Source organism: Flavobacterium sp. T12S277 (genome assembly GCF_048514875.1).
In the GTDB taxonomy this organism is placed as follows: domain Bacteria; phylum Bacteroidota; class Bacteroidia; order Flavobacteriales; family Flavobacteriaceae; genus Flavobacterium.
In genome coordinates this window covers 1-115,343 of the sequence record NZ_JBLYEG010000004.1, presented here as the reverse complement: position 1 = coordinate 115,343, position 115,343 = coordinate 1, and the positions used below count along the sequence as shown (strand labels likewise).

Genomic DNA, 115,343 nt, shown 5'->3' with positions numbered 1-115,343 from the left:
TGCACCCGTAATGAGTCGCCAGCGTAGCTCAGTTGGCTAGAGCAGCTGATTTGTAATCAGCAGGTCGTGGGTTCGAGTCCCTCCGCCGGCTCAACGGAAAACCATCACTTTTTAGTGGTGGTTTTTTTTTGCTCTTAAACGAAATAAGTAAAGTGGAGGTTAGGGATCAGGTCGATTTTTGCAATCTGGTTGTGAGGTTCTAAATTTTCACTTCTTATAAGCTATATTCCATTGTTTTTAACGGCTTCATTTGAGCAGTGCGCTAAATTATTGATAGTGGTTTCAGATTTTACTATTGTAGTGGATTAAAGAATCCGAAACTTTAGGTTTCGGACTGACTTTAAAACTTTAAATTTTCCCAAAACCATCACAACGGGAGCGTAAAACCTGTGTTGCCAATAGGTGTTATTTTGCTAGTGTACTTTTCATGATAATTTGTCTTATGCTTTTTTCGAAATGGTAAACAATAGTATCATCCCTGCTATAAATGTTTTCCAAAATAATTACGTCCAAATCCTTTTCTGGGAAATAAAATTTAAGACTTACAAATCCTATCCCTCTTCCGGCATGACCAATGTATTTATATTGTTTTTCGCCATTTATATTAACTCCATAACCGTAATTTGATTTTGTTTCACCAAAGGTTAAATCAGATTCTACAACTGTCGAATTTGTCATAGCATAATAAGATTTTGGTTGTAATATTTTGCCCTTGTGAAGTTTGGTGTCCCAGATGTTTAAATCAGTTGCATTAGAGATAATTCCTCCCGTAGGGACAAAGTTTGACCAGGATTGATCAGTAAACTTCATGTTGTTAAAATTTACGACCTCAATTGAATCTTTGGTATGCCAGTATCCATTTATAAGATTTGGATTGACTTTATTCATTTCATAACAATACGTGTTTTTCATTCCTAAGTCTTTAAACAGACTGTTGGCTGCCTCAGTAAATTTTTTAGCTGTAACTTTTTCAATCAGTCGTCCTAATAATCCATATCCGGGATTACTGTAATAGAAGTCAGTTCCGGGTTTAAATCGTAAGGGTTTGTCTAAGGATACTATTCCGGAAGACATATTGAGTAGTTGATGAACTGTTACTGTATCTGCCCATGTTTGTTGCAATTCAGGTAAGTATTTTTTAATTGGTTTTTCCAGGTCTATTTTTCCTTTCTCAACCTCTTTTAAAACTAGTACTGCTGTAATTTGTTTGGTATTGGACTGAATTCTGAAATTGTCTTTTAGTGTCAATGGTGTTTTCTTTTCGATATCAGCATAGCCAAAAGCCTTCGAGTATTTTGTCTTCCCTTTTTGTGTTATTAATACAACACCATTAAAGCTTCTTGGACTTGTAAGTTGAATTAAGCTGTCAATTTTAGCAGAATAATTGTCTTTTTGTTGTCCATATGAATTAGAGCTAACAAAAAGTACGGAGAAGATAAATGGTAAAAAATTAAAAATTCGTTTCATAGAAATTATCGTTACTGTCGTTTTTTAATACTGAAGTTGATTCGGTGTGATGATTACCGGAAATCTTCCTCTGCAAGAGTAGTTTAGGGACTAAAGTAAGTCAATTATTCGGATTTGACAAATCATCCGATTGTAAAATTAATCTTAGGTTAGACTAAAATTCGATCTTGTCAAAGAGTAGTCAGTGGCTGGATTTTTATATTTCTCCACCACATTTTGTGTTGATTTCAATTTTGTTAATTAAAGTGCTAGTATTTCTTTTAAATATATCGTAACACTATTTTTCTTATGTTTGTTACTTAACCAAAAAACAAATTAAAAATGGAAGAAACGTCAGTTTTTGAAAAATTTGAGTTGCAGCTTGACCAAACTGCGAAAGACTTTTTAAAGGAAACCGCTAAATGGGCTTATTTTTTGTCTATTTTAGGGTTTGTAGGGATTGGATTAATGATTTTAATCGCTGTTTTTGCCGGAACTATTTTTTCTGCAATGGGTAACAGTATGGCCGGAATGGGGGCATTCGGAGGCTCGTTTGGAGCGATGATGGGATTTTTCTATGTTTTTATTGCGGCGATTTATTTCTTCCCGGTGTATTATCTGTACAAGTTTGCGGTAAATACGAAGAGGGCTTTTCGAGAGAATGACTCGGAGTTGTTGACGAATTCTTTGGGGTATCTTAAATCACATTATAAGTTTGTAGGTATTTTTATGCTGGCGATTTTAGCATTATACGGACTTATATTTGTGTTTGGAATTCTGGGTGCGCTGCTTGGAAGATAAGCAAAGAAGGAATATGTAGTTTCGTAAATTCCATATTATAAGATTTCGGTCAATCGATTGACTGAAAATTTAAGCTAAAAAAAATGTCCTGAATAGTCAGGACATTTTTTATTGGAATTTATTTTTGCTGCTCTTTTTTGATGTCAGCAATGTATTTTGTTAGTTTTTTACCGTATAGGGAACTTGCTACTTTTGGCGTCATCGATTTTTGAATCGTATCCAGAAACTTAACATTGATGTCGTAAATCTCCGCTAAAGCAATATAAGGGGCTATTTCGTGATCTTTGTTGTTAAGAGCAAAATTGGTAGCGTATAAGTACTTTCTTTTGATGTTAGACTCTTGTTTGATGTTGATGCTGTCAATCGCTTTTTGATCTTGTCTTTTTACAGCTTTAAAGCGAGATTCTACCATGGCAAGGCTTTCGTCGTTAAATCGGGAATTGATCTTTTTGTATTCTTCGTATAATTCCTGATTCTTAGATCCTGTAATTTTTGCTCCATAGATAAAATTATCCAGGTTCGTGTCGATATTAATGTTTCCCGGTTCTGCAAAAAACATAACATTGTTGTCCAATGAATTCGTTACTCCACGGTCCAGGAATAAATAAAGCATTTCAGGTGACTCTAATTTTATGTTGCTTTCAAATGAAGAATTTCCGTCTATTTTGATGCTGTCAATAGCAACAAGTGTGGTGTCAACGATTCTCTGAATGTATAAAGTTCCGTTTTTTAATCCTTTTATATTTCCTGTAAGGTGCAAACCGTCAGTTGATTCTTTTTTGCTGCATGATGCCAATAGAGCAAGTGTAACAAAAGCAATAATTGATTTTTTCATTGGTTTTTTAGATTTTGCTGCAAAATAAAGAAAATAGTTTGAATGTAATGAGGTAGCATTTAAATTTTGCGAAAAAATAAATCCCAATCTATTTCTAAATTGGGATTTGATATTTTTAAGAAAAAAGGGATTACATGCTGAGGTTGTATGCAGTTCCGTTTTCGTGTGTATAAGTGAATTTGCCATCGCACTCATTATTGCCATAATCAACAACTCCGTTGAGTAAACCACCCTGAACTTTTAGTTTTCCTTTGGATACAAATTCGCAAGCGTATTTTTTTATCAGTGATTCCTGAACTGTTAGCGTTAAGGTCGTTCCGCTAGAAGTGGTAATGGTATGATTTCCTTCGGTCATTTCATAAGTGTTGTCTTCTAAAACATATGGAGTGTCAACACCCGTAGTTTGTTTTACAGTCCAGTTTCCGGAGCTTAGATAAACTCTGCCTATTAAATCGGTAAACTTTCCATTGGTAACTTTTCGGGTCCATTGTGGTACAGTTGCCACCGTTGTGGTGTTGGTGTATTCGATTGTTCCTTCCAGTTTTACTCCATTAATAGAATAGTCGATTCTTTCGATTGTCATTTTGCTTCCGGTTGTAATTATCGGACCGGAAAGCGCGATTTTTAATTTCCCTTTTCGGGTGATTTGGTTGTCAGCACAGCCCGCAGTTCCGTAATCAACCGTAAATACTTTCGGATAAGAGGTCGCGTTTTGTTGTGCAATTGTAATTGTCGCACAAATGCCGGGTGTAGTTTCATTCGACTTTGTGGTAGTCGTGTTTTTTGCTGAAACAATTAATCCGGTTTTAATGTCCATTTCGTTTGTGGCATCAATTGCAATAGATGCTCCAACAGTAGATACGTCGGATTGATTGCTTGTGTCATCGTTGTTTGAACAGGAAATGTAGGTTAGTGCTGTTCCACAAAGGATTAGTAATGAAAAGACAGTTTTTTTCATAGTAGTTTTTTGTTTTTGATTAGATTAAAAGGCTTTCAAATGTAATAAAAAAAATGAATCGTAATAAAAAATCCTGTAAGTCTGAAAATGTAAAGTTGTTTGTTGTAAGTGGTTATAAAACAAGAAGCCCCGTAAGTTGTGCTTACAGGGCTTCGTTTTAATATTAAAAACTTATTTGGTAAAAGTTTTATTTAATCATTTCAAAACTTCTTTTTACAAAAGCTGTTAAAGCTTCTCCTTTTAATAAGTTTTGAGATAGTTTCGCTAAATCTAAAGCTTGTTTTACCAAGTGCTCCTGATGTGTTTTGTCTTCTGTGTTCAGGATGCTTGTTGCTAAATCAGAATTGGTGTTTACAATTAAATTGTACATTTCTGGCATATTGCCCATTCCGAACATTCCGCCACCACCTGACTGGCTCATTTCTTTCATTCTTCGCATAAATTCCGGTTGCGTGATGATGAATGGAGCAGCCTGGCTGTCCATTGCTTCCAGTTGTACCGAGTATGCTTTAGGAATGTAAGTTTCTAAAGAAGTTTTTAGCGTTTCTTTTTCTTTGTCAGACAACTTAGAGATAGTGTTTTCCTCTTTTTTAATCAGGTTATCAATATGATCAGAATCGACACGTACAAAAGTTAAACCGCTGTTGTCACCTTCAATTTTTTGAATTAAGTGTGAGATAATTGGCGAATCTAAAAGCAATACTTCGTATCCCTTTTCTTTTGCTGTTTCAATATAAGAGTGTTGTGCATCTTTGTTTCCGGCATAAAGAATTACCAGTTTTCCGTCTTTGTCGGTTTGGTTTTCTTTTAGTTTTTCTTTTAATTCTTCAAGCGTAAAGTAAGTGTTATCCACTGTTGGGTATAATACAAATGCACCTGCTTTTTCGTAGAATTTATCTTCAGAAAGCATTCCGTACTCTAAAACGATTTTAATATCGTTCCATTTTTGCTCAAAATCAGCACGGTTTTCGTTAAACAAAGCTTTTAGTTTATCGGCTACTTTACGAGTAATGTAGTTTGAGATTTTCTTAACTGCACCATCGGCTTGTAATCCAGAACGGGAAACGTTCAATGGAATGTCCGGAGAGTCGATAACACCTTTTAACATCGTTAAAAATTCAGGTACAATTCCTTCTACGTTGTCGGTAACATAAACCTGGTTTTGGTACAATTGAATTTTATCTTTTTGAATCTGCATGTCCGAACCTAACTTAGGGAAGTATAAGATTCCGGTTAAGTTAAAAGGGTAATCTACATTTAAGTGGATGTTGAACAATGGGTCTTCAAACTGCATTGGGTATAATTCTCTGTAGAAGTTTTTGTAATCTTCATCAGATAACTCACTTGGTTGCTTTGTCCATGCCGGAGTTGGATTGTTGATGATGTTGTCGATTTCAACAGTTTCATTTACGTAGTCCTCAGGAGCATCTTCCGGTTTTGGAAGCGTCTCTGTTCTGGTTCCAAATTTAATTGGAACTGGCATAAACTTGTTGTATTTATTCAATAATCCGCTGATTTTTGAATCTTCTAAAAATTCAAGAGAATCTTCAGCAATATGCAAAATGATTTCAGTACCACGTGAAGTTTTGTCAGCCGGCTCTAAAGTAAATTCAGGGCTTCCGTCGCAAGTCCAGTGTGCAGCTGGTTCGTCTTTGTATGATTTGGTGATAATTTCTACTTTTTCTGCAACCATAAAGGCAGAATAGAAACCAAGACCAAAGTGACCAATAATACCAGAATCTTTAGCAGAATCTTTGTATTTATCCAGGAATTCTTCAGCTCCTGAAAAGGCAACCTGATTGATGTATTTTTCAACTTCGTCAGCTGTCATTCCCAGACCCTGATCGATAATATGAATTTTTTTACCTTCTTTGTCTACTTTAATTTCGATAACCGGATTTCCGTATTCTACTTTAGCTTCACCAATACTAATAAGGTGTTTTAGCTTTAAAGTAGCGTCCGTTCCGTTTGAAACCAGCTCACGCAAGAAAATTTCGTGATCGCTGTATAAGAATTTTTTGATTAAGGGAAAGATGTTTTCTACCGAAACATTAATTTTACCTGTTGTCATATTTTTTAATTTTTTAGTTTAATGTGATGATTTTCATTTCTTCAAATAGAATACCAATGTTTTTTTAGATGACAAAATGGCGCAAGTGTTAATTTTGAAAGAAAATAATTAGATTCTGAAACCGAGGGTATCCCTATGAATTGTATCTTTGTGGTATAATAATTGTTAAACGTGTCAGTATTAACTCTAAAAAAAATGTACAAAATGAAGAAAATTATTTTCATTTGCATGATCGCCACGATGTTTTTCGCGTGTAAATCAGCTTCGTCTACAACAGCTTCATCCGGAGCAACTACGTTATCGACTAAACTTGACAGACCTTCTCAAGTAGCTCTTAAAGGAAATTGGGTATTAACCAATGTATCTTACCCAGGTTCTGAGTATATCAAGGTAAATTCTTTCGATCTTGCAGATTCTAAATGTTTTATTGGAAGTACGTGGAGTTTTATCTCCAATAATAATAAGGGAACGATGGCTTTAACAGCAGCAAGCTGTACGGGATTTAGTTCTCCGATTGTTTGGAGTATTAACAATCAGGGATTGTTTGTGCTTAAAATTCTGGATGCGGGTATCAAAGCAAAAAAAGTGAGAGATGGCTACTTACTAAAAGTTGCAGGTTTAACTGAGAGTTCGTTTCAGTTGATCGATAACATTAATGTGGGTGGACAAACGAAAGATGTAGTTTACCAGTTTCAAAGAGCCAATTAATATTAAAAATAGAGAAAGATGAGAAAAATAACAGTTTTAGGTTTGAGTAGTTTACTTGTATTGGCAAGTTTTTTTACAAGTTGTGATTCGGTAAAAAATGCAAATAATACTCAAAAAGGAGCCGGAATTGGAGTAGTTGCGGGTGGTATCATAGGTGCTGTTTTAGGAAATAACCTAGGAAAAGGCGGAAACGCTGCCTTAGGAGCTGCAATTGGAGCTGCTGTAGGTGGAGGAACTGGTGCTCTTATTGGAAATAAAATGGACAAACAAGCCCGTGAAATTGATCAGGCTTTACCAGGTGCAGATGTAGAAAGAGTAGGAGAAGGAATTCACTTAACTTTAAATGAAAATGCAGTTCGTTTTGATACGAATAAATCTTCTTTAACATCTCAGGCTAAAGCAAATTTAGATAAATTGGTACCTGTATTTACTGAATACGGAGATACTGATATTCAAATTTTCGGATACACTGATAATACAGGAAGACCAGAATACAACTTGACACTTTCAGGACAAAGAGCTGCTTCTGTGCAAGCTTATTTGGTTTCAAAAGGATTAAAATCAAGCCGTTTCAAAACTTCAGGTTTAGGTATTGTTGATCCAATTGCACCAAACGATACTCCGGAAGGAAGAGCGCAAAACCGTCGTGTAGAGTTTTCGATCACTGCAAATGACAAAATGGTAAATGACGCTAAAGCTCAGGCTGGAAAATAGTTTTCAAACGCAATAAAATTTCTTAAAAGCTGTTTCATAATTGAAGCAGCTTTTTTTTGACTTTAGAAATTAAACATTGTAAATTTGGCCTTTCAAATACGACCCATGCTTGACATTCAAAATATTTCTTTTTCGTACACCGAAAACCCTGTTATAAAAAACGTTTCTTTTACCATAAATAAAGGTGAGAATATTGCCATTATTGGCGAAAGCGGCTGTGGAAAAAGTACACTTCTAAAGTTAATGTACGGTTTGTACAACTTAGACGAAGGCAAGATTTTTTACAATGAAAAACCTATTTTAGGTCCAAAATACAATCTGATTCCCGGAATGCCTTTTATGAAATATCTGGCACAGGATTTTGATTTGTCTCCTTTTGAAACAGTAGCTGAAAATGTAGGGAAGTTTCTGTCGAATGGTTTTGCAAATATGAAAAAACTGCGCGTTCAGGAGCTGCTGGAAATGGTAGAAATGGAGCAGTTCTCCAATGTAAAAGCTAAATTTTTGAGTGGAGGACAGCAGCAAAGAGTTGCTTTGGTGAGAGTTCTGGCTTTAGAACCCGAAGTTATTTTATTGGATGAACCCTTCAGTCAGATTGATGCTTTTCGAAAAAATGCATTACGCCGAAACTTATTTCGTTACTTAAAGCAAAAAGGAATTACCTGTATAATTGCAACACATGATAGTACAGATGCTTTGTCATTTGCCGATGAAGCAATTGTGATGCGAAATGGAGAAATCATTATTAAGGACAATCCAACCAAGATTTACGAGGATCCCGAAACGAAATATGTAGCCTCGCTTTTTGGAGAGGTAAACGAGGTCCCGACGCATTTGTTGGTTCCTTATGAAGATCAAACGCATAAAACGCTGGTGTATCCGCATCAGTTTAAAATGGTTACCGAATCGAATCTGCCGGTAAAAATCAGGAGAACTTATTTTAGAGGAAATCACTATCTCATTGAAACGGTTTATAAAAGACAGCTGGTGTTTTTTGAAAGTGAAATAGATTTGCCTCTGGAACAGGAAATATTTTTAGGTTTGAATTACCTATAAAATTAAAGCCCTAAACTTATTGTAAGTTTAGGGCTTTTTATATTAAACCCGACAGGTTTCAAAAACCTGTCGGGTTTGTTTTATAGATGAGATGAATCTAGTTTTTCAAGTATTTTTCTAAAAACTGATCTTGTTCCCATAACAGGTGCAGGATGTTTTCTTTGGCCACATAACTGTGTGCTTCTTTAGGTAAGATAACCATTCTTGCAGTTGCTCCCAAACCTTTTAAAGCCTGGTAATAACGCTCTGTTTGTAAAGTAAAAGTTCCCGGATTATTATCGGCTTCACCATGAACTAACAAAAGAGGTGTTTTCATTTTGTCTGCATTCATAAAAGGTGACATTGCCGTGTAAACTTGCGGAACTTCCCAGTAATTACGTTGTTCTGTCTGGAATCCAAATGGAGTCAGTGTTCTGTTGTAAGCACCGCTTCGTGCAATTCCACAAGCAAAAAGATTTGAATGCGTTAGTAAATTAGCCGTCATAAAAGCACCATAAGAATGTCCTCCAACAGCTACTTTTTTACGGTTGATATAGCCTAAAGCATCAACAGCATCAATCGCAGCAGCAGCATTGTCTACCAATTGTGAAATGAAATTATCATTTGGTTCTGTAGTACCTTCTCCAATAATTGGAAAAGCAGCGTCGTCTAAAACGACATATCCTTTGGTTACCCAATATACAAATGAACCATAATAAGGAGTGGTAAATTCGTTTGAATTTTGAGTCGATTGTCCCGCGCTGTTTTTGTCTTTGTACTCAGCCGGGTAAGCCCAGATTAATAAAGGAAGTTTTTCTTTTTTTGCTTTATCATAACCGGCTGGTAAGTATAAAGTTCCCGAAAGTTCAACACCATCTTTACGCTTGTATTTGATCACCTCTTTGCTCACATTTTTAATGCTTTCAAACGGATTTTTAAAAGAAGTAATTGGCGTTAAGCTGTTTTGTTTTTTAATATTTCTAAAATAATAATTTGGGTATTCACTTTTAGACTGAATTTGTACTAAAACTTTCCCCGATTTAAAATCTTCAATTTCGAGTAAATCTTCTTTTTTGTCTTTGTAAGTTGAAGTATAGATGCGTTTTGATTGTAATGTTTTAAGATTGAATTCATCTATAAATGGAAATTGTCCTTCTTTAGTGTATCCTTCTCCAATACGGTAAGCATTGTCTTTTTCAATGGCTAAAACGTACTTATTGTATTCGTTTTTTCTGGTTTCGAAAACTCCCGGATCTGAGTAAACATCCTGTTGGTTTCTGTCTGTAATTACTTTTGGCTGCTGTGCAGGATTTGATGGATTGATGAAATACGTTTTTGTATTACGAGTATCGTACCATTGATCCGTTAAAAAAGCGACATTGTCGTTCCCCCATGTAATTTCGGCATAACGTTGTGGTACTTTTACTAAAGAAGTTCCTTCATTTGTAAAAGGCGCTTCCCAAAGAAAAACTTCGTCTCTAAAATCAACTTTGTTTGCAGGATCTCCTTCGTCTAAAGCTACCACATAAGATAAGGTTGCCGGTTTATCATTTCTCCAGGTCATTTCTCTTTTTCCTTTTCGAACAGCCATAAAACCTTTAGGGATTATTTCGTTTAACGGAACATCATTAACCAGTTTGATCTCTTTTCCTCTTGCATCATAAACAATAGTTCGGGATGGAAATCGGAATAAAGGCACTACATAGGAAAACGGTTTTTGAATCGTTGTTAACATGATATAATTACCGTCTGGTGAAATTCTTTCTCCCGAATACATGGCTGCTTCTTTAAACAAAGTAGCAGTTCCGTTAAGGTTAACTTTGTACAGTTCAGAAGTGATAATGTTCTCAAAATTAATTTCGTCATTTTGATTTTTCAACATATCCGGGTAGGTTCTGTTTTGAGATTTTGTTCCCGCAGTGTTAGAGATAATTGGACCTGTTGGAAGATCTTTTTTAGCATCCAGTAATGGTTTTCTGTTTTTCGGAAGCATTTTTACCAAAATAGTTTCATTGTCTAAAAACCAGCTAAACGGATTTCCTAAATTGGCATTAACCGTTGCTTCGGTAAGTTTGGTTGCTTTTGCAGTTGCAACATCCAAAAACCAAAGCTCAACACCCGTACTTGTGGTGTGCGAAAACAATATTTTCTTGTCATTCGGAGACCAAAGGATATTGCTTATTTTTGCATTCTCAGGTAATCCTGTAACCTGAACTTCTCCTTCTTTACCGCTAATTTTTTTTAATTTAAGATTGGTGGTATACGTTACAGAGCTCGAAATGTTTGTTACCGGATTAATTCTTAAACCTCCTAAACGAAGTTCTTCCTGATTTAAATCGTCTAGTGTTTTGTATGTACTTCTGTACATCAGCAACATATTTTCTTTTTTAGTATCCATAGATACCGTAGGAGCTTTTTCGTAATCGGCTAAATCTAAAATAGATTTTGATGGTTTTTGATAGGTGAGATTTTCCTGTGCAAAGGCAAAAAAGCCAATGTTAAGAAACAAGAGTAATGTGACCTTTAATTTCATAATTTGAATTTTACGGATTTAAAATAGGTATTCGTATATGTTTGACTAAAGTACTTTAAACTTGTTACATTTTAGGAGTTATTTTTGATACTTTTCACGTTTTTGAGGCGAAAACTGTTTTTTCAGAATCTAAACTGTCAGAATTCGGTGTATAATTAAAGTATATTAAATTGCCAATTACGAAAAAAACACTAATTTGGACGCTAATGTTTTAAACTATACTTAAATTTGCATTACAATTTTTTAACAAATAATAAAAGAATATGTATCATTCAAAAATAGCGGGCTTAGGATATTATGTCCCTTCAAATGTTGTGACCAACGATGATTTGTCTAAGATAATTGATACCAATGATGAATGGATTCAGGAACGTACAGGAATTCAGGAGCGTAGACATATTATTCGTGGAGAAGACACCACAACTACAATGGGAGTAAAAGCAGCTAAAATTGCTATAGAACGTTCTGGCGTAGCCAAAGAAGATATTGATTTTGTAGTATTTGCGACCTTAAGTCCGGATTACTATTTTCCAGGGCCAGGAGTTTTGGTACAACGTGATTTAGGATTGCGTACAGTAGGAGCACTGGATGTTAGAAATCAATGTTCAGGTTTTGTGTATGCATTGTCGGTTGCCGATCAATATATCAAAACCGGAATGTACAAAAACATTTTGGTGATCGGTTCAGAAGTACATTCAACGGGATTGGATATGACAACCCGCGGTCGTGGTGTTTCGGTAATTTTTGGAGATGGAGCAGGAGCAGCGGTTTTGAGCCGTGAAGAAGATTTGACAAAAGGAATTTTATCGACGCATTTGCATTCAGAAGGACAGCATGCTGAAGAATTGGCTTTGCAGGCACCGGGAATGGGAGCGCGTTGGGTGACTGATATTATTGCAGATAATGACCCGAACGACGAGAGTTATTACCCATACATGAACGGACAATTTGTGTTTAAAAATGCAGTAGTTCGTTTTGCAGAGGTTATTAACGAAGGATTGGAAGCAAACGGTTTGCAGGTTTCGGATATCGATATGTTGATTCCGCATCAGGCGAATTTAAGAATTTCGCAATTCATTCAGAACAAATTCAAATTGAGTGACGATCAGGTGCACAATAACATTCAGAAGTACGGAAATACTACTGCTGCCTCTATTCCGATTGCTTTGACAGAAGCGTGGGAACAAGGAAAAATTAAATCAGGAGATACTGTGGTTCTGGCTGCTTTTGGTAGTGGTTTTACCTGGGCAAGCGCAATTATTAAGTGGTAATTAATTCATCTTGCATTATATTTCAAAACCTGCTCTTTTTTAGAGCAGGTTTTTTTATATCCGGCTGAGTGGAGTCGTCGTTGTGGTTAGCCTAACCTTTGCCTTCTCTCGCTTTGACCGTTCCGTTTTTAATTTATACTTTTGTTCAGCAGCATCAAGCCGATGCAATTTTAAATCAATCAAATGAAAAAAAATCAACTGGAAATAGCCTGTTTCAATTACGAATCGGCGATAATTGCGCAAGACAATGGTGCGGACAGAATCGAATTATGTGATGATATGCAGCTTGGCGGAACAACACCAAATTTGATAACTGCAGAACGAGTTCGCGAAAAACTAACCATCAAAATGCACGCTATTATCCGGCCTCGTGGTGGTGATTTTGTTTATAGGGAAGAAGAGTTTCTGGAAATGAAACAAGATATTAAACAATTGAAAGCACTTGGAGTTGATGGTTTTGTTTTCGGAATTTTAAATCAGGACGGCAGTGTAAATAAAGAACAGAATTTGGAATTGGTACAATTGGCCAGTCCGCTTTCGTGTACTTTTCACCGTGCTTTTGATGTCGTAAATTCTATCGAACAAGGATTGGAAGAGGTAATTGAATGCGGTTTTCAAACGATATTAACTTCAGGAAGAGGCAAGAATGTTGAAGAAGGAATTTTTGATTTAGCAGTGATTCAAAAACTGGCTGGTGACCGAATTGAAATCATGCCCGGGGGTGGTTTACGCTCTTCGAATATTAAATTACTACAGGAAAAATTGCAGCCTACTTTTTATCATTCGTCGGCCATTACTGATCAGACAGAAACAGCAAATCCTGAAGAAATAAAAGAGTTAAAAAACTTTTTGTAGAGGATACAGTTAATAATGAATAAAAAAAGCCTGGAGTTGGCAAACTCCAGGCTTCTTCATTTTATACGAAACTATTAAAATCGATTGGTAATGTTGGATTAAAATAATCCGCCACCGCCTTTATTCGTATTGTCTTCTCTTTGTTTACGTTGCAGGTTTTTGATTTTCGCACCTCCAAAGTTGTACGTTAAACCTAAATAAACGGTTTGGCTTTCCCATGTAAATTGTCCTGAGTGTGAATAAGGATACTGAGAATCGAAAGCATATTTCATTGTATTGAACACGTCGTTAAAACGTAAGCTAATGTTCATTTTGTTGTTTAACAAGGTGTAACGAGAACCCATGTCCATTTTGTACATTGCATGACTGTTATTTTGCAGACCTTCAACTTCTCCTCTGTAAAATCCGAATAATAAGAAACTTAAACGTTTGTTTACTTTAAAGTTTGAATTCATACGACCGTTAAAAGCACCAACAGTAATTTTTCTATCCAGAGGGCTACTTTTTTGAGTTACCGGATCGTATACAAACACTATACCTTGTTGGTTAATGCTTGAAAAGTCAATAGATGGTGAAATATCCCACCATTTTGCAATTTTATAAGTGAACGAAGCTTCAAAACCATAAGAAGTATTGTTGTCAAAGTTCGAATACGTTAGGATTTGTTTGTTACCACTTGGATCTGTGTCATCTGGAAGTAAAACTCTGCTGATTTGGTCGTTGATGCTTCTCACAAAAACACCTGCAGTAAAACTTCCTTTTTCGAAAGTTTTAGTATAATTTACTTCAACCGAATTCGTGAATTGAGGTCTTAATTCAGGATTTCCTAATGCTGTAATTAATGGCGTAGAAAACTCACGAATAGGTTTTGTTTGCTCTAAACTCGGACGGTCTACACGACGGCTGTAGCTCAACTGAAATGTGTTTTTCTCATTCAGGTTATAAGTCAAATAAGCCGATGGGTATAAGGTGATATAATCATCATTAAACTTATCCAGACCATGATTTAAGTTGGCTACAACTTTATAGCTTTCAAAACGAGCTCCTACCTGATAACTGAATTTTTTGAATTTCTGACCAAATGTTACATAAGCAGAATAAATATCAGTATCGTAAGTGTAATTCGAAATTGGAAGTGCTGCAAGCGGATTACCGGTGATATAATCGTTATCCGTTTTTGTAATTCTGGCTTCGGCACCTGCTTCAAGAGTTGTTTTTTCGTTTAATGGATTTACGTAATCAACATTTAAAGTACTTAATTTACGAGTACCGGCAATATAATCGATATAAGACTGGCTGTCTGTACTATTGTCTTTTTTTCTTATTTGTGTATCAAAACCAGCATTTTGCGTTTCTTTATTGTTGCTGTAGTTGGCTTCAAAATCTAAAGTGTGACCTTCTTTTTTAAAGATATGTTTGTAAGCCAAATTGTAAGTTCCTACGTTATCCGGACCAGTATATTTTGATTTCTGTAACATATTGTTAATGTCAGAACTGCTTACATTACTGTAATCAATATTCGTGTCTACAAAAAACTTACCGTTTGATTTATTCTGATTGGTATAAAAAGAGATCGTATTGTGGTCATTGATGAAATAATCCATTCCAATTTTATACAGGTAAGAATCATTTTCGTTCACAACATCAATTTTCTGACGAATGTCCTGATCGTATCTGTTGATGAAACCATCGTTATAATAAGTTCCGAAATTTTGTCCTACGTTACCAAAGAAATTTACTTTTCCGGTTTTATAGTTCAAATCCAAAGACTGATTGTATTTGGCTACTTCTCCAAAAGTGATTCCGCCACTGTAGCTTCCGTTGAAACCAGTATTGCTGTTTTTGTGTAAAATGATATTGATAATACCTGACATTCCTTCCGGATTGTACTTGGCACTTGGGTTGGTAATCAACTCAATTTTTTTGATCGAGGTCGATGGAATTTGTTTCAACAACTGAGCTGGATCAATATTCGAAGGTCTTCCATCAATCAATACACGTACATTATCATTTCCGCGAAGCGAAAGTTTTCCGTCCTGATCTACATTCACAGACGGGATGTTGTTCATAATATCAGATGCAGAAGCTCCGGCAGTAGTCAAATCTTTTCCGACAGTAATTACTTTTCGGTCAATTTTTTGCTCGATTGTCGAACGCTCACTTACGATATTTACTCCTTTAAGCTGCGTTGCTTCTTCTTCAAGAGACACATTAATAGTAGCGGTTTTTTTGTTGTCGCTTAAAATTAAAGAACCTACATATTTTCTAAATCCAATGTATTGAATTTCGATCGTATAACTTTTTAAAGCCAGATTCTTGATAGAGAAATCTCCGTGGTCATCAGAGTTAACCCCTGTAACCACTTTCCCGTTTTCTTTGATAGAAACTGTCGCGTAAGAAATAGGCGCGTTATTTGATTTCTCGGTAATTTTTCCGGAAACAGTTCCTGAATTCTGTGCATTTGCTGTTGTTATTACACCCAGTAATACAAACAGAAAGAATTTTAGTTTCATAATGTAATGATGATTTTGGAGGATTGATGATGATTGTTTTTGTTTTTGTTTTTTTGCCCTCAAACTAATTTGAAGTTCTTATTAAGACTCTTTTGCCATAGATATGTTACAGAAAAAAGTGAAAAAAAAATATATTTTTATAAGATCGTCTGTTTTATAACAGGTTAGCTTTTTGATTTTTGGATAATTTTAACACTTGAAAGCGAACGCTTTTTAAGAATTCAGGATCGTTTTATACCATTTAATATGTTTTTGATTTTCTGTAATTGATGAATAAGCAGTATATTTGCTCACTTTAAAATAAGTTTACATGTCATTATCACAAATTCTTACTCCTTCTATACAAAAAGCAATACAAGCATTATTTGATGTTACTGTTGATAAAATCGAATTTCAAACGACCCGAAAAGAATTTGAAGGCGATATCACAATGGTGATTTTTCCTTTGTTGAAAGTGATCAAAAGCAATCCTGCCGAACTGGGCAGTAAAATTGGAAATTATTTAGTTGAAAATGTTTCCGAAGTAGCCCGTTTTAATGTGGTTTCGGGATTTTTGAACATCGTTATTGCCGATAGTTATTATTTGAATTTCTTTAATGAAATAAAAGACAATACAAAATTTGGATATGTAACGCCAAATCCGGAGGACAAAGCGATTATGGTCGAATATTCTTCGCCAAATACCAATAAACCACTGCACTTAGGTCACGTACGTAACAACTTGTTGGGATATTCGGTAGCCGAAATTATCAAAGCATCAGGAAAAAAAGTATATAAAACACAAATTATTAACGACCGTGGAATCCATATTTGTAAATCGATGCTGGCTTGGCAGAAGTTTGGAAATGGTGAAACTCCCGAAAGTTCAAATTTGAAAGGAGATAAATTAGTAGGTAAATATTATGTTGAGTTTGATAAAGCGTACAAAGCGGAGATTTCTCAACTAATGGAATCCGGTAAAACCGAAGAAGAAGCCAAAAAACAGTCCCCAATTATCATTGAAGCACAAGAAATGCTTAAAAAATGGGAGTCTGGAGATGAAGCTGTAATTGCGCTTTGGAAAATGATGAACCAATGGGTTTATGATGGTTTTGCTATTACCTATAAAAATCTGGGGGTTAACTTCGATAAATACTATTACGAAAGCAATACGTACCTGTTAGGAAAAGATGTTGTTCAGGTAGGTTTAGACAAAGGGGTTTTCGAAAAAGATCCTGATGGTTCTGTTTGGATCGATCTTACAGATGAAGGTCTTGACCGTAAAATTGTTTTGCGTTCTGACGGAACTGCGGTATACATGACACAGGACATTGGAACTGCAATTCAGCGTGTAAAAGATATGCCGGATGTAGGCGGAATGGTTTACACCGTGGGTAACGAGCAGGATTATCACTTTAAAGTATTGTTCCTGATTCTGAAAAAATTAGGTTTTGACTGGGCTTCAAGCCTGTATCATTTGTCATACGGAATGGTTGATTTGCCTTCCGGAAAAATGAAAAGCCGTGAAGGAACCGTTGTGGATGCTGATGATTTGATGCAGGATATGACGGATACTGCCAAACAAATTTCGGAAGATTTAGGAAAACTGGACAGTTATTCAGCTGAAGAAAAAGCCAAATTGTACCAAACCATTGGTCTTGGAGCGTTGAAATATTACATTTTGAAAGTAGATCCTAAAAAACGTATTTTGTTTAACCCGGAAGAATCTGTTGATTTTGCCGGAAATACAGGACCATTTATTCAATACACTTACGCGAGAATTCAATCGATTATCCGTAAGGCCGATTTTGATTTTTCGGCTAAAACCAATACAGAAGAATTACACGAAAAAGAAAAAGAATTGGTCAAACAAATCGAGCTTTTCCCGGAAGTAATTCAAAATGCGGCACAAAATCATAGTCCGGCCTTGATTGCTAACTATACTTATGATTTGGTAAAAGAATACAACTCTTTCTATCAGTCAGTACACATACTGGGAGAGACGGATTTAACTAAAAAGATCTTCAGAGTACAGCTTTCGCAAAAGGTTGCTGAGGTTATTAAAGCAGCATTTACTTTATTAGGAATTGAAGTTCCGGAGCGTATGTAAAAGAACTAAAACACATAAATAAGGAGAAGCCAATAGTTTTACTATTGGCTTTTTTTTTTACTTTTTTTAAAACACAAGGAATAATATCTTGGTTGTTAGTGTGTTGCATTCTTTGTTGATGAAGCTATTTACAGATTGCTGTTGGGCTAAAATTTGTCTTAAGAAATATTTTTTCCGAAAAACATAAATTGTAATACAATTCTTATATATTTGTAAAACCAAAAGCAATTCTTGCATAAGGGGCAAATAATTATTTCGACACTGCTCTATAATTATTTTATCCTGATACTCCAGGTACAATTATCCGATACAAATACTGTAAACTTTTATGCTTTCAGATCAATTTTCTGCGAGCATGATCATAATTCCTTCATATTCATTTTTATTTATTTTGAATTAGTACACTTTTAGTAAAAAATGACTAGGAATAAACTGTCCAAAGTCAATTTGGACAGTTTTTTTAATTCAAAAAAGGAATTGTTTCTGCATTATTTCCTCACTAAAGAGAAATAAAAAGTCTGAAAACTGACTTTTTGAGATTGAAGGAAATAGATTTTATACCAAAATTATTCTTACAATATTTTAGCAGGTCTGCCTTTTTTTAAACACTGTAAATCAATGTGTTTGTGTTTTACGTTTCCTCTTATCAATCTATAAAGTAATATTATTAGTACATTTATTAATGTTAAATGTTTTAAAATTCTTGTTAAAATTAATTTAAAACAATAAGTTGCGTCATTAATTCAAAAAATGAAAAATAATGAAACTTAAATTAAATGGATTTTTAGTGCTGTTCCTGACACTAGTGTCGCAAATTACATTTGCCCAGGGGAGAAGTGTTTCAGGTACTGTTTCGGATAAGGCCGGACTTCCGCTTCCAGGAGTAAGTGTACTGGTTAAAGGAACGAAAGTTGGAACACAAACAGATTTTGAGGGAAAATTTACGATTAAAGCAGCAGCAGCCGATGTTTTGCTTTTTAGCTTTGTGGGGATGAAGCCTCAGGAAGTAGCGGCAAGTTCTTCTTCGCTCCGTGTGAAATTGCTAGAAGATTCGATGCAATTAGAAAATGTGGTTGTAACAACTGCTTTGGGGATTAAAAGAGAAAAGAAGTCCCTCGGATATTCTACACAAGAGATTACAGGGAGTGACTTATCGGCCGGTGCCGGGAGTGCAAACTTCCTCAACGAACTTTCAGGAAAAGCGGCAGGTGTTAGTATCCGAAAAAATACAAACTTTGGCGGTTCTACTAATGTTGTTTCAAGAGGGATAAAAAGTCTTACCGGCGACAATCAAATGTTGATCGTAATTGATGGTATGCCGGTTAACAATAGCAATATTAATTCAAACCTGGGAGATCAGACAAAAGGTGTCCGTAACACTTACGATTATGGTAATGCAGGTATGGACATTAACCCGGATGATATCGAAACATTAAACATTCTGAAAGGGGCTGCAGCATCAGCATTGTATGGATGGCAGGCCGGTAATGGGGTAATCATGATCACCACCAAAAAAGGAAAATCTAAGAAAGGACTAGGGGTTACCATTACCAGTGAACTTACTATAGGAACTATTGATAAATCGACCTTTCCGGATATTCAGACCAAATATGGGCAAGGATATGGCCCGACATATGATGAGAAGGGGAAGCCAATAGGTATTCCGACAGGACCTACAGGCGCTTTTTTTACAATTGATAAAAATGGAAATCAGGTAGCGACCACTATTGATGATGCCTCTTATGGTGTGGCATTTGATCCAAAACTTTCTGTTTTTCAATGGGATGCTTATACGCCGTTTTCTGATAATTATGGCAAAAAAACACCATGGCAGGCTGCTAAAAATGGACCGATTACGTTTTTCCGAACCGCTCAAATATCCAATAATTCGATCTCTTTAGAAGATGCCAATGACAAAACTAATTTTGTACTCAATTTAAACCATTACAAAGAAAATGGTATTTTGCCCAATAGTGAACTGAAGAAAAATAATTTAAGTTTAAAATTCAACCACAAATTTAGTGACAAATTATCAACGAGCATTTTTGCCAATTATTCCTCTCAAAATACATTGGGTAGAAATGCAACCGGATATGGTGGAAATAATGTAATGGGGCAATTTCGCCAATGGTGGGCTACAAATGTGGATATAAAAGAACAAAAAGAGGTCTTTGAAAGATCGGGAGGACAAAATATTTCCTGGAATATGGCTGACCCTGCAAATGGAAAGTTTAATCCGAAGTATTGGGACAATCCTTACTTTTCACGATATAAAAATTATCAAACGGATGAGAGAAATCGTTTTATTGGTTACGTTCAGTTTGATTATAAAATAAGCGACTGGTTATCGGCTTCCGGAAAAGTAAGTACAGACAGTTATGCTGAATTACGTGAAGAAAGACTGGCTGCCGGATCTCTAAATGCTGTATTTGGAATAAACAGATTAGCGGTACCTTCCGGATATCAAAAGTATCAAGGGATGTTTTCGGAACAAAACTATCAGTTTACTTTAAACTTTAAGAAAGACATTACTGCTGATCTTTCTCTAACCGGACTTTTAGGGACCAATGCTTTACGAACAAGACGAACTTCCACTCTTGGATCAACAGAAGGAGGACTAATTGTTCCGGGTCTTTATGCCCTGTCTAATTCAGTATCACCTAGTCCGTTTGCACTAGAAAAAGAAGATAATTCAGGAGTAGACAGTGGTTATGCTTCCCTTTCATTTGGTTTCAGAGACTTTTTGTTTTTAGATGGAACCTTTAGGTATGATGCTTTTTCTACTTTACCCAAAGGGGATAATTCCGTAAATACTTTTTCTGCTTCTACAAGTTATGTCTTTACCAAACATATCAATCAGCCCTGGTTGTCTTTTGGAAAATTAAGGGCCAGTTATGCTGAAAATCCACAAGGAAACATAGATTTATATGCTTTACAGGATGTTTTTACTAAATTCAATCCATTTGGTGATGGACAACAGCTTTACTCTATTCCAAACGTAGCAAATAATCCCGAGTTGCGTCCGGTAAAAACGGCCTCACAAGAAATTGGTTTGGAGATGCAATTTTTTACAAGAAGAATCGGTTTTGAAGTGAGTGCCTACAGAAGTTTAAGTTCTGATCAAATATATGATGTGGATTATTCCACTTCAACAGGATATTCTAAAAAATACATCAATTCGGGTTCTGTAGAAAACAAAGGGCTTGAGGTGCAATTCAATGCAACTCCTGTAAAAACGGAAGATTTTCAATGGGATGTTTTTGTAAACTGGTCTAAAAATAAGAATGAAGTTGTTAGTTTAAGATCGGGTATTGAAACAATTACATTAGGTACTTTTCAGGGAAATGCAAGCATTATTGCAAAAGTGGGTCAGCCATATGGGACTATTATTGGGAAAGACTATACCTATACCCCGGATGGACAGAGAATTACAAGTAATGGTTCTTATGTATTGAGCACTACATCTACAAATGTTATTGGAAATGTTACTCCGGATTGGATCGGTGGTTTGCGTAACAAGTTTACTTATAAACAAATTTCAGTAGGCTTCCTGATAGACATGCAAAAGGGTGGAGATCTTTTCTCTCTGGATCAATCTTACGGACAAGACGCCGGTTTATACAAATCGACAGCCGGAAACAATGAGTTAGGAAACCCGGTAAGAAATACGATTGCTAACGGAGGTGGAGTTATACTTCCGGGTATTGATAAAACTACGGGTTTGCCAAATACGATAAGAACACCGAATCCGGAAGCATCCGGAAGCATATACGGTTATAGTAGCAACCCTCAAAAAGCTTTTGTATATGATGCCAGTTACATCAAGTTGAGAGAGGTAAATATTACGTATCGTTTTCCAATAGAAATTATTTCTAAAATGGGTTTAAATGATTTACGTCTTTCTCTTGTAGGTTCCAATTTATGGATTATCCACAAAAATCTTCCAGACGCTGATCCCGAAAGCGGACTTAGTTCCGGGAACTTAGCGGCAGGCTATTCTAACGGATCTCTTCCGACCACAAGAAATATAGGCTGTAACCTAACTTTAAAATTCTAAATTATGAAAAGAATATTTTCTTTACTATACATCATTACAGTAGTCACCTCCTGTAGTGATATTACCGATCAGAATGTTGATCCTAAGAAACCAACGATTACCAAAGCAGAATATTTATTTACCAATGCTCAGAAAAAAGTCGTGGATCAAATGGTGAGTACCTCTGTAAACTATAATGTTTTTAGAATGTTTGTGCAACAATGGACAGCAACTACCTATCCTAATGAAAGTCAGTACGACATCACCGGAAGAAAAATTCCGGACCAGCATTTTTCAGTTTTGTACCGGGATGTATTGATGGATTTAAAAGCATCGCGAGAATTAATTGTACCTGAAATTGCGGTTTCAGCTTCTGAAATCGCTATAAAACAAAATAAGCTGGCTTTAATTGAGGTTTTTGAATGTTACAGCTATAGCGTTTTGGTGGATACTTTTGGTGATGTGCCTTATACACAGGCATTAAATATAAAAAAATATCCTTTGCCGGCATACGATGATGCAAAAACAATCTACAAAGATCTTATTAAAAGATTTGCAGCAGCGGCAGTCATTTTAAAAGCCAATACACAAGATCCTAATTTTGGCCGGGCCGATCTTGTTTACAATGGCGATGCAGCAAGTAATGCCAAATGGGCTAAGTTTGCTAATTCAATGATCGTAAGGCTTGCGGTGAATATTTCTGATGTTGATCAGGCCTACGCTGCTACGCAAATTCAGGCAGCACTTGTTTCAGGGGTATTAGGAAGTAATGCCGATAACACTAAACTAAATTATTTAGCAACTGCAGGCAATCAAAATCCATTGTTTGCGGATTTAGTGACAAGCAAAAGAGATGACTTTATTCCTGCTGAACCTTTTGTCGCGGCAATGGATGCCATAGGAGGTGATAAAAGAATGGACAAATATTTTGTTAACGCAACTAAGCCGGTTCCGGTAATTCCGGCTGGAAGAAGTTATGTAGGAGGTACTTATGGAGAAGCCAATGTTTTTGGATCTTATTCTCATATTACAGGTACATTGAACAATCCTGTTTTTCCGGGGACGCTGTTTGATTATGCTGAATTGCAGTTTTTACTGGCAGAAGCTGCTGAAAAAAAATTGGTTCCCGGCGGTACGGCACAAGCCGAAATTTATTACAATGCCGGAATTGATGCTTCTTATGCCGATTGGGGATTGACTCAGGCGGATGCCAATAAATACAAACTTTTACCAAAAGTTGCTTATACAAATACTGCGAGTGGAGCTACCTGGCAGGAAAAAATAGGCATGCAATCTTGGTTTGCCCTTTATAATAGAGGTTTTGAAGCATGGACTTCTTACAGGAGACTGGATTATCCAAAATTACTACCCTCAAATACTTCAAAAAATAGAGGGTTTTTAACGGTTCCTGTGAGATACACTTACCCCGGTGTTGAGCAATTTCAAAATGGTACTAGCTATACCAAGGCAACAGCTGCGATTGGAGGAGATTTAATGACCACTAAAGTATTCTGGGATAAAAATTAGATTTTTTTAACCGATAATTTTATACAGAAAACCGATAGTCTTAAAAGGCTATCGGTTTTTTGAGTTTTACATTTCTGCATTACACGTAATGCAAGGGTAAATTCTTAAATGTTTGTGATTGGTTACGACTGTATTTTACTCAAAAATGTAAAGTAATTAAGACGAAAATCGCAGTTGCTTTTTTGCTGAATTTTCGTGTAAAAAACACAGTTTATCATTTGTAAATCTCGTTTTTATGGTTATGTTTACAGTAAGAAAAAGATTTGTAAAAAAGATTTTCCGAACCACTAAATACAGGATGTCACGTAGAGAATTCTGTTAAAAAAATAATCGAGGAAGCCGAAAATCGCAAGAGTAGGCAAACAATTTAACCAAAAAACAAATGATTAAAAATTCCTTTTTACTACTAGTGCTTCTGGTAGCGTGTTGCAACGTGAATGCTCAAGATTTGATTTCGCCTTCTTATGGATTTTCCCACAGTAAAACAGCTTACATAACTTTAGCCGATGGTACTGAAATTAACGGTACTATTAAAGATATTGATAGAGACAAAGGTTTGATTGAGTTTATCAAATTACAAGACGGAGCCGGAAAAAAGCACAAACTAAAACCGGAAGATATTAAATTCATGTACTTGCCGCCAAGTGGATTAGACAACTTAGGTAAGAAACTTAATTTCCTTGAAGATTTCAAAAAATGGAATGATACGAAGTTGAACCAGGATTTTTTAAATGACGGATACGCTTATTTTGAAACTACTGATGTAAAAATCAAAAAGAAAAACAGCAAATTGTTAATGCAATTACTTAATCCTTCTTTCAGTAAAGAATTTAAAGTATACTGTGATCCTTATGCAAAAGAAACAACTTCTTTAGGAGTAGGTGGTGTAAAATTTATTGGTGGAGATGCAAAATCGTACTATGTGGCTAAAAAAGATTCACCGGCATTTTTACTAAAGAAAAAAGATTATAAAAAAGAATTCGTTCCATTATGGGGAAGCTGTGAGAAAATAATTGCTGCAAATCCGGAGCCTAAATGGACGGATTTAACGAAACATATTGTTACATATTCTGAATGTGCAGAAGCTAACTAATATTTTTTATAGCAATTAGGTTTCCTATATATAGTGAAATCAAGAGCCGATAGTGTTGTAACTATCGGCTCTTTTTGTTTTAGCTTTTTTGATTCTTATCTTGTTTTTCGGGGGCTAGATAGTCAAAGTGCTGGATTTTAGCCTCGTGAAAAAGTAAAAAAATAGTACTGTATTTACTTGTATCGCATTAAATGATATACTAATTTTCCGGCTTTAAATAACAAGATATAATGAGGTTCTAATCTCTTTATTTACAGACTCTAAACATCTTCTCAAGAGTTTTTTTGTTATAACCAAAGTAAATAATCTCGATACTTATCACAAAATATTAAAGATACTCACCTTTTATTAATTTTAATTTTATGCTGTTTTGAATTAGTAAGCTAATAGCTCTTAATTAAACATAGAAGGTATTAGACCGTTTGAATTAATTTTCAGACGGTTTTTTTTGGCATAAAAAAAGCCGATAGTTGTTGAAACTATCGGCTTTTTGTAACTAACACAAATATTTTTATTTTACAAACTTGTTGATGATCGCATCTGTTTCTGCTTTTGTAGCAGTTGGTTTTAAATCAAACAAAAGAGAGTAAAGCGCTTTTCTGTCTACTTTAGCTTCCAAGTTTAAATCCTGGTGTCTGTCAAAAAGCGTTTGCCATTTGTCACGAACATTTTTCCAAAGTGCGTTGTTTTCTTTCCACCATTTTTGAGCAGCGATACATTTAATATCTGCTACTTTAGTATAAACGTCTAAACCTTTTTCTTGAGCTAGCAAAACATCTTTTCCGCTGTCATCACGAACCAATTTGTCATTGTCTTGCTCATGATTCCATCCTGTAGCTGTAATTTCGTGAATGTTTCTTCTTTTTAAAACATTATAATCATTACGTTTTGTTTGCTCTCTTCTTGGTAGTGGTGCATCAGCGATGTTTGCCCAGTAGTCTTGTCCGTCTACGTGTACCCATGTAGAAGATCCTTCGTAACGTGGACTATCGTCTACCTGATATACTTTTTGACTCCATTGTCCTTTAACTGCTTTTTTGTCCAGTTTTTTATATTTCCATGAAGTCCCTTTGTTGAAAGTGTATAAGTCAGTGTTTTCGTACAGCCAATCTTGTCTCCAGTGTTTGATGATCATATCGTCACTTACAATTAATAAGTGTTGCATTACAATTTTGTTTGGAGTGTCTTCTAATAACTCAACCCATTCCAAAGCAGATTCATGTTTTGTTTGAGATGGTTTATAAGTTGCAGAATCTTTAGCGTATTGAAAAGTTTCTGCGAAATTAAACTTCACTTCGTAGCAACCACACATAGATTTGATGGATTTGATGTCTTGTTGTTTTTTATCCTGACTGAAACCAAGGCTACAAGTCAAAGCCATAACAGCTGAAAAATAGAGGCTTTTTGAAATCATAACGTAATATTTTGTTTTTTAAATTTTCGCAAATATATGGATTTAATTTAGAACAAATAAAAATAGTTTATATATTTGCGCCATTATTAAGAATGAATAAAAATAATGAAAATCAAATTTATCTTTTTTACAGCTTTTCTTTTTTGCCAAATTTCTTTTGCACAGAAGAAAGATACCACGGCTGTAAATAAACTTTCTGAAGTGGTGGTTACCGGGCAGTTTGAACCACAGTCTATAAAAAAATCGGTGTTTAATGTTCGTGTGATTTCTAATAAAGACATACAAAATTTAGCAGCAAATAATTTAGCAGATGTTTTAAATCAGTATTTAAATATTACAGTAAGACCAAGTGGAACTAGCGGACGTTCAACAGTTTCTCTTTTCGGATTGGATGCTCAATATTTTAAAATTCTGGTGGACAATATTCCATTAGTTAATGAAGCAGGATTAGGTAACAATACTGATTTATCCCAAATCAATCTTAATGATGTTGATCATATTGAAATTGTAGAAGGTTCAATGGGAGTGGCGTATGGTGCCAATGCCGTGAGTGGAGTTTTGAATATCATTACCAAAAAATCTTCGAAGTACAAATGGGATATTAATGCCGCTGTACAGGAAGAAACGGTGGGCAAAGAATTTTCTGCTTTTGATAAAGGACGTCACATTCAATCATTGCGCGTGGCACATACCTTCAATAAAAATTGGTTTGTAAGTGTTGGAGCAAATCGAAATGATTTTCAAGGATTTTTAAATGGCAGAAAAGGGAAAGATTATTCCGAGGCTGATTTTACACGCGGTTACAGCTGGTTGCCAAAAGACCAGTTGAATGGAACCGCTTTGATTTCCTACCAAAAAGATAATTTTAGATTTTTCTACAAATTCGAATACTTAGATGAAAATGTAGATTTTTATAATAGTACAGTACAATCGAATTTCAGTCCTACTTTGGGATCTTATCGTTATGCCGACGATAAAAGATATTTTACCAATAGATACTTTCATAATTTGAATGCAAGTGGAACGCTATTTTCTCAATTGTATTATAATGTATCCCTTACGCATCAGAAACAGCAGCGCGAAGTAGAAGATTTCAGATACTATTTGTTTACTAAAACAGAAGACACGAATGTTAAAGTAAAAGACCAGTCGATGGAAGTGCTTTCGTCTACAGGAACTGTCAGTAATTTTTTCTCCGATAAAAAGGTCGATTTACAACTAGGTTATGAGTTTGTAAATAACAGAGGACTTTCGATAGTAGAAGCACAGGGCAATAATCTAAAAACTGTTTATAAAACAATTGAAAACTACGATTTTTTTGCCTCTTCAGAGATCATGGCCTCTGAACGATTTTCTATAAAACCCGGAATACGATTTTCGGCACAGTCTAAATTCAAAGATCAGTATGCTTCCTCAATTGCATTAAGATACTTATTTGATAAAGGATTGGAACTTAGAGGTTCTTATGGAAATGGTTATCGAACGCCAAACTTTGAAGAATTATATGCGAATCAAATTTTTGATGGACATTTTTTTGCTGCAAATGAAAATTTAATTCCCGAGACAAGTACTTCTTATGAAGTTAGTCTTAAGAAGTTTACCACATTTTCTTCCGGTTTACAGCTTTCCAATATGATTTCAGGAAGTTATATGGATGTTAACGATAGAATTGATATGGTATTTATAGGTAAAAACGACAATACAGGAACTCCTGAATATCAATACAAGAATATCAACAAATACAAAATGTGGAATTTTTCTGCAACCAATCAAATTAGAATAGATGGGTTGACAGTCAATGTTGGAGCTGCATTAATAGGTGTTTCGCAACTTATAGACAATCAGCAAATTGTTTCAGATGATTCATTTCTTTACTCCTTTAATTTAAATGCAAGTGCGTCTTATAATATTTCAAAATGGAAAACAATTATTTCCGGATATTATAAATACAATGGAAGAAGCCAACAATTCCTTGCTTCAGGTTCGGAATTCATATTGTCTACTATAGCACCGAGTAATTGGCTTGATGCCTCTATTCGAAAAAATCTTTTTAAAGACAAATTTGAAATAACAGCAGGAGCACGAAATATTTTGAATATAACAGATGTAAATCGAACCGGAACAAGTGGAGGTGCTCATTCAACATCTTCGAACTTAATGCTTGCTTACGGACGTTCTTACTTTTTAAAATTAGCATATAACCTTAATCTTTAAATATTAATACATAAATACAATGAAAAAACTTTTATTACTATCATTCGCTTTCTTATCACTTGCATCATGCTCAAGTGACGACGATACCCCGGTTGAAATCCCAACCGTTGGAGCAACTTTACAACCAGCAGTTGGAGGACCAAATCAACCAAATCAGGTTTACCTTGATTTAAGTGCTGCAGAATCTAAATCAGTAAACAGAGAATCTTGGAATTTTGGATTTTCAACAGGTGCTGATTTTAGAGTTGTATTGAACGGATCTGTTAAGATGGCAGTTAAAAAATTAGCTACATCAGATATTACAGTATCACAAACAATCGATGCTAACGTTTCAGTTGGAGCAGGTGAAACACTTGCATCAAACGGATATGTTGACAATCCAACAGGTGTTTTAGCTGGAGCTGGAGCAGGAATTGGAACTGCTATCGCTGAAGTTTCTGCAACGGATGCTGATAACAAAGTATATTTAGTTAATCTTGGATTTAAAGTTTCAACAGCAGTACCGGCAAAAGGGGCTGTAAGTGTTGACGGTGATGCAAGAGGATGGAAAAAAGTTAGAATCTTAAGAAGCGGAAACGGATACAAAATTCAATATGCTGATTTGACTTCTACTACATTTACAGAAAAAGTAATCTCAAAAGAAGCTGATTTTAACTTTACATTTTTCAGCTTAGCAACAGGAAATACAGTTTCTGTTGAGCCTCAAAAAGCAAAATGGGACTTAAACTTTACAGTATTTACTAACTATTTAAATATGGGTAGTGGTGAAGTGACTTACGGATACTCTGACTTTATTACAACAAACGCAAAATCTGGAACTCAGGTTTATCAGGTTGTAACTACGGCTGATGTAACTTATGCAAATTTCACAAAAGCAAATGTGGTTGAAGCAAACTTCACACTTTCTAAAACAGATCAGAGAGTTATTGGATCTAACTGGAGAAGTGGTGGTGGACCAACTACTTTACCAAGTGTTAGAACAGATCGTTTTTATGTAGTTAAAGATGCTGCCGATAACTACTATAAAGTTAAATTCCTGGCGATGACAAACGAAGCAGGAATAAGAGGTTATGTTACTTTAGAGTACGCAATCTTGAAATAATAAGAAAATAAGAGACCTCGAATAATAAATTGTTCGAGGTTTTTTTTAAGCTGTAGTTATCTGAATTCTTATTTTTTTAAAGGACTTTATTTCTATAAAATCCGTTCAGGAAGTGAAGAAATTAAAACAGGTAAAATTATAGTGCAATAAGAATACATTGAGTCCATTAAGCTCTGTTCACTTTAAAATTTAGTTAATCATTAGCTTTGTTTTTTTTATTTTTTTTTTTTGATAAAGAGGTTGGATTTATTCAGCCTCTTTTTTTGTTTTATTTTAATGTTAAAAACAATCTATAAATTAATGTTTAATTCTATCTTTGCCCATACTTTTTTATAAGGAATTAGTAGGAATTTTGAATAGAAATTTTTAACGAATCCTTTCTTCAAATTTATTATTACGAGTGAATACAAAATCTTATTTCTTTCAGTCTTTTGCAATTGTGGCATTGGCATTCATCGCTTTCATTGGATTTAAGCAAATCTTGCCCGATAAAATTTTTTCGGATAGTAAAGTAAATTCTAAAAACGTACTTATCGATAGTCTGCTTTTGGAGTCAGTCGCAAATGATTCTCTGGAACAGCAGGGAGACAGTCTGACCGAAGACGAGAAAAAAGAAGCGAGGGAAAAAATCGTTTTTGATGCCTCAGAAGGAATTGAGTTTCCATCTGAAACTTTCGATAACTATAAAGGATATCAATACCTGATTTCTTTTTACGAAAAATTATACCAGCTGGAAAAGAACCCGCAGGCCAAAGTCAGAATCGCCTATTATGGAGATTCTATGACCGATGGAGATTTAATTGTGCAGGATGTTCGTGTCAATTACCAGGAACGTTTTGGAGGCAGTGGAGTTGGTTTTGTTTCTATTAATTCAGAATCTGCTGCATCAAGAGGATCTGTAAAATCGTCGTCTTCCAAAAACTGGAAAATGCAATCCTATCTGAACGTAAAACACCCAACAAGTCCTTTTGGAGTAAATGGCCACGTGTTTTTTGCAAATGATAAATCAAATACAACCTGGGTTCAGTATGAAGCAGGTTTGAACAAACACGCGACAACTTTAGACAATCCAACATTGTATTATGGAAGGGGATCTAAAAAAGGAAACGTGAACTTCATTATCGGAAGAGATACCTTGCGAAAAAGCCTTGTTCCAAACAATCTGATCAACACCCTAAAAGTGACTTCAGGAAGTATAAAAGGATTCAAAGCTAATTTTATTCATTCCGATTCGATTCCAATCTATGGTTTTAACTTTGATAACGGAAGCGGAATCCATGTCGACAACTTCTCGCAAAGAGGGAACTCGGGTTTGCCAATTTCGATGTTTAATGCCAATGTGATGCAGGGCTTCAATAACAGTCTGAAATACGACCTGGTTATTTTGCATTACGGAACCAACGTTTTAAATTACGGAACCAAGAATTACAATTGGTACCAAAGAGGAATGACCAAAGCTGTGAATAAAATTAAGGAATCTTTTCCGGGAGTTTCTATTTTGATTATCTCGACGGCTGATAAATCGACCAAATACGATTTGGAAATGAAAACCGATTCAGCTGTTGTTCCTTTAATGAGAGCGCAAAAAAGATATGCACTTGAAACCGAATCCGGATTTGTGAATTTGTACACCTTAATGGGAGGTGACGGATCGATGGTGAAATGGGTAGATGAATCTCCGGCAAAAGCCAATAAAGATTACACTCACTTTAACCAGCGTGGCGCAAAAGCTATTGGTAAATTATTATACGATCAATTGAATAAAGGATACGAGCAATATAAAGTATTACGAGTAAACAGAGAGACTGATGCGACGAAACGGAAAGCAGTCAGGAAAACCAATACAGATTCCGTTGCTGTAAAAACAGATAGCGTAAATGAATAGACTAATTATTTTCTTTTGTTGTCTTTTTTTCTCAACAAACGATAAAACACCAAAGACAGATCCAATTTCAATTCCAAAAAATATGATTCATAAAGTCGATACAGCAGCTGTTGATTCTTTTTCGGGAGACAGAATCTATAATGCAGAAGTTTTGGTGCCGTTTTTTTTGAAATTAAAGTCGAACGAAACCCAAAATAGTCGAAAAATCAATGTGGTACACATTGGAGATTCTCATATTCAGAGTGATTTAATGACAAATGAGATTAGGAAAAACCTGCAGCAAAAATTTGGTAACGCCGGTCGCGGGCTTGTTTTTCCACATCAGCTAGCCAAAACAAACGGTTCTTATAACGAGCGGTTCCGTTCGAACAGAGCATGGGAAAGTTATCGAAACATTCACCCTTTCAAAAATGTTCCGGTTGGATTAAGCGGAATCGCACTTTGGAGAGACAATGGCGGTTTTGCCGTTGAGCTGAATGTTAAAGATCCGGCTTATAATTTTAATACCATTAAGATTATTACGCCTCACAATCAGAATATGTTTGATTTGGCAACCTCTTCTCAAACCAGAACGATTCAGTCTACAGAGCGTAAAGTAATCACCCATAAAATTAAAAAAGGAGAGGCTATTTCGACCATTGCCGATAAGTACAATGTTTCGGTGGCCGATATCAGAAAAGACAATCATCTAAAGTCTAATAACATTCGCGCGGGACGAACATTGAAAATCAGAACTAACGAAACCAAACCCAGAAATATCACGAGCTCTGAATTTGTTCCGTTAAATCTGGAATCCGATTCGTTTACTCATTATTACAATTCTGAAAAGACACTGAATCGTATTTTTCTGCTTCCGAATAAAGAGGCTTCAAAGTACGAACTGAACGGGATAGTTTTAGAAAAAGATGCACCGGGTTTAATTTACAGCAGCATTGGGGTCAACGGAGCCAAGTTTTCAGATTATAACAAATACCCGTTGTTTTTTGAACAGTTAAAAGCATTACATGCCGATCTTATGATTTTTTCGCTGGGAACAAACGAAAGCTACGATCATATGGAAGCATCGGCCTATATAAAGGAATTGCGTGATTTTATAAAAAATGTAAAAGAACAAAATAGTAATGTTTCTATCATTGTAATGACTCCGCCTCCGTCTTTACTCAAAGCAAGAAGACCCAATGTTTATGTCCGCGATTATGCAAAAAGTATCATTGAAATTGCAAAGACAGATGGTTTTGCCGTTTGGGATTTATACGATGAGCTTGGGGGCATGGATGGAATCCGGAGTTTAAAATCCTCAGGGTTAATTGGGCCGGATTGGGTTCATTATTCTAAAAAAGGATACGAAAAACAAGGAAACTTGTTTACAGAAGCATTTTTAAAAGCATACGATAATTTTAAATTAAAGAATTAAGTTGATTACAATTGATAGCATAAATAATTGGTTTATTCAGAATTTTGGTGAAGTTACTTTAGAACAGGCCAAAAGTTGGTTTATATACAATCCCGAAGAAAAATTACTGTTTAATACCGGTTTATTCCTCGGACTATTTCTCGTTTTTTATTTTGTGTATGCCTTTTTACGCAAAACATTTTATTTGAGATTAACATACGTTATTCTCTTTTCGCTTTTCTTTTATTACAAGTCAAGCGGGATTTACTTTTTGCTGTTATTGCTTTCGTCCGTTGTTGATTATGGCCTGAGTCAGATTATTTACAGAGAAGCAAAAGACAGTACAAAGAAAATTTATCTGGTGATAAGTGTAATCCTGAATCTGGGATTGTTGGGGTATTTCAAATACATGAACTTCATGATTGTTACTTTCAATGATATGTTTCATGGGAATTACCAACTACATGATATTTTTCTTCCGGTTGGAATCTCCTTTTATACCTTCCAGTCGATGAGTTATATTATTGAAATTTATCGCGAAGAAATCAAGCCAACCAAAAACTACATCGAATACTTGTTCTTCGTTTCGTTTTTCCCGCAGCTGGTGGCCGGGCCAATCGTTAGGGCAAAAGACTTCCTGCCTCAGATTTATCAAAAATTAAACCTGACCAGAGAGGATGTAAACAACGCTTTGTTTTTGATTATTGGCGGATTGATTAAGAAAACCGTAATTTCAAATTACATTTCTATAAACTTCGTCGATCGTGTTTTTGATACACCGATGAATTATACGTCCTTCGAAAATTTAATGGCGTCTTATGGATATGCTATTCAAATTTATTGCGACTTTTCGGGATATTCAGACATGGCAATCGGAATCGCTTTGCTGTTAGGATTCAAACTGCCGGCCAACTTTAGAACACCTTATAAATCGACTTCTATTACTGATTTCTGGAGAAGATGGCATATTTCGTTATCGACCTGGTTGAAAGACTTTTTATATATTTCTATTGGTGGAAACCGCGAAGGAACATTTGCCGGATTTTTATTCCCGAGTTTATTCTTCTTTGGCTTATTGCTTTGGGGGATTTCAAATATAAACGAGAGTTTTATTCCGTTAGGGATAGCGATTGGTGCAATAGTGCTTTTCTGTCTGACATTTTTACTTTCGAAAAAGAAAAACCAAACGCTGGTAACCAATTTTAATTTGTTTACCACCATGCTTTTAGGCGGATTATGGCACGGAGCAGGAGCGCAATTCATTGTTTGGGGAGCCTTACACGGTTTGGCATTAGCGGTTCATAAAATTTTCATGGAGTTCTTCCCTTCCAAAAAAGAAGGCAAAGGTTCCGGGTTTTTGTGGAGATTCTTTTCAATCGTCATTACGTTTCATTTTGTGGTATTCTGTTGGATATTTTTCCGCGCCAGAGATTTTGAAACAGCCTTACAGGTAATCAATAACATTGGTCAGCTAACATTCGAACCAGAGAATTGGCAAACCATCATATTAGGATATAAAAACGTATTTTTATTGATGCTTTTCGGATACGTGTGGCACTTCTTACCGGAAGTGATTACCTCGAAAATGAAATGGGCCTTTGACAATACACCACTGATTGGAAAAGCAATCGTATTAGGATTTGTATATTGGATTGTTTACGCAACAGCAGTTGCCGGTTCACAGCCGTTTATTTATTTCCAGTTTTAGAAAATAGGTTCAAAGGAACTAAGTTACAAAGGCGCAAAGGTTTTATTCTTTGCGCCTTTTTTTGTTCTCGCAGATGAGACAGATTCTTTTTTCTTAGATTAAGTATGAAAAAAAATCAGCTAGATCAGCTAGATCTGCGAGAAAAAATAGTGCGACTCTGCGTCTTTGCGAGCAAAAAAAACATTGCGACTTCGCGTCTCTTTGCAAGAAAAAAATCATAGCGAACTTTGCGTAAAACTTTGCGCTCTTTGCGGTAAAATTAGCCTGCACTTCAAGTTTAAATGTGATTAAATAAAAATTGCCTGAAATGTCTAATTAGATTATCTTTGCACTTCAAATAAAGAAAAAAGTATGTTTGATAATTTAAGCGATAAGTTAGATAAAGCCTTCCATATATTAAAAGGACACGGTAAAATTACAGAAGTAAACGTTGCCGATACTTTAAAAGAAGTTCGTCGTGCCTTACTTGATGCCGATGTTAACTTTAAAATTGCTAAAGATTTTACTACCAAAGTAAAAGAAAAAGCAATTGGTCAGGACGTTTTAACAACACTTCAGCCAGGACAATTATTGGTGAAGTTGGTTAAAGATGAACTTACTGAATTAATGGGTGGTGATGTTGCCGGTGTAAATCTTTCCGGAAATCCTTCAGTTATTTTAATGTCAGGACTTCAGGGTTCGGGAAAAACGACCTTCTCAGGAAAGCTGGCCAATTTCTTAAAAACGAAGAAAAACAAAAAACCACTATTAGTAGCCTGTGATATCTACCGTCCTGCGGCGATCAATCAGTTACATGTTGTGGGAGATCAAATAGGTGTTGAGGTTTACTCAGAGCCGGAAAATAAAAATCCTGTTGAAATTGCTCAAAACGCAATCAAACATGCAAAAGCAAATGGTTTTAATGTCGTGATTGTCGATACGGCAGGTCGTTTGGCAGTAGATCAGGAAATGATGGATGAAATTGCTCGTGTTCATAAAGCAATAGAGCCTCAGGAAACTTTGTTTGTTGTGGATGCCATGACTGGACAAGATGCTGTGAACACAGCCAAAGCCTTCAACGATATACTGAATTTTGATGGAGTTATTTTAACAAAATTAGATGGTGATACACGTGGTGGAGCTGCAATTTCGATTAAATCGGTTGTAAACAAACCAATCAAATTTGTAGGTACAGGTGAGAAGATGGAAGCAATTGATGTTTTCTATCCGGATCGTATGGCCGAGCGTATCTTAGGTATGGGTGATGTTGTGTCGCTTGTAGAAAGAGCGCAGGAACAATTTGATGAAGAAGAAGCCAGAAAACTTCAAAAGAAAATCGCGAAAAACGAATTTGGTTTTGATGATTTCCTTACGCAGATTCAGCAAGTAAAGAAAATGGGTAATATGAAAGATCTGGTTGGAATGATACCGGGTGCTTCAAAAGCCATGAAAGATGTAGAGATTGAAGACGATGCATTTAAACATATTGAGGCAATCATTCACTCGATGACCCCAATAGAAAGAAGCAAACCTTCGATTATCGACGTAAAAAGAAAAGCCAGAATCGCTAAAGGTTCCGGAACCAAAGTCGAGCAGGTAAATCAGTTAATGAAGCAGTTCGACCAAATGAGTAAGATGATGAAGATGATGCAGGGTCCGGGTGGAAAAAATCTGATGAAGATGATGGGCGGAATGAAAGGAATGCCAGGCGGAATGCCGAGATAAAAATAAAAGTTTAAGGTTTAAAGTTTCAAGTGATACACTGGAATTTTAGACCTTAAATTTTTTAATTAAATTGATATAAGAGAAGTTTAGCTTCTCACATTTAACTTAGAACATTTAACTTTAAACACACAATGCAACTACTAGACGGTAAAAAAACAGCTGAAGACATTAAAAACGAAATTGCAGCCGAAGTTCAATCGATAAAAGATGCGGGAGGGAAAGTACCTCACCTGGCAGCGGTAATCGTTGGAACGGATGGAGCAAGTTTAACTTACGTAGGAAGTAAAGTAAGATCTTGCCAGCAAATAGGCTTTGATTCGACTTTGGTGAGTTTACCTGAAACAATTACTGAAGCTGAACTACTGGAAAAAATTAAAGAACTCAATGAAGATGATAACCTCGACGGTTTTATCGTGCAGTTACCTTTACCAAAACACATCAGCGAACAAAAGATTTTAATGGCCATCAATCCCGATAAAGATGTAGATGGTTTTCACCCTGCCAACTTCGGAAAAATGGCTTTAGAAATGGACAGCTTCATTCCTGCGACACCGTTTGGAATCATGCAATTGCTAGAGCGTTACAACATTGAAACAGCAGGTAAACATACCGTTGTTATTGGTAGAAGTCATATCGTTGGCCGTCCAATGAGTCTTTTAATGAGCCGCAAAGGTAATCCGGGAGATTCGACAGTTACACTAACGCACAGTCGAACCCAAAATATCGAAGAATACACCAGAAGTGCCGATATTATTATCACCGCATTAGGAGTTCCAAATTACTTAAAAGCCGATATGGTAAAAGAAGGAGTAGTGATAATCGACGTTGGAATTACAAGAGTAGAGGACGCTTCAAGTCCAAAAGGATATGTTATTACCGGTGATGTTGATTTTGATGGAGTAAGTAAAAAAGCATCATATATTACACCTGTTCCTGGTGGAGTAGGGCCAATGACAATCGCAATGTTGCTTAAAAATACACTTTTAGCAAGAAAGATGCGTAGTACAGAAAAATAAGAAATAGAAAAAATCCCAAACTTCAAATTCCAAATTCCAAAACTCAGATTGGGATTTGGAATTTTTCTTTTAGAAGAAATAATCTGCGCTAATCCGCGTTTTTGCAAAGCAAATCTGTTTCATCCGCGGGTAATACATAAGCCTTATTATTTCATCAGGAATACATAAAGACATAGAAAAAAAATCTAACGTCCAGTTGGAATTTGGGTTTTGCGATTTGGAATTTCTCCTTTAAATAAAATTTATTGAAAAATTTTCTTGTCAATTCAAATTATTATATAACTTTGTATCTCAAAGTACTTTATTTATGAATCAGAAGCACCAAGAAGATTTAGCACATATCCGTTCCATGATGGAGCGCTCTTCAAGATTTATATCGTTAAGCGGACTCTCAGGGGTATTTGCGGGACTTTCTGCTTTGATTGGTGGATTGTATGTATATCAATTATTTAAAGCAAAGAACCTCGAGTATTTTGGCGGAGGGTATGAACAAAACTATTCCTATTCTGCTGACCTGGTTTCAGAGCTGGTTTCTATTGGTTTGATTATTTTAGTTGTTGCATTTTCTTTCGGGCTACTTTTTACGGTTAGAAAAAGCCGAAAGTATGATTTGCCTATTTGGACTTCGGCAACCAAAAAGATGCTTTTTAACCTGGCAGTTCCATTATTGGCGGGCGGTATATTTTGTCTGGCGTTAATTTATCATCAGATTTATGGCTTAATTGCACCGGCTACTTTAATTTTTTACGGACTGGCTTTGATAAATGCTGAAAAATATACTTTTTCGGATATTAAATATCTGGGTTTCTGTGAGTTGTTTTTAGGATTTGTTTCTCTATTTTTTATTGGATATGGTTTGCTTTTTTGGATCATTGGATTTGGTATTTTGCATATCTTGTACGGATTAATAATGTTCAAAAAGTATAAATAATCCAGTTCATGGGAATTATTGATAAACTAAATAAAGATTTTGAAAGCCGTGTCAGATTGGGGATAATGTCCATACTGATGGTGAACGAATGGGTGGATTTTACGGAGATGAAAAGCCTCCTGAACATCACCGATGGAAATTTGGCAAGTCATTCCTCAGCGCTTGAGAAAGCAGAATATATTGAAGTGAAAAAAGAATTTGTGGGCAAAAAGCCTAAAACGTCCTATCAGGTAACTCCCAGAGGGCGTGCGGCTTTCAAAGAGCATCTTTCTTATCTTGAAAAATTGATGAAATCGTAATAACGCTATTTTTTTATCCAAATACTTTGAAATACAAAGTACTTTTTAATTTGAAATGATAAAATCGCCTTAAAAAAAAACTAAAACAAAATCAATAAAGAACGGGCGATAACCTATTGAATACTATTAACTTAATGCAAAACTTATGAAAAAACATCAAATTATCCCAGCCTGCAGTTTAATTTTTATACTGCTTTTTTACAATGAAGCAATGGGCGTTAACCTCGCTATTTTTGGATTATTATTCATCGGACTGATCTGTTATTTTTTTCAGGACAGGTTTACCGAAAGATCACATTTGATTCTGGTAGTAACGTCGGTCTTATCCTGTCTGGCTTTTGCCTGGTACGGAGATTTTCCGTCATTTTTGGCACTTTCAATGTCTATTTTGTTTTTGCATTTCAGAACGCAAGATCCGGAACTTAAAATAATTCAGATCTTTCCACTTGTGTTTTTAAATGCGTTTGCCACTTTAGGACGTGTTTTTATGTTCAGCCAATGGCTTCCGGAACAAAAAATCCACAATAATTTCGCGAAGAAACTAGTGGCTTATGTTGTTATTCCCTTGATTTTTCTTGCCGTATTCTTTACTGCTTATTCTTTTGGGAGCGAGCATTTTTCATCCCTGCTAACGGATTATACTTTAGATATTAATCTTTTTGAGCTCATCGTGTTAGGAGTTTTAGGATTTTACATTTCATTTAGTTTTTGGAATTATTGGGTTCCCGAAGTATGTTATGAAAAGAATGAACTTTTAGATAATGAATTTAACAACATCAACGAAATCAAAAATCAGCAGACATTTTCGTTTCTGGATTTAGACTTTGAAAGAAAAAGTGGTGAGATTACATTAGTCCTGTTAAATTTCATGCTGCTGGTTTTTATCATTACCTACAATTACGAGCAATTTTTTGAAACCGTTGAAGCTTCTAAGCTCAGCTCAGCGACTCACGAAAGAGTAAATGCCGTAATCTTTTCGACTATCATGGCGGTTGGCGTGATACTGTTCTACTTTAAAGGAGGTTTTAATTTTGATAAAAAAGCAGCTCCTCTTAAAAAGCTGGCTAAAATATGGATTGCTTTAAACGGTGTTTTGATTGTCAGTACCATTATTAAAAACTCAGAGTATGTTTCATTCTTCGGGTTGACTTATAAAAGATTGGGGGTTTATGCTTTTCTGATCCTGGCGGTAATGGGTTTGATCTTTACATTTTTAAAAATCAGCCGACAAAAAACAAATGCCTATCTCTTCAATCAAATGGTTTGGTGCTTTTATGGAACCATATTGTTGTGCAGTTTTGTGAATTGGGGAAATCTAATTACAAACTATAATATCTCGGTAAATAAAGGAATCGAGCCAAGGTTTTTAAGGAGTTTGCACTTTAATGATGAGAGCCGAAATGCTTACTTTTCAACCCTAAATATTGGTGGTGAAGGACAAGGTTATCTGGAAGAGAATCGTGTAGAAGACCATAAGAATGATCCTTTTCTGTCGAAAGCACTCTATTATGAGTTTGTGAATACTAAATAGTTTCTAAAACCGTCTTAATTATGGTATTAAGACGGTTTTTTAATGTCCAATTGTTTTTGGTTATAAAAATAAAGAATACTTTTGCAGCACTTAAAAAAAACTTCTCCAATGGACGATTATGATTCGTTAGTATTTAATTAAAGTAGCTTTTGAAATTTTTCAAATTGCTACCATAACCCCCTGCAATTTTGAAATGAAAGCCTTTTACAAAAACAACAACGGATTAATCGAGACTAAAGAATGGACTCCAAACTGCTGGATCAGTATTGAATCTCCGTCAGAAACTGAAAAAAAGTATTTACTGGACGAACTTCAAATTCCCGAAGCCTTTTATAATGATATCGAAGATATTGACGAAAGACCTCGTTTGGAGTCTGAAGACGGCTGGAATTTGTTTATCATGCGTGTACCCATAAAAAGCAACGACGTGAAACTTCCTTTTCAGACTGTTCCCATGGGGCTGATTTTTAAAGAAGATATTTGTGTGACCATCAGCTTTTATGAGACACAAATTATCTCCGATTTTGTACAATACAGCAAAAGAAAAAATATACTGATAAAAGACAACTTCGATTTAGTTTTAAGACTGTTATTGTCGTCAAGTGTCTGGTATTTGAAATATCTGAAGCAAATCAATCAAAAGATAAAACTAGCGGAGGATAATCTGGAGAAATCAATTAAAAATGAGGAATTACAAGCGCTTTTACAAATCGAAAAGTGTTTGGTGTTTTTTATTACCTCCTTAAAAGGGAATGATGTTTTGTTTCATCGAATTAAAAATCTAAAAGCACACCGGGAGCATTTTGATCCTGATTTGCTGGAAGACGTAGATATCGAGTTAAGTCAGGCACAGGATACCGCCAATATTTACAGTAATATTTTGACGGGAATGATGGATGCTTATGCTTCGGTAATTTCGAATAACATGAATAATATTATGAAGCAAATGACTTCGATATCTATTATTCTGATGATTCCTACTCTGATCGCCAGTTTGTATGGAATGAACGTACCAAATGGCATGGAAGAAAGCAAATTCGGTTTTTGGATTCTGCTTTTTGTATCTGTTATTTTGTCTTCCTGTGGGGCATTTCTATTTAAAAGAAGAAGATGGTTTTGATACTGTATTTGCTATAAAACATATAGCAACATCGTTTTTGATATAAAAAATACAAAAAAAGAAAAATCCCATTAGTTTATAACCAATGGGATTTTTTTATCTGTTTAGTAATCTCCTTTTTTCTTAAATCGGGGATCGTGTTTAGAGATGAATTCTGTTCTTCGTCTCGGAGCTTCTTCCTTTGGCAAACTTGCTTCCTCTGTTTTACTCGATGGTTCAATTAAGCGGTTTAATTCTTTAATTTCGCCATCAGTCAAATCGCGGTAACGTCCCACGGGAATATCCAGTGAAATATTGATAATTCGGATACGTTTTAAAGCCGTTACATCATATCCCAAATATTCACACATCCTACGAATCTGACGGTTCAGACCTTGTGTCAGAATAATTTTGAAAGTGTATTTGCTGATTTGTTCTACTTTACATTTTCGGGTAACCGTATCTAAAATCGGAACACCATTTCCCATTCGCTGAATAAAACGGTCTGTAATAGGTTTGTTAACCGTTACCGTATATTCTTTTTCGTGGTTGTTTCTGGCACGCAGAATTTTATTGACAATATCACCGTCATTCGTCATAAAAATCAATCCTTCACTCGCTTTGTCCAGACGTCCAATTGGGAAAATACGTTTCGGGTAATTAATATAATCTACAATATTATTTCGAACCTCGAGATTGGTGGTACATTCAATTCCAACAGGTTTGTTGAACGCCAAATACACCATTTTTTCGTGTTTTTCTACAATAAGCTTTCCATCAATACGTACTTCGTCATCCGGCGAAACTTTTGTTCCCATTTCCGGTACGGCACCATTTATTGTTACGCGCCCTTCTTCAATAAGTTTATCGGCTTCACGACGAGAACAATACCCAGTTTCTCCTATAAATTTATTCAGACGTTTTAAATTCTCTTCCATACTGCAAAAGTAGTCAAAATTTAGACTTCTTAGAATTTTAGATTTCAGACTTTAGATTGTTGGATTGTGAATTTTACACAATCTTGTTTTTTGAGGCCCGAAATCTTCACAAACGTTTTATAGAACACGGATGATACGGATTCGCTTCGCAAAGACGCGGATTATAAATTTATTATTCTAAAAATTGTCAAGAATGCGTTACTTTATCTGTAAGATAATGTCTTTAAAAAAAACTTTGTACCTCTGAGCCTTTGCCACTTTGAACCTCTATTCATGATATGACGAACTATCCGAAGGAGTTTCTTTACGGTCAAACATTCCGTAATCGCGAACTACTGAGGCAATTCTTAAGTGATAGTCTTTAAAAACCTCGTTTCGTCCCTTTGCCTGTGCATGACGATGCATTTCGAGATTTCGCCATTGCTGAATACTTTCTTCATCTCTCCAGAAAGACAGCGACAAAACTTTGTCAGGATCGCTAAAACTCTGAAAACGTTCTATCGAAATAAATCCATCGATATGGTCTAATTCTGGTCGCAAGCTTGCAGCGATGTTTAGATATTCTTCTTTTTTTCCTTCGTTAGGGATTACTTCAAAAATTACAGCTATCATATTTTGTTTTTTATTTTATCGAAATCCAGATATGTTTTGGTAATCTGGCATTAATCAAGGGTTCGTATTTTATATTATTTTCTAAAAGTGTGATTGTTTTATATTCATGAAATAGAAACCATAAAACTTCAGTAGCCAAATTAATTGAAAAATGTTTTGCAAGACACATATGTCCACCAATTCCAAAAGTTAGATTTTCGTCATTATTGCTTCTCTCAAAATCAAAAATAAGAGGATTTTTAAACTTTTCAGAATCACGATTTGCCGAAGCAAGTACAATTAATATCGGGTCATTTTTTTTAATTAGGCTTTCGCCGATAGTAATATCTCCATTTGCAATTCGTCTTGTATTATGAATGGGCGGATCAAATCGTAACGTTTCTATAACTGATTTTTGTATTTCGCCTTTATCTGAAAAACTTTTGTTAGCAAGAATTTGTAATAATGAATTACTCAAAATTCCTCGTCCGGCGTCATAACTCTGAATAAAAAATCCGATCAAATTACTAATCGCTATTTTTTTTATTTCGTCAAGCGAAAGAGTTTCTGATTCTAATAATTTATTGAATAAAGATTCATAGAAATCGAATGATAAATGTTTTTCGGCGATAGAAAATATGGTTTCAGAAATTTCATTGATCCATTTTACTTGTTCTTCACTTTTAGTCGGAAGCATTATTTTGACTAAAGCTTCGATATTATCTAATATAAAAGCAGAATCATTTTCCTTAAAACCAAAACTTTTCAAAATAACCAAAAGTGGTAATTTTTTACAAACCGAATTTACCCAATCAATTTTGTTTTCGATTACATCATCTTTTATTAATTGGGAAAGTAATGCCGTGATGTGGACCGGTTTTAGGTTTGAAAATAGTAAAGTGGCAATTTCGCGATTTATAGTATGTTCAATTCCATTTGATAATCTTGTTAAGTTAGTCAGAATATCTAATGCGTGTTTATTTAATTTTTGTTCGTTGTTTAAATTGATAACCGGAATTAAAGCTTTTGGATTTTTTAGGATTTCAATACAATGTCTGTGTGAGTAAATTGCCCAGATTTTATTGTCTTTGTCCCAATGTATGGGGTTTTGAGCCAACATCAATTTATAGATTGAATAAGGATCTTGCACATCGGACTGAAGGAATAAAGTAGCGGTCATGTAGATTGTTTTTAGCAAAGTTATTTAACTTTACAAAAGGATACTTCATTCTGTATTTAACTATGAAAACCTAAAATGGAAGATCAATTTATAAAAGCGGCAGGATTAATTGGTGATGCTACGCGCGCAGCTATTATGTGGGCATTGCTAGACGGAAGGGCTTTTACTGCCACAGAACTTTCAGTTGCTGTAAATACATCGCCGCAAAATATGAGTATGCATTTGGGCAAACTTCTTGAAGCAAATTTATTGGCTGTCGAAAAACAAGGTCGGCATAAATACTACAGGTTTTCTAGTAAAGAAGTTGCTTATGTCGTTGAAGCAATGGCAAACCTAATTCCGAAGCCGGAGATTTCATCAAAAAAGAAAACTGAAAATTATCCTCCAATAAAATATTGCCGAACTTGTTATGATCACTTGGCGGGTAAAATAGGAGTGGCTTTAGCCGATAGTTTAGTCGAACAAAAAATAATAATCGAAAATAATAACACTTTCGAAATTAGTCCTGAAGGAGAAAAATGGTTTTCAGATTTCGGAATTAATTTAGAAGAAGCCCAAAAGCAAAAACGAATATTCTTAAAACCGTGTCTCGACTGGAGCGAAAGACGAAATCATATCGCAGGATCAGTAGGAACCTTGTTGTTGAATAAAATGCTGGAGCAAGACTGGATCAGAAGAACGAAAGATTCAAGAGCAGTTATAATAACAGGAAAAGGTGAAAAAGAATTGTTGAAGAATTTTAAAATTGTTGTTTAAATGCAATCTTGTCATCTCGACCGAAGGGGGAGATCACACACGAAACTCGACATAGATTGGGTTTTCGTTACGGAATTACTAACGAATATTTCTCCTTTATCGTAATTCAAAAGCAAAAAAAAAACTTAGTGCCTCAGCACCTTAGCGTCTTTCCTCAGCAGTAAACAAAAAATCAATAACCTTCTGATACAACTCGTCGTCATGCATTCCGTGGCCGAGGCCTTTCGTTTCAATAAATTGACTGTTTTTCCAATTGCTGGCAATTTTTTTTCCTTCTTCAAAAGCAACAATCTTATCCGAGGTATCGTGTGCTATTAAACCTGAAACATTAAATTGGGAGGCAAAGCGTTGTCCAGAAAAATCTTCGAGTTTGAAATTGAAGCGATTCATGAATTTGCCTTCTAAAAGTGTAAACATTTTGGTGTTTAAACTCAACATTGAGATATAATTGTCGATCAGTGTTTTTAAGTCGGATGGAGCGCCAAGAATAACCATTTTGTTGATACTGGTGTTGGGAAACAAGTATTGATGATAAACACAGGCAGCACCTCCTATAGAATGGCCGATAATAATGGTGGGCTGGTATTTTTCTACCGCCTTATTGATAAATTCGGCATAGAGCGGAACGTTAAATTCTTTACCGCTGCTTTGTCCGTGTGCGGGAGCGTCAATCGCAATAATGGTGCTTCCTGATTTTTGAAGATGTGGCAGCGTTTTTTTCCAGCGGGAAGCATTACTTTCCCAGCCGTGAACAAGCAATATTTTAGTTTCGTTACCTTTCCAGATGTAGGTTTGAAAATGATGCTCGTTATGATGAAACGTTTCTGTTTCGGTATTTCTTAATACTTTGGGAAGGCTGTCTTTCTGGAGTCTTCCAATTCTGGGCTGACTGAAAAGTGCATAAGAAAGCTCAACGGCTTTTTGTGGGCGAACGTAACTTAAAAAGTTAATGTAAGATCCGACCGATTTTAATGTAATGAAACGTATTCCTTTTTTAATTCCCAAAACGTAATTTTTTTTCTAAAGGTAAAAAATATGATTCTAAATTGGGTGAAAAATGTTTTGCCACAGATTAAAGTGATTTATAACGGATTTTATTTCACCCTTTAGGGTTTTCCATCTGTGTTAATCTTTTTAATCTGTGGCAAAAATAAATGCAAAAAAAAAAGTCCCGATTGGATCGGGACTTGTATTTAGAATTTAGAGAACAATTGTTCCATTTTTTCTTTTTCTTCTTCAGCTAATGCGCTGTCAACTAAAATTCTTCCAGAGTGCTCATCAGTAATGATTTTCTTTCTTGAAGCAATTTCTACCTGAGTTTGTGGTGGAATTGTAAAGAATGATCCTGCTGAAGCTCCTCTTTCGATAGATACAACTGCCAAACCGTTACGAACACTACTTCTGATTCTTACATAAGCAGCTAATAATCTTTCTTCAATTTGACCTGAATACTCAGCAGATTTCTCTGTTAAGAAGATTTCTTCTTTTTGAGTTTCAGACATAATTGCATCCAGTTCTGATTTTTTATGTTTTAAATGAGAACTTTTTGCGTCAAGTTTTTCTTTTAAATTAGAAATAACTTCTTTTTTATGTTCGATAGAAGCCTTCATTTCTTTGATTTGCTTTTCAGCCAATTGAATTTCTAATTCCTGAAATTCAACCTCTTTAGTCAAAGAATTAAATTCTCTGTTATTACGAACTGATTCTTGTTGTTTTGTGTATTTTTTGATAACCTCTTTGTGCTCGTCAATAGCGTTTTTCTTTGCTTTGATAAGATCCTCAATCACTTCAAGTTCACTTTTCAGTTTCTCTGAACGCGTGCTTAAACCTGCAACTTCATCCTCTAAATCCTCTACTTCTAAAGGAAGTTCTCCTCTTACGTTTCTGATTTCGTCAATTCGGGAGTCAATAAGCTGTAAATCGTATATTGCTCTTAACTTGTCCTCAACACTTAATTCTTTCGTATTCGCCATATTCTATAAGTACTTAACTGGATTTGTATTTTCTTCTGATAAAATGATTGCAAAATTAAGGATTTTTTTTCGAAGATAATCAACAATATAGTTTTTTGTATACCGTTCGCTCTCAAAATGACCAATATCGGCTAAAAGAAGTCGGTTTTCTGCTTCATAAAACTGATGGTATTTTAAATCGGCAGTTAAAAAAGCATCGGCTCCACTCTGAATGGCATTTTTTATGGCAAAACTTCCCGAACCCCCAAGAACAGCTACTTTTTTGATTTTTTTGTCCAGAAAAGCCGAGTGGCGTATTCCGTCGGCAATCATTTTGTCTTTTACAAAAAGCAGAAAGTCTTTTTCATCCATTTCGGTCTCAAATTCGCCAATCATTCCGAGGCCAATATTCTGATGCGCGTTTTGGATGTTATAAATTTCATAGGCAACTTCTTCGTAGATATGGTTAGAAAAAAGTGCTTTCAGAATTTTGGATTGCAAATGTTTTTCAAAAACAACTTCAATTTTTATTTCCGTTCCGGTATGTAATTTTCCTTTTTCTCCAATGACCGGATTACTGTTTTCATTTCCCTGAAACGTAAAAAAACCTTCTGTATTAAAACTGCAATTGTCATAATTTCCAATGGTTCCGGCACCGGCTTCAAACATGGCATTTCTCACTTTTTCGGAATTGTCGACAGTGGTATAAGTAACTAATTTTTGAATAAAATTTTGTTTCGGAACCAAAACCTTTGTGTTGGTTAAGCCTAATGCATCACAGAATATTTTATTAACCCCTTGCGAATGGTTGTCTAGGGCGGTGTGTACAGCATAAATAGCGATGTCGTTTTTGATGGCTTTCAAAATGGCGCGCTCCACATAGTTTTTACCGGTTATTTTTTTGATTCCGGAGAATAAAATAGGGTGAAAGCAAACCACCAGATTGCAATTTTTAGCCATTGCTTCCTCAATAACCTGTTCTAAGGCATCATGGCAAACCAAAACTCCTGTACTTTCGGTTTCGGTATTACCCACTAAGAGTCCTACATTGTCAAAATCTTCGGCATACCCCAAAGGAGCCATTTCTTCAAGGACCGCTATTATATCTTTGATTTTCATTTTCTAGTTTTGTTTTGGGTTTCAAGTTCCAAGTTTCAGGTTTCAAGTTCCAGGTTATGGCGGAAACTTGAAACAAATTAACGAAAAATATTATACTTTCGTAAAATGAATGTACTTAGAAAAATACTTTTCCCCTTTGCCATTTTATACGGATTCATTACTGCCGTAAGGAATTTTCTTTTTGACAAAGGAATTTTGAAATCTGTTTCATTTGATATTCCGGTGATTGCCGTTGGAAATCTTAGTGTTGGTGGAACGGGTAAAACTCCTCAAATCGAATATCTTATCCGACTATTGTCGGATCGTTATAAAGTGGCGGCGCTAAGCCGTGGTTACAAACGAAAATCAGAAGGTTATGTATTGGCCAGTGAGAGTTCTAATGCCGAAATTTTAGGCGACGAACCTTTTCAGTTTTATCAAAAATTCCCAAATATTCAGGTAGCTGTTGATGCCAACAGAAGAAACGGAATCACACAATTGCTTTCGCAAACAGAAAAACCGCAGGTAATTTTGTTGGACGACGCTTACCAACACCGAAAAGTAAAAGCGGGATTTTATATTTTGCTAAGTTCTTATGACGATTTGTATGCCGATGATTTTATGCTGCCAACCGGAAATCTAAGAGAGAGCAGAAGCGGCGCAAGCAGAGCCGATATTGTCATCATAACAAAATGCCCGAAAGAGCTATCGGAGCAGAAACAGGAAGAAATCAGACTGAAGTTAAAGCTCAGCTGCTCGCAACAGCTCTATTTTACTTTTATTGATTATGATGATTTTATTTATAGTAAAGACGAGAAAATTGCAGTACACGATATCCAATCAGAATCAAAATTGCTTTTGGCCGGAATTGCAAAGCCGACTCCGTTTTTTGATTATTTAAAAAATGAAAAAGACGAATGCCTGACTTTTCCCGATCACCATCATTTCTCAGATGCCGATTTAGAAACCATTCAGCATAAAGCGCAGGGGAGAAAAATTATTACGACCGAGAAAGATTATGTGCGTTTAAAAGATTCGAAATTGGCTTCAAACCTGTATTACCTTCCTATAAAAAGTACGTTTATCAACCACCAGCAAAATTTCGATACTACCGTTCTGGAGTATGTAAAAGCAGGCTTGTAATCTCAGGAAAGTAGCGCTAGTTAGAAAAACTTGGCTATAATGCTGTAAAATTCGTCCGGAACAAATGGTTTTGTAATCACATCGTTCATGCCGTAAGACAGCAGCATGTCTCTGTTTTCGTCAAGCGAAATAGCGGTAAGCGCTATAATCGGAGTCGTTTTGTCAAACTCTCTGATTAATTTTGTAGCTGTAGTTCCGTTGATTCCAGGTAAGTGAACATCCATTAGAATCATATCAAAACGTTTTACTTTTAAAAGCTCAACAGCATCTTCACCATTGTCGATAATTTCGCAGGAAATGTTTTTGTTCTCCAGCATTTTTCGGGTAATCATCTGATTGATTTTGTTGTCTTCAATCAACAGAATCGCCTTGTTTTCTAATTGCGTATCGTTATATGGTTTTATTTCTTCAATAGTTTTCAATTGCTCTTTGTTAATCTTAAAATTTAATTTGAATGTAAAAGTCGAACCTTTACCCACTTCACTTTTTAGTTTGATTTCTCCGCCCAAAAGTTCAATTAGTTTTTTGACAATGGTAAGTCCGAGGCCGGTTCCGCCGTATTTTCTGTTTACTTCTATGGATCCTTGCGAAAAGCTTTCAAAAACAGTTTGAAGCTTGTCTTCGGGGATACCAATTCCGGTGTCAACAATCTCAAAATAAACAATTGCATTGTCGCCTTCCAGTTCGAATAACTTTGCAATGACACTCACATGTCCGTTTTGAGTGAATTTTAAAGCATTGTTGATTAAGTTCAAAATGATCTGAGACAGTTTGGTCGGGTCTCCAATTAAATTATCGGGGATGCTTTCGTCTATTTCAAGGTTAAAGTAGTTTTTGTTGGCCGTTGCTAACTCCTTTAAAGAACTCTGAATATTGAAAAGTAACTCTTTAAGATTGAAGCTGATGTTTTCTATTTCAACTTTTGTAGAATCGATTTTATTAATTTCGAGGATTTCATTGATAAAAGTGGTCAGGTAGTTTCCTGAAAATTTTAAAGATTCTAAATATTTTAATTGTGTTTTTTTAGGATTGTCTTCGAGTAACAAATGGGTAATTCCATTAATGGCGTTTAATGGCGTCCGCAATTCGTGACTTACCGTTGATAAAAATTCAGATCTGGCTTTTGATGCTTTTTCCGCTTTGTTTTTGGCCAGTATGAGTTCTTTGTTTTTTTCTCTCAGGAGTAAGTTATTCTGATTTCTAATAATGTTGTTTTTGTACAAAGCCAGACTCAAAAGGGACAAAATCGAAATAAGGGCAATCGCTAAAATACTCACCAGTTTAGAATAACGATAGGTTTTTAACTGGATTTTTTCTTCGCTTTCCTTTTTAATACTGTCTTTTAAGGATTCGTTCTTTTTGAATTTTTCAAATTCATTTCGATCCGTTTTGTTGTTTTTTAATTTTAAGATGTAATTCTCTAATTGATAATGTTCCTCCAGATAGGAGTAGGCAAGGTCAAAATTTTTATTTTGTCTGTAGTACTGACTGATCGCTAAGACGATTTTTGATTTTTGAGCCAGGTTATTGGTTTTGGCATTATAGCTTAAAGCATTGTTGAAATAAACAATAGCCGAATCATTTCGTTTGAGTTGTGTTTCAATTAAACCAAGTTGATAATAGGAATCGATTTTGGCTTTTAGGTTTGCCGGAAGGTCCGTTTCCTGTGTTATTTTGCGAAAAGTTTGGGCTGCTAAGGGCAGATTTTTGTTGTTTTTTAAGGCTGTCGCTTTCTGATAGCTCAGCACTTCGGCCGGATCTGAAATCTTTAATTGGTTTAAAAGCTCTTCGGTTTTTTTATAATAGATTTCCCCTGCCTGGTAATTGCCTTTTGCCGTATTTGTCAAGCCAATATAATGCAAAGCCAGAGCCTTGGTACAGGTTGGTTTTATATTTTGAAATAGAAAAACACTTCTATGAAAGTTTTTCAGAGCTTCTTGGTAATTTTTTTGGCTGTAATAAATCTTTCCAAGCTTAAAAGTCTGATTGGCGAGGTTTTCGGCTTTATCGTTTGTTTCGCAAAAGTCAATGGACTTTTTGGTGTAAAAGATAGCCTTATCGTAGTTTTTATTGCTGAGACTGGCGTCTGTTAATTTGTTGTAATAGAAGACACTGTCTGTACTCTTTTTAGCCTGAGAGTACAAAAACGAATTTAATAGACAAACAACAATAAAAAGATAGTGTTTCATGTATGGCTATGCTTTTACAATGAATCTTTAAGTTTTTCTTATTAGTAAAATCAAATCGATCAATCTTGATGAGTAGCCAATTTCGTTATCGTACCAGCCCACAACTTTTACCATTTTGTCAATAACCGAAGTTAATTGAGCATCAAACAAACACGAATGCGTATTGCCAATTACATCAACTGAAACAATTGGATCTTCAGTGTAATCTAATATTCCTTTTAAATTTGTTTTTGAGGCTTCTTCAAATGCTTTATTTATTTCTTCAATCGTAACAGCGCGTTTTACATTAAATGTGATATCGGTTAAAGAACCATCAGGAACGGGTACGCGAATTCCACATCCTCCGATTTTATGATGCAAGTTAGGGAAAATTTTTGTTAATGCCTTAGCTGCACCTGTTGTTGTTGGAACAATTGACTGACTTGCTCCTCTTGCACGACGTAAATCCTTATGTGGCTGGTCGTGAAGACTCTGATCTGTGGTGTAAGAGTGTATGGTTGTGATATAGGCTTGTTCAATTCCACACAATTCATCGATGATTTTGATCATAGGAGCCGCATTGTTTGTTGTACAGCTTGCATTCGAAACAATGTTTTCGCTTCCATCCAGAATCGTTTCGTTAACCCCTAAAACTACCGTTTTGATGGTGTCAACTTCTGATGGCGCCGAAAGAATTACTTTTTTGGCACCAGCTTCAATATGGGCGTTTAATTCCTCGTGTGTTTTGTACTTTCCTGTTGATTCAATTACAAGATCGATGTCGTGACGTTTCCAGTCCAGATTAGAAATGCTTTTTTCGTGAAAAAAGAAAAAATGTTTTCCGTCAACAATAATCCCTTCTTCGTCATGACTGACTTTAAAGGGTAAGACTCCGTGAATGCTGTCGTATTTTATTAAATGCGACATGGTTTTGTTATCGGCGATGTCGTTGATGGCAACTACTTCAATTTCAGGATGGTTTAGAAGTAAGCGAAATAAATTTCGGCCGATTCTTCCAAAACCGTTTATAGCAATTCTTGTTTTCAAGCTTTCGATTGTTTGTTACATCGTTTAATCGTCGATTGGTTTAACCGTAGGTACGATTAAACGATTGAACAAATAAACGGTTAGACTTTTTTATAAAATGTGTTTTTGTGCTTTGTAAGAAGAACGAACCAGCGGGCCGCTTTCCACATGACGGAAACCTAATTCAAGGCCAAACTTTTCATATTTAGCAAACTGATCAGGCGTTATAAATTCTTTTACAGGCAAATGTTTTTTACTTGGCTGTAGGTATTGGCCAATAGTAACAACGTCAACATTTGCATTTCGTAAATCAGTCATCGTCTGAAAAACTTCTTCTTCAGTTTCTCCAAGACCCAGCATAATTCCAGATTTGGTTCTGTTGATTCCCTTTTCTTTCAGGTAACGTAAAACTTCGAGGCTGCGATCGTATTTGGCCTGAATACGTACTTCACGGGTCAAACGGCGAACCGTTTCAACATTGTGTGAAACGACTTCAGGATTGGCCTCAACAATTCGGTCGATGTTTCTTTCGATTCCCTGAAAATCCGGAATTAAAGTTTCAAGAGTAGTATTCGGATTCATTCTTCGGATTGCTTTAACTGTTTCAATCCAAATAATAGATCCGCCATCTTTTAAATCATCTCTGTCGACACTCGTAATTACGGCATGTTTGATGTTCATAATTTTGATCGAACGGGCTACTTTCTCAGGCTCGTCCCAATCAACCGTTTCAGGGCGTCCGGTTTTTACACCGCAAAATCCGCAGGAACGGGTACATACATTTCCCAGAATCATAAAAGTGGCTGTACCTTCGCCCCAGCATTCTCCCATATTTGGGCAGCTTCCGGAGGTACAAATAGTGTTTAGGCTATATTTATCAACCAAACCACGTAGTTCAGTATATTTTTGTCCAATAGGAAGTTTAACCTTTAACCATTTAGGTTTTCCCGTTGGTATATTTTCAATGACTGTTTCCATATATCAAAATTCAAAGTACAAAGATAAGCAATGTAGTTTATTTGGAGATTCGTTTAAGATTTAATTTGGTATTGATGTGCAGAGAGTTTTTAAAACGCACTTTTGGTGATAATCTTGCTAGGGTGTTAAATTATTGTTTTTAAAGCATTGATGCTTATTGAAATACCTGTTTTTTGTTTGTCAAATGGAATAAGAGCAATGATTTTGACTGACTGCTCATTTTTACTCATTTAAAATTTATATCTTTATTTGTTAAAAAATTAGTGGTAACCGAGTCAAAACGGAATTGGGTTTGTACTACATTTGTTGTTAAATTGTAATCATATAAAACATGAAAAAGAAATTTATAGTATTGGGAGTTTTGTTTGCCGCTTTTGGTTTTACGAAAGTAAACGCGCAGATTAATTTTGGTGAAAAAGCGATGAGTGCTGTTCAAAAAGGAGTTAGCGGTTTTACTTTTAGTAATGCTGATGCTGCTGCTTTATCAAAAGCTGCTGTTGATAAAATGGATGCTGAACACGAAGTTGCAGCTGCGGCCGATCCTTACACTGTAAGACTGAACAGGGTTTTTGGAAAATATACAAAAGGGGACGGATATACGTTAAACTATAAAGTTTATAAATTAAAAGAAGTCAATGCTTTTGCTACTGCTGACGGAAGTGTGCGTGTGTATTCGGGATTAATGGATATCATGGATGACAATGAATTGCTTGCCGTAATTGGTCACGAAATTGGACATGTAGCCAATCATGACTCTCAGGATGCGATTAAAGCGGCCTATAGAAAAGAAGCTTTGTTAGAAGGAGCTGCTTCACAATCGGCAACTATTGCAAGTGTTACCGATAGCCAGTTGGGTAAAATCGGAAGTGCGATTATCGATAGTAAATTCAGCCGTAAACAAGAGGCAGAAGCCGATTTGTTTGCTTATGATTTTCTGAAAAAGAATGGTTACAATGTAAATGCCGAAGAATCTGCTTTTAGAATTTTGGCCAAGATGAGCGAAGGAAATGAAGCTTCGTTTATTGATCAGATGATGAGTTCGCACCCGGATTCAAAACAAAGAGCTGAAGACGCTAAGAAAAGAGCAGAGAAAGATGGTTTGTATAAAGCGTATGTACAGCAAAAAATTGTAAATACCGCTCCGGCAAAAAAAGGAACTCCGGCTAAGAAAGCACCTGCTAAAAAGAAAAAATAATTTTTAGATCGAATTTTTAATACGAAACCCGACAGATTTTAAAACCTGTCGGGTTTGTTGTATAAGGTTTAACCTAAAACGTGAAATGCAAGTACTTTTTGAACATCGTACACATTTACAGATTTGTTAAATTGTTTTACAATACTTGGTTGTAATTCGCTTGCTACCCAGATTTTTAGTTCGGCATCCAGATCAAACGTTCCAGCTGTTTCTACGCTAAAACGGGTAATGCTTCTGTAGGCAATTGATTTGTATTCTGTTTTACTACCCGTTATTCCCTGTACGTCAACCAGAATTAATCTTTTGTTGGTGAAGATAAAAGTATCACGGATGAGTTTAAAACCCATTTCGATTTCTTCGTTATCGGTTAAAAGTTGACCGTATTTTTTAAGTAAATCGTCCTGACTCACAGAGCCGGCGTTGCCAAGAATAGCTGAAAATATTCCCATTTTTTAGTTTTTAATTTTAATAGATTTGACTTTCCTTTTTAGGAGTGGTAAAAGTAAGTAAAAATAAAAAGATGGAAATGGTTTTTGTAAAGTTACGAAGCCGCAAAGTTTTAGTTTCTTTTGCTGCTCTGTGAGATTTATGCTGTAGTGTAAAAAGGGTTTTTTAGCGGTTTCAAAAAAGGCATAAAAAAAGCAGAACCTAAGTTCTGCTTTTTCGTTTTTATTATTCTGCTTCCGTTTTTATTGTGATTGGGAGGTTATAGGCAGTTCTAACGGGATTTCCGTTTAAAATACCAGGGCTCCATTTTGTTTTTAATGATTTCAATACTCTGATGGCTTCTTTACCAATTCCGTATCCTGGATCGTTTTTCACCATAATGTCGGTAATAGAACCGTCTTTTTCAATTACAAACGATACATATACTCTTAATGTTCTTTCCGCATCCAATTCCGGTTTGTTGAAATTGTTTCCTACGTACGAATAAAACTTAGCCATTCCTCCAGGAAATTCTGGTAGCTTGTCTAAATTTACGGGATTAACCGGGGTGTTAGTAGTGCCTGTTGTAGGTGCAACTTCTCCGCCGCCATTATTTCCCGGGATAGGATTTGCAGTAACGGGCCCTGTTCCGGCATTCGTATTGTCAATTACAGGATGATTGTCTGTATTTGGAGCAATAACATCGGGCGTGGCCTGAGCCGTAGCTGTTACAACCGGATTTACCAATTGTGTACTGGTAACGGGTGGTGTAGCTGCCGTTTGCTGAGGAGCCACAGGTGGAGCAGGTGTTTCTGGTTGTACCGGAATCGGTATGTCTGTAGGTCTTATTGGAACCGAAAAAACAGTTGGGTCTGTTTCTACAGGGCCATGCGCCCCAAACTTATTAATCAACACCGACGCACTTCCCAGACCTGCCAATAATAGCAATCCCATAAATAGCGCTGTAACTGAGTTTTTTGAACTCTGCTGGCGTAATTGATACGCGCCGTACTCTTTGTTCTTGTTTTCGAAAACAAGATCGGTCCAATTGGTTTCGTAGATGTTTGATTTAGTCATGATTTATGGATTTTAAGGTTAGGTAACATTAAATCATAGGCAGTACGGTTTTGGTTTTAGCTAACAACGAAAAGGTTGTTGTTTTAGTATGTGAATAATTAGGTTTTTTAAGAAAAAACACATGGATATTTTATTCTTTACCTAAAGATAATAAATTATCTGTTGCGTTCGATGATTTCTGCTAGTAATTTTTTAGCGCGAAGTAATTTTACTTTCACGTTGCTTAAAGGCTCGTTGATTTTCAGGGCTATTTCCTGATAAGTCATTTCCTGAAAGTAGCGCAATTGAATGACCTCCTGGTAGTGAGGTTTTAATTCTTTGATGCATTGAAGTAAGCGCGAAAGATTTTGTTCTTTAATTAAAGCATCTTCGGCAGAGGGAGTAGGGTCGGCAATGTTGTAGGCCTGCTGGTCTTCATTGTCTGTGATTTCTATAAAAAGACTGGTTTTCTTTTTACGTAACAAATCAATATAAACGTTTTTTGCAATAGCAATTAACCAGGTGTTGAATTGAAATTCGGGATTGTAACTGGCTATTTTGTCAAAAGCTTTAGAGAAGGTTTCGATCGTAATATCTTCAGCAATAGTTTCATTTTCGGTACGCTTTAGCATAAAGCCGTACACTTCGTTCCAGAAATAATCTAATAAAAAAGTAAAGGCGATCTGATCGCCTTTTTTAGCTTTTTCTATTTTAGAATTTATTTCCAATATACCGGTTTTGAAAAGATATTAGTTATAAAGATATTAATTTGTGTGAATATAAGTATGATTTCGACAACAGGAAACCAAACTTTTAAGTCATTTTCTTTTAGTTTACCTGCAGAAAATCCTATAACGGTCCATGCTACAGTGTAACGTGTCGCTAAAATAGCCAGAACAGCGATCCATTGAAACTGAAAAGCTAATAATAAGATTGCTGCCAAAAAGAAAAACAATTGTGAGACAAAAAACAGTCCCAATTGCATCTTGTCAAAAGATTTGTAATGTTCTGCAGTAGAAATATGTCTTCTTTTTTGGGTGAACCACTCTTTGTAAGTTTCTTTTGGTTTAGAGTAGGTAAAGCTTTCAGGCGTATACGCAATGGTTGTATTGTTTTTGTTTGCTGCCTGATTGATAAACAAATCATCATCGCCTGAACGAATCTGAATGTGTTCGATGAACCCATTTACATTAAAAAATTCTTCCTTTTTATACGCTAAGTTTCGTCCTACACCCATATAAGGAAGTCCTAGTTTAGCCCATGAAAAATATTGAACCGCTGTTAAAACGGTTTCAAAACGAATAATTTTGTTCAATAAAGAGCGCTCAATTTTTTCATAACCGCCATAACCCAAAACAATCGTTCGGTTCATTGTGAACTGTGAAGTCATTGCTGTGATCCATTCTGTTGAAGTTGGATAACAATCGGCATCGGTAAATAACAAGTACTCTTTTTTTGAGGCTTTGATTCCTAAAGTCAGGGCGTATTTTTTATTTCCCCAGAAAGCTTCATTGTTTTGTACTTTAACCAGACGAATATTGTTGTACTGCTTTTCGAATTCTTCAAATACTTCAAGAGTTTCATCACTTGAGGCATCGTCGATTAAAACAATTTCAAAATCAGGATAGTTTTGTTCTGCAAGAAGGGGGATGAATTTCTTAACATTTTCTTCTTCATTTTTTGCACAGACAATAACGGATACCGGAATTTTTTTCGGGGTTATTTCTTGTGGTTTGCCGAAAGCAAACTTTCCAAAAATTCCTAAATAGTAGAAAATCTGAATGAAAACAATAGCAATAAAGAAGTAAAATAAAGTTATAAGCATCTGATTTTAATGTCTTTTAATTTCTGAATCTTGCGAGTGCAAATGTACTCATGAAATCGTAATTTTCAATGGTTAAAATGAATTTACTTTCGGCATTTTGCCATTTCTTTCGCAACAGCAATAGCCTGAGGGTTTTCGGTTTTTTCTAACTCCGAAATTATGTTTTTATAATTGTGATCGTCCCTGTTCTGAGAGAGTTTTTTGGTAGCCTGAATTTCGTCGATTTCAATTTCAAAGCCAAAAATACCTCTGGCTTCACGCATGGTTCGCGCTGATAAATCTTCAACACGAACAGGATTTTCGGAATTGACTTCGTATTTGTCGACCAATTTTTTAAGCTGCTCGATTGAGGTAGCTTCGTCGACAATTTTGATTCGGCCGTAAACATGTACAGCGATATAATTCCAGGTTGGAACATTTTCGTGATCGTACCAGGACGATGAAATGTAACTGTGCGGACCTGTAAATACAGCCAGAACCTGATCGTTTTCGGCAAAACCTTCAGCTTGCGGATTGAGTTTGGAAAGATGACCCTGTAGAATCTCTTTTCCGTCTGAATTCACTTCCAGCTCAATGGGAATATGTGTTGCACATAATTTTCCGTGTGTCTGATTGATCAGGATGCCAAAACTGTTTTCTTTCAAAAAAGTTCGGATCGATTCCGGGTCTTCGTTTTTGTATAAGTCTGGTGTGTACATTTTTTCTTTTTTAGGTTCAGAGGTACTAAGGCTTAAGGACAGCTATCCAACAATCTAATTTCTAGATTACATTCACTTCGGCTTCAATCTGAATTCCAAAAGTATCAAAAACAGTTTTCTGTACCTCTTTGGAAACGGCCAAAATTTCCTGTCCGGTTGCATTTCCGTAATTTACTAAAACTAAGGCTTGGTTTTTATGAACTCCGGCGTCGCCAAAACGTTTTCCTTTAAAACCAGCTTGTTCGATTAGCCAGCCAGCCGGAACTTTTACTTCGGTTTCCGAAACTTCATAAAATTTCATTTCAGGGAATTTCTGATGGATTTTTTCGAAATCCGTTTTTAGTAAAATCGGGTTCTTGAAAAAACTTCCGCTATTTCCTAATTCTTTCGGATCCGGTAATTTGCTTTGTCTGATCGCAATCACAGCATTACTCACCTCTTTTAAGGTGGGAGTCGTAATGTTGTTTTTGGCCAGTTCTGCCATAATATCCCCGTAAGAAATATTGATTTTATGATTGCGTTTCGTCAACTTGTAAATTACCGCTGTAATGATGTATTGATCCTTTACTTCATTTTTGAAGACGCTTTCTCTGTATCCAAACTTACATTCGGCATTGGTAAACGTTTTTATTTCCTGAGAGGCAATATTCATGGCTTCGCACGAAACAAAAGTATCTTTGATCTCTGTTCCGTAAGCACCAATATTCTGAACCGGCGTAGTGCCTACGTTTCCGGGAATGAGTGACATATTTTCCAAACCTCCAAAATTATTATCGATCGTCCAAAGTACGAAGTCGTGCCAGGTTTCGCCGGCCTGACTTTCCACCCAGACAAAATCATCGTCTTCTTTAATGATTTTTTTACCTTTTAAATCAATATGAATGACAAGAGCGTCGATATCCTGCGTTAAAAGCATATTGCTTCCTCCGCCTAAAATGAATTTTTGCTCGTTTTTATTTTCTTCTAAAATGGTTTTCAATTCGGCTACAGTGTGTACGGCAACAAATTGTCTGGCTTTGGCTTCAATGCCAAAAGTATTGTAGTTTTTTAAAGAAAAATTGGATTGGATTTCCATAAATAAAAGGCTTTTTTGAAGAATTAATTCTGACGCCAAAAGTAAGGATTATAATTTATTTGCATTGGGTTTCTAAAAAATAACGACCAATAAAAGAAACAAAGCTTCGTTGTAAATGTTTTTTGGGCGTCTTATTTTAGAGCTTCAATAAACCGCTGCATTTCTTTCATTGTACCTATTGTGATTCTCGTCCATTTGCCATTTTCTTCGTAAATTCTGGTTCCCACTATATTGTGGTCTTGCAATTGTTTGAAGTAGTCTTTTTTGTAATTTTCTAAAGAGAAATAAATAAAATTGGAATAAGAGGGAATGCAGGTTAAATTGAGTTGTGTAAGTTGTGCTATGGTATATTTTTTGGCTTCCTGATTGGAGGTGCGTACCTGATGAATAAAATCGACATCATTTAAAGAAGCAATTGCGGCAGCTATCGAAACCACACTTACCGATAAATTAGGAGATGATTTTAAAATGCTAAGTTCATCAATGATTGTCGAATGTGCAACAGCGTAACCAATGCGGGCGCCTGCCAGTCCGTACATTTTGGAGAAAGTTTTGGTTATAATCAGGTTTTTATTGGTAGCGACCAAATCACTTAATGAGGGCTCGTCTGTAAAATCGATATAAGCCTCATCGACAAAAACGATTGTTTTTTGAGTGGCTTCTCTTATAAAAGCAATCAATTCTTCCCTTTGGCACAGTGTTCCTGTCGGATTGTTTGGGTTGCAGATATACACCATTTTAGTGTCGGCATCAATGGAATTTAACATCGCCGGTAAATCGTGCTTTTTGTCTTTGGTTAGCGGAACAGTGATTTTTTTTATTCCTAGTTTTTCGGCGGGTGCTGTCCAGTAATCAAATGTGGTTTCGGCCAATATAAAGTTGCCTTTTTTTAGGGCAGCATATTGAAGAATTAAATCTAAAATCTCAGTGGAGCCTGCGCCCAAAAGGATGTTGTTGTCGGAAACCGTATTCTTTTTTGCCAGCAGGGTAATGAGTTCCGGTGAAAGATTCCAGCCGTATCGATTGCTGATGTTGACACTTTTTGCCATTGCTAATCGCGCTTTTGGAGACGGGCCATAAGGGTTTTCGTTGGAGCGGAGTAAGATGGGAGAGTGGTCTACTAAGTCGGGTAAAAGATACTCATTGGTGCCATTAGCAAATGTTTCAAACTGGCCAAAGCCTAATCCTATTGTGCCTAAACCTATTTGTTTTAGCCAGATTCTTCTGTTACTCATTTCTCTATCAGATTAAATTAAACAATTCACTGAAATGTATGTCGTCGTCGAGAGAAGAAAGTTACGTTTTTTGTGCAGATTAGGTTGTTTTTAAATCCAGCAACTCATGATATTTATCTGAAATAATCTTCATATTGAGGTTGTGATTTGCGTGTTCTTCCACAAATTTTCGGTTTTCCAGAATGGCATTATTTCGGGATTCCGAATTTTCAAAGGACCAGATTAATTCTTCGGCAAGCATTTCGATATTGTCAATTTCAATTAGTTGTCCGTTTTCGCGATGCCTGATCCAGCTTTGATTTCCGGGAATATCTGAAACTACAGGGTAGCAGTTGCAAGCCATTGCTTCAAATAAGGATGCCGATACGCCTTCGGTAATGGGCATGCTGATGTAGAGATTGGATTGCTGTAATAATTTAGGAAGTTCGGTATTTGGAATTCTCCCGGTGAAAATTACTTTGTTTTCAATTTGAAGTGCTGCGGCCAGCTCCTTTAAAAATTGCAGTCGGGTTCCGTCGCCAACGATGGTTAATGAAAAGTCGATTCCTTTTTGGTGTAAAATTCCAAAAGCTTTTAAAATAGAATCATGACGGTATTCCGGCTGTAAAGAACGCGTAACAATAGCCTCAATTTTAGTGGAGTTATTGATGGAAGGAGAGAAAAGTGATAAATCAATTCCTTTTGGAAGTACTAAAACTTTGTTCATGTCTACACCAATCGCTCTCATCGAAACAGTCATCACCGGACCCCAGGCGTGTATTAAATTGGCTTTTTTGAAAGCGTGTTTCTGAATAATTTTTTTAAAAGGAAGCAGGATTGAACCTTCGGGCCACAAATCAGTTCGGCCTTGTTGTGCAATTGCAATGGGATGTTTTCCCGAAATTGCGGCCAGAAAACCGTAGCTGGTGGTTCGTTCGGCAATGATCATATCGGGTTTTTCCTGTCGGATTTTTTTGCGAATGGAAACAGGAGAAAAAAGATATTCTAAAATACGTTTGAATCGGTTGAACTTTGAATTGTTGGGGGTTTGAAGTTCCCAGGTGCAAATTTCAAAACCGCCAAATTCTTTCAAACCGTTCATCCACGTAATGGCGTCCGCACGATAAGATTCTCCAAGAAAAAGTATTTTCCTTTTTTTCATTCGGCAAACTTAATTTTTTTGCCACAGATTAAAAGATTTTTAATGGATTTTTTAATGCATATCAATCTGTGAAATCTGTCGTCAAACTTTATCTCTTGTTTTTGGATAGCAGTACATCCTTTTTGAAGTTTTTTTGCCACGAATTCACGAATTAATTTAAACAATTTGTGAATTCGTAGCAATGTATCTTTTCTAGAATTCCTCAGTGTCTAAAGCGCGGTTGATGAATTCGTTTAAGGGTTTTAAAGCGATGAGTTTTTTGCTTATTTTCGAAACGAAATCTTTTTGAGTCACCTCGTTGATATCGTATTTTTGAGTAGCCGTAAAACTTTTCAATTTTAAAAACTCAATTGCAGGATGGTCTTTTTCGTACCCTCTCGGCGGATTTTTAAGCGAGTTGTTTTCGTTTACATCCAGGCTGCCAAATTCTTTTTTAAAGTTTTTGTCGCTAAGGATGGCTTCGAGATCTTCATAGAAAAAAGCAATTTCTTTGCGGACTTTCTTCAGGTCTTCGGCTTCAGGCGAATAATAACCTCCGGCAATAAAGCTGGCTCCTTGTTCAATATGTACATAATATCCGGCACGATTCAGCCCTTTGATTCCGGTCGACATCCAGATTCCTAAATGGGATTTATAGGGTGATTTGTCTTTGGAAAATCGAATGTCGCGATTGATTCTGAACGTGCAGTTTTTAACCTCCAATAGTTCCAGCGAAGGATCCATAGGTTTCATCACATCCAGTAAATCACTGACCAGTTGATGGTAGTCTTTCTTGAAAATCTCGTATCGCTTTTTGTTGTCCAAAAACCAATCCCGATTGTTGTTTTTTCTTAAGTCTTCTAAAAATTGCAATGATTCTTTTGTTAGCATATCGATAGTGTTATTGCAGTTGTTTTTTTAAGTCTTCTTCTTTGATGAAACCAATGTTTTTCCATTTTACGGCTTTGTTTTCGTATAAAACCATGGTAGGAAGCTGTTCGATTTTCATTTGAGCGGCCAAAGCTTTGTTTTTGTCTACGTCAATACGAACAATAATTACTTCGTCGGCCATTTCTTTTTGCATTTTCAAAAGATACGGTTCCATTTGTTTGCAGGGACCACACCATTCGGCATAAAAGTCAACCAGTACTTTTTTGTCGGTTTTTAACAGCTGGTCAAAATCATTCATCGTCATTCCTGGCTGTGCTGTTGAAGGTTTAGAAAAACCATCCGCATTCCATTTCATGATACCGCCTTCTAACTCATAAATGCTGGTAAAGCCCATCTCATTTAGTTTGGCGGCTGCTTTTTTACTTCTTCCACCGCTTAAACAATAAACAAAAACAGGTTTCGATTTGTCGTAAGTTGCAACTTTGGTTGTAAAATCATCATCGTTCCAATTTACATTTACAGCACGATCAATATGATCCGATTCAAATTCTTCGGGAGTTCGGACATCCAGTATTTGTGGGTTTTCGGTTGTTTTAATTTTTTCTGCAAAATCTTTCGGAGTAACCTCCTCCATAATACCTGATTTTCTTTCATTGCAGGAAAGTAATACAACTGAAACGATAAGGAATAGAATTTTGGGGAATTTCATAAGACGAAGTTTTAAAATATAATTGCTAAAATAATGATTTTTAATGTGTCAATTAGATAATTAGTTAATGAGAAAATTAGCTAATAAGATAATTTAAAATCATTAACTAATAAGATAATTTAAAATCATTAACTAATTTTCTCTTTGCCAAATTTTCTCATTCTCTCATTGTCAAATTATCTAATTTAAATATTTTGTAACTCTGGTGTGTTGACTTTACAATGGTTTCGGTGCGTTCCGGATGCGTGTCGGAGATAAAAAGCTGTCCAAAAGTGTCACTGTTTACCATTTCGATGATTTTGGCCACACGGCTTTCGTCTAATTTATCAAAAATGTCGTCAAATAACAACAGAGGTTTGACACCGCTTTGTTTTTTTAAAAATTCAAATTGAGCCAGTTTCAGCGCAATCAGAAAAGATTTTTGCTGCCCTTGTGATCCGAATTTTTTTATGGGGTGCGAATCAATTTCAAACGACAGGTCGTCCTTGTGGATGCCTACGCTGGTGTAATGCAGTGCCCGGTCTTTATTGATGTTCTCACGTAACAGGCTTAAAAGATCTTTTTCGAACAAATGACTTTCGTAAACCAATTGTACCGTTTCTTCTGATCCGGTTATGGCCTGATGGTGTACATTAAATATAGGTATGAATTGCTCCAGGAACTCTTTTCGTTTTTCAAAAATCGATTGACCAAAACCATTCAGTTGTTCGTTGTAGATAGACAAAGTGTCGTTGTCGAAGGTATGGTTCAGCGCGAAATACTTTAATAAGGCATTGCGTTGCACAATTACTTTCTGATATTGAATCAACTGATGCAGGTAAGTAGCGTCTAATTGCGAAATCACGCTGTCCATAAATTTACGGCGTGTTTCACTTCCTTCTACGATTAAATCGCGATCGGCCGGAGAAATAATGACTAGTGGAATGAAGCCAATATGATCTGAAAATTTATCGTAGGCTTTGCCGTTTCTTTTTAAAACTTTTTTCTGTCCTTTTTTTAAACTGCAGACAATTTGTTCGGTTCTGTCGTTTTTCTCTAGTTCGGCATCAATCACAAAAAACTCCTCCCCGTGTTTGATGTTCTGAACGGCCAGCGGATTGAAATAGCTTTTCCCGTAAGCAAGATGATAAATAGCATCGAGCACATTGGTTTTGCCAATTCCGTTTTTGCCGACAAAACAATTGATCTTGCGGTCAAAATCAAAACTGATTTCGGAGAAATTTTTATAATTGAATAAAGAAATTTTGTTTAAATACATTTTTTAGGCACTCTAAGATAAAATTTGATGCTTTCTAAGCAACTCTTTGCGCTTTTTCTTCTGCCACAGCTTAAATTGCTTAAAAGGATTTCTCTTCTGATACCCTTTAATCGGTGTGAAACGTTAAAATCAGTGGCAAAAAAATAGTTTTGGCTTAGAAAAGTGATGTTTAAAATCATCAAAAATTTGAGGGTGCAAATTATCGAAAATTATCGATATAAAAGGCTTTTGATGCGTTTGCGAGTGAATTATTTTCCGGTTGAAGAGGAAGGACTTGCTGTGAATGAAATTATTTTTTGTAAAATAGTGATAAAATTGATTTTTTTTACGTCGGTTTCAATAAAAATTTTATTTTTGCCGTTCACTAAATTAATTTTAAATGGCAACTTACAATAAAAGAGGATATAAAGCACCAAAAGAGAAAGAAGTTAAAGAAGTAAATGAGGAAACACAGGTAATTATTGACGAAAAAGACAGCACAACGGCTGGAGTTTTCTCTAAATTAGATGAAACTGCTTCAAAAACTGAGGATTGGGTAGCTAAAAATCAAAAAATCATTATTGGTTTAGTTGCTGGTATTGCAATTGCTACTATTGGCTATTTGGCTTACCAAAAATTTGTTGAAGCTCCTAAGCAGGATGAGGCTGCAAGCGAAATGTTTGTTGCTCAGCAAAATTTTGAAAAAGCAACCAACGGTGTAGCAAGCGATTCTTTATACAAACTGGCTTTAAATGGTTCTGAAGGTAAATTCGGATTCGTTAAAATTGCTGACGAGTACTCAGGAACTGATGCCGGAAATTTAGCGAACTATTATGCAGGTATTGCTTCTTTGAATATTGGTAAATATGATGATGCAATTAAGTATTTAGGAGAGTTTAAATCAAAAGAAGCTATTGTAGGTGCTTTGGCAATTGGTGCAATTGGAGATGCTTATTCTCAAAAGAACCAACAAAAAGAAGCTTTAGACTATTATGTAAAAGCGGCTGAATCGAATAAAAATGATTTCACTACACCTCGTTTCTTATTAAAAGCGGGTAAAACAGCTTTGGCTTTAGGTCAAAAAGAAGATGCTTTGAAATATTTAACAGATATCAAAGACAACTACGATGCAACTCCGGAAGCTGCAGCTGTTGATGTATTGATTGGATTAGCACAATAATTTTAATTGCAGATTTCAGATTTTAGATTTTAGATTTGTATTTTAGCAATCTGAAATTTAATATCTAAAATATACAGATGGCTACTCAAAATAAAAATCTATCGGAATACGATAAAAACACAATCCCAAATGCGAAAGATTTTCGATTTGGGATTGTTGTTTCTGAATGGAATGAAACGGTTACAGAAGGACTTTACAACGGTGCTTTTGATGCCTTAACAGATTGTGATGTTCCGGCTCAGCAAATTATTCGTTGGAATGTTCCAGGGAGTTTTGAACTGATTTATGGTGCAAAAAAAATGCTGCAAACGCAAAATGTAGATGCAGTAATTGTAATTGGATGTGTGATCCAGGGCGAAACAAAACACTTTGATTTTGTTTGCGAAGGAGTAACACAAGGAATAAAAGACCTGAATGTTCAGACTGATATTCCGGTTATTTTCTGTGTTTTAACAGACAATAACATGCAACAATCAATTGACAGAAGTGGAGGAATTCACGGAAACAAAGGGACTGAGGCTGCCATTGCAGCAATCAAAATGGCATACATTCGCCAACAGGCTTCTTTGTCACATCCGTTCCATCAGCCTTTGTTGTCTTCAGGAGCAATTCAGATAGAAGAAACACCAATTAAAATTGAGAAAGAATAAAACACAATTGTTTTAAAGATACTAAAACCTATACTGTGTAAAAATAGTATAGGTTTTTTGTTTTTTTTATGATAGCTGTTATTCTAAAACCCAACAGAAATTCATTAAATTTGTACACCTTGGTTTAAAAAACCAGGACACAATTAATTATATTACCCCGAGATTTTACGGATTAATTTCAATAAAATCAACGGACAACCTTTAACCCAAATTTTTTAATGTCGAGTATCATTCAATTACTTCCTGATCACGTTGCGAATCAAATTGCTGCCGGAGAGGTGGTTCAAAGACCTGCTTCGGTTGTAAAAGAGCTGTTAGAAAATGCTGTTGATGCGAAAGCAACTGACATTAAATTGATTATTAAAGATGCCGGAAAATCGTTAGTTCAGGTTATTGATAACGGAGTTGGAATGACGGTGACCGATGCGCGTTTGTGTTTTGCACGTCATGCTACTTCAAAAATTCGTCAGGCCGAAGATTTGTTTTCACTTGGAACCAAAGGTTTTCGTGGAGAAGCACTGGCTTCTATCGCTGCGATTGCGCACATGGAAATGAAAACCAAGCAGGAACAGGATGAGCTGGGAACGCATATTGTAATCGAAGGAAGTAAATTTGTGTCGCAGGAAGTGGCCGTTCTCCCAAAAGGGACATCGTTTGCGGTTAAAAATTTATTTTTTAATATTCCGGCCCGCCGTAATTTCTTAAAGTCGGATACCGTTGAATTTCGTCATGTGATGGATGAGTTTCAGCGTGTGGCTTTGGCACACCCCAATATTCATTTTAGTTTTTATCACAACGGAAGCGAAATGTATAATTTGCCTGCGGCAGGTTATCGTCAGCGTATTGTCGGAATCATGTCCGGTAAAACCAATGAAAAATTAGTTCCGGTTAGTGAAGATACAGAAATAATCAACGTTCAGGGATTTGTATGTAAACCTGAGTTTGCGAAGAAAAACAGAGGAGAACAATTCTTCTTTGTCAACGATCGTTTCATTAAAAGCGGTTATCTGCATCATGCTGTCATGGCAGCTTATGACGGACTTTTGAAAGACGGTTCGCAGCCCAGTTATTTTTTATACCTGCAAGTTCCGCCAAATACCATCGATATCAACATTCATCCAACTAAAACAGAAATTAAGTTTGATGATGAGCAGGCCTTGTATGCTATTTTAAGAGCCTCGATAAAACACAGTTTAGGGCAGTTTAATGTGGCGCCGGTTTTAGATTTTGACCGCGATGCCAATTTAGATACTCCTTACCATTATAAAGATTTAGAAGCCGAAACACCAACGATTCAGGTAGATGGTACTTTTAATCCGTTTACAGACGACAAGACCAATCAGCATTATTCGAAATCAGGGTCAGGCTCCGGTTTTAGTGGTGGATCAGGATCGAGTTCCGGGTCTGGTTCAGGCTATAGTTCAGGAGGCGGTTCGTATTCGGGTTATTCAAAAAGAGTAGAACCTACTGCAAGCTGGGAAAGTTTGTACGTAGGCCTGGAGACAGAGAGTATCGAAAGTTCTCCATTTACATTCGAAAATGAAGAAGTAACCTCGTCGCTGTTTAACGACAATGAAATTGAACAGGCGAGTCAGGGAACGTATCAGATTCATAAAAAATATATTGTTTCGCCAATCAAATCCGGAATGGTGATTGTCGATCAGCAAAGAGCACATCAGCGTATTTTGTACGAGCAGTTTTTATTGAATATGACCGTAAATCAGGCTTCGAGTCAGCAGCTGTTGTTTCCGTTGGATTTATTTTATTCTGCGGCCGAAATGAAACTGATCGAAGAACTGAAACCTTCTTTGGAAACAACTGGTTTTGTTTTTGAAAATGCACAGACCGATCATATCGTGATTTCGGGTATTCCGGTAAATATTACCGAAAGTGAAGTTTCACTTGTTATCGAACAATTACTAAGTGATTTGCAGGACGGAATTCCGGCCAACAGTTACAGTCAGAATGATACCATTGCGAAATCAATGGCAAAAAGTTTAGCGGTTAAAACCGGATCGTATTTAACCGAAAAAGAACAGGATAATCTGGTAAACGGATTATTTGCCTGTAAAGATCCAAACATATCACCTTTTCAAAAACCTACTTTCATTACCATGCGTGTGGAAGATATTGATAAAAAGTTTGCCTTATGATGAATAATATGACTCCTGTAGTAAAACAACTGCTTATAATTAATATCATATTTTTTATAGGTGCCCAGCTAGTGCCGGTTTCCGAACAGTTTTTTGCTCTTTTTTTTCCGGAAAGTGACTTTTTTAAGCTTTGGCAGCCCATCACTCACATGTTTATGCATGGAGGTATTTTGCATATTGCTTTCAATATGTTTGCTATGATTTCTTTTGGTTCAGCCCTGGAACATTTTTGGGGAGGTAAGAAATTTATCTTCTTTTATATTTCTTGTGGATTAGGTGCTGCTTTATTACAAATAGGAGTAAACTATTTACAGTTTCAGTCGGCTTTAGAACCAGTAAGAAGTTTAGGTTTGTCGGATGCAACATTACATCAGATCTTAAATGTAAACTTTAGTGATGGAGTGAACTTTAGGGCAGATTTGTTTTTAGAACAAATTAAACCAATATTAGAGAAGGTTGGAAAGACCAATCTTGATGAAGCCGGATTTAAAGGATTATTTGAGGCCTCTGTAATTACTCAGGTGCCAATGGTAGGAGCTTCGGGTGCTATTTACGGACTTTTAGTTGCTTTTGCTTTTATGTTTCCAAATGCAGAGCTGGCTTTAATGTTTATACCGATTCCGATTAAAGCAAAATACTTTGTGCCTGGAATTTTGGCAATTGATTTATTTTTAGGTTTTAAAGGAGATTCTATCTTTGGAGGTGGAGGTACAGGAATTGCTCATTTCGCACATATTGGAGGAGCAGTGATTGGGTATTTTATGATGTGGTACTGGAAAAAGAATCAGTTTAATAACAACCGTTGGAATTAATTTTTAACTTTAATATTGCAAATAAAAACTAAAGAAAGCTTTTATGAATATTCTGGACGATTTAAAACTACAATACAGATTAGGCGGAATAGCCCTGCGTGTTATTTATTGGAACATTGGCTGTTTCCTGATTTCGTTAGTGTTTTTTTATAATTTTTCTAATGCTCAGTTTGCATTTCCAAACTGGTTGGCATTGTCGTCAGACTCTGCGGTTTTTATGTTCAAACCCTGGACGTTTCTAACGTATGCTTTCTTTCATTATGGCTTTCTGCATCTGTTGTTTAATATGATGGTTTTAAATTTTGCAAGTAATTTATTCCTGACTTTCTTTACGCAGAAGCAATATCTCGGACTGTATATTTTAGGAGCTATTTTCTCCGGAATTGTTTTTGCATTGAGTTTTTATTTTTTAAATATTTCGGCACCTATTGTAGGAGCATCGGCAGCCATCATGGCTATTTTGGTGGGAGTTACAACCTATCAGCCTCTCATGAATGTACGTTTGCTGCTTATCGGAAATGTTAAGCTTTGGCACATTACCGCTGTCATTTTGGTTTTAGATTTAATGCAGTTTCGTTTAGACAATACCGGCGGGCATATCTCGCATCTGGCAGGAGCATTCTTCGGATTTCTTTTTATGAAGCTGTTGCAAAACGGTACCGATCTAAGCAAAATTGTTTCCAGAACCTTAGATTTCTTTGCCAATCTTTTTAGAAAATCCCCATCGACCCCTTTCACCAAAGTACATAAAAATTACAAAAAACCTACTGAAAAAGTGACGTCAAGAATTGTTACGAAAGACAAAACGCAACAACAGATAGATGAAATTTTAGACAAAATCAGCCAGTCTGGTTATGATTGTCTGACCAAAGAAGAAAAAGAGTTTTTATTTAAAGCTGGAAAATAATCGTTTTAGGGCCACAATATGAAAAACCTTTCATGGTTTAATAAAATAATGTTCTTTTTGAATATAGTGCTAACTGTACTGACGTTTAGTATTTATATTTTACCCTTTCTGGCACCAAAGAGTTTTCCGCTGCTATCGGTTCTAACGCTCTTTATGCCGGCTTTTTTCGTTCTGAACGGTCTGTTCTTCGTTTATTGGGGAATTCAGTTTAAAAAACGACTTATTTTGTCTGGTTTGGTACTGCTAACCGGAATTACCTTTATCAGCAAATTTTATAAATTCTCGGCAAAAGAATACGTCCGCGATGAAAAAGACTTTTCGGTGATGAGTTATAATGTACGTCTTTTTAACGTATTTAAATGGCTCGATCGCGATGATATTCCTTCCAATATAAAAGCTTTTATTGACGAAAAAGACCCCGACATTCTTTGTATTCAGGAATATTCAAACTCAGCCCATCTGGATCTAAAAGTGTATCCGCACCGCTATATTTTTATTGACGGAAATAAAATTAAAACCGGTCAGGCCATTTTTTCAAAATTTCCTATCATATTTGAAGGCAACATTGTTTTTCCAAACTCAGACAATAACGTCATTTATGCGGATATCAAAAGAGGAAAAGATGTTATTCGTGTGTACAACATGCACCTGCAATCCATAAAAATTTCGCCGGATGTGAGTGATATTTCTAATAATATTGATCATGTCAATCAGGAGAAATCCCAGTTGATTTATACCCGAATTAGTAAAGGATTCAGACAGCAGCAGGAGCAGGCTGAGATTTTTAAAGAAAATATCAAACAGTGCAAGAACCCGATTATCATTTGTGGAGACATGAACAATAGTCCGTTTTCGTATGTGTACCGAAATATCAAAGGAAAGCTGAAAGATGCCTTTGAAGAAGCAGGAGAAGGGTTTGGAGCAACCTATAAGTTCCGTTATTATCCGGCACGAATTGACTATATTTTTACAGACAGTAAAATGAAAGTGAAACAATTTGAAAGTTTTCCTGACTTCGAGAACTCAGATCATTATCCTATTATGACGAGGCTTTCAATTGAATAGTTTTTTTAACCGCAAGGCGCGCTAAGGTTTACGCAAAGTTCGCAAAGCTTTATCTATAGCTTTGCGAACTTTGCGTTTATACAAAATCTAACAAGAAAAAAATCCTTGCGTCCCTTGCGGTTAAGCCAAAGTAAACGGCCTACAGATTCAGTTTCCGATACTGCAACGGAGAAGTCTGCTTTAGTTCCTTAAACTTTCGGTTGAAATTGGAAATGTTATTAAAGCCGCATAATTCGGCAATTTCGAGAACCGAAAGCTCACTGTTGTTGGCCAACAGCTTTGAGGCATGTTCAATTCTCACTTCGATTAAAAACTGAAAAAACGACTTGTTGGTCCGGACTTTAAAATACCGGCAGAAAGCATTTTTGGTCATATTGGCAATCGAAGCGATTTCATCCAGGTTAATGTTTTTTTGATAATTGGTCATGACATGTTCGAATACAGTCTGCATTCGTTTGCCTTCATTATCCGTAATCTTTTTGTCGTACAGGTGATTCGAGAGCTGCTCTCTGTCGCTGTTGGAAAGCCATTTGATAATCTCTAAGAACAGTATAAATCGTTCGTAATTATCGGCTTTTTTTAGCTTTTTAAACGACTTGGTAATTTTTTTGGGCGCATTGTGAATGATGAACCCGTTTTTACTACTTTCCAAAAAAGGATGGATGTTTTTAAAAGTAGTAAGCGTGAAGAATTCTTTTCCGAAAGAGTTTGTCGTAAAAAACAGGGTGCGCATGATGGAAGATTCGTTTTCGTATACTTCACTTCTGAAAACGTGTGGTAAATTGCTGCCAATCATTAAAATGTCTCCCTCGCGATAGTGCGAAATGGTGTCGCCGGCAAAAATGGCGCCCTGCCCTTTTTCGATAAAACTAATTTGAATTTCTTCGTGTTGATGGAGTTTGTCGTAAAAAACGATCTCTCTATCCTCTTGATAGATAAGAGGATCCTCTCCAGATTTGGGGATTTTAAATGGAAAAACTTTCATGGTTGGTCAAGGTTAGTTACTTCAAATATATTTTATTTTGTCAAAAAAATAGCAATATATTAGTTGGTTTTTTGTGTAATCGTCTTATATAGGGTAATATAGTATTGTTTTGAGGTAATTTTTAATCCTCCTGCTTTGTTCAATATAAATAATTTTGGTTTTAATTAAAATCGATATTATGAGTATTCAATGGAAAGGCGTAATGCCGGCAGTAACAACAAAATTTACTGCAGATGATAAACTAGACTTCAGAATGTTTGAAGTTAATTTACAAGCACAATTAGAAGCAGGTGTTGAAGGAATAATTCTTGGCGGAACATTAGGCGAAGCCAGCACTCTTTTAGAAGAAGAGAGAAGTGAATTGGTAAAAGGTACCGTTAGCATGGTAAACAACCAGGTGCCGGTAATTATGAATATTGCAGAACAAACTACACGTGCTGCAATTTTAGCAGCCAATAAAGCAGAAAAAGATGGAGCAAAAGGATTGATGATGCTGCCTCCAATGCGTTACAAAGCTTCTGATTTTGAAACGGTAACGTATTTTTCTGAAGTCGCAAAAAATACTTCACTTCCAATAATGATATATAACAATCCGGTAGATTATAAAATTGAAGTTACATTGGATATGTTTGAAGAACTGTTAAAATTTGATAACATTCAGGCGGTAAAAGAATCAACAAGAGATATTTCGAATGTAACCAGAATGATTAACCGTTTTGGCGACCGATTAAAGATTTTATCAGGTGTAGATACGCTGGCTTTAGAAAGTTTATTAATGGGGTCTGATGGATGGGTTTCAGGTCTGGTATGTGCTTTCCCAAAAGAAACAGTTGCCATTTACAAACTAGCGAAAGCAGGCCGAATTGACGAAGCCTTGAAAATATACAGATGGTTTCTTCCTTTATTAGAGTTAGATATCAATTCATTTTTAGTTCAGAATATTAAGCTTGCAGAAGTAGCAACAGGTATTGGAACAGAATATGTTCGTGCACCGAGATTACCGCTGCAGGGAGCGGATAGAGAAGAAGTTTTGGGAATTATTGCCAGATCTTTAGAATCAAGACCTACTTTGCCTGATTATAAAAACTTGTAAACGTACGCTGAAAACAATTGGTTTTACAAATTTCTTCTTTTAAGAATTGTAAAGTATTTATTCAAACAACAAAAAAGAAATATGATTACAGGAAAAAATTACGTGGGAAGTACACTTAAGGCCGCTGGTGATAAGACATTCAAAACGTTTAATCCGCAGCTTAATGTCGAAAATCCCTGGGTTTTTACAGAAGCAACTCCTGAAGAAATTGAAGAAACAGTTGCTTTGGCGCATCAGGCGTTTGGTACCTATAAAAAAAGTTCAGGTCTTGAAAGAGCGGGTTTTTTAAATGCTATTGCAGATGAAATCGTAGCTTTAGGAAATGATTTGTTAGTTCAGTATTGCAGTGAATCCGGCTTTCCAATGGGCAGAGCAGAGGGAGAACGCGGAAGAATGGTTGGTCAGCTACGCGCGTTTGCCCAAATGCTCATTGAAGGGAGCTGGGTTCAGGCTGCAATTGATACGGCAATAACGGACAGAGTTCCTGCGCCAAAAGAAGATTTGCGTAAAATGTTGGTACCCTTAGGTCCGGTTGTGGTTTTTGGATCCAGTAATTTTCCGTTTGCATTTTCAACAGCTGGCGGCGACACGGCTTCGGCTTTAGCAGCAGGTTGTCCTGTGATTGTAAAAAGTCACTCCATGCATATAGGAACCGGTGAAATGGTTGCCTCAGCGATTATCAAAGCAGCGCAAAAAACAAATATGCCCGAAGGAGTTTTCTCTAATCTTATTGGTGGAGGAACAACACTTGGAACTGCATTGGTGAAACATCCATTGGTGAAAGCAGTTGGTTTTACAGGAAGTATCCGTGCCGGAAGAGCTTTGTTTGATCTTGCAGCACAACGCCCAGAACCTATTCCGGTTTTTGCCGAAATGGGAAGTGTCAACCCGGTAGTACTTTTGCCAAAAGCAGTAGCGGTAAACAGTCAAAAATGGGCCGCTGCCTATGCGGGATCCATTACACTTGGAGCAGGTCAGTTTTGCACCAATCCGGGATTGTTATTTGGAATTAAAGGAGCCGAATTAAATAAATTTTCGGAAGAATTAACTCAGGCCATTGAAAAAATAGAACCATTTTGTATGTTGCATCCTTCAATGAAAGAAGGTTTTGAAGAAGGGTCAGCAGCGCTGATAGCACAAAATGGAGTTACCAAAATTGCCGAATACAAAGGAGAAGCAGCACCAAATTACGGGGTACAGAAAGTGCTGACGGTAGACGGAAAAACGTTCTTAGAAAATAAAACCTTAAGCCATGAGGTTTTCGGACCTGTTTCGGTACTGGTACAATGTGACGATGAGCAACAGCTGTTAAAAATCGTCAATCAGTTGGACGGACAATTAACAGGAACGATTATCGGAGAATCTGAAGAATTAAAAAATCAGGAAGAACTGATTGCAGCGATGCAGAACAAAGTAGGACGATTGATTTTTAACGGTGTTCCTACGGGAGTTGAGGTTTGTCCTTCAATGATTCACGGAGGTCCTTATCCGGCCTCTTCTGATTCGAGATTTACTGCGGTTGGAATTCATGCAGTCTATCGCTGGGTACGACCATTTAGCTACCAGAATTGGCCAGATGAATTGTTGCCTGCAGAATTGCAAAATGAAAATCCATTACAGATTTTAAGAACATTAAATAATATTCAAACAAAATCCCAGATATAATAAATGGTAAAGAAAACTTTTTTTTGTGTAGATGCGCACACTTGCGGGAATCCTGTAAGAGTAGTGGCAGGAGGAGGGCCAAACTTGACAGGCGCTAATATGAGTGAAAAACGCCAGCATTTTTTAAAAGAATTTGACTGGATCCGCAAAGGGTTAATGTTTGAACCTCGCGGACATGATATGATGAGCGGAAGTATTTTATATCCGCCAAGTGATCCTGCCAACGATTTTGGGATTTTATTTATCGAAACCTCAGGCTGTCTGCCGATGTGTGGTCACGGAACAATTGGTACCATTACCATTGCCATCGAAGAAGGTTTGATTACCCCAAAAATACCAGGGAAAATAAAAATGGAAGCACCTGCGGGTCTCGTGAATATCGAGTACCAGCAAACCGGAAATAAAGTCGACTGGGTACGTCTGACCAATGTAAAGTCCTATTTAGCAGCGGAAGGATTAACAATTGATTGTCCTGAACTGGGCGAAATTACTTTTGATGTTGCTTATGGTGGGAACTATTACGCAATTGTAGATCCACAGCAAAACTTTTCAGGAATTCAGGATTTTTCGGCAGGTAAAATTGTCCAGCTGAGTCAGGAACTCCGCAGAAGAATCAATGCCAAATATCCGGACTATTTTATTCATCCGGAAAACGATACCATCCGTGATGTGAGTCATATGTTGTGGACAGGGGAACCTTTAGATCCAACCTCTTCCGGTCGAAATGCCGTTTTCTACGGAGACAAAGCGATCGATCGTTCGCCCTGCGGTACCGGAACATCGGCACGAATTGCACAGCTGCACGCTAAAGGGAAATTGAAAGCCGGAGAAGAATTTATTCACGAGAGTTACATTGGCAGTAAATTTATTGGAAAAGTTGTAGAAGAAACTTCCATTGGAGACATTCCGGCAATCGTACCAAGTATTCAGGGCTGGGCAAAAGTATACGGTTACAACACCATCATCATTGATGAAGAAAATGACCCGTATGCTCATGGTTTTCAGGTGATTTAAAAAATATTAAAAATTTAGATTCATTGAAGGAGGATAAAATTCTTCTTCAATGAATTTTTCAATTTCGAACAAATGAAAAGAGTAAGTATAATTGGAGGAGGTATAATAGGTTTGTGTTCAGCTTATTATCTGGCTAAAGAAGGGTATGAGGTAACTATTTTTGATCAGTCTCCTATGGATGACGGCTGTTCTTATGGAAATGCCGGAATGATAGTTCCGTCGCATATAATTCCGCTGGCGCAACCCGGAATGATTGCTCAGGGAATGAAATGGATGTTTGACAGTCAGAGTCCGTTTTATGTAAAACCGAGATTAGATGCAAATCTGATCAAATGGGGACTTCAGTTTTACAAACATGCAAATGAAAAACATGTAGAAAAAGCAATGCCGGCACTTCGCGATTTATCGTTGCTGAGTAAAGAATTGTATCAGGATTTTGCCAGAGAAAACAACTCTTTTTTCTATGAAGAAAAGGGTCTTTTAATGTTGTACAAAACCGATAAAGTAGCTCATGAAATGTTTCATGAAGCAAGAGAGGCAGAAAAATTAGGTTTGCAGGTCGATTATCTTTCTGCTGCAGCCATTGCAAAATTGGAGAATGGTACCAAAACCGATGTTTTGGGCGGGATACACTACAAAGGCGATGCGCATTTGTATCCGCAAAAATTCATGCAATTTATCAAAGAAGAATTAAAACGATTAAAAGTAGAAATTCATTCCGGTACCACAGTACAGGATTTTGTTTTCGATCATCATAAAATCACAAAAGTAGTAACAGACAAAGGCACATTTGCTACTGACGAAGTGGTATTGGCAGCAGGTTCCTGGAGTCCTTCATTGGCTAAAAAACTGAGCGTTTCGGTTTCTATTTTACCGGGAAAAGGATATAGCTTTACGCTGAAGGACAAAAATCACAAACCTTCGATTCCGTCTATTTTGTGTGAAGGTAAAGTTGCGGTGACCCCTATGAATAACGATATTCGTTTTGGAGGAACTATGGAAATTACCCATACCGGAGACACCAAAATTAATAAAAACAGACTACAGGGAATCATCAACAGCATTAATGAGTTTTATCCGGAGATGCAGGTTGAAATGCCTGAAAATAAGGATACCTGGTTTGGTTTCAGGCCTTGTACACCTTCGGGAATGCCGATTATTACCCGTGCAAAAAAAGTTGTAAATTTGACTTTCGCCACTGGACATGCCATGATGGGGTTAAGCCTTGCACCGGCAACAGGAAAAATAATTACAGAGATTATTTCTGGCAAAACACCTTCTGTTGATACTAAAATGTTTCAATTATAAACTATGAGATACGATTCAATTCCGGCTTCTTTATTTGAAAATAACCGAAAGAGGTTTGTCGAAAAAATGCAAAAAAACAGTTTGACGATACTGACTTCAAATGATGTGATGCCAAATAATGCCGATGATGTAATGGGCTTTGCACAAAATAATGATTTGTTTTATCTGTCCGGAATTGAGCAGGACGAAACTATTTTAGTCCTTTATCCCGATGCTTTTAAAGAAGAAAACAGAGCCATTTTATTTGTAAAAGAAGTGAGCGAACATACTTTAATCTGGGACGGAGATTTTTTGACCAAAGAAAAAGTGACCGCCATTTCAGGAATCAAGAATGTAAAGTGGGTGCATGAATTTGAAAAAGCCTTACAGCTGTTTGCTTTTGAAGCAGATGCTATTTACTTAGGACACAACGAGCACATTAAAAGAATAACCTCAGAAATGAATACGCGTCAGGATCGTATGATTCAGTGGTGCAGACAAAAATACCCGCTGCATCAATACGAACGTGTTGCCAAAATAACAAGAGAACTTCGACCGGTAAAATCAGCCGAGGAAATTGCTTTAATCCAAAAAGCAGTTGCCATAAGTGTCGACGGCTTTAAAGCACTGTTGAAAGCGGTGCGACCTGATGTAAAAGAATATGAATTGGAGGCTGAGCTGGCGTATCACTATATTAAAAATGGAGGAAACCGTCATGCGTTCAAACCTATAATTGCTTCGGGCAAAAATGCCTGTGCCTTACATTACAACACCAATGATTCGGTTTGTAGGGATGGCGAGCTGCTTTTGGTAGACTTTGGGGTGTGCTACGGCAATTACAACTCCGATACCACGCGCTGTCTTCCGGTAAACGGAAAATTTTCGCCTCGTCAGAAAGAAATTTACCAATCGGTTTTGCATTGTCTTAAAGAAGGATCAAAGTTTTTGAAACCGGGTGTTTTATCCAAAGACTACGAAGTGCAGATGGCAAGTCTTGTGGAAGCCGAACTGGTGAAACTGGGATTGATTACTTTAGAAGAAATCGCGGCTCAGGATCCCGAAAATCCCGTTTACAAAAAGTACTTCATGCACGGAACAGCTCATTTCCTCGGATTGGATGTTCATGATGTCGGATTGTATTCTAAACCTTTCGAAAAAGGAATGGTGCTTACCTGCGAGCCCGGAATTTACATTCGCGAAGAAGGAATTGGCTGCCGACTGGAAAATGATTATTTGTTGACAGACGACGGAAACATCAATTTATCGGAAGAAATGCCTATTGAAATTGAAGAAATAGAACAGCTATTAAATACCAAATAACCATGATCAAAAAACACTTTTTACTGCTTCTTTTTGTCTGCTCAAGTATACTGGCGCAAAAAGATATTGATATTAATGAATTAAAATGGCTTCCGAATTCGCATTCTTTTTGGGTGAATTCAGGAGAGAACATTTTGGTTTATGATGTCGATCAGTTGAATAAAAGTACCACTGTTTTAACCCAACAGCAATTAACAAATGCCGGATTTAAAGGAGAGGTCGAAGAATTGGTCTGGAATCAGAACAAAACCAAAGTTCTGGTGTACACCAATTCAAAAAAAGTATGGAGAGCCAAAACCAGAGGCGACTATTGGTTTTTTGACTTAACCACCGGAAAAGGAAGAAAACTAGGGGTTAGTTTAGAAGAATCTTCCCTAATGTTTGCTAAGTTTTCTAACGATAACGAAAATGTAGCTTACGTTTCAAAGCACAACATTTACCTTGAAAATTTGGCTTCAGGCAAAATAACGCCTTTAACCACCGACGGAACAGACAAGGTAATCAACGGAACTTTTGACTGGGTTTATGAAGAAGAACTTGCAGCACGTGACGGATTTCGCTGGAGTCCCGATGGTAAAAGCATTGCTTTTTGGCGTGTAGATGCTTCAGAAACAAAGTTTCATTTAATGATTAACAATACCGCCGCTTTGTATCCGTTTGTAGTTCCGGTAGAATACCCTAAAGCCGGAGAAAAACCTTCTTCTGTAAAAATTGGGATTGTTGATATCGCTACTGTAAAAACCAACTGGCTGGATATTCCGGGAGAACCGGATAATAACTATTTGGTTCGTATGGAATGGGTAGCTAAAGAGGAGGTAATGGTCATACAGCTGAATAGAAATCAAAATCAGGTTTCGTTTTACAATTGCAATGCACTATCCGGTAAAGCCAGTTTGATCTATCAGGAAAAATCGGCGGAATGGATTGATGTTTTTGATATTTCTTCGGGCGTGTACGATGGTTTTCCTTGTCAGTTTGTTGATAACGGTAAATCTTTTTTATGGAGTTCAGATGCTGATGGTTGGATGCATGTTTATAAAATCAGCCGTGACGGAAAAAAGAAAGAACTGATTACCACCGGAAATTTCGACGCTTACTTTAAAGCGTATAACGACAAGACCAAATCAATTTATTATATCGCAAGTCCTAAAGATGCAACGCAACGTTATTTGTATGAAACGAATCTGAATTCACACAAAACAAAAAGAATAACTCCGGAAGTATTTGAGGGGACCAATGAGTATGAGTTTTCTACTGATGGCTCGTATGCAAAACATATCAATTCTAATATCAACCGCGACTTTAATATACGTCTGGTTTCATTGTCAGACCATAAAAAAATACTGCCAAAAGAAGCGGATGTTTTTACAAAACCGGAACGTGAGTTTTCTTTGGAAAAATTCAAAGTAACCACAGTTGACGGAGTGGAAGTAGACGGAATTATGGCAAAACCTCTTGACTTTGATCCGACAAAAAAATACCCGTTATTCTTTTATGTTTACGGAGAGCCAATGGCTTCGGTAGCAAACGATATGCCTTACTTTAACGGATTTATAGACCTGTTGATTCCAAAAGGATACATCGGAATTGCCATGGACAACAGGGGAACTCCGGTTATGAAAGGAACGAAATGGAGAAAGTCGATTTATAAAAACATCGGAATCGTTAATACCCGCGATCAGGCAATGGCTGCCAAAGAAGTTTTGAAGTGGAATTTTATTGATACCGACAGAGTTGCCGTACACGGATGGAGCGGAGGCGGAGCAGTAACTTTAAATTTAATGTTTCAGTATCCCGAAATATACAAAACCGGTGTTGCGATTGCTGCGGTTACCGATCAGCATTTTTACGATAACATTTATACCGAACGTTATATGGGCTTGCCGGATGAAAATGCAGCAGCTTATCTACAGGCTTCCCCGGTAACACACGCTAAGAATTTGAAAGGAAATCTGCTTTACATTCACGGAACAGGCGATGATAATGTGCATTACAAAAATGCGGAAGTTTTGATTGATGAACTCATCAAATACGACAAAGTTTTTAATTTAATGATTTATCCAAATCGTACGCATAGTATTCATGAAGGCGAAGGAACTCAAAAACATTTGATAGATACTTTTATAAAATTTGTAGAAGAAAAATGTCCTCCGGGAGCAAAATAGTATCGTTTTAGAAGCCTAAAAAAGGGAGAATTTCTGTAAAAGAGATTTCTCCCTTTTTTTGTGCTCAAAAATCAGTCAAAAAAACATAAAAAGTGAGAAAAAAGATACGTATTTCATGCAAAATTACTAGGGTAAGATAATACATGTAAAAATATTAAATATGTAATAAAAGGGTAATATAATAGGTTTTTGCGGTAATATATTATCATAAAAATTATGGAAAAAGCAAAACATTTGCCAATACTAATTATAAAACCATTTTATGAAATTCAAGTTTTTTCAAAGAAAAACGGTAGTACTTTTTTTTGTACTGCTAGCACAATTTGCGCTCGCACAGGAGCGGGTTGTATCGGGAATTGTTTCAGATAATGCAGGAATGCCTTTGCCGGGTGCGAGTGTATTGATTAAAGGAACAAAAACGGGAACTCAAACAGATTTTGACGGTAAATATTCTATTAAGACAAGTCAGAATGCTGTTTTAATCTTTAATTATATTGGGATGAAGACTGTGGAAGTGACCGTTACAGGTAACACGGCCAATGTATCTTTAACTCCAAACTCAGAGCAGCTTCAGGAGATTGTAGTTACCGCTTTGGGACTTAAAAGAGAAAAGAAATCTCTTGGATATGCCACTCAGGAAATCAAAGGAGAAGATTTGACAAAAGTAAACTCAGGCAACGTAGCGAACTCTATTTCGGGTAAAATTGCCGGTGTACAAATCAGACGTAACAATAACATTGGAGGTTCGACAAACGTAGTGATTCGTGGTACAACGTCATTAACAGGGAGCAATCAGGCCTTATGGATTGTAGACGGTATTCCGTTGAACAATGATAATACGAATAGTGCCGATCAAAAAAGTGGTGGTAACACTGGTGGATACGATTACGGAAATGCTGCTTCAGACATCAATCCTGATGATATCGAAACCATGAACGTTTTAAAAGGTTCTGCGGCTTCTGCTTTGTACGGTTCGAGAGCTTCAAACGGGGTAATCTTGGTAACCTTGAAAAAAGGAAGTAAATCTAAAGGAGGTCTGGGTGTAAGTTTCAGTTCAGGAGTAACCGTTGGAGTAGTTGATAAAAAAACTTTACCAGAGTATCAGAACCAATATGGTGGAGGATACGGTGATTTTTACGGTACAGTTGACTTAGGAAGTGGAATGCATCCTTATGCTGCAACCGATGATGCTTCATGGGGACCTCGATTTGATCCTAACTTATTAGTGTACAACTGGAGTTCATTCTATCCTGAATTGCCAGGTTATGGAAAAGCAACACCATGGACAGCGGTTAAGAAAAATCCAAATGATTTTTATCAAAAAAGCTTCACGTACATCAATAACATCGCCTTTACAGGATCTGGTGAAAAAGGAGATTTCAGATTTGGTTATACCAACTATAACATGGATCAGGGTATTTTACCAAACAGTAACAACCGTAAAGACAATTTTAACTTCTCGGCAAGTTACAACATCTTGCCTAAAACTAAACTTACGGTTTCTGCCAACTACTTAAAAGCAAATGCTAAAGGAATGAATGAAACCGGATATGGTGACGGAGGAAACAACTACCTGAGCAGTGTAAGACAATGGTTTTCTACAAGTGTAGATTTTCAGGATTTAAAAGATGCTTATAATCTTACGGGACAAAATACGACCTGGAGTGTGGCAGGACCAACTGATTTAACGATTCAGTTTCACGACAACCCTTATTTCCAGAGGTACAACAACTACAATACTTTAGGCCGTGATCGTTTCTTCGGGAACTTTGCTTTAAGTACAGAAATCACCAATTGGTTTGATGTAATTGGTAAAGGATCTGTAGATTCTTACCACCAACTGCAGGAAGAGCGCATCGCTGTGGGATCAAAGAGAACGCCTAATGCACGCGGTCAGTATACCAGATTTGACAAAACATTCAGAGAGATCAACTTTGATTTGATCATGAACTTCAAAACGAATATTACAGATGATATTAAGTTTAACGGAATGGTTGGTGCCAATTCAAGACGTTCTTTGAGTAACTCAATCTTTGCTGCAACAAATGGCGGATTGGTAGTACCTGGAATTTATGCTTTGAATAATTCTATCGACAAAATAAACAGTCCTTCAGAATCTCAGGTTACTATTGGTACAAACAGTGTTTATGCGAATGCAAGTTTCAATTTTAAGGAAACTTATTTCTTAGAGGGAAGTTATCGTGTAGATAAGTCTTCAACATTGCCATCAAGCAACAGTACTTATACCTATCCTTCGATTACAGGAACTTACATTTTTAGCAACCACATCAAGACTGACTGGCTTTCTTTTGGAAAATTGCGTCTGAATTATGCTGAGACTGGAAATGATGCACCTTTCGCTGTTATTGCAGCAACTTATCCAAAGAATGATAATTTTGGACCTGACGGAATTCGTTTTTCTACAGAAAATAACAAAAGTAATGCTAATCTAAAAAGTGAGTTGACAAAAGGTATTGAAGCCGGTATTGAGCTTAAATTGTTCAGAAACCGTGTAGGTCTTGATTTCTCTTACTACAAAACCAATACAACCAATCAGATTCTTTCTGTTGAAACTCCTACACAAACAGGGTATACAAGAGCATGGATCAATGGAGGAGACGTTCAGAACAAAGGATACGAGGTAACATTATCTGTAATTCCGGTTAAGACAGCTAATTTTAGCTGGGAAGCAAAAGTAAACTGGTCTACGAATAAAAATGAGGTAATCTCATTAGGAGGAGCTGACAGAATTTCGTTAGGATCTTTCCAGGGAGTAGGTTACGTTGCTGAAGTTGGAAAACCAATCGGTCAGTTAATCGGTTCCGGATTTACTTATCTAAATGGAGAAAAAGTAATTCGTTCAAACGGAAGATACCAACAAACAGCCGGAGCAACAATTGGAGATATAAATCCGGATTGGATTGGAGGTTTGAACAACGTAATTACCTATAAAAATTTCTCATTGAATTTCTTAATCGATGTGAAAAAAGGAGGAGACGTTTATTCATTAGATCAACGTTTCGGACATACTACAGGAATCTACGAAAGTACAGTTTCTAACAACCATTTAGGAAATCCACAAAGAGAGCCGCTTGCCAATGGCGGAGGGATTTTGTTAGCGGGTGTTAAAGCAGACGGAACTCCAAATGATAAAGTAGTTAGTGTAGAAGGTGCAGACGGGTATTCTTTCTACAACTCAATGCCAGAGCAGCAATATGTTTACGATGCTTCTTATGTGAAACTACGTGAGTTAGGATTGAGCTACAGATTGCCATCAAAATTCCTGGCAAAAACTTTTATCACCAATATGATTTTTGCAGTTAATGGAAGCAACCTGTGGATCATCCATAAAAATTTACCATATGCTGATCCGGAAGCGGGACTTTCTTCAGGAAATCTTCAGGGATTCCAAACAGGAGTTTTACCAACATCAAAAGAGTACAGCTTTAATATGAAAGTTCAATTCTAAAAAACAACAACAAAATGAAAATAGTAAAAACGATATTTTTTGCAGGAGCCATTTTACTTTCGGTTGCTTCATGTGATAACTTAGAAGATTTAAATCAGGACGAAAAAGCGTATACGACCGTTTTACCGGGTGCGCTTATGACCAGTGCGCAGGTAAACTATGCGTTCTTCCTGACCAATGCTTCGGTAAACAACAATAATTTTAGAGGATATGCTCAATATTGGAGCACCACAACGTATACCGATGAGGTCAACTACAATATGGAAAGAAGAAACTTAGGGAACTCTCATGTCATTTTGTTGTACCGCGATGTATTACAGGATTTGGTAAATGCGCAAAAACAAGTTGCAGCCAAAGAAGCATTAGGAGCTGTTGAAACTGCGATCAAGAAAAACAAAATTGCAATATTGGATATTCAGATTGTAATGGCTTACCAAACCCTTGTTGATTTGTTTGGGAATGTGGCTTACACAGAGGCTTTAGATATCAATCTGCACCCTTATCCGAAATACGACGATGCTAAAACCATCTATTTTGATCTTGCTGCAAGACTTGATGCTGCAATTGCCAGTATGGATGCCGGTAAAGAGAGTTTTGGTACAGCTGACTTAGTGTACAAAGGAGATGTGGGTAAATGGAAAACATTGGCCAACAGTGTAAAACTAAAACTAGGATTACACCTTGCTGACGTTGAGCCTGCAAAAGCAAAAGCCATAGTAGAAAGTGCTTATAGCTCAGGAGTTATGACAAGCGAAGCTGAAACGGCATTGTTTAAATATTTCTCTTCATTGGTAGACATGAATCCTTTGTATGACACTTTGGTAAACGAAAGTCAGACCATACCTACAGCCTTTTTTGTAGACGAACTGAATGCTAAAAATGACCCAAGACGTGATACCTTCTTTAATCCGGCTTCTAAAAAGTCAGGCAAATATAAAGGAGCACCATATGCGAAACAGGTAACTTATGGTGACTATTCTAATATGGGGCTAAGATTAAAAGAAAAAACAAACCCGGGAGTACTTTTTGATTACACTGAAACTTGTTTCCTTTTGGCCGATGCTGCTAACAGAGGTTTTAATGTAGGAGGTACTGCAGAAGAATATTATAAAAAAGGAATCCAGGCCAGCATGAAGTTTTGGGGAGTATCCAATACCGATGCTCAAACCTATTTGGATAGAGCAGATGTTGATTTTGCAACTGCTGCCGGAACTGCCAAAGAAAAGATTGCTTACCAGCTTTGGATCGCTTATTACAACAGAGGATTTGAAGCATGGACGGAATACAGAAGATTAGATTTTCCTGTTTTACAGGCGCCTTCAACAGCTGTAGACGCAGCTAAAGGAAAAGTGCCAGTTCGTAACATCTATTCGATCTTCGATAAAACATTAAACAAAGAAAATTATGAAGCAGCTTCCTCTGCTATAGGTGGAGATTTAATGACTACAAAAATTTTCTGGGATAAATTTTAATTTGAATTAGTTTTCCTGTTTTTAACCGGGGCCTTTAATTGGGTTCCGGTTTTTTTTTGTTTAAAAAATAAGGGGGGAGAAGGTTTGTGTGGAATGTAAAATGTAAAATGTAAAATGTGAGATGTGGAATTTGGGATTTGGGATTTGGAATTTGAAATTTGGAGTTTGAAGGTTAAAAAGAGAGTTTATTCTGAATGTGTCCTTGTTGTTGTTTTGGTTTTTGTTTAATAAAATTACTTATTTGTTTGTGAAAGCGCATGAAATATGGAATATTTTTTAATAGTGTGTTTTTTTATCGTTAAAAAGCTGTTAATTATATATTGTTTTTAAATAACATAGTATCAATAAATTAGAAACTATGCAGTTAATTTTGATGCCAACAAATTTATCCAACAAAAAATGAAAACAAAACTACTAGTATTAATGCTTGTTTTTTCGATAGGGAAAATAAGCGCGCAAGGACTTCCTTGCCGGACGACAGAAGAAAACGCCAAAGTGTATCGGAGTAGCCCCAAATCACTTCAGGAAAAAAAGGATTTTGAAACCTTTACCAACAATTTCGCACTTCAGCGTAAAAGCAAAACTTCAAAAAGTGCAGCAGTAACTACCTACACCATTCCCGTTGTTTTTCATATTTATGGAGACGTACAAAGCGGAAAAACAATTACCTATGAAAAAATCGTCAACCATCTGGCACAATTAAATGACGATTTTAACGGAAGAAATGCAGATTATCAAACCGTTGAGCCTTTCTTTCAAGCCAGAAGAGGAACTCTAAACATCGAATTTAAACTGGCAAAAAAAGATCCTAACGGAGGATGTACCAACGGAGTTGTTTTCCATGCTGCTAAAAACGGTTACGGAAATGGCGGAGGTTACGACGACCAGATTGCCGCCGATGCCTGGGACAACAAAAAATACATGAACGTTTATATTCAGAACGATTTGTATAACGAAGGAGTTTTTAACAACTCGGGAGTTGCCTGGTATCCAAGTTCAGAAATGACCGCCAGTAATACAGCGCGTGTTGTTTTTAATGGAGCTTACCTTTATGACAACTCCTACAGCAAAGAATTTTCAGCAACGCTGACACATGAATTTGGACATTTCTTAAACCTGATTCATACCTTCGAAGGAGGCTGCTCCGGCACAGATGAAGTTGCCGACACTCCTGCCGAAGACGCTAAGCATACTCTGGCTTGTACACCAGGAACCAATTGTACAGGAGATAAAGTAAACATCGAAAACTACATGGGGTACAATGGAGCACAAGGTTGCTACAAAATGTATACTCAGGGGCAGATCGACAGAATGCTGGCAGCTTTACAGCATCCAGCCAGAATCACGCTCTGGCAGCCACAAAACCTAATTGATACCGGAGTGAATTCTACCGAGAGCAGTTTAGTGGCAACCGGAACTAGTTTTAAAGAAACCGTTGTCAATGACGGAGCCTTTAACACAGCCTCAGTAGTTACCTTAAGCGGAGGGAAAACCTTTGCGCTAAGTTCAGGAACAATGACTGCAGGAACTCATTTTACACACACCTTTCCGGCAGGAATTACACCAGTGGTAACGGTGAACTCAAACGGACAAGTGACGGTAACGCTTTCAGGAAAAGCAACAAACCATGCAGCAGCACAAAATACAACAGCAGGAATCAGCTTTTTACCTGCGGCATTTACCGGAGGAACCACAGGTTTGTCTTGTACCTCTTTATTTTACAATTTGAGATTTACCGATCCTTATGGAATCTTTTTTGTAGACATGCCTAACATTAACATCTCTTCCGCTTTAATCTGGAAACCATTTGATATTGCAAAAGGAGACGATACTTCATTTGGAGCATGGCGTTATGCGGCCAATGCATTGAAGATTGAAACCTATGGTAAAAAATTAGTCTGCGAAAGTGGAACCAGAAACATTACGCTATTAGGACAAAATGCAGCCGTTGGACCAGCCAGTAATATGGTCGCTCCGGGAGCATACCCGGATCAGCTGGATTTAAGAACGGCAAATTATACAGCCTGGGACGGAAAATCAGGATATGTTGGTTTTGAATATAAAATCGAAGGATTAACTTGCTACGGATGGTTCAAGATAGATGTTGCGGCTAACGGAGATGGTTACACCGTTTCGGAATATGCTTATAATACACAGCCAAATACTCCTATTTATACAGGTATGACCAACAAAACAGCAGTGGTTCTGTCTGAAAGTGTACTGTATGAAGCCGAAGCTAATGACGGAGGTGTTACCACCACCAGCACCATTTCGTTATCCACTAACAACGGAACTTTTACTAAAAGTACCGGAACTTTAACGGCAGGAACTGATTACACCATTACAGGAGTTCCTTCGGGCTTAACAGCAGTTTTGACGCTTTCAGGGAATAATAAAGTAGTCGTTTCTTTCACTGGAAAAGCAACTGCACATCTTCCGGCAAATGATGCCGCGGTAGCAATTACATTTAAAGATGCTGCTATTACAGGAGGAATTTCGACACTTGATAATGCATCAAAAACAATCAATTTGAAATTTGACGCGCCTTACGGTGTGTTTTATGTAAACAATTCCGATTATGTTGCCTCGGCAGCACAACCATGGCAATATTTTGACTTAGGAATCGGAGACAATACAGAATACGGAGCGTGGCAATTTGCAGCTGCAGCTCTAAAAGTAGAAACCTATGGCAAAAGATTAGTAGGACCAGCAGGTACCCGAAACATCAGTTTGATTGCTCAGGGAACTACCATTGGAGCATCAAGTAATTTTGTAACTCCGGGAGCAGCATATCCGGATCAGTTAGATTTAAGAACAGCTACGTATACTGCCTGGGACAATCAAACAGGTTACATTGGTTTTGAATACACAAGCAGAGGACGTATATGCTACGGCTGGCTACACGTAAAAGTAGAAGCAGGAGGCGTTGGTTATTCCGTTCTTGACTTTGCTTACAATACGAAACCAAACGAATCCATTCAGGCAGGAACTCAGGCTCCTACAACAGTTCTGGCACCTTCAAGTCTTGCGGCTACGGTTAACAACACCAGCTTACAAGTACAGTTGACGTGGGTAAACAACGCGACAAATGCGACAAACATCGTAGTAGAAAGAGCAGGAACAGATAATGTTTTTGCCGAAATAACAACATTGCCAAGTACAGCGCTTACGTATACCAACACAGGTTTAACAGCCGGAAGTACTTATAAATACAGAGTACGTGCAAAAGCAAATGCGGTTTATTCAGCTTATTCAAATGAAGTAACTGCAACTCTTGCTGCAGGTTCAGCTTATTGTGCAGCTCAGGCCAACAGTAATTACGAATATATTAACGCAGTGACCATTGGAAGTTTTACAAATACATCCGGTAAAGATGCGGGTGGTTATGCCAATTTTACTTCTAAAACGGTAACAGTAACTCCGGGAACAGCAACAAATGTAAGTCTGGCAGCAGGTTTCTCAGGAGGATCGTATTTAGAATATTGGGGAGTATGGATCGATTACAACAAAAACAATGTTTTTGATGCTTCTGAAAAAGTAATCGATGGAATTTCTTCCACCGGAACAGCAACGGGAAGTTTTACCCCGACTGCGTTTACAGGAACTACCAGAATGCGTATTGTAATGAAATATTATTCAAACCCGTCAACAGCTTGTGGTAACATCGGCGATGGGGAAGTAGAAGATTATACCGTAGTTGCAGGTACTGCACCAAATCCGGTGACTTTGCCAACACCAACGAATATTGGTAATTCAGGAGTTTATACATCCGGATTTTATGCCTCTTGGAACACCGTTGCTAATGCTACAAGTTATGAAGTGCAGCTGAATAATGCGACTACAGGATGGACAACTTTTGGAACTTCTACCACTTATTATTTGTGGATTCCGAAACAAGGTACGCAAACCGTTTATCAGTTTAGAGTTAGAGCTAAAAATGCCACTGATACGAGTGATTGGAGTGCTCCGCTTTCAATTGATTTACAAAACGGAAGTGCCGGAGCTGTTCAGGCTGACACTACAAGATCATTTACATTGTATCCAAACCCGGCTACGGATGTTGTTAATTTTAACTTCGCTAATCTAAACACGTCGGATATTAAAATTACGATCTACGACAGTACAGGAAACGTAGTGGATGTGGTAAGAAATGCAACTTCTTATGAGGTAAATCGCCTTAGAAAGGGAGTTTATATTGTGGTAGCTACAGATGGAAGCTTCACAGATACTAAAAAATTATTGGTTAAATAATAATTTGGTTGTAAAAAGAAAGAGGGGAAACGATAACGTTTCCCCTTTTTTATGTCTTTGAAATAAAACTTAATCAATACCAATCCCAAATGGATTGTCGATACTGTGCATAGGAGTGGTAAACCATTTCGGCCCCTCAGCGGTCATATAAAAATGATCTTCGTGGCGAATTCCAAATTGCCCCGGAATACAAAGCATAGGTTCATTGCTTACCACCATTCCTTCCTGCAAAACAGTAGTACTGCCTCTTACAAGGTAAGGGTGTTCATGAATGTCCAATCCTGTTCCGTGACCTACACGATGAGGTAAGCCCGGAAGTTCGTAATCGGCACTTAAGCCTCCTGCTGCAATTACTTTACGTGCGGCATCATCTACAGAACCACAAGTTGCTCCTAATTGTGCGGCATCAAAAGCTGCTTTTTGTGCGGCCTTTTCTAAATTCCAAATCTTTATGTGGGCTTCGGTTGGAGTTCCGTACACATAAGTTCGGGTAATGTCAGACAAATAACCTTCCAGGCGACAGCCGGTGTCAATAAGCACAACATCGTTTTCCTTTAAGTCCTGAGGAGTGGTTACTCCATGCGGATATTGAGAATCATCGGCAAACAACACGATGCAGAAATAAGATCCCGTAGGAATTCCGGCTCTGATATGCGCCTTATTGATAAAATCAACCACCGTTGCGGCTTTTATACCCGGATGTAAAATGCGGGCAGCAGCACGCTGTACCACCATAGTAATTTCTTTGACCTGTTGAATTATAGCAATTTCATTTGCCGATTTCTGAATGCGACAGCCAGTAGTAATAGGCTGTGAGTTTTCAAAATCATAACCAGGATTGGCTTTCACGATCGCATCAACTAAAAAATAACCGGCCGATTCATCCAGTGCAATCTTACCGTTATTGACACCTTTTTCCTGCAGTATTTTTCCAAATAAAACAGAAGGAGATTCATGTTCTTCCCAGCAATTCAGGTGACCATCGATTTGCATGAATTTTCTAAAAGTACCTTCTTCAAATTTTGGAACGATATATTCCAGACTGCCGTCTTCAAACAATAGAGCGCCTACCATTCTTTCAGAAGGGTTCCATTTCGTTCCCGTAAAATAGTACAAATTCGTTCCTGCATTAAGGAACACAGCTTTAAAACCTGTTGTTTTGATAAGTGACACTGCTTTATCGATGCGCATTTGATATTCCTCCGGCTGAATGGCTTTTACATTCAGTGTCATATCCTGTATTTTTTCTAATTCTGCAATAGCGTTAGATCCGCCAACTCCAATAGTCATATCTTTTGTTTTAAGGTTAGTTGTTTTTTTGTTTTTCCGGATTAAAAATAAGTCAATATTTCCGGATAGTGCTATTTTAACTCAAAGTAGGTAAAATATAATAATTTAAGGATAATATACTATTGGATTTTGGTTGGTAATGCCAGTATTTTTAGAAAATCAACTAAACTTTAAAAAATGAAAAGTATACAGCGTTTATTATTGCTATTGTGTGTTGTACTGAGTTCGCATTTTGCTTCAGCACAGGGCACATCCGATTTACATCAGAAACTCACAGCCTTGTTTCCCAAAGCCGAAATTACGGTTATAGAAAATTTGGAAGGTTACACAGAATCGTATCAGCTCATTTTAGACGAGCCGTTAGATCATAAAAATCCTCAAAAAGGAACATTTAAACATTATGTTTATCTCTCGCATCTTAATTTTAATAGCCCTATGGTAATTGAAACTCATGGTTACAATACAAACAATATTAAAAGTGAGGTAAGCAAGTTATTAAACGCAAATCAGATTGCGGTTGAATATCGCTTTTATGGAAAGTCAAGACCAGAGCCACTTCCGTGGGAATACTTGACAAACGATCAGGCCATTGCCGATTACCATGATCTTGTAACGAAACTGAAACAAATCTACACAGGAAAATGGATTTCAACCGGAATAAGTAAAGGAGGAGAAACAGCTCTGATTTACAAGTCAAAATATCCAAATGACGTTGATGTAGCTATGCCTTATGTGGCACCGTTGATTAAAACGACGGAAGATCCCCGAACGGTAGAGCATACAAAAATAGTGGGAACAGCAGCCTGCAGGGCAAAAATTACAGCTTTTCAAAGAGCAGTTTTAGAAAATAGAGAAGCCGTATTAAAAGAATTTAAACAGTATGCCGAAACAAAGAAAATGACCTTTACAGAAGTGCCTTTGGCTGAAGCGTTAGAATATGCGGTTTTAGAATTTCCTTTTTCTTTTTGGCAATGGGGTGGAAAATGCGAGGCTATTCCGGCGGTAACTGCAACTCCAAAAGAATTGTTTGATTATCTGGATGAGGTTTCAGGCGTTAGAACATACAATGATAAAATGTACTTTCATTACCTGCCGTCTTATTATCAGCATTTGAAAGAATTAGGCTATTATGGTTTTGATTTTTCTCCGGTTGCTGATTTGCTACAGGTGGTAAAAAGTACTTCTAATGATCGATTTGCACCCAAAGGAGTGGCTATAAAATACAATCCGAAATACATCAAAGAAGTTCGTAAATATGTAGAAAATAAAGGAAACAGAATTTTGTATATCTATGGCGGTTACGATACCTGGTATTCCTGTGCTCCAACACCCGATCCGAAACTGGATGCTTTAAAAATGGTTCTTCCCACCGGTAGCCACACCACGAGAGTGAAAGATTTTCCGGAGAACGATAAAAAACGAATTATGGAAACATTATCAAGATGGCTGGAGTTAAAAGCAGCTGACGATAAAGCGGAACTAAATTAAAAAGAAAAGGAGCGGTGAAAATCTCTCGTTGGTTTAACCGTAAAGACCGTAAGGATTTTTAATGATAAGATTTTATACAAACACAAAGTTCGCAAAGCTATGATAAATAAAGCTTTGCGAACTTTGCGAATATCTTTGCGCTCTTTGCGGTTAAGCCTAAATCTTAAACCAGTATTTTTTGAGTTTTTAAATAATCCATAGCAAATTTACCTTCATTAAAAAGCAAATCTAAAACACTTAGATTATTGATGAAACCATGCTTGTCGTCAAAAACTTGGGTGTATTTTTCAAAGGCGTTAAGGTCTTTTTTTCCGTTAGCCAAAACTCTGAAATCAGAGATATTTTCTACTTCATGAAAGTACTCGGTAGTTTTGCCGAACTCTAATTTCATGCGCAGACATTTAGTAGTGATGTCCAGCACTTCCAGATTTAAATCCATTAAAAAAGTGTGCTGCTTTTCAAAAACTGGGCGGATGTCATCTTCAAAAAACTCAAAAAACGGAGAGCTTCTGTAAGCGGCTTCCAATGATTTGAAATGCTGTTTTTGCCAGTCAAATTCATTCTCGATTAATACATCTTTTGTTTTCTGATGAGCAGATTTTGAATGTTTAACCGGTATGTTTAATAACTGAATCCCGTTTGGACTATAAATGTACGTTCGGTTTCTGTTGGTTTGTTTCTGAAAATTATCCTCCATTTCAAAAGTAATATTTTCAGATTGGGCCATAACTGCAAAGTGGCTTATCGATGGAAAATAAGTAGGAAGTAAGAGAGAGTTCATCTGTAATTGCTTTAAAAGTTTCAGGTTTCAAGTTTCAGGTTTTGAATGTACCTGAAACTTGAAACCTGAGACAAAAATAACTTTTTTTATTTTATGCTTTGTTTTCTTTTCTTTTTCTCCAGAAATATTCTCCAACAAAATAGGCTGCAAGAATAAATAAGAAATACTTAAAGTACGATTGAGGCTGACCTTCGCCATCTACAGTCGTGAAAACTCTGCTCCAGCGAATTTTATTGATTCCTTTACCGTTAGTATCCCAGCTCATCCAGATGAAAACCGGTTTTCCTACGATATGATTTTCAGGAACGTAACCCCAATAACGACTATCTTCGGAATTGTGACGGTTGTCTCCCATCATCCAATAGTAATTTTGTTTGAAGGTATAAGTCGTAGCAGGTTTACCGTTGATTAAGAACTTAGAACCGTCCAATTGCAAAGTGTTTCCTTCATAAGTGGTAATAATGTCCTTGTAAAAAGGCAGTGACTCATTGGTTAAGGCAACTGTTTTTCCTGCTTCCGGAATATAGATCGGACCAAAATTGTCCTGATTCCATTTGTTGATATGAGGGAAAATAGCATTGTCATTTCCTCGGTCTATTTCTCTTTTTACAGCTGTAATTCCCGGAGTATTTTTAAGGCGCTCGGCACTGGCTTCGGTTAAAGCTCTGAAATAAAGAGTATCTCTTTTTTCGCTTTTAAATCCTGCTCCATCTGTGATATCCAGTTCTCTGACCAAAGATTCAAAATCGATAGGTATTTTTGGATCTATGGCTACTGAATAAGAGTATTGTGGTTTTGCTCTTTCCGGTAAAACTAATTTTTTTCCATTGATGAAAACAAATCCATCTTTAATAGACAGGCTGTCTCCCGGAATACCTACGCATCTTTTTACGTAATTTGATTTTTTATCAATAGGTTTGATAACTCCTGGTCTTCCTTTTGGCTCGTAGAAATAATGAACCGTATCAACTGGCCAGTTGAAGACCACAATATCTGTTCGTTTTATTTTTTCTAAGGCAGGTAATCTGAAATAAGGCAATTGTGGCCATTTCAAATAAGATTTTTGTTTTACAAAAGGGATAGAGTCATGAACCATTGGTAATGCAACGGTAGTCATTGGTACTCTTGGACCGTAATTTACTTTACTAACAAATAAAAAGTCACCAATTAATAATGATTTTTCTAAAGACGAGGTAGGAATTGTATAAGGCTGTACTAAATAAGTATGTACAAGTGTTGCCACAATAATTGCAAAAAGTAAAGAGCTCAGGGTATCGCTTGCTTTATTTTCTGACGTTAATTTTCTGTCGGCGTTGTGTACTAATTTTTGAGTGTAGTTGATATAGTAGATATAGAACCCTAAAGTGAAAATTCCTAAAAGAGTATCTAAAGTTGTTTTTTTACCAAACGTTCTTAAAGTTTCTACCCAAACAACAGGAAACATAATCAGGTTAATGATTGGGATGAAAAGCAATAAAGTCCACCAGGTTGGGCGGTTGATTATTTTCATTAAAACAATCGAATTGTAAACCGGAATTGCAGCTTCCCAGCTTTTTCTCCCTGCAGCCTGATATAATTTCCAGGTTCCCAGAAAGTGAATAATCTGAACGGCTAAGAAAAATACAAACCAATAATATAGTGTCATAATATTTTATTTAAAGTTTCAGGGCAGGGGTCTAATTTGAAAATTACCTCAACCTTTTATAACTGTTTATTTTAAATTTAATACGTCTTTCATAGAGAAGATACCTGTTTTTCCGGCAAGCCATTCTGCTGCGATCACAGCTCCAAGGGCAAAGCCTTCACGGTTGTGTGCGGTATGTTTCAATTCGATGCTGTCTACAGCCGAATCGTAAGTTACGGTATGAGTTCCCGGAACTTCTCCAATTCTTTTCGCTTCAATATGAATTTCGTTGTCTTTGGCTTCGTCTAAAGTCCAGTTGGCATAATTACTGTTTTCGATTACGCCTTTGGCTAAAGAAATGGCTGTACCGCTTGGCGCATCCAGTTTATGTGTATGATGAATTTCTTCCATCGTAACTTTATACGAATCAAACTGAGCCATAATTTTGGCCAGGTATTCATTCAGTTCAAAGAAAATGTTAACCCCTAAACTGAAGTTAGAACTTGAGATAAAACCGCCTTTCTTTTCGTTGCAAAGCGTTACCATTTCGTCATAATGTTCCAGCCAGCCTGTTGTTCCTGAAACTACGGGAACATTAGCGTGAAAGCAGTTTGAAATATTGTCAACGGCAGCAGTCGGGATGCTGAAATCGATAGCGACATCGGCTGTTGAAAGGCCGTCATAAGTAGTGAATTCGTCTTTTCTCAAAACAATTTCATGACCTCTTTCCAAAGCAATTCGCTCGATTACTTTACCCATTTTTCCGTATCCTAAAAGCGCAATTTTCATTTCGTGTATTTTTTTAAAATTCAAATAACAGAAGTTATTTAAAAGTGGTAATTAAAAGTTAGTCCAACGTTTGGTTTGAAAGTTACAGTGTCGGGATAAATTTCCGGACGTAATGATAATCTTTCGTTTACGTTAAACTGAATCAATGCAGCGTCAACATTGGCATCAATGATGTTCAGGGCATAAAAACCAACTACAAATAATAGTGATAAATCCCTGTTTCGCTGATAGAATTTCTGACCCGCAATAAGTCTGCTATCATCCAGAAATTTGTAGTTATCGTCATTGAAGCCTTCCAGTCTTCGTTTGTAGGCGTCGCGATAATTGTTGTATTTTTTATTATTGTCGAGATAGAAGTATAAACTCGTACCGATCGCTCCGTAAACTAAAGGAATTTTCCAGTATTTTTTATTGTAAGCCTGACCTAAACCAGGTAAAATCGCCGAGTAGAACGCTGCTTTTGCAGGCGTAAGCGGATCGATTTCCTGCAATTTGCTAGTGTCTTTAACAACCAAAACCGTGTCTTTTTTTACCTGGGCAAAAAGAGAAACGGTTCCTATGAGAAAGAACAATAGACTTATGGGGACAATTTTATTCACTATCCGTTTATTAATTTTATTATTCTGTTAAAGTCGGCTTCCGAATCAAAAGGAATGGTGATTTTTCCTTTACCGTTACCGGCTACTTTTATATCAACTTTCGAACCAAAATAATCGTTGAAACTGTTTTTCTGTGTCTCTCTAACCATAAAAGAAGAATCCGCTTTAGGTTTTCCTTCCGGTCTTGGTTTTAAACTTTCGTGATAATTTTTTACCAAAGTTTCGGTTTCACGAACAGATAAGTTCTGACTTACTATTTTTTGGTAGATATCCGTCTGAACATCTAAGTCTTCAATATTAATAATCGCTCTACCGTGCCCCATACTGATAAAACCATCACGGATACCGGTTTGAATGATCGGATCCAGTTTTAAAAGACGTAAATAATTGGCAATAGTAGAACGTTTTTTTCCCACACGCTCGCTCATTTGCTCCTGTGTCAATTGAATTTCGTCAATCAGACGCTGGTAGGAAAGCGCGATCTCAATTGGATCTAAGTCATGACGCTGAATGTTTTCAACCAAAGCCATAACCAATGATTCGTTGTCATTGGCAATACGAATATAGGCCGGAACATGCGTCAGACCTACTAAAGTCGAAGCACGCAAACGGCGCTCTCCCGAAATTAGCTGGTATTTGTTAAAATCTAATTTACGAACAGTAATAGGCTGAATTACGCCAAGCTCTCTAATTGAAGTGGCTAATTCACGTAACGACTCTTCATTAAAATTGCTTCTGGGCTGAAACGGATTTATTTCGATAGCACTTATTTCAAGCTCAATGATATTTCCAACAACCTTGTCAGCATTTTTGTCTTCTACTGATGTAATGTCGTTTTCCGGATCTTTTAATAACGCTGATAATCCTCTTCCTAAGGCTTGTTTTTTAATTGCTTTTGTCATAAAAACTATTTGCTGTTTTTCTTTATAATCTCCTGAGCTAAATTGATGTAATTAACGGCTCCTTTACTGGTTGCGTCATAATTAATGATGCTTTCTCCAAAACTTGGTGCTTCGCTTAATTTTACATTTCGCTGAATAACGGTGTCAAAAACCATATCGTTAAAGTGTTTTTGAACCTCTTCTACCACCTGGTTAGACAAACGAAGTCTCGAATCGTACATGGTTAGTAACAATCCTTCAATGTCAAGATCTGGGTTGTGTATTTTTTGAATACTTTTTATGGTGTTCAATAATTTTCCTAATCCTTCAAGTGCAAAATATTCACATTGAATTGGAATAACTACTGAGTCAGCCGCTGTTAAAGCATTCAGGGTTAATAAACCAAGAGAAGGTGCACAGTCGATAATGATATAGTCATATTCGTCTCTCACACTTTCTAATGCTTTTTTAAGCATGTACTCTCTGTTTTCTTTATCAACCAATTCGATTTCGATGGCAACAAGGTCAATGTGTGCAGGTATCACATCAACATTTGGAGCTGTACATTTTAAAACGGCTTCTTTTGGTGTTATACTGTGTTCCAGGATTTGGTACGTTCCGGCTTCAACTGATTCTACGTCAATCCCAAGGCCAGATGTAGCATTGGCTTGTGGATCGGCATCGATCAATAATACTTTTTTCTCTAAAACACCTAATGAGGCAGCAAGATTTACAGATGTAGTAGTCTTTCCAACGCCTCCTTTTTGATTAGCAATCGCAATGATTTTGCCCATTTATTTTCTGAATTTTGAACCGTAAAAATACAATTATTTATGGTTTCTGAAAATCTATTTTGTTAACATTTAAGAAACTTCGGCTAATCGTTGTATGGTGCGTGTTTTCTGGATTTTATTTTAACGATAATGAAAAAACAGGAGCGAAATTTCGCGCTATTTTTTGCTTTCTTTTGGTAAAAAAGGAACAGAATTCTGCTTTAGTCAGAAAAATAGAATTAAAAATCTGGAAAAGTTTACTGCCCATTTTTCTGTTTTAAATCTTTTACAAGGCTGGTTGTGAAAAATAAAAGAATAGCATCTCCGAACAAAATACATTTCTTTCACCAAGGAGGGTATGTGCATTAGAATAAAGTAAAACTCCTTCTTTAAATAAGTACAGAACCTGCGATACTATGTGTTAAAATGAAGTACATGTAAAGGGCTGAATCGTTGAAATATTTTAATCTGAGGCTATATTTATATTTTTTTTTGTGTTTATTTAAAAGTGAAGTGTTTGATATTCTATATTTTGAAGTTGTTTTGAAAATAAAAAAACTGATATTTTTAAAATTGTTGTTGGATAAGTAAAAAATAGTTCTATCTTTGCACCCGCTTACGGGGTGTAGCGTAGCCCGGTTATCGCGCCTGCTTTGGGAGCAGGAGGCCGCAGGTTCGAATCCTGCCACCCCGACTAAAGAGCCTTTCAAAGGCAGTCAAAACCCCTTAAATCATTCGATTTAAGGGGTTTTTCTTTTTATTCAACTCCAAAACATTCAAGTTATATCAAAGAAAATGGGACCTATTCGGCTACCCCTTTTCTTTTTTTACCTTTAGGTCCCAAAATTCATTTTAACACCATCGTTTTCAGTCTATTGTGCTTAAATTTTAACATTTGATGCTTCTCTGAGTATGTCGGTTTTCAGCAGAAATCCAGCTTTCTTGGGACCCATTTAATGTGCAAATGATCTGAACATTAAATTTTTGAGATATGAAAACAGCTACTACAACATTTGGGGTGCTCTTTTATTTAAAGACACAAAAGACCTCCATGCGAGGCAAGGCGCCAATATGTGCCAGGGTTACTATAAATGGAAAACGCACCGAGATTTCCGTAAAGCGTTCGGTAAACGCAAATGAATGGGATGAAAGAAAAGGAATGGCAAAGGGCAGCCGTAAAGAAACTGTTGAACTTAACATGTTCCTTAACCAATTCAAGGCAAAAATTATAAATACATATCAGCAGATGTTATTGAATGATGCGGCGATAGATGGACCTGCAATCCGCGATAAGGTAGTGGGTACGGATCATTTGGCACCAACATTATTATCCCTGATAGAATATCATAACGAGCAGCAGGAAATTAAACTTGCTCCGGGAACTATGAAAAACTACTACACAACGCAGCGGTATATCGAAAAATTCCTAAGAGAGAAATACTACAGGAATGACTTAATCCTTTCACAGCTTACGTATAAATTTATTCTGGACTTTGAACGCTACCTTTTTAATTATGTTCCCAAGGACCACCAAAAGCCACTGAACAATAACGGAATCATGAAGCATATTGAAAGGCTGCGCAAAATGATAAATATGGCTGTTAAGTTGGATTGGCTGTCCAAAGATCCCTTCGCTAGTTTCAAGAAGCATTTTGATAAAGTTGACCGGGAGTCATTAAACAACAAAGAGCTAATATCATTAGCAAATAAAGAGTTTACTATTGAACGGTTAAGGCATGTTCGAGATATGTTTCTGTATAGCTGCTACACAGGTCTTTCCTATATTGAACTCGCTGAACTTACCACAGACAAAATTGTAACAGGCATAGACGGAGGACTTTGGATATCTACAATCAGGGCAAAAACAGATACTGGTGTACGTGTGCCGCTGCTGCCACAGGCAATAGAATTGATGGAGAAGTATAGAGATGATCCGAGGGCTCTGAATAACTGTACAGTTTTCCCTGTAATTTCAAATCAGCGGATGAATGGCTACCTGAAAGAGATTGCTGATATCTGTGGGATAACCAAAACATTGACATTTCATATAGCACGTCATACTTTTGCGACTACTGTTACACTGAGTAATGGGGTGCCAATAGAAAGCGTCTCAAAAATGCTCGGCCATACCAGTATTCGAACTACTCAGATATATGCAAAGGTTGTAGAGTGCAAGCTTAGTGAAGACATGAATAATCTTAAACAACGAATGTCTACTAGTGTGTAGGACAATCAAAAATATAGAAATTTAAAAGGTGGTCGATATCGACCACCTTTTGTGTATGTATATGATAACAACCGCATTTCTCCGGTAAAGGAAAGCCACAATCAGCCAAACATGGTCATTATTACTTTTTCAATTCACTCATGAGTTTAATTTGCAAATGGTTTGTAAAAACTGCCAAAATCTAAGTTAGATATTGTTCAATTTAAAAGTGAGAATTATGAATGTAGATCTTATTACCCGGGATGACCTTGAAAGATTTAAAAAAGAACTGTTAGAAGAAATTCGGAGATATCAGCAGTATCCGCGGAAACAAGGTCAGGAAGCTCGTGTATGGCTTAAAAGCTATGAGGTTCGTAAACTTCTAAATATTTCCGCCGGAACCTTGCAAAATCTGCGGGTGAACGGTACTATTCCCTACAACAAAATCGGCGGGTTAATGTACTATCGGTATGAGGATATCCAAAAATTAATGGATGGTACAAATTAACTCCAACCGATAACCTTATTTGTTAGGTTATTACTGTTTTATAAAATATTTCCCTTTGATGTTTTCTGCATAATGAAGATCATTTATTGAGTCTCTTTCAATGCAGATAGTCGTATTTTTATCATACCCAAAACATTCCACATCTAGATAATTCATTGGCTCCAGTTTAACTCCACCAATCGTAGGCAAATTTTCCCTTCGAGATTGTAGTTTTAATGGATAAAACTTATCCACTTTTATTTCTTGATTTTTTTCAACAAGCTCTTTTTTAGAAACTATCTTAAATAAAGAATCGCGTCTTTTGGCATAGATCAGGTAATAATCATTTATAGAGTCTAGTTTATAAACTTTATACAAATTTTCATTTTCCATTATAGGAAAATTAGACTTGCAACTTACTGCGAAAAATAAAGTAGCAATAAGTGATAGTAAATAAATTCTCAATGGATTATTTTTTTCTAACCCTCAAAAACGTTGAATTAGGACTCGTAAGTTCAAAAGTATAGTTTTTAGTTGAAGATAAAGGTTCGAACTTTTTCTTGTATTTTTTGCTATTCAGATCGTAGATCCTAAGTATATTATAAAGATCCTGTAACCATGCTTTCTGATATTCTATCTCAAAATTGTAATAATTAGATTTACCATCTAGATAAACTGTGTTATTGTATTTTAAGTGAATAGCCTTTGTCGCGGGAGAGATTATTTTTTCATAATCTGACTTACTTAATGATAATGTGCCTGGATAATATACCGCTGGCAAATTTTCTGTTGTTGTGTCTGTCGAGATTATAAAACTTAGTTTTGATTTTGTGCTTATGATTTCATCATCTACAACTAAAATAAAACTTAGATTTTTTATTTCCTGTGCTACAAGGTTTTTTGAACTCAAGAGCAAAAAGCAGAATATAATTATTTTCTTCATTTTGTTAATTTTGTGGAGTTAATATTCTTTCAATTGCTCTTTTTTCTAATTCAACTCTAGGAGTTGAATCGCTATTGTAGATAGCGGCCCCGTTGGTTCTGTTAGGAATGTTTAAAGTTCCATTAGGATTTGCTGTAACGTTTGAAATTGTTCCTAAGGGACCAACAATTATATTAGTATTAAATTGTTGAAAAGTTGGACCATCTGAGCCGACTCCTGTCGACGGAACGCTCGCAGATTGAGGAAAGACTTGATTGCCTACTTGAGCTACAGTTGTTGGATGCGAGTGTATTGTAGCTGCAACATCTCCTAGGGTTGTGCCAGCAGGTAAAGCAGGTAAACTTGATGGAGCAATCTGCACACCATTAACTACCGTTGGCATAGGACCAGTTTGCCCTTGAACGACAGCTCCTGTATTCATAACTAATGAAGATTCTTCTCGTTGACCCCCGTTGGCAACTGTTCGACTCAATACGTTTAGACTTTCTTGTAATACTGCATCACTTGGTAACGTAACGCCGGAATTCACAGTACTTAAATCTATATTTCCTTGTGTTCTTGAAATTTGTCGAGCTTCTCTATTATCCGTAACTACCATCTTAACTCCGTTATTAACACCGTCTGTACCAATTTTTCTGCCAGAAAGATTAAATAAATCTGTCAAGGGGCCTCGCCCATCAGGGTCAACAAACTTTACAGGATTATCAAAACACATGTTATAGGGAGACCATTCTGTATATTCTTCACTTAGTGGATCGATAGACATCCAACGTCCTGGAGTATCTCCAATTGGTTGAGCATCAATATTCAATGAATCGATTCTAATTCTGCCTACAATTTCTCTTTTATCAACATGCCAACGCATAGTGCCTATAGTCACTATACTGTCTAAATCGTGAACCTCAAGATATTTTCCTTTACTCAATGTTGCAACAGGTGCTTTACTGCCGTATTTTGAAAAAGGGTTTCCTGCCTGAATATTTTTTTCTCTTCTGGTTTTTTCTTCTTTAGAAAGTTTTTCTTTTTTCTGAGCACATATTCCGATTGTGAACAAAAAAATACCTAAGAAATAGTACTTCATCATAAGTATTAATTTTTATTAAAGATATTCATTTTTTTATTTTCATATTTACTGCGTTCTTCTTTTAACGATACCAGCCAGTTGAGGTACATTTCTTCTGGCATGTTTCTATACCCAATTTGATGAATATGTGCATATTCTTTTTCTAAATCTTTAAATTCAAGATCATGTTTTACTTTGTCTTGTATTTTCTCAATTTGTTTGTAATGTGTTTCTGCTCTTAAAATCAATGCAGTGGCAAAATTGGGATAAGCTTTTATTGCTGTTTCACAACATTTTAAAATAAAAGTTCCGTCATTATAGGGAAATTTAACATTGTAATTATCTGCTAAATCAATTAAAACAAGGGCAATGCTTTCTTTGTTATTTAATGCTTTCATATATACTCCATTACTAATTGCATCTATATGTACAAAACCTGAAGCCATAATCCACGCATCAATAGGAAAAATTCCACTTGTGAGTTCAGTATTATACCAACCATCTTTTATACTTCGATGCTTGATATATATATGATTGGGTGCTAGTGCTAAATTAGCTTCGACACCTAGTTCTTCAGCTAATATTTTGTATAAATAAGGTAAAGAATGACAATTACCTTTTCGAGTTTCTAATAGTTTAGACACGAAGAGATTTTCTCTAGTACTATGGCCAAAAACATCATTAAAATCGTATCCGAAAGGCACATATTTATAAATGGTGTCATTGATATTTAATGGAATTGTGTCGTGCATTACTTCAAAAACAGAAGCCCATTTATTCACCTTTTCTTTGTCTTTTTCAATGTAAACCAAAAACCTGTCCTTGATTAATGACCTACTTAGATTATTTAATAATTTGATTTGCTTATTTATTTTAAGTGTGTCCAGATTACCATCTAAATAAGCATTCTCAACAGAGAATACTGCTTTTTTAAAACTGTAATTACTTTCATTTTCAATCATATTATTTAGCAGAGCATAGCTGTTATCAAATAGTTTTTGATTGTCCTGAGCAACCAAACAGAATGTTGTGAACAATAGTAAAATAAGCGTCAAGTTTTTTTTTGTCATTAATTAATTTTTAAGTTTTATTATTGTTCCCTTAAATTGTTTCGCCAATTTCTCGCTTTCCTCTTTCTTTTCAGCTGCTCTTAACGAGCCCAGCCACTTTTCATATGCTTCTGCCGGCATTTGCTGAAAACCTGATTCATCAATTATACTATACTGCGCATGCATTTGTTGCAGAATTTCTACTGCCTTTGGATAATTTAATATTTTTTCCCGTCCTTCCTGAGTTTGAGTATTAATTCCCAGCTTTCTAATAACATATTTTAACCTTGCCTCATTGTAATTTGACTTCACCATATTGGCATTAATACTGTTGGGATTCAACTCCAAAGCCTTATTTGCAACTTGTTCAACAAAATCATCGTAGCCAAATTTATGCAGATAACCTGAGGCCAAATCGGTATAAAATTGCGAAAGCATTTCCTTCTTTGACAAATTCTGCATATAAAGTTTATTCTGAATGGCTTCAGCTGTTATAAAGCCATTATTTAGAATGAAAGATGATACAGTAAACATTCCGTTTGTAAGTTCGAGGTTGTACCATTTTCCTTTTTCGTCTTCGAATTTAATGTAAGAATGATTGGGAGAAAGTGCTAAATAAGCTTCTGCATCTATTGCTTCTGCGAGTATCAAATAAAGTAACGGCATTGAATGACACTGTCCTGAATTTGTTTTTAGGAGTTTTGTTACAAACATTTTCGCCCAATTTTCTCTCCCCCAATAATCCTCAAAATCATATTTGATAGGAAAGTGTTTTTCTTTAAATCCTTTAACCTGTATAGGTTGAGTAAAGAATTCAAAAAGCATAAAGTTTTTAGCTGTATTACTATTTATATCAAAGTTCTTCTCTTTCATTTTCGCCAAAATAAATTCAGCAGTTTGTTTTATTATTTTATCAAATTCTACTTTATCAAGTTTGTTTTCGAAGTAGGCATTTTCAATATCGAAATTAACATCTTTCACCGAATAATTATTTACATCAATATGAAGCATCTTGTCAAAAACTTCTGTGTAATATTCTGTTCCAGGGATTTTTGACAGAGATGGAAGGTCATATATAGAAGGCCGAAACTCTTCAATATCATATTTGACGCTGTTCAACGTCTCTTGACGAAGCTTTTCATGCTGATCTACTTCATTCATAATCCTCTTGTTCTGTTGTTGCTGATAATTATTACCAATAATTGATGACTGATTAGTCAAAGGAGTGAGCAAACTATTCATACCCGAAGGATATAGAGAAGGTACCGGAGGTTTACTTTCTGGTAAGCCTGGCGTTATCGATTGACCATTTACATACGTCGCACAAAACACGACGCTAACGATTATAAGATTACGAATTACTAACAAAATATTATTTCTCACTTTATTTCTAACTTGGACGTACGTCCTACAGTATTTATTATTAGAACTCTGAATTTTGTCCTGTGAGGGATAAAGACAAAGAATATTTACAAAATTTTGGAGCCAACCTTAAGAAAATTCGCGAAGACAAAGGCTTTACTCAAGCCCAGCTTGCTATTGACAGCGATTTGGATATCTCCTATATCAGTCGTATTGAAAACGGCAGGATTAGTCCGTCCCTAATCTATCTCACAGATCTTGCTGACGCGCTTGGCGTGGATATGAATCAGTTAATTGATTTTTAATCAGGTAAGACTTTTCCGAGGCTAACATACAAAATATTTTTACCTTATCATTACGGAAAAACCTCAAAATGTAAAAGGAATACTTTTATTTTATTTTTTACAAGATTGAATATTTTTTCACTAATCAATTGATAAACTATACTTTATATAGGAAGACGTATGCCATCCTCCTGCAAATATGTTGCCTTTGGGTCATGCTTACATTTTTTAGAGTATTGCTGTGAGTGTCTTATAAATTTATTTACTACCAGAGTATTTTGAATCTATAATGAAAGACATCTTGGTTACTATAGTCGTAGGAAAATAATAATCAACCTCAACATTACCGGTGTCTAAACTTAACATTGATACTGAAGAAAGTTAAATAATCTGTATCGGTTGAAAGTATATTCTAATCGGAATAAAGAATGATATTCGGAGGCTGGAGCGTAATATGTAGCATGATTACTCTATGGAATGAGGTCGGCATCTGTATGTCGGCCTTTTTTATCGTCTTTTTTTTAGAGATATTAAAAACGGATCGTTTTCTACAAATTTTGGATCGTTTTTTACATCAATCCTATAGTCGTTTTGTTTTAATTTCGACTTGTAAAATATTTGTAAAGTATTGATTATGTGATAATAAAAACTGCATATATCAGGCTGGATTGGTACTTTTCAAGTTAGAATACACAATAATGTAAACATTAAATGCAATGACATGAAAACATCAATATCTTTTAAAAACACTATAGTGGATATAATCTGCCTGCTTTATATCTTACTTTTCGTGTATGCAGCTGTAAGCAAACTGCTTGACTTTGAGAATTTCCGCGTACAGTTGGGACAGTCTCCTCTATTAAGTGCGTTTGCCGGATATATTGCATGGATGGTACCTATTCTTGAATTATTAATTGTAGTGCTAATCGGTTTAAAAAGATGCATAATTATGGGGCTTTTTGGAGCTTTGTGTCTGATGATTATATTTACCACATACATTTTTATTATTTTAAATTACAGTCCATTTGTCCCTTGTTCTTGTGGAGGAATCTTAGAAAAAATGGGATGGGAGGAACATTTCATTTTTAATTTTGTTTTCATAATGCTGGCCGTAGCAGGTATCCTGATACTGCGCCGAGGTATGCCAAAAACATACTTTATTTCAAAACCTGCTTCGCTGGCCAGTGTCTTTTCTATTACTATATTTTTTAGCATTGGTATTGTTGTTCTACTTTTTGTATTATCAGAAGACATAATTCATCACCGAAATAATTTTATCCGTCGTTTCCCTCCTGCAATGGCCAGTCCGATCTTTGAAAAGAAACTTGATTTCAACAGTTATTATCTGGCAGGATTTGGTAATGGTAAAATCTATCTGGGCAATATTACTGCTCCTCTTACAGTGACTATTCTAGATACATTATTGCACAAACAGGAACGTTATATGATTTCGCTTTCTGATACTAAATTAAATTTTAAGTCCATTAAAGTTGCTGTTCGCCCTCCTTATTTTTATGTTTTTGATGGTTCAGTTCCCTGTCTTTTTAGTGGCAAAATATCGAATTGGAAGGCCCAGTTGTGGCCTAATAAAAAGGTATTCTTTACGAATTTTGAACCTATAGATTCTGTAACTGTTGCATTTAGGGGTATTGATACCAAGTCAAAAGAAAATGTTTTGGGTATTGTATCTGCCCATCCGGGTTCAGACCTGCAATTTTCGGATAAATTACTGGAGAAGCAAATTGATGGAATCTTTGATACTGATGGAATGCTGCTCTATAACGTTCAAATGCAAAAGTTGCTCTATACTTACTACTATCGAAACCAATATATTGTTGCCGATAAAGATCTCAATTTAGAGTACCGTGGAAAAACGATAGATACCAACACGATTGCAAAAATTAAGGTTGCCTTTCATTCTAAGGAAAAACAGAGCCAGTTATCAGGGCCGCCTCTGATTGTAAATAAAGACGCAGTCACCGATAACAATTACCTTTATATAAATGCGGCATTAATGGGGAAATTTGAGCGCAGCTCCATGTGGAAAAACGCATCCATCATTGATATTTATGATATTGACACCGGCACATATATTTCCAGTTTTTACATCTACAATAAAGGAAATAAAAAAGTAAGGCAATTCAAAATCAACAGTGGCAGACTGGTTGCCTTTTTTGGGCAAGATATCGTTGTGTATAAGCTTCGCTACTAATAAAATAAAAAACTACTGATCAGCAGCAGGGGAAGGTTGAAAACCTGTAACAGAGTAAACCGTAATTTAATATTAACAACCATGAAAAATACATTTTTCAAACCGGGGCTACAAATGGCGGCCATTCTAATCGCTGCTTTTGGGGCATTTGCCTTTAGCAAGGTGCCTTCAAAAGATGCTTCATTAGCAATTGTATTTGGCAGAATGCCAGTTAGCTGTGCAGAAACCAACATACAGTGTACCACTGATGATGTGGGACCACTATGTAAAAGCGGCACTACCACTCTCTATGAGTGGGACGACAGCAGCTGTGCAGAACCATTGCATAAATTACCACAGTAATTTGTGTAAAAATGCAATGCCGGGACATTTGTTCCGGCATTGTTTTAATTTCGTTATGGCATAGTGTCAATTCCTTTAAGATAATAATCAAACCAATTATGAACCCTGTCAGAGAGATCTTTACAGGTTTGTGGTGAGGCCAATGCGTGCCCTTCTCCGGGATAAATAAGCATTGTATGTTTTTTTGCTAGCCTTCGTAATGCCACATGCAACTCTAAGCTTTGTTCCCATTTAACAGAACTATCCTGTTTGCCGTGCCAGCTCAGCAGTGGCGTAGTAATAGAAGCTGCCTGTGTGACAGGAGAATTTTCGATATACCCCTCGAAGTTTTCATATAATGAACGCCCCATCCTATATTGTCCATTCTCGTATCTAGAGTTTTGCGTCTGCCTGCTGCGCACATCCAATGAGCCACTTATCATATCTGTCACACCTGCTCCGGCTACTGCTGCAGCAAACATTTTTGACTGGGTTACTATAAAAGAGGTTTCATAACCTCCAAAGGAATGTCCAATTAAACCTATGTGGTCGGGATCAACAATACCAAGTTTTATAACGGTATTTACTGCACTTTCAACACAATCAACTGCCGATCTGCCCGGCTCTCCAACTTGGTAAGTGATATCGGGATATAACACCAAATACCCTTCGGCAGCATAATTTAACGGACTAAACCCTAAGGTGTCGTACTGTGTAGGCTTAGCATAAGAATGGTATAAGTAAGATTGTCGTTCATATATTGAGACAATCATCGGGTATTTCTTTCCTAGGCTAAAGTTGGATGGGTAATATAGTTTTCCCTGTAAGTTGTTCCCACGCGTATCTGTATATGAAATAAGCCCAACTGCTGCATTTTCGAAATTATCCTCATGTGTATTGCTTCGTACCAAAACCTCAGATTTGCCCTCTGCGAGAAACATTAGTTTTGGGGCAGTTACAGCAGTTTCGTTTGTAAAAATATAGGCGCTCTTATTATACGCTTTTTTTAAACGGGAATTTTTTGCCGCTGTGTAAAATAGCTTTTGCAGTTTATTTTTGTTCCAATAATAATATCCCGTTGCTTTATCTTGCCCTTGCGACTCCAGAATCAATCCTTTTTCATTGTCGTAACAGTCACTAACAAAATTGAAGCTGTTTACTTTCGATTTGTTTTTGCTGACTCCCGATAGCCTGTAGGTAATACCTTGCTTAAAACCATCGGTAATTCGCTGCCTGTTTTCGCCATCAGGAGATATCAGCCAAATATCATTTCGGTCGTAAATAATGACCCTGCCATCGGAAGTCCAATCAGGACTTCCATAGGGATGCAGTGGGGAGGGCCTGTCGTTTCTAAGATCTGTCAGGGACGTAGTGATGTTGCCTGTCAGGCAGGTATGTTTCATTGTTCCGGTGTCATATACCCACCAATTCTTGAGATCAAAGTAGCTGATGTATCGCCCGTTTTGGGATGCTCCCATGGTCAATAGCTTGCGGTTTTGTTTTCGAATAAGTAATGTTGTTGCGCCTGTTTCTATATTTGTAATGTAAAAATCGGCATATCCATAAACATCATATTGTGGCTCGTAATCCTGCGGATGATAGCCCACAAAAAACCTGTAATCAGGTGTAAAAGTTCCAACAGGACGCTCTTGAGTGGTGACTTGCAAAACCTTATCCTGCTTTGGAATCCATACTGTTACCATTGGTGTATATTGATAGTCTCCATAGATTTTGTGGCGTGGATATTCCCACCGGCTTCCAGAATCCCACACCTCGGGTATTACCTGTATATCCACAGGTTTTTCTTTTATGCAGTGGAAGACAATTCGATTGCCGTCAGAGCTTATATCTAAAGCGGTAGAGCCAAGAGGCCTGTCAATGTGACGATCCTTCAAGACCGAAAATCTTTTGCTATCCAACATTTGTAAAGTAGGCTCTCTAAGGAGATTTTGGCAATAGCCAATAGTGTAACCCCCTGCGTTTTTCTGCATAAAAGCAAGTGTATTTCCATTTGCAGACCAAACCACATTACTAAAGTCAGCGCCTTTTGCAATAGTTGTTGGTTCAAATTTTCCGTTTTGCTGTGGCTGTAACAGCAATATGCTCTCGGAAGTGATTCCCACCATACCGGAGGCCTCATGTATGCTAAAAGACAGTATTCCCGGGTAAAAATGTTCGCTGCCGTTAGTAAGGTTCAAGATTTGCAACCGCTTTTCTTTGTGGTTCTCCAATGCTGCTAAGTATTTTCCTTTACTGAGGAATTCTGCTTTGTCAATATCTTTGAACGATTTGGTACTGCCTGTATTGAGGTTACGCAAAATCAGGCCGCGCCGAGGCGCATAAAGTTTAACCCATTTACCATCCTCACTAAAACAGGCATCGGTACAATCAGGGTATGCAGTCTTTTTACCGGTCTTTATATTTTGTATAAAAAGCGTGTCAATACCAGTATCATAATCAAGAATGTAGCTTATCCATTTGGCATCCGCAGAAATTTGCTCACTTGTGAGTGTATTCCACTTGTCTGCATCTGACCAGCGCATCTTTTTTTTGGAAATCTGACCATAAATTGCAACGAACCCAAACAGTATAACTATAATTGCTATGTAACTATTTTTACTTAACATGTTCTTAGTATCCGGGGTTTTGGTATAGGTTTCTGTTCAAAAGGATTTCTGTCTCTGGTAGTGGAAATAGAAGATGAGTAACATCCCATGCGGGCTTGATTGCTCCAATGACAGTTGTTGCTTTATTTGTTCTTACAAGGTCAAACCAGCGGTGTCCCTGTTCGGTAAAAAGTTCCAGTCGTCTTTCCATCAAAATGGCTTCGAGTAAATCTGCAGGATTATGCGAAACATTGTCAGAAAGTCCAGCCCTATGGCGAATTACATTTAAATCCTTACGCGCACCATCTAGATCACCAAGGTACGTTCGCGCTTCAGCCCGTGTCAAATATTGTTCGGCCAATCGCAACATTATCGTAAATTCTCTGGACGCACCGGTATTTATTATTTGCTTGTACTTGAAGGGATGATACCAAGTATTGGTGCCGTTTGTGACACTTTTTATCCAGTTTACACGGCGCAAATCTCCCGCAGGGAATGCATTTACCAGTGTATTATCAAGGGCGAAAAAAGGCGGTGGTGCTACAGTAAATACAAATGTCCGCGCATCAATAGTGTTAGCACCTGCGAGTCCCGCATGAAGCGACCATATCGTTTCGTTGCTTTCTTTTAAAAAGACTGTTGCCGGGTCTTGTACTATTGCATAAAGCGGATTACTAATTACTGTACCAGCCTCAGTAGCTGCTAAATTCCAATTTCCATTGTACAGGTACACACGTGCAAGTAATGCTGAAACAGCTGCTTTGTTTGGCCTTACTCGAAAAGAAGCAACATAAGGGTCGGACAATAATGTTTTTGCCTGCGACAAATCGGCAATTATTGCCTGATATACTTCAGGTAGAGATTGCCTATGAACCACTGCATTAACGTGATAATCTGTAGTGGTTATGTATGGGATTTTGCCAAAAACATTCATTAAGTGAAAATGCAGCAACGCACGAATAAACAATGCTTCACCTTTTAGCTTTTCCTTATCCGCTGTTTCTATGCCTTGCGAGTTTTCCAATCCTTTGATTAGTGCATTTGCAGCATATATCTGACCATAACCCGTGTTCCAAAAATTTGCAATAGATGAGTTTGTTGCGCTGACCGTATGGTTGTAATAAGGCGCAGCAGCGGAACTACTGCTATAAGTAACCAGTTCGTCTGAATAAGATGCCATTAAAGCAGAAAGTCCCTGACCGTTTCCACAAACAAGACCACTCTCACGCATTCGTGCATAGATATCTGAGAGTGCCGCTCTTGCTGTTGAAACATCATTATAAACCGATTCACCCGTTAACTGTGATTGAGGTAAATCTACCTCAGTGAAACTTTCGCAAGCCCCAAAACAGCTTGTCAAGGTTAGAAGCAATACTATTTTTATAGAATTATATGTTTTCATTGTATATAGCTTTTAGATTAGAAACTTATTTGAAACCCAATTGTGAATTGACGAAGTGGAGGCAGGTATAATCCGGAACGGTTCTCTGGATCGGCACCATTGTAATTGGTAAAAGTTAGCAGGTTTTGCCCCTGCAGGTATAATTTCCCTGTAAATGTCTTACTCCAGTTCTCGGGAATCTGCCATGAAAGACTGATGCTTTTTAATCGTATGAATGATGCATCACTTATGGATGCGCTGCTATTGCTAAACCTGTCGGCTGCACTTATTGCATCATCATTTAGCCCGCTGGTATATATTTGGCTATAGGCATTTGTTGCGTCCTTGGGCCAATGGCTTGTTATTTCTACAGCCTGATTTACCATTAATCCCGCAGCCAGTGCGGTATGGGCAAAGTTCCTGCCTTGCTGTTTTACAAATTGGAAAAGAAAATCCAGTTCCCAACCTCTGTAATTGAGCTTGTTTGCTAATCCACCGAAGTACTGCGGTGCGGTATCTGCAATATATTGGCGGTCACTCGAATTGATTTTACCATCACCATTGTAATCTTCAAAAGTGTAAATACCCGTTTGGGGATTGATACCTGTGTAATGGTAAACTTTGGCAATACCCAGCGATTGGCCTACCACTAATGAATTTGCATAGGTTGAACCTTCTAGTGCAGGAAATGAAACCAATTTATTTTTAAGAAGAGAGAAATTTACGGTTGTTACCCAGTTAAAATCCTTTGTTTTGAGGTTGAGTGTTCGTAGTTCAAACTCAATACCGTTGTTTTGAACAGTTGCATCAAGATTTGCCAATATTGATGGAAATCCTGTAGTACCCGGTAATGGAACACCTACTAATTGATTTGATGAACGGTTCTGGAAATAAGCTGCAGAGAAAAACACATTATCGCGCAGTAAACCAAGATCGATAGCTGCTTCAAATTTCCTGTTGGATTCCCAGCCAAACTGTGGATTGTACAGGCGTGTGGGGCTCATTCCGATAATGCCGTTATAATTGTTTATTGAAACAGAATAGGTATCAAGAAACTGGTAATCACCGATCTGGTCGTTGCCTGTTATACCGTAACTAGCTCTTAATTTACCAAAACTTAAAACGGTGAAATTATCTTTCAGGACTTGCTCGTTTGAGAAAACCCATGCAGCGCCCACTGCCCCAAAGTTTGCAAAGCGATTTCCCGGACCAAATCGGCTCGAACCGTCGCGTCTTCCTGTAACATTAACAATGTATTTATCTGCCCAGACTGCATTGAATCGTGCAAAAAACGCATTGTATCGGTATTGTGTTAAAATATGGCTTTGGACAGCCCGGTTTGTTGCAGCTGCCAGATTATTGATCAGGCTGTTACTCGCGAATCCGGAACCTGATTGTGAAAGTTGCTCAGCATCTTGCTCTTGAAACGTAGTACCGATAAGCGCATTTAATTTCAATTTCTCCCAGTTTATATTCCAGTTTAACTGCGGTTCAACGATCCACGAACGCCGTGCACCAGTGCTAACCGCCAGAGATGAATTTGCACTTGTAAGCCCTTGGGAAGGATTGTACATTGTTGATGGCGCTGTTCTGGTTTCAGATATCCGAGTGTCATTATACCCAAGACTTGTTTTTAATTCCCAAGCTGAATTAAGCTTATAAGACAGTATTGCATTTGAAATCAGATTGTGTGTTTGGGTAGAAAATTTACCTTCTAAATAACCAAATGGGTTATTGAATGTCCCATTTTCCCAATTTAGTTTTCCATTTTCATTATACAAAGCAGGTGCATTGGGAGGGAGCGTGTATGCCTCGGAAGTCAAATCAATACCCGGTAGTGCATTATTATCAGAAACATAATCCGCGGAAAATACCAGACTGAATTTTTCATTATCAGAACGGTGGGTAATACTGCTATGCACTGAACCCTTTTTATACTTTGAACTGCCCGGAAAGACAGTCGTTTCATCCCGGAATGCTCCACTTAAAAGAAATTGTGTCTTTGTTGTACCACCTGAGACAGATCCCTGTAATGTGTTTATTTGGGCTGTGCCGCCAATTAGCTTATCCTGCCAATCGGTATAGCCGTTGCGATCCCAAGTACCGTTTACATCATATTCCCACTGGGGATACTGAGTTATACCGTCATTTGCAAAAGCTTCATCCCTCATGGCGATATATTGCTGCGTGTTCATCAGGTTTACTCTTCTTGTGACAACCCCAAGTGTGGTGGCACTTCCGATTGTAAATCGTGTTGCACCTGCTTTTCCTTTTTTTGTTGTAATAAGTACCACACCATTCGCGCCTCTGGAACCATATATAGCCGTAGCATCAGCATCTTTTAACACTTCTATACTCTCTATGTCTGAGGGGTTAATGCTATTAAGAGGGCTTGTTGTGCCGGGCATAATTCCACCGGAAAGACCTGTTGTCATCACCGATTGTGAAGCATACGGAACACCATCAATAATATAAAGCGGGGCGTTTCCTTCTGTACGTATACTATTGCGACCTCGAATTTGAATATCAAAAGCACCGCCGGGAAGCCCCGTACTTTGCGTAATGTTTACTCCTGACATACGTCCCTGCATTGCCGCTAAAGGGTTGTTCACAGGCTGCTTTTCTATATCTGCTGCCTTAATTTTTACAATATTGCCCGTACGTTCTTTTTCCTTTACAGAGTAGTATCCGGCATTTATAGTCACTTCCTTAAGCTGGGTACTATCTTCAAAGAGTTGTACTTTTAGTGAAGTGTGGTTTTCAATTAAGATTTCCCTTGTAGTATAACCAATAAATGAAAAGACAAGTAGATCCGAAGAGCTAGCCATAATTGAAAAATTACCTTTTTCATCTGTTAGGGTAGCCATAGCGGTTCCTTTTACGATGACCGTTACACTTGGAAGTGGTCCGGCGGCATCGGTAACGGTTCCAGTAATTTTCTGCTGTACCTGCTTCAAGTCACTTTCGAGCCTTGTTTGGGTGGCATAGACTGGATTGAAAAGCAGCAGCGTAAAAATAAAAATGCAAAGACAGCAAGGCGCGCCTTTGTTTAATGAAAGATTTTTCATAATTTTAGATAGGATTAAATGAAACGTTAGTTTTAGTTTTCTCTCGCCTTCTATGCTAGTTTGGACACATGTTATAGAAGGCTTTTCTTGTTAATTAGTTCAGCATAGGCATAATTTGATTTATAGTTATTTTAAATATTTAATAGTTGTTGTGTGGATTTAAGTTCTGAACTCTTGCAGAAATACAGGATAATTGTAAATGAGCAAAATAATGGCAAAATAACCTGGCCCTTCCCCCGACTAATTCAGCAAGATACAGGCCGGGCATTATCAAAAATGAAAATAAAAGAAACTACACCATAAGCAAACCGGTTAAAGGTTAGACAGAAACGGTTACGATTCTTTTAGATATCGTGAAGAAGCTTTGAGAAGTTGAGATATAGCCAAAAAAAGAGGCGCGGAACTCAGCTTATTGTTTCAAAGGCACTTGGCATACCCACCCACAAATAAGTGAGCCCTTTAGTTTTGTGATATAATATTTCCATAGTATTTATTTTAATTGTTTTCATGGTATTTAATTTAAATTATTTCCCAAATATACAAAATTTTATTAAAAAGACACTAATAAGA

Annotated in this window: 88 protein-coding genes and 2 tRNA genes; 47 read left to right on the top strand and 43 right to left on the bottom strand. The window is 36.7% G+C overall.

All coding sequences use genetic code 11. The features are described 5' to 3' along the window. Positions 1–17: 17 nt before the first annotated feature. Positions 18–91: transfer RNA gene (locus ACN1CN_RS08190), tRNA-Thr, on the top strand. A gap of 314 nt (positions 92–405) precedes the next feature. Here ACN1CN_RS08190 and ACN1CN_RS08185 read toward each other — a convergent pair. Then, positions 406–1,467 (bottom strand): serine hydrolase domain-containing protein, encoded by a 1,062-nt coding sequence (locus ACN1CN_RS08185; RefSeq protein WP_419135297.1) that lies wholly within the window; start codon positions 1,465–1,467, stop codon positions 406–408. A gap of 321 nt (positions 1,468–1,788) precedes the next feature. Here ACN1CN_RS08185 and ACN1CN_RS08180 point away from each other — a divergent pair, with 321 nt between their 5' ends. Next, positions 1,789–2,247: a hypothetical protein gene (locus ACN1CN_RS08180; protein WP_419135296.1), complete on the top strand. Its 459-nt coding sequence runs from the start codon at positions 1,789–1,791 to the stop codon at positions 2,245–2,247. A gap of 118 nt (positions 2,248–2,365) precedes the next feature. On the opposite strand, the gene ACN1CN_RS08175 is transcribed toward ACN1CN_RS08180, so the two are convergent. From ACN1CN_RS08175 to htpG, 3 genes are all read right to left on the bottom strand, one after another. After that, a complete protein-coding gene (locus tag ACN1CN_RS08175; RefSeq protein WP_264525262.1) occupies positions 2,366–3,082 on the bottom strand; it encodes a DUF4369 domain-containing protein in 717 nt (238 codons plus the stop codon). A gap of 130 nt (positions 3,083–3,212) precedes the next feature. Then, on the bottom strand, positions 3,213–4,040 hold the full coding sequence (locus ACN1CN_RS08170; protein WP_419135295.1) for a hypothetical protein: 828 nt from the start codon (positions 4,038–4,040) through the stop codon (positions 3,213–3,215). Between the two features lie 187 nt (positions 4,041–4,227). Further along, positions 4,228–6,111: a molecular chaperone HtpG gene (gene htpG, locus ACN1CN_RS08165; RefSeq protein WP_419135294.1), complete on the bottom strand. Its 1,884-nt coding sequence runs from the start codon at positions 6,109–6,111 to the stop codon at positions 4,228–4,230. A 204-nt stretch (positions 6,112–6,315) separates the two neighbouring features. On the opposite strand from htpG, the gene ACN1CN_RS08160 reads away from it, so the two are divergent. From ACN1CN_RS08160 to ACN1CN_RS08150, 3 genes are all read left to right on the top strand, one after another. Continuing rightward, positions 6,316–6,819, top strand: coding sequence for a lipocalin family protein (locus tag ACN1CN_RS08160; protein ID WP_173968295.1), 504 nt, complete (start codon positions 6,316–6,318; stop codon positions 6,817–6,819). Between the two features lie 18 nt (positions 6,820–6,837). Continuing rightward, a complete protein-coding gene (locus tag ACN1CN_RS08155) occupies positions 6,838–7,533 on the top strand; it encodes an OmpA family protein (RefSeq protein WP_264525259.1) in 696 nt (231 codons plus the stop codon). A gap of 105 nt (positions 7,534–7,638) precedes the next feature. After that, positions 7,639–8,589 (top strand): ABC transporter ATP-binding protein, encoded by a 951-nt coding sequence (locus ACN1CN_RS08150; protein ID WP_264525258.1) that lies wholly within the window; start codon positions 7,639–7,641, stop codon positions 8,587–8,589. Positions 8,590–8,686: 97 nt separating this feature from the next. Here the strand turns inward: ACN1CN_RS08150 and ACN1CN_RS08145 are convergent, their stop codons facing one another. Beyond that, positions 8,687–11,101, bottom strand: a complete 2,415-nt coding sequence (locus ACN1CN_RS08145; RefSeq protein ID WP_419135293.1) for a prolyl oligopeptidase family serine peptidase — start codon at positions 11,099–11,101, stop codon at positions 8,687–8,689. A gap of 263 nt (positions 11,102–11,364) precedes the next feature. Between ACN1CN_RS08145 and ACN1CN_RS08140 the strand changes: the two genes are divergently transcribed. Continuing rightward, complete coding sequence (locus ACN1CN_RS08140; protein WP_173968299.1) at positions 11,365–12,372, top strand: 3-oxoacyl-ACP synthase III family protein; 1,008 nt, start codon at positions 11,365–11,367, stop codon at positions 12,370–12,372. Between the two features lie 183 nt (positions 12,373–12,555). Next, complete coding sequence (locus ACN1CN_RS08135) at positions 12,556–13,227, top strand: copper homeostasis protein CutC (protein WP_419135292.1); 672 nt, start codon at positions 12,556–12,558, stop codon at positions 13,225–13,227. Between the two features lie 98 nt (positions 13,228–13,325). Here the strand turns inward: ACN1CN_RS08135 and ACN1CN_RS08130 are convergent, their stop codons facing one another. Next, positions 13,326–15,740 carry a TonB-dependent receptor family protein gene (locus ACN1CN_RS08130; protein ID WP_291284990.1) on the bottom strand — a complete coding sequence of 805 codons (2,415 nt, stop codon included), beginning with the start codon at positions 15,738–15,740 and terminating at the stop codon, positions 13,326–13,328. 310 nt (positions 15,741–16,050) lie between these two features. Here ACN1CN_RS08130 and argS point away from each other — a divergent pair, with 310 nt between their 5' ends. The 4 genes from argS to ACN1CN_RS08110 all read left to right on the top strand — a co-directional run bounded on the left by argS (position 16,051) and on the right by ACN1CN_RS08110 (position 24,485). Beyond that, a complete protein-coding gene (gene argS / locus ACN1CN_RS08125; protein ID WP_419135291.1) occupies positions 16,051–17,829 on the top strand; it encodes an arginine--tRNA ligase in 1,779 nt (592 codons plus the stop codon). 760 nt (positions 17,830–18,589) lie between these two features. Beyond that, complete coding sequence (locus tag ACN1CN_RS08120; RefSeq protein WP_419135290.1) at positions 18,590–21,886, top strand: SusC/RagA family TonB-linked outer membrane protein; 3,297 nt, start codon at positions 18,590–18,592, stop codon at positions 21,884–21,886. A 3-nt stretch (positions 21,887–21,889) separates the two neighbouring features. Then, positions 21,890–23,392 (top strand): SusD/RagB family nutrient-binding outer membrane lipoprotein, encoded by a 1,503-nt coding sequence (locus ACN1CN_RS08115; protein ID WP_419135289.1) that lies wholly within the window; start codon positions 21,890–21,892, stop codon positions 23,390–23,392. Positions 23,393–23,774: 382 nt separating this feature from the next. Then, positions 23,775–24,485 (top strand): hypothetical protein, encoded by a 711-nt coding sequence (locus ACN1CN_RS08110; protein WP_291284986.1) that lies wholly within the window; start codon positions 23,775–23,777, stop codon positions 24,483–24,485. Between the two features lie 511 nt (positions 24,486–24,996). Here ACN1CN_RS08110 and ACN1CN_RS08105 read toward each other — a convergent pair. Further along, positions 24,997–25,899, bottom strand: coding sequence for a DUF6607 family protein (locus tag ACN1CN_RS08105; RefSeq protein ID WP_264525250.1), 903 nt, complete (start codon positions 25,897–25,899; stop codon positions 24,997–24,999). 105 nt (positions 25,900–26,004) lie between these two features. Here ACN1CN_RS08105 and ACN1CN_RS08100 point away from each other — a divergent pair, with 105 nt between their 5' ends. From ACN1CN_RS08100 to ACN1CN_RS08050, 11 genes are all read left to right on the top strand, one after another. Beyond that, positions 26,005–28,113 carry a TonB-dependent receptor plug domain-containing protein gene (locus tag ACN1CN_RS08100; protein WP_419135288.1) on the top strand — a complete coding sequence of 703 codons (2,109 nt, stop codon included), beginning with the start codon at positions 26,005–26,007 and terminating at the stop codon, positions 28,111–28,113. A 19-nt stretch (positions 28,114–28,132) separates the two neighbouring features. Then, the gene (locus tag ACN1CN_RS08095) at positions 28,133–29,215 is read left to right on the top strand and encodes an HmuY family protein (protein WP_419135287.1); all 1,083 of its coding nucleotides are present in this window, start codon (positions 28,133–28,135) and stop codon (positions 29,213–29,215) included. A 400-nt stretch (positions 29,216–29,615) separates the two neighbouring features. Beyond that, the gene (locus tag ACN1CN_RS08090; protein ID WP_419135286.1) at positions 29,616–31,100 is read left to right on the top strand and encodes an SGNH/GDSL hydrolase family protein; all 1,485 of its coding nucleotides are present in this window, start codon (positions 29,616–29,618) and stop codon (positions 31,098–31,100) included. After that, a complete protein-coding gene (locus tag ACN1CN_RS08085) occupies positions 31,093–32,514 on the top strand; it encodes a GDSL-type esterase/lipase family protein (protein WP_419135285.1) in 1,422 nt (473 codons plus the stop codon). Before ACN1CN_RS08090 ends, ACN1CN_RS08085 begins: the two co-directional genes overlap by 8 nt. A gap of 1 nt (position 32,515) precedes the next feature. Next, positions 32,516–34,201, top strand: a complete 1,686-nt coding sequence (locus ACN1CN_RS08080; protein ID WP_419135284.1) for an MBOAT family O-acyltransferase — start codon at positions 32,516–32,518, stop codon at positions 34,199–34,201. Positions 34,202–34,552: 351 nt separating this feature from the next. Then, positions 34,553–35,905: a signal recognition particle protein gene (ffh, locus tag ACN1CN_RS08075; RefSeq protein WP_264525244.1), complete on the top strand. Its 1,353-nt coding sequence runs from the start codon at positions 34,553–34,555 to the stop codon at positions 35,903–35,905. A gap of 131 nt (positions 35,906–36,036) precedes the next feature. Further along, positions 36,037–36,921 carry a bifunctional 5,10-methylenetetrahydrofolate dehydrogenase/5,10-methenyltetrahydrofolate cyclohydrolase gene (locus ACN1CN_RS08070; protein WP_291284980.1) on the top strand — a complete coding sequence of 295 codons (885 nt, stop codon included), beginning with the start codon at positions 36,037–36,039 and terminating at the stop codon, positions 36,919–36,921. Between the two features lie 307 nt (positions 36,922–37,228). Further along, positions 37,229–37,852, top strand: a complete 624-nt coding sequence (locus ACN1CN_RS08065; RefSeq protein ID WP_419135283.1) for a hypothetical protein — start codon at positions 37,229–37,231, stop codon at positions 37,850–37,852. An 8-nt stretch (positions 37,853–37,860) separates the two neighbouring features. Next, positions 37,861–38,151, top strand: coding sequence for a winged helix-turn-helix domain-containing protein (locus ACN1CN_RS08060; protein ID WP_264525242.1), 291 nt, complete (start codon positions 37,861–37,863; stop codon positions 38,149–38,151). Positions 38,152–38,296: 145 nt separating this feature from the next. Continuing rightward, positions 38,297–39,682 (top strand): DUF4153 domain-containing protein, encoded by a 1,386-nt coding sequence (locus ACN1CN_RS08055; protein WP_419135282.1) that lies wholly within the window; start codon positions 38,297–38,299, stop codon positions 39,680–39,682. Between the two features lie 193 nt (positions 39,683–39,875). Beyond that, on the top strand, positions 39,876–40,802 hold the full coding sequence (locus ACN1CN_RS08050) for a magnesium transporter CorA family protein (RefSeq protein ID WP_264525240.1): 927 nt from the start codon (positions 39,876–39,878) through the stop codon (positions 40,800–40,802). Between the two features lie 104 nt (positions 40,803–40,906). Here ACN1CN_RS08050 and rluF read toward each other — a convergent pair whose 3' ends face one another. The 3 genes from rluF to ACN1CN_RS08035 all read right to left on the bottom strand — a co-directional run bounded on the left by rluF (position 40,907) and on the right by ACN1CN_RS08035 (position 43,490). After that, entirely contained in the window at positions 40,907–41,719 is an 813-nt protein-coding gene (gene rluF / locus ACN1CN_RS08045; protein ID WP_419135281.1) for a 23S rRNA pseudouridine(2604) synthase RluF, read from the bottom strand. Positions 41,720–41,986: 267 nt separating this feature from the next. Then, positions 41,987–42,331, bottom strand: coding sequence for an antibiotic biosynthesis monooxygenase family protein (locus ACN1CN_RS08040; RefSeq protein ID WP_395338715.1), 345 nt, complete (start codon positions 42,329–42,331; stop codon positions 41,987–41,989). 10 nt (positions 42,332–42,341) lie between these two features. Continuing rightward, on the bottom strand, positions 42,342–43,490 hold the full coding sequence (locus ACN1CN_RS08035) for a cytochrome P450 (protein ID WP_419135280.1): 1,149 nt from the start codon (positions 43,488–43,490) through the stop codon (positions 42,342–42,344). Between the two features lie 75 nt (positions 43,491–43,565). Here ACN1CN_RS08035 and ACN1CN_RS08030 point away from each other — a divergent pair, with 75 nt between their 5' ends. After that, positions 43,566–44,246 (top strand): ArsR/SmtB family transcription factor, encoded by a 681-nt coding sequence (locus ACN1CN_RS08030; protein ID WP_419135279.1) that lies wholly within the window; start codon positions 43,566–43,568, stop codon positions 44,244–44,246. A 141-nt stretch (positions 44,247–44,387) separates the two neighbouring features. Here ACN1CN_RS08030 and ACN1CN_RS08025 read toward each other — a convergent pair whose 3' ends face one another. The 3 genes from ACN1CN_RS08025 to ACN1CN_RS08015 form a co-directional block, all read right to left on the bottom strand. Beyond that, the gene (locus ACN1CN_RS08025) at positions 44,388–45,251 is read right to left on the bottom strand and encodes an alpha/beta fold hydrolase (RefSeq protein WP_419135278.1); all 864 of its coding nucleotides are present in this window, start codon (positions 45,249–45,251) and stop codon (positions 44,388–44,390) included. Between the two features lie 188 nt (positions 45,252–45,439). Beyond that, positions 45,440–46,219, bottom strand: coding sequence for a zinc ribbon domain-containing protein (locus ACN1CN_RS08020; protein WP_173964407.1), 780 nt, complete (start codon positions 46,217–46,219; stop codon positions 45,440–45,442). Between the two features lie 3 nt (positions 46,220–46,222). Continuing rightward, positions 46,223–47,317 (bottom strand): Nif3-like dinuclear metal center hexameric protein, encoded by a 1,095-nt coding sequence (locus ACN1CN_RS08015; protein ID WP_419135277.1) that lies wholly within the window; start codon positions 47,315–47,317, stop codon positions 46,223–46,225. A gap of 105 nt (positions 47,318–47,422) precedes the next feature. Here ACN1CN_RS08015 and lpxK point away from each other — a divergent pair, with 105 nt between their 5' ends. Next, positions 47,423–48,439 carry a tetraacyldisaccharide 4'-kinase gene (gene lpxK / locus ACN1CN_RS08010; protein ID WP_419135276.1) on the top strand — a complete coding sequence of 339 codons (1,017 nt, stop codon included), beginning with the start codon at positions 47,423–47,425 and terminating at the stop codon, positions 48,437–48,439. Positions 48,440–48,459: 20 nt separating this feature from the next. On the opposite strand, the gene ACN1CN_RS08005 is transcribed toward lpxK, so the two are convergent. The 3 genes from ACN1CN_RS08005 to lipA form a co-directional block, all read right to left on the bottom strand. Further along, positions 48,460–50,628 carry an ATP-binding protein gene (locus ACN1CN_RS08005; protein ID WP_419135275.1) on the bottom strand — a complete coding sequence of 723 codons (2,169 nt, stop codon included), beginning with the start codon at positions 50,626–50,628 and terminating at the stop codon, positions 48,460–48,462. Positions 50,629–50,655: 27 nt separating this feature from the next. Next, positions 50,656–51,654, bottom strand: coding sequence for a type I glyceraldehyde-3-phosphate dehydrogenase (gap, locus tag ACN1CN_RS08000; RefSeq protein ID WP_264525231.1), 999 nt, complete (start codon positions 51,652–51,654; stop codon positions 50,656–50,658). 90 nt (positions 51,655–51,744) lie between these two features. Then, positions 51,745–52,611 carry a lipoyl synthase gene (gene lipA, locus ACN1CN_RS07995; protein ID WP_047774095.1) on the bottom strand — a complete coding sequence of 289 codons (867 nt, stop codon included), beginning with the start codon at positions 52,609–52,611 and terminating at the stop codon, positions 51,745–51,747. A 331-nt stretch (positions 52,612–52,942) separates the two neighbouring features. On the opposite strand from lipA, the gene ACN1CN_RS07990 reads away from it, so the two are divergent. Next, positions 52,943–53,806 (top strand): M48 family metalloprotease, encoded by an 864-nt coding sequence (locus ACN1CN_RS07990; protein WP_419135274.1) that lies wholly within the window; start codon positions 52,943–52,945, stop codon positions 53,804–53,806. Positions 53,807–53,874: 68 nt separating this feature from the next. Here ACN1CN_RS07990 and ACN1CN_RS07985 read toward each other — a convergent pair whose 3' ends face one another. From ACN1CN_RS07985 to recF, 11 genes are all read right to left on the bottom strand, one after another. Then, complete coding sequence (locus ACN1CN_RS07985; RefSeq protein WP_264525228.1) at positions 53,875–54,255, bottom strand: PH domain-containing protein; 381 nt, start codon at positions 54,253–54,255, stop codon at positions 53,875–53,877. Positions 54,256–54,478: 223 nt separating this feature from the next. Continuing rightward, complete coding sequence (locus ACN1CN_RS07980; protein ID WP_419135273.1) at positions 54,479–55,309, bottom strand: energy transducer TonB; 831 nt, start codon at positions 55,307–55,309, stop codon at positions 54,479–54,481. Positions 55,310–55,464: 155 nt separating this feature from the next. Beyond that, positions 55,465–56,016 (bottom strand): RNA polymerase sigma factor, encoded by a 552-nt coding sequence (locus ACN1CN_RS07975; RefSeq protein ID WP_173964399.1) that lies wholly within the window; start codon positions 56,014–56,016, stop codon positions 55,465–55,467. Further along, on the bottom strand, positions 56,007–57,113 hold the full coding sequence (locus ACN1CN_RS07970; protein ID WP_264525226.1) for a glycosyltransferase: 1,107 nt from the start codon (positions 57,111–57,113) through the stop codon (positions 56,007–56,009). Before ACN1CN_RS07970 ends, ACN1CN_RS07975 begins: the two co-directional genes overlap by 10 nt. 83 nt (positions 57,114–57,196) lie before the next feature. Next, positions 57,197–57,811 (bottom strand): FMN-binding negative transcriptional regulator, encoded by a 615-nt coding sequence (locus ACN1CN_RS07965; protein ID WP_419135272.1) that lies wholly within the window; start codon positions 57,809–57,811, stop codon positions 57,197–57,199. Between the two features lie 61 nt (positions 57,812–57,872). Continuing rightward, positions 57,873–58,886, bottom strand: coding sequence for a UDP-N-acetylmuramate dehydrogenase (murB, locus tag ACN1CN_RS07960; protein ID WP_419135271.1), 1,014 nt, complete (start codon positions 58,884–58,886; stop codon positions 57,873–57,875). 131 nt (positions 58,887–59,017) lie between these two features. Continuing rightward, on the bottom strand, positions 59,018–60,121 hold the full coding sequence (gene hisC, locus ACN1CN_RS07955; protein WP_419135270.1) for a histidinol-phosphate transaminase: 1,104 nt from the start codon (positions 60,119–60,121) through the stop codon (positions 59,018–59,020). 79 nt (positions 60,122–60,200) lie between these two features. Beyond that, positions 60,201–61,262 carry a glycosyltransferase gene (locus ACN1CN_RS07950; RefSeq protein ID WP_419135269.1) on the bottom strand — a complete coding sequence of 354 codons (1,062 nt, stop codon included), beginning with the start codon at positions 61,260–61,262 and terminating at the stop codon, positions 60,201–60,203. 192 nt (positions 61,263–61,454) lie between these two features. Beyond that, positions 61,455–62,132 carry a DUF2461 domain-containing protein gene (locus tag ACN1CN_RS07945; RefSeq protein ID WP_419135268.1) on the bottom strand — a complete coding sequence of 226 codons (678 nt, stop codon included), beginning with the start codon at positions 62,130–62,132 and terminating at the stop codon, positions 61,455–61,457. A 10-nt stretch (positions 62,133–62,142) separates the two neighbouring features. Continuing rightward, positions 62,143–62,841 carry a thioredoxin domain-containing protein gene (locus ACN1CN_RS07940; RefSeq protein WP_419135267.1) on the bottom strand — a complete coding sequence of 233 codons (699 nt, stop codon included), beginning with the start codon at positions 62,839–62,841 and terminating at the stop codon, positions 62,143–62,145. A gap of 157 nt (positions 62,842–62,998) precedes the next feature. Continuing rightward, the gene (recF, locus tag ACN1CN_RS07935; RefSeq protein ID WP_419135266.1) at positions 62,999–64,099 is read right to left on the bottom strand and encodes a DNA replication/repair protein RecF; all 1,101 of its coding nucleotides are present in this window, start codon (positions 64,097–64,099) and stop codon (positions 62,999–63,001) included. A 379-nt stretch (positions 64,100–64,478) separates the two neighbouring features. Between recF and ACN1CN_RS07930 the strand changes: the two genes are divergently transcribed. The 6 genes from ACN1CN_RS07930 to ACN1CN_RS07905 all read left to right on the top strand — a co-directional run bounded on the left by ACN1CN_RS07930 (position 64,479) and on the right by ACN1CN_RS07905 (position 70,845). Next, positions 64,479–65,258, top strand: coding sequence for a tetratricopeptide repeat protein (locus ACN1CN_RS07930; RefSeq protein WP_264525217.1), 780 nt, complete (start codon positions 64,479–64,481; stop codon positions 65,256–65,258). 77 nt (positions 65,259–65,335) lie between these two features. Beyond that, on the top strand, positions 65,336–65,908 hold the full coding sequence (gene ribH / locus ACN1CN_RS07925; protein ID WP_264525216.1) for a 6,7-dimethyl-8-ribityllumazine synthase: 573 nt from the start codon (positions 65,336–65,338) through the stop codon (positions 65,906–65,908). Between the two features lie 218 nt (positions 65,909–66,126). Next, positions 66,127–68,061, top strand: a complete 1,935-nt coding sequence (gene mutL / locus ACN1CN_RS07920) for a DNA mismatch repair endonuclease MutL (protein ID WP_419135265.1) — start codon at positions 66,127–66,129, stop codon at positions 68,059–68,061. Continuing rightward, positions 68,061–68,873, top strand: a complete 813-nt coding sequence (locus tag ACN1CN_RS07915) for a rhomboid family intramembrane serine protease (protein ID WP_419135432.1) — start codon at positions 68,061–68,063, stop codon at positions 68,871–68,873. Before mutL ends, ACN1CN_RS07915 begins: the two co-directional genes overlap by 1 nt. A gap of 43 nt (positions 68,874–68,916) precedes the next feature. Continuing rightward, a complete protein-coding gene (locus ACN1CN_RS07910) occupies positions 68,917–69,780 on the top strand; it encodes a rhomboid family intramembrane serine protease (RefSeq protein WP_419135264.1) in 864 nt (287 codons plus the stop codon). A gap of 48 nt (positions 69,781–69,828) precedes the next feature. Further along, a complete protein-coding gene (locus tag ACN1CN_RS07905; RefSeq protein WP_264526358.1) occupies positions 69,829–70,845 on the top strand; it encodes an endonuclease/exonuclease/phosphatase family protein in 1,017 nt (338 codons plus the stop codon). 139 nt (positions 70,846–70,984) lie between these two features. Here ACN1CN_RS07905 and ACN1CN_RS07900 read toward each other — a convergent pair whose 3' ends face one another. Beyond that, a complete protein-coding gene (locus ACN1CN_RS07900) occupies positions 70,985–71,830 on the bottom strand; it encodes an AraC family transcriptional regulator (RefSeq protein WP_264525213.1) in 846 nt (281 codons plus the stop codon). A gap of 178 nt (positions 71,831–72,008) precedes the next feature. On the opposite strand from ACN1CN_RS07900, the gene ACN1CN_RS07895 reads away from it, so the two are divergent. The 9 genes from ACN1CN_RS07895 to ACN1CN_RS07855 all read left to right on the top strand — a co-directional run bounded on the left by ACN1CN_RS07895 (position 72,009) and on the right by ACN1CN_RS07855 (position 89,566). Then, positions 72,009–72,923, top strand: a complete 915-nt coding sequence (locus tag ACN1CN_RS07895; RefSeq protein ID WP_264525212.1) for a dihydrodipicolinate synthase family protein — start codon at positions 72,009–72,011, stop codon at positions 72,921–72,923. A gap of 81 nt (positions 72,924–73,004) precedes the next feature. Next, entirely contained in the window at positions 73,005–74,588 is a 1,584-nt protein-coding gene (locus ACN1CN_RS07890; protein ID WP_419135263.1) for an aldehyde dehydrogenase (NADP(+)), read from the top strand. Positions 74,589–74,591: 3 nt separating this feature from the next. Continuing rightward, complete coding sequence (locus ACN1CN_RS07885; RefSeq protein ID WP_419135262.1) at positions 74,592–75,602, top strand: 4-hydroxyproline epimerase; 1,011 nt, start codon at positions 74,592–74,594, stop codon at positions 75,600–75,602. 72 nt (positions 75,603–75,674) lie between these two features. Next, complete coding sequence (locus ACN1CN_RS07880; RefSeq protein ID WP_419135261.1) at positions 75,675–76,910, top strand: NAD(P)/FAD-dependent oxidoreductase; 1,236 nt, start codon at positions 75,675–75,677, stop codon at positions 76,908–76,910. A 3-nt stretch (positions 76,911–76,913) separates the two neighbouring features. After that, a complete protein-coding gene (locus ACN1CN_RS07875; protein WP_419135260.1) occupies positions 76,914–78,209 on the top strand; it encodes an aminopeptidase P family protein in 1,296 nt (431 codons plus the stop codon). A gap of 2 nt (positions 78,210–78,211) precedes the next feature. Next, entirely contained in the window at positions 78,212–80,374 is a 2,163-nt protein-coding gene (locus tag ACN1CN_RS07870; RefSeq protein ID WP_419135259.1) for a DPP IV N-terminal domain-containing protein, read from the top strand. Positions 80,375–80,636: 262 nt separating this feature from the next. Beyond that, entirely contained in the window at positions 80,637–83,843 is a 3,207-nt protein-coding gene (locus tag ACN1CN_RS07865) for a SusC/RagA family TonB-linked outer membrane protein (RefSeq protein ID WP_419135258.1), read from the top strand. 14 nt (positions 83,844–83,857) lie between these two features. Next, on the top strand, positions 83,858–85,315 hold the full coding sequence (locus ACN1CN_RS07860) for a SusD/RagB family nutrient-binding outer membrane lipoprotein (protein WP_419135257.1): 1,458 nt from the start codon (positions 83,858–83,860) through the stop codon (positions 85,313–85,315). Between the two features lie 399 nt (positions 85,316–85,714). Beyond that, entirely contained in the window at positions 85,715–89,566 is a 3,852-nt protein-coding gene (locus ACN1CN_RS07855; RefSeq protein WP_419135256.1) for a M43 family zinc metalloprotease, read from the top strand. A 69-nt stretch (positions 89,567–89,635) separates the two neighbouring features. Here ACN1CN_RS07855 and ACN1CN_RS07850 read toward each other — a convergent pair whose 3' ends face one another. Continuing rightward, positions 89,636–90,856: a M24 family metallopeptidase gene (locus ACN1CN_RS07850; protein ID WP_419135255.1), complete on the bottom strand. Its 1,221-nt coding sequence runs from the start codon at positions 90,854–90,856 to the stop codon at positions 89,636–89,638. Positions 90,857–91,033: 177 nt separating this feature from the next. Here ACN1CN_RS07850 and ACN1CN_RS07845 point away from each other — a divergent pair, with 177 nt between their 5' ends. Then, positions 91,034–92,344, top strand: a complete 1,311-nt coding sequence (locus tag ACN1CN_RS07845) for a S28 family serine protease (protein ID WP_419135254.1) — start codon at positions 91,034–91,036, stop codon at positions 92,342–92,344. Between the two features lie 163 nt (positions 92,345–92,507). On the opposite strand, the gene ACN1CN_RS07840 is transcribed toward ACN1CN_RS07845, so the two are convergent. The 6 genes from ACN1CN_RS07840 to ACN1CN_RS07815 all read right to left on the bottom strand — a co-directional run bounded on the left by ACN1CN_RS07840 (position 92,508) and on the right by ACN1CN_RS07815 (position 97,812). Next, on the bottom strand, positions 92,508–93,125 hold the full coding sequence (locus ACN1CN_RS07840; protein ID WP_419135253.1) for a WbqC family protein: 618 nt from the start codon (positions 93,123–93,125) through the stop codon (positions 92,508–92,510). Between the two features lie 91 nt (positions 93,126–93,216). Continuing rightward, positions 93,217–94,770 carry a signal peptidase I gene (gene lepB / locus ACN1CN_RS07835; RefSeq protein ID WP_419135252.1) on the bottom strand — a complete coding sequence of 518 codons (1,554 nt, stop codon included), beginning with the start codon at positions 94,768–94,770 and terminating at the stop codon, positions 93,217–93,219. A 66-nt stretch (positions 94,771–94,836) separates the two neighbouring features. Next, entirely contained in the window at positions 94,837–95,538 is a 702-nt protein-coding gene (gene dapB / locus ACN1CN_RS07830) for a 4-hydroxy-tetrahydrodipicolinate reductase (RefSeq protein ID WP_419135251.1), read from the bottom strand. 38 nt (positions 95,539–95,576) lie between these two features. Further along, the gene (locus ACN1CN_RS07825) at positions 95,577–96,137 is read right to left on the bottom strand and encodes a DUF5683 domain-containing protein (RefSeq protein WP_264525198.1); all 561 of its coding nucleotides are present in this window, start codon (positions 96,135–96,137) and stop codon (positions 95,577–95,579) included. Continuing rightward, positions 96,137–97,039 (bottom strand): ParB/RepB/Spo0J family partition protein, encoded by a 903-nt coding sequence (locus ACN1CN_RS07820; protein ID WP_264525197.1) that lies wholly within the window; start codon positions 97,037–97,039, stop codon positions 96,137–96,139. The genes ACN1CN_RS07825 and ACN1CN_RS07820 overlap by 1 nt, the downstream gene beginning before the upstream one ends. Positions 97,040–97,044: 5 nt before the next feature. Continuing rightward, the gene (locus ACN1CN_RS07815; RefSeq protein ID WP_173964366.1) at positions 97,045–97,812 is read right to left on the bottom strand and encodes a ParA family protein; all 768 of its coding nucleotides are present in this window, start codon (positions 97,810–97,812) and stop codon (positions 97,045–97,047) included. A 598-nt stretch (positions 97,813–98,410) separates the two neighbouring features. Between ACN1CN_RS07815 and ACN1CN_RS07810 the strand changes: the two genes are divergently transcribed. The 3 genes from ACN1CN_RS07810 (at position 98,411) to ACN1CN_RS07800 (ending at position 100,505) form a co-directional block, all read left to right on the top strand. After that, positions 98,411–98,485 (top strand) — tRNA-Pro (locus ACN1CN_RS07810). Positions 98,486–98,782: 297 nt separating this feature from the next. After that, the gene (locus tag ACN1CN_RS07805) at positions 98,783–100,018 is read left to right on the top strand and encodes a site-specific integrase (protein ID WP_419135250.1); all 1,236 of its coding nucleotides are present in this window, start codon (positions 98,783–98,785) and stop codon (positions 100,016–100,018) included. Between the two features lie 217 nt (positions 100,019–100,235). Beyond that, entirely contained in the window at positions 100,236–100,505 is a 270-nt protein-coding gene (locus ACN1CN_RS07800; RefSeq protein ID WP_310278312.1) for a helix-turn-helix domain-containing protein, read from the top strand. A gap of 30 nt (positions 100,506–100,535) precedes the next feature. Here the strand turns inward: ACN1CN_RS07800 and ACN1CN_RS07795 are convergent, their stop codons facing one another. From ACN1CN_RS07795 to ACN1CN_RS07775, 5 genes are all read right to left on the bottom strand, one after another. Then, positions 100,536–100,877, bottom strand: coding sequence for a hypothetical protein (locus ACN1CN_RS07795; protein WP_419135249.1), 342 nt, complete (start codon positions 100,875–100,877; stop codon positions 100,536–100,538). A 76-nt stretch (positions 100,878–100,953) separates the two neighbouring features. Beyond that, entirely contained in the window at positions 100,954–101,427 is a 474-nt protein-coding gene (locus tag ACN1CN_RS07790; RefSeq protein ID WP_419135248.1) for a hypothetical protein, read from the bottom strand. Positions 101,428–101,431: 4 nt separating this feature from the next. Beyond that, positions 101,432–102,511, bottom strand: coding sequence for a hypothetical protein (locus ACN1CN_RS07785; RefSeq protein WP_419135247.1), 1,080 nt, complete (start codon positions 102,509–102,511; stop codon positions 101,432–101,434). Positions 102,512–102,516: 5 nt separating this feature from the next. Then, positions 102,517–103,560: a hypothetical protein gene (locus tag ACN1CN_RS07780; RefSeq protein ID WP_419135246.1), complete on the bottom strand. Its 1,044-nt coding sequence runs from the start codon at positions 103,558–103,560 to the stop codon at positions 102,517–102,519. A gap of 3 nt (positions 103,561–103,563) precedes the next feature. Further along, positions 103,564–104,700, bottom strand: a complete 1,137-nt coding sequence (locus ACN1CN_RS07775) for a hypothetical protein (protein ID WP_419135245.1) — start codon at positions 104,698–104,700, stop codon at positions 103,564–103,566. A 284-nt stretch (positions 104,701–104,984) separates the two neighbouring features. On the opposite strand from ACN1CN_RS07775, the gene ACN1CN_RS07770 reads away from it, so the two are divergent. The 3 genes from ACN1CN_RS07770 to ACN1CN_RS07760 all read left to right on the top strand — a co-directional run bounded on the left by ACN1CN_RS07770 (position 104,985) and on the right by ACN1CN_RS07760 (position 107,739). After that, entirely contained in the window at positions 104,985–105,206 is a 222-nt protein-coding gene (locus ACN1CN_RS07770; RefSeq protein ID WP_419135244.1) for a helix-turn-helix domain-containing protein, read from the top strand. Between the two features lie 700 nt (positions 105,207–105,906). Continuing rightward, positions 105,907–107,397: a MauE/DoxX family redox-associated membrane protein gene (locus tag ACN1CN_RS07765; protein WP_419135243.1), complete on the top strand. Its 1,491-nt coding sequence runs from the start codon at positions 105,907–105,909 to the stop codon at positions 107,395–107,397. A 114-nt stretch (positions 107,398–107,511) separates the two neighbouring features. Further along, complete coding sequence (locus ACN1CN_RS07760) at positions 107,512–107,739, top strand: hypothetical protein (RefSeq protein ID WP_419135242.1); 228 nt, start codon at positions 107,512–107,514, stop codon at positions 107,737–107,739. Positions 107,740–107,792: 53 nt separating this feature from the next. Here ACN1CN_RS07760 and ACN1CN_RS07755 read toward each other — a convergent pair whose 3' ends face one another. The 3 genes from ACN1CN_RS07755 to ACN1CN_RS07745 form a co-directional block, all read right to left on the bottom strand. After that, entirely contained in the window at positions 107,793–110,036 is a 2,244-nt protein-coding gene (locus ACN1CN_RS07755) for a S9 family peptidase (protein ID WP_419135241.1), read from the bottom strand. A 313-nt stretch (positions 110,037–110,349) separates the two neighbouring features. After that, positions 110,350–111,696 (bottom strand): RagB/SusD family nutrient uptake outer membrane protein, encoded by a 1,347-nt coding sequence (locus ACN1CN_RS07750; RefSeq protein ID WP_419135240.1) that lies wholly within the window; start codon positions 111,694–111,696, stop codon positions 110,350–110,352. A 47-nt stretch (positions 111,697–111,743) separates the two neighbouring features. Then, the gene (locus ACN1CN_RS07745; protein ID WP_419135239.1) at positions 111,744–114,773 is read right to left on the bottom strand and encodes a SusC/RagA family TonB-linked outer membrane protein; all 3,030 of its coding nucleotides are present in this window, start codon (positions 114,771–114,773) and stop codon (positions 111,744–111,746) included. Between the last annotated feature and the right edge of the window lie 570 nt (positions 114,774–115,343).

What these genes read in the sequence shown, in the direction of transcription:
- ACN1CN_RS08185 (WP_419135297.1), bottom strand. Translation starts at nt 1,467, where the DNA reads ATGAAACGAATTTTTAATTTTTTACCATTTATCTTCTCCGTACTTTTT.
- ACN1CN_RS08180 (WP_419135296.1), top strand. Translation starts at nt 1,789, where the DNA reads ATGGAAGAAACGTCAGTTTTTGAAAAATTTGAGTTGCAGCTTGACCAA.
- ACN1CN_RS08175 (WP_264525262.1), bottom strand. Translation starts at nt 3,082, where the DNA reads ATGAAAAAATCAATTATTGCTTTTGTTACACTTGCTCTATTGGCATCA.
- ACN1CN_RS08170 (WP_419135295.1), bottom strand. Translation starts at nt 4,040, where the DNA reads ATGAAAAAAACTGTCTTTTCATTACTAATCCTTTGTGGAACAGCACTA.
- htpG (WP_419135294.1), bottom strand. Translation starts at nt 6,111, where the DNA reads ATGACAACAGGTAAAATTAATGTTTCGGTAGAAAACATCTTTCCCTTA.
- ACN1CN_RS08160 (WP_173968295.1), top strand. Translation starts at nt 6,316, where the DNA reads ATGAAGAAAATTATTTTCATTTGCATGATCGCCACGATGTTTTTCGCG.
- ACN1CN_RS08155 (WP_264525259.1), top strand. Translation starts at nt 6,838, where the DNA reads ATGAGAAAAATAACAGTTTTAGGTTTGAGTAGTTTACTTGTATTGGCA.
- ACN1CN_RS08150 (WP_264525258.1), top strand. Translation starts at nt 7,639, where the DNA reads ATGCTTGACATTCAAAATATTTCTTTTTCGTACACCGAAAACCCTGTT.
- ACN1CN_RS08145 (WP_419135293.1), bottom strand. Translation starts at nt 11,101, where the DNA reads ATGAAATTAAAGGTCACATTACTCTTGTTTCTTAACATTGGCTTTTTT.
- ACN1CN_RS08140 (WP_173968299.1), top strand. Translation starts at nt 11,365, where the DNA reads ATGTATCATTCAAAAATAGCGGGCTTAGGATATTATGTCCCTTCAAAT.
- ACN1CN_RS08135 (WP_419135292.1), top strand. Translation starts at nt 12,556, where the DNA reads ATGAAAAAAAATCAACTGGAAATAGCCTGTTTCAATTACGAATCGGCG.
- ACN1CN_RS08130 (WP_291284990.1), bottom strand. Translation starts at nt 15,740, where the DNA reads ATGAAACTAAAATTCTTTCTGTTTGTATTACTGGGTGTAATAACAACA.
- argS (WP_419135291.1), top strand. Translation starts at nt 16,051, where the DNA reads ATGTCATTATCACAAATTCTTACTCCTTCTATACAAAAAGCAATACAA.
- ACN1CN_RS08120 (WP_419135290.1), top strand. Translation starts at nt 18,590, where the DNA reads ATGAAACTTAAATTAAATGGATTTTTAGTGCTGTTCCTGACACTAGTG.
- ACN1CN_RS08115 (WP_419135289.1), top strand. Translation starts at nt 21,890, where the DNA reads ATGAAAAGAATATTTTCTTTACTATACATCATTACAGTAGTCACCTCC.
- ACN1CN_RS08110 (WP_291284986.1), top strand. Translation starts at nt 23,775, where the DNA reads ATGATTAAAAATTCCTTTTTACTACTAGTGCTTCTGGTAGCGTGTTGC.
- ACN1CN_RS08105 (WP_264525250.1), bottom strand. Translation starts at nt 25,899, where the DNA reads ATGATTTCAAAAAGCCTCTATTTTTCAGCTGTTATGGCTTTGACTTGT.
- ACN1CN_RS08100 (WP_419135288.1), top strand. Translation starts at nt 26,005, where the DNA reads ATGAAAATCAAATTTATCTTTTTTACAGCTTTTCTTTTTTGCCAAATT.
- ACN1CN_RS08095 (WP_419135287.1), top strand. Translation starts at nt 28,133, where the DNA reads ATGAAAAAACTTTTATTACTATCATTCGCTTTCTTATCACTTGCATCA.
- ACN1CN_RS08085 (WP_419135285.1), top strand. Translation starts at nt 31,093, where the DNA reads ATGAATAGACTAATTATTTTCTTTTGTTGTCTTTTTTTCTCAACAAAC.
- ffh (WP_264525244.1), top strand. Translation starts at nt 34,553, where the DNA reads ATGTTTGATAATTTAAGCGATAAGTTAGATAAAGCCTTCCATATATTA.
- ACN1CN_RS08070 (WP_291284980.1), top strand. Translation starts at nt 36,037, where the DNA reads ATGCAACTACTAGACGGTAAAAAAACAGCTGAAGACATTAAAAACGAA.
- ACN1CN_RS08065 (WP_419135283.1), top strand. Translation starts at nt 37,229, where the DNA reads ATGAATCAGAAGCACCAAGAAGATTTAGCACATATCCGTTCCATGATG.
- ACN1CN_RS08060 (WP_264525242.1), top strand. Translation starts at nt 37,861, where the DNA reads ATGGGAATTATTGATAAACTAAATAAAGATTTTGAAAGCCGTGTCAGA.
- ACN1CN_RS08055 (WP_419135282.1), top strand. Translation starts at nt 38,297, where the DNA reads ATGAAAAAACATCAAATTATCCCAGCCTGCAGTTTAATTTTTATACTG.
- ACN1CN_RS08050 (WP_264525240.1), top strand. Translation starts at nt 39,876, where the DNA reads ATGAAAGCCTTTTACAAAAACAACAACGGATTAATCGAGACTAAAGAA.
- rluF (WP_419135281.1), bottom strand. Translation starts at nt 41,719, where the DNA reads ATGGAAGAGAATTTAAAACGTCTGAATAAATTTATAGGAGAAACTGGG.
- ACN1CN_RS08040 (WP_395338715.1), bottom strand. Translation starts at nt 42,331, where the DNA reads ATGATAGCTGTAATTTTTGAAGTAATCCCTAACGAAGGAAAAAAAGAA.
- ACN1CN_RS08035 (WP_419135280.1), bottom strand. Translation starts at nt 43,490, where the DNA reads ATGACCGCTACTTTATTCCTTCAGTCCGATGTGCAAGATCCTTATTCA.
- ACN1CN_RS08030 (WP_419135279.1), top strand. Translation starts at nt 43,566, where the DNA reads ATGGAAGATCAATTTATAAAAGCGGCAGGATTAATTGGTGATGCTACG.
- ACN1CN_RS08020 (WP_173964407.1), bottom strand. Translation starts at nt 46,219, where the DNA reads ATGGCGAATACGAAAGAATTAAGTGTTGAGGACAAGTTAAGAGCAATA.
- ACN1CN_RS08015 (WP_419135277.1), bottom strand. Translation starts at nt 47,317, where the DNA reads ATGAAAATCAAAGATATAATAGCGGTCCTTGAAGAAATGGCTCCTTTG.
- lpxK (WP_419135276.1), top strand. Translation starts at nt 47,423, where the DNA reads ATGAATGTACTTAGAAAAATACTTTTCCCCTTTGCCATTTTATACGGA.
- ACN1CN_RS08005 (WP_419135275.1), bottom strand. Translation starts at nt 50,628, where the DNA reads ATGAAACACTATCTTTTTATTGTTGTTTGTCTATTAAATTCGTTTTTG.
- lipA (WP_047774095.1), bottom strand. Translation starts at nt 52,611, where the DNA reads ATGGAAACAGTCATTGAAAATATACCAACGGGAAAACCTAAATGGTTA.
- ACN1CN_RS07990 (WP_419135274.1), top strand. Translation starts at nt 52,943, where the DNA reads ATGAAAAAGAAATTTATAGTATTGGGAGTTTTGTTTGCCGCTTTTGGT.
- ACN1CN_RS07985 (WP_264525228.1), bottom strand. Translation starts at nt 54,255, where the DNA reads ATGGGAATATTTTCAGCTATTCTTGGCAACGCCGGCTCTGTGAGTCAG.
- ACN1CN_RS07980 (WP_419135273.1), bottom strand. Translation starts at nt 55,309, where the DNA reads ATGACTAAATCAAACATCTACGAAACCAATTGGACCGATCTTGTTTTC.
- ACN1CN_RS07970 (WP_264525226.1), bottom strand. Translation starts at nt 57,113, where the DNA reads ATGCTTATAACTTTATTTTACTTCTTTATTGCTATTGTTTTCATTCAG.
- ACN1CN_RS07965 (WP_419135272.1), bottom strand. Translation starts at nt 57,811, where the DNA reads ATGTACACACCAGACTTATACAAAAACGAAGACCCGGAATCGATCCGA.
- murB (WP_419135271.1), bottom strand. Translation starts at nt 58,886, where the DNA reads ATGGAAATCCAATCCAATTTTTCTTTAAAAAACTACAATACTTTTGGC.
- hisC (WP_419135270.1), bottom strand. Translation starts at nt 60,121, where the DNA reads ATGAGTAACAGAAGAATCTGGCTAAAACAAATAGGTTTAGGCACAATA.
- ACN1CN_RS07950 (WP_419135269.1), bottom strand. Translation starts at nt 61,262, where the DNA reads ATGAAAAAAAGGAAAATACTTTTTCTTGGAGAATCTTATCGTGCGGAC.
- ACN1CN_RS07945 (WP_419135268.1), bottom strand. Translation starts at nt 62,132, where the DNA reads ATGCTAACAAAAGAATCATTGCAATTTTTAGAAGACTTAAGAAAAAAC.
- ACN1CN_RS07940 (WP_419135267.1), bottom strand. Translation starts at nt 62,841, where the DNA reads ATGAAATTCCCCAAAATTCTATTCCTTATCGTTTCAGTTGTATTACTT.
- recF (WP_419135266.1), bottom strand. Translation starts at nt 64,099, where the DNA reads ATGTATTTAAACAAAATTTCTTTATTCAATTATAAAAATTTCTCCGAA.
- ACN1CN_RS07930 (WP_264525217.1), top strand. Translation starts at nt 64,479, where the DNA reads ATGGCAACTTACAATAAAAGAGGATATAAAGCACCAAAAGAGAAAGAA.
- ribH (WP_264525216.1), top strand. Translation starts at nt 65,336, where the DNA reads ATGGCTACTCAAAATAAAAATCTATCGGAATACGATAAAAACACAATC.
- mutL (WP_419135265.1), top strand. Translation starts at nt 66,127, where the DNA reads ATGTCGAGTATCATTCAATTACTTCCTGATCACGTTGCGAATCAAATT.
- ACN1CN_RS07915 (WP_419135432.1), top strand. Translation starts at nt 68,061, where the DNA reads ATGAATAATATGACTCCTGTAGTAAAACAACTGCTTATAATTAATATC.
- ACN1CN_RS07910 (WP_419135264.1), top strand. Translation starts at nt 68,917, where the DNA reads ATGAATATTCTGGACGATTTAAAACTACAATACAGATTAGGCGGAATA.
- ACN1CN_RS07905 (WP_264526358.1), top strand. Translation starts at nt 69,829, where the DNA reads ATGTTCTTTTTGAATATAGTGCTAACTGTACTGACGTTTAGTATTTAT.
- ACN1CN_RS07900 (WP_264525213.1), bottom strand. Translation starts at nt 71,830, where the DNA reads ATGAAAGTTTTTCCATTTAAAATCCCCAAATCTGGAGAGGATCCTCTT.
- ACN1CN_RS07895 (WP_264525212.1), top strand. Translation starts at nt 72,009, where the DNA reads ATGAGTATTCAATGGAAAGGCGTAATGCCGGCAGTAACAACAAAATTT.
- ACN1CN_RS07890 (WP_419135263.1), top strand. Translation starts at nt 73,005, where the DNA reads ATGATTACAGGAAAAAATTACGTGGGAAGTACACTTAAGGCCGCTGGT.
- ACN1CN_RS07885 (WP_419135262.1), top strand. Translation starts at nt 74,592, where the DNA reads ATGGTAAAGAAAACTTTTTTTTGTGTAGATGCGCACACTTGCGGGAAT.
- ACN1CN_RS07880 (WP_419135261.1), top strand. Translation starts at nt 75,675, where the DNA reads ATGAAAAGAGTAAGTATAATTGGAGGAGGTATAATAGGTTTGTGTTCA.
- ACN1CN_RS07875 (WP_419135260.1), top strand. Translation starts at nt 76,914, where the DNA reads ATGAGATACGATTCAATTCCGGCTTCTTTATTTGAAAATAACCGAAAG.
- ACN1CN_RS07870 (WP_419135259.1), top strand. Translation starts at nt 78,212, where the DNA reads ATGATCAAAAAACACTTTTTACTGCTTCTTTTTGTCTGCTCAAGTATA.
- ACN1CN_RS07865 (WP_419135258.1), top strand. Translation starts at nt 80,637, where the DNA reads ATGAAATTCAAGTTTTTTCAAAGAAAAACGGTAGTACTTTTTTTTGTA.
- ACN1CN_RS07860 (WP_419135257.1), top strand. Translation starts at nt 83,858, where the DNA reads ATGAAAATAGTAAAAACGATATTTTTTGCAGGAGCCATTTTACTTTCG.
- ACN1CN_RS07855 (WP_419135256.1), top strand. Translation starts at nt 85,715, where the DNA reads ATGAAAACAAAACTACTAGTATTAATGCTTGTTTTTTCGATAGGGAAA.
- ACN1CN_RS07850 (WP_419135255.1), bottom strand. Translation starts at nt 90,856, where the DNA reads ATGACTATTGGAGTTGGCGGATCTAACGCTATTGCAGAATTAGAAAAA.
- ACN1CN_RS07845 (WP_419135254.1), top strand. Translation starts at nt 91,034, where the DNA reads ATGAAAAGTATACAGCGTTTATTATTGCTATTGTGTGTTGTACTGAGT.
- ACN1CN_RS07840 (WP_419135253.1), bottom strand. Translation starts at nt 93,125, where the DNA reads ATGAACTCTCTCTTACTTCCTACTTATTTTCCATCGATAAGCCACTTT.
- lepB (WP_419135252.1), bottom strand. Translation starts at nt 94,770, where the DNA reads ATGACACTATATTATTGGTTTGTATTTTTCTTAGCCGTTCAGATTATT.
- dapB (WP_419135251.1), bottom strand. Translation starts at nt 95,538, where the DNA reads ATGAAAATTGCGCTTTTAGGATACGGAAAAATGGGTAAAGTAATCGAG.
- ACN1CN_RS07820 (WP_264525197.1), bottom strand. Translation starts at nt 97,039, where the DNA reads ATGACAAAAGCAATTAAAAAACAAGCCTTAGGAAGAGGATTATCAGCG.
- ACN1CN_RS07815 (WP_173964366.1), bottom strand. Translation starts at nt 97,812, where the DNA reads ATGGGCAAAATCATTGCGATTGCTAATCAAAAAGGAGGCGTTGGAAAG.
- ACN1CN_RS07805 (WP_419135250.1), top strand. Translation starts at nt 98,783, where the DNA reads ATGAAAACAGCTACTACAACATTTGGGGTGCTCTTTTATTTAAAGACA.
- ACN1CN_RS07800 (WP_310278312.1), top strand. Translation starts at nt 100,236, where the DNA reads ATGAATGTAGATCTTATTACCCGGGATGACCTTGAAAGATTTAAAAAA.
- ACN1CN_RS07795 (WP_419135249.1), bottom strand. Translation starts at nt 100,877, where the DNA reads ATGGAAAATGAAAATTTGTATAAAGTTTATAAACTAGACTCTATAAAT.
- ACN1CN_RS07790 (WP_419135248.1), bottom strand. Translation starts at nt 101,427, where the DNA reads ATGAAGAAAATAATTATATTCTGCTTTTTGCTCTTGAGTTCAAAAAAC.
- ACN1CN_RS07785 (WP_419135247.1), bottom strand. Translation starts at nt 102,511, where the DNA reads ATGATGAAGTACTATTTCTTAGGTATTTTTTTGTTCACAATCGGAATA.
- ACN1CN_RS07780 (WP_419135246.1), bottom strand. Translation starts at nt 103,560, where the DNA reads ATGACAAAAAAAAACTTGACGCTTATTTTACTATTGTTCACAACATTC.
- ACN1CN_RS07775 (WP_419135245.1), bottom strand. Translation starts at nt 104,700, where the DNA reads ATGAATGAAGTAGATCAGCATGAAAAGCTTCGTCAAGAGACGTTGAAC.
- ACN1CN_RS07765 (WP_419135243.1), top strand. Translation starts at nt 105,907, where the DNA reads ATGAAAACATCAATATCTTTTAAAAACACTATAGTGGATATAATCTGC.
- ACN1CN_RS07760 (WP_419135242.1), top strand. Translation starts at nt 107,512, where the DNA reads ATGGCGGCCATTCTAATCGCTGCTTTTGGGGCATTTGCCTTTAGCAAG.
- ACN1CN_RS07745 (WP_419135239.1), bottom strand. Translation starts at nt 114,773, where the DNA reads ATGAAAAATCTTTCATTAAACAAAGGCGCGCCTTGCTGTCTTTGCATT.